This is a genomic window from Luteimonas colneyensis (assembly GCF_014836665.1).
Taxonomy (GTDB): Bacteria; Pseudomonadota; Gammaproteobacteria; order Xanthomonadales; family Xanthomonadaceae; genus Luteimonas; species Luteimonas colneyensis.
Genome location: NZ_JACSQJ010000006.1, coordinates 112,996 through 220,284 on the forward strand (window position 1 = coordinate 112,996; position 107,289 = coordinate 220,284).

The following is a 107,289-nucleotide window of genomic DNA, read 5'->3' on the forward strand; positions in this document are numbered from 1 at the left end:
CCGCGCGGCCATCGTGGCCGCGCGGCGTTTGCCAAACCCGGCGGCCGCGCCCTAGACTGGCTGCCTCGCGCGGGCGTAGTTCAATGGTAGAACTGCAGCTTCCCAAGCTGCTAGCGTGGGTTCGATTCCCATCGCCCGCTCCATCTCCCGAAGGTCTTCCATGGGATCGGCATGAGTGCGGCCTTCCATGGGCTTCCCTATCATTCCCGGCTCAACCGTCCGAGGAATGACCATGAAGCACCTGACCGTCCTGCTCGTCGCCCCCGTGCTCGCACTGGGGCTGTCCGGCGCCGCCCACGCGGATGAGCGTCCCGACCACTTCGAAGGCGAGCGGGCCGCCACGCTGGACGAGGCGCTGGCGCACCTGTCCACGTACAACGCGCAGCTGCAGGCCATCCTGGCCAAGGACGAGCTGGGTCCCGAGGACACCGCGAAGATCCACGAGCTGACCTATACGCTCGAGAACGCGCTGCAGAAGATCGACTCCGAGGTGGACGCGATGGCGGAGGCGCTGGAAGAGGTGCACGTGGCGTCCGAGCGCTTCGAGGTCGACACCGTGCGGGCGCAGGGCCGCAGGTACCTGGACGCGTCCTCGAAGCTGGCTCCGTAACCACCCGGCGAATCCCCGATGAAGTTCGCGATCCTGTCGCGCAACACCCGGCTGTACTCCACGCGACGCCTGGTCGAGGCGGCGCGCCGGCGCGGGCACAGCGTCCGCGTGCTCGATCCGCTGCGCTGCTACATGCGCATCGGCAAGGACGGCTTCGCGCTCCATTACAAGGGACAGTCGCTGGCCGGCTTCGGCGCGGTGATCCCGCGCATCGGGGCTTCGATCAACCGCTACGGCAACGCCGTGCTGCACCAGTTCGAGCTGATGGGCTGCCACACGCCCAACCCCTCGTCGGCGATCGCGGCGGCACGCGACAAGCTGCGCTGCCACCAGCTGCTGGCGGCGCAGGGCATCGACATGCCGGTCACCGTGTTCGGCGACAACCCCGACGACACCGACGACCTGCTGGCGATGCTGGGTCCGCCGCCGCACGTGATCAAGCTCACCGAGGGCAGCCAGGGGCGCGGGGTGATGCTGACCGAGAAACCGTCGGCCTCGCGCGGCGTAGTCGACGCGCTGCGCGGGCTGTACGCGACCTTCCTGCTGCAGGAGTTCATCGCGGAGGCCGGCGGCGCCGACATCCGCTGCCTGGTGGTCGGCGACCGGGTGGTGGCGGCCATGCGCAGGCAGGCGCCGGACGGGGATTTTCGCGCCAACCTGCACCGGGGCGGGGTGGCCGAGGCCTTCGACCTGGATCCGGAGGCGGCCGAGGTCGCCGTACGGGCGGCCAGGGTGCTGGGGCTGGGGGTGGCCGGGGTCGACCTGATCCTGTCCGCGCGCGGGCCGCTGGTCCTCGAGGTGAACGCCTCGCCGGGGCTGGAGGGCATCGAGCGTTCCACAGGTGTCGATGTGGCCGGCCTGATCGTCGAGTTCGTTGCAGCGGGCGCCGCAGGGGGCGGCATGAAATCCCGGACCCGCGTGAGGCGGCGTGCGCGAACGAAAGATTAACGCCTGGGTTAACGGCTGTTTAATCAAGGCGCGGTTAGCGTGGCCCGACCGAAATTCCTCGCGGACTTCCGGATCTCTCCAGTCGTCGGTCTTGGATTGCGGTCATCGGGGCAATACTCTTCGGCCCGGGCGAAGTCCTCGCCCGGGCCATTTTGTATCCGTGCGTCTCCGGCGTTTGTGCAGGGAGTCATGCGCAGGCAGAATCGGACGACATGCCCCCCACGGCATTGTTCGCCCGCATGCAACGTCCACACTGTCCTGCGAGGGTTTAAATGTACAAGCTCATGGTTCTGGCACTTTTTGCACTGCTGCTCCCGGCCACGGCGATGGCCACCATTGATTCCGGCGGCCAGGCCTTCAAGCCCGACAAGGGTCTCGACCTCACCGCCTCCTTCGGCGAACAGCGCACGGCCATCAACAAGGCCCTGTCGGACGGCGAGACCTACAGCGAGCTCCAGCCCGCCGACCTGCGCGTCGTGCAGGATTCGCTTGGCCGCATCTCGACCCTGCTCGGCGATGCTCAGACCATCGACCAGATGTCGCCGGACGCAAAGGTCGAGCTGTTCAACGAACAGGAAAAGGTCAACACGCTCCTGGTCCAGGCGCACAAGGACAGCCGCATGATCTGCAGGCGCGAGAAGCCTACGGGTTCACACCGCCCCACCACGCTGTGCCTGACCGTGGCCGAGCGCCGCCGCCAGCGCGAGGCGGCCAATGATTTCTTCCGCTACAACCCCAGGGCTGAAGGCCCGAACAATCAGTCCTTCTGACCAGGAGCCTGCATGCGCATACTCGTCATCGAAGACAACCAGGACATCGCCGCCAACCTCGGCGACTACCTGGAGGACCGTGGCCACACCGTCGACTTCGCCGCCGACGGGGTGACCGGCCTGCACCTGGCCGTGGTCCATGACTTCGACGCCGTGGTGCTGGACCTGAACCTCCCGGGCATGGACGGCATCGAGGTCTGCCGCAAGCTTCGCAACGAGGCCCGCAAGCAGACCCCGGTGCTCATGCTCACCGCCCGCGACAGCCTGGACAGCAAGCTGGCGGGCTTCGACTCGGGCGCCGACGACTACCTGATCAAGCCGTTCGCGCTGCAGGAGGTCGAAGTCCGGCTCAACGCCCTGGCGCGCCGCGGCAAGGGCGTGCAGACGCGCGTGCTCGAGGTCGCCGACCTCGAGTACAACCTCGACACCCTCGAGGTGCGGCGCGCCGGCAAGCTGGTGCAGCTCAATCCCACGGCGCTGAAGATCCTGCAGTCGCTGATGGAGGCGTCGCCGGCGGTGGTCACCCGCCAGGAGCTCGAGACCCGGGTCTGGGGCGAGGAGCTGCCCGATTCGGACAGCCTGCGCGTGCACATCCACGGACTGCGGGCGGTGATCGACAAGCCGTTCCCGACCCAGCTCGTGCAGACCCGCCATGGCATCGGATACCGCATCGCCGCGCCAGATGCCTCAAGCTGAAGCCGCGCCGTCCGCGCCCAAGGGGCTCGGGCGGCGTCGGTACCGCCGCAGGCTGCGCAGCCGCATCATCCTCTCGTTCGCCCTGCTGGGCCTCGGCCTGACGGCGATGTTCGCCATCGCCGCGGCCTACGTCGGCGCGGTGGTCGAGGACCAGGCCGTCGGCACGGTGCTGAAGGAGAACCTCGACGACTACGCCGAGCGCTTCTACCAGGACCAGACCGCGCAGCTGTCGCCGCTGGGCAGCGTGCGCGCCTATGTGTTCGGTCCCGACAAGTGGCACAACGCGCAGGCGGACTGGATCCCGCTGGAATCCGGCGTCTACAACATGAACGGCATCGAGGACGGCGAGCCCTTCGTCTACCGGCTGGTGGTCAAGAAGGACCCGGACTACTGGTTCTTCGTCGCCCAGGACATGACCAGCACCGCCGAGGTGCGCGCGCGCATCAAGCTGATCCTGATCGCCGCCGTCGTGCTGTTCACCGTGCTTGCCGGGATCATCGGCTGGTGGTCGGCCTCGCGAGTGATGCGGCCGGTCTCGGAGCTGGCCAACCTGCTGGGCGCGTCCGACGACAGCGCGCGGCCGGTGGCGCTGGCGCCGCACTTTCCCGACGACGAGGTCGGTGAGCTGGCGACCGCGCTCGACGACTACGCCGCGCGCCTGACCGAGGTCGTGCAGCGCGATCGCGAGTTCAACGCCGACGTCAGCCACGAGCTGCGCACGCCGCTGGCGGTGATCAAGGGCGCGGTCGAGCTGCTGCTGTCGCGGCCGGGGCTGGACGACAAGACGCTCGCGCGCCTGCAGCGCATCCAGCGTGCCGAGGCGCAGTGCACCGACCTGATCAGCGCCCTGCTGCTGCTGTCGCGGGCCGAGCGCGGCCACGGCAATACCGATGTCTACCGCGTCGCCGAGCAGTTGCTCGAGGCGCATCGTCCCCAGCTGGGCGCCAAGGCGCTGGAGCTGTGCCTGGAAGGCGAGCCCGGTCGCCTGGTGGTGGACGCGCCGGAGGCGGCGGTCTCGGTGGCGCTGGGCAACCTGATCGGCAACGCCGTGAAGTACACCACCGCCGGCACGGTGGTCGTCCGCCTGCACGAGCGCGCGGTCGACGTCATCGATTCGGGCCCGGGCCTCAGCGCCGAGGACGCCGCGCACCTGTTCGAGCGCGGCTATCGCGGCAGCCACGCCGAGCACACGCACGGCGGCGGCATCGGCCTGTCGATCGTGCGCCGGCTGTGCCGCCTCTACCAGTGGCGGGTGCGCGTGGTGCCGGGCGCGGAGCGCGGCGTGGTGGCCACGCTGCGCTTCGATGTCGAGGGCGACGAGGCCGGGACGGGCTGAGCGCCCCGGCCAGGGGCTCAGCCGCGCAGCGGCTCCAGCCAGCCGTGGCGGTCGGGCGTGCGGCCGTCGAACAGTCCGAAGAAGAGCTCCTGCAGGCGCAGGGTCACCGGTCCGGCGCGGCCGGCGCCGACCTGGCGACCGTCGACCGAGCGGATCGGAGTGATCTCGGCGGCGGTGCCGCACATGAACAGCTCGTCGCAGAGATACAGGTACTCGCGCGGCAGGTCGCGTTCGACCACGGCGATGCCGGCATCGCGGGCGAGGCGGATGATCGAGTCGCGGGTGATGCCGTTGAGCAGCGCCGCGCTCACCGGCGTGGTGTGCAGGGCGCCGTCGAAGACCAGGAACAGGTTTTCGCCCGCGCCCTCGCTGAGCAGGCCCGTCGACGCCAGCGCGATGCCTTCGCCGAAGCCCAGGCGGCGCGCCTCGCGCGCGACCAGCTGGCCGGACAGGTAGTTGCCGCCGGCCTTGGCGCCGGCGGGGATGGTGTTGGGCGCGAAGCGCTGCCAGCTCGAGACGCAGGCGTCGATGCCTTCGGTCAGCGCGCCCTCGCCCAGATAGGGACCCATGTGCCAGGACGCCACGGCGACGTCGATCGGCGTTTCCGCGCTCAGTCCAAAGCCGCCGAGGCCGCGCCACGCCACCGGGCGCAGGTAGGCCTGCCGCAGCTCGTTGCGGCGCACCACCTCGTGGCAGGCGGCGTCGAGCTCCTCGGGCGTGTACGGGATCGCCATGTCGTAGATGCGCGCGGAGGCGAACAGGCGGCGGGTGTGGTCCTGCAGGCGGAAGATCGCGCTGCCGCCGGGAGTGGCGTAGGCGCGGATGCCCTCGAACACCGACGAGCCGTAGTGGAGACCGTGCGACATGACATGCGTGGTGGCTTCGGCCCAGGGCTTGATGCCGCCGTTGTGCCAGATCCATTCGGGGTACTGCATGGCGCCGCTCCGTTCCGGTGGAGGGCCATTGTGCCGCACCGGCTCAGAGCGAGATCCACCAGCAGTCCATGTGCCGGCGCAGGCTGAAGGTGGTGGTGGACGGCGTGATGCCGTCGGACAGCACCTGGTCGATGCGCAGCGCGACCGGCCGCCGCGGCGCCGGCGGGGCAGGGGGCGGTGGCAGGGTGCTGCTGGTCGTACCGGTGACGAGCGCCGGCAGCGTTGCCGGCCCGGCGGGGGCGGCGGCTGCAGTGGGTGCCATGTCCGGCGAAGGGACGACGATGGTCCGCGCCGGCCGCAGCGCGGTGACGTTGAGCAGGGGACGGCGCGCGATCGCGTCCAGCCGCTCCAGTACCGCATAGCCGTTGCGATGACCCATTCCCGCCCAGTGGTAGCTGCGTGCCAGCCAGTTGGTGTCGCGGGCGTCGATCGCCGAGGTCACCTCGAAGATCAGGTCCTGCAGGCGACGCGAGCAGCCGCCGCGGTAGCGCGGCCCGATGCCCTGGGAAAGGCCGTCGCCGGCGTGGGGCCGGGTCTCGACCGCGCCCAGCGTGGCGCAGCTGCGGTCGGTGTACACGGTGCCGCCGTCGGGCGTCGTGCAGCGGCGGACCTGGGCTCCGGCGGGAGCGGGCAGCAGGAGGGCGATCGCCACCGCCGCCAGCAGCGAGGCGGCCAGGACGGGGTGGCGCGGGTACGGCATCCGCCAAGGGTACCGCGACGGCTGCCCCTGCGGCGCGCCGGGCGCGGCCTCAGCCCAGCCGTTCGAGCACGGCGGCCGTCGGCCGGGCGAGGTTGAGGGTGTAGAAATGCAGGCCCGGGGCACCGCCTTCGACCAGCCGCCGGCACAGGCCGGCGACGAAATCCGCGGCGAGTTCGCGGACGCTGTCCGCGTCGTCGCCGTAGGCCGCCATGCGCTTGCGCAGCCAGCGCGGGATTTCCGCGCCGCAGGCGTCCGAGAAGCGCTTCAGCTGGCTGAAGTTCGAGATCGGCATGATGCCGGGGACGATCGGCACCTCGACCCCGAGCGCGCGGGCCTCGTCGACGAAGCGGAAATAGGCGTCGGCGTTGTAGAAGTACTGCGTGATCGCCCCGTCCGCGCCGGCGTCGACCTTGGCCTTGAAGTGGCGCAGGTCGGCCAGCGCGTCCTCGGCCTGCGGATGTGTTTCCGGATAGCAGGCGACCTCGATGTGGAAGCAGTCGCCGTGCTCGGCGCGGATGAAGGCGACCAGGTCGGCGGCGTGGCGGAATTCGCCGGGATGGCCCATGCCGGAAGGCAGGTCGCCGCGGAGCGCGACGATGCGGCCGCAGCCCTGCGCGCGATAGCGCTGCAGCAGGGCCGCGATTTCCTCGCGCGTGCCGCCCACGCAGGACAGGTGCGGGGCCGCGGCCAGCCCGTGGTCGTCGATCAGCGCGCGCACGGTGTCGCCGGTGTAGCTGAGCGTCGAGCCGCCGGCGCCGAAGGTGCAGGACACGTACTCGGGCGACCAGGCCTTGAGCCGGGTGGCGGTGCGGCCCAGCTGCGCGCGCTGCTCATCGTTCTTCGGCGGGTAGAACTCGAAGCTGATCGGGATCATGGCGGCCGTGGTGTCGGGAACGGGGTGATGATATCTCTTTATCGCGATGGATATATACGGATTCTCCGGCGGCGACCGGACGGGGCAGCGGAGGCGTCGTCGTCGCGAGGCGGTGGCGAGTCCGCGAAACGCAGGAAGGGCGCCCCGAGGGACGCCCTTCCTGCATCGCGGCAGCCTTGGCCGCTGCCACACCGGCCGCTTCCGCGGGAGCGGCTGAACGGCTCAGTAGCGGTAGTGCTCGGGCTTGAACGGCCCGTCCACCGACACGCCGATGTAGTCGGCCTGCTCCTTCGTCAGCTTCGTCAGCCTCACGCCGATCTTCTCCAGGTGCAGGCGCGCGACTTCCTCGTCGAGCAGCTTGGGCAGGATGTAGACCTTGTTGGCGTACTCGTCCTTCTTCGCCCACAGGTCGATCTGCGCCAGCGTCTGGTTGGCGAACGAGTTCGACATCACGAAGCTCGGGTGGCCGGTAGCGCAGCCCAGGTTCACCAGGCGGCCCTCGGCGAGCAGGAACATCGCGTTGCCGTTGGGCAGGATGAACTTGTCCACCTGCGGCTTGATGTTGACGATCTCCACGCCCGCCAGCGCCTTCAGCGCATCGACCTGGATCTCGTTGTCGAAGTGGCCGATGTTGCAGACGATGGCCTGGTCCTTCATCGCGGTCATGTGCTCGACGCGGATGATGTCCTTGTTGCCGGTGGTGGTGACATAGATGTCGGCCTCGCCCAGGGTGTCCTCGACGGTGGCGACCTCGTAGCCTTCCATCGCCGCCTGCAGGGCGCAGATCGGGTCGATCTCGGTGACGATCACGCGCGCGCCGTAGGCACGCAGCGAGGCCGCGCAGCCCTTACCGACGTCGCCGTAGCCGCAGACCACGGCCACCTTGCCGGCCAGCATCACGTCCAGCGCGCGCTTCAGGCCGTCGGCCAGCGACTCGCGGCAGCCGTAGAGGTTGTCGAACTTGGACTTGGTGACCGAGTCGTTGACGTTGATCGCCGGCACCAGCAGCTTGCCGTCCTGGGCCAGCTGGTAGAGGCGGTGCACGCCGGTGGTGGTTTCTTCGGACACGCCCTTCCACTCGGCGACGACCTTCGTCCAGTAGCCCGGGCGCTCCTTCGCCACGCGCTTGAGCAGGTTCTTGATCACCTGCTCCTCGTGGCTGCCCGAGGGGCTGTTGACGAAGCTCTCGTCGCCCTGCTCGAGCTCGTAGCCCTTGTGGATCAGCAGCGTCACGTCGCCGCCGTCGTCGACCACCAGCTGCGGACCGAGGAAGCCGCCCTGGCCGTCGGGGAAGCTGAGCGCGTCGAGCGTGCAGTCCCAGTACTCCTCGAGCGTCTCGCCCTTCCAGGCGAACACCGGGGTGCCGGTGGCGGCGATGGCCGCGGCGGCGTGGTCCTGGGTGCTGAAGATGTTGCACGAGGCCCAGCGCACGTCGGCGCCGATGTCCTTGAGCGTTTCGATCAGGACCGCGGTCTGGATCGTCATGTGCAGCGAGCCGGTCACGCGCACGCCCTCGAGCGGTGCGGTGGCAGCGTGCTTGCGGCGGATGGACATCAGGCCGGGCATCTCGTGCTCGGCGATGTCGATCTCCTTGCGGCCCCAGTCGGCCAGGGAGATGTCGGCGATCTTGTAGTCGCCTTCGGTGGAAAATGCCCGTTCAGGGCTGGTCTTGGCAACGGCGTTCATCGGGAAGCTCCGGTTTCTGCGCCCGCTCCCGCTCGGGGAGGGGTCGGGGTGGGGAACCGGGCGCCGTTGGGGTGTTCGTCGCCGAGCCTGGCGGGAAGGCTTCATCGAAGCCGGCCCATCGCAGCGCCCCTCGGCGGACCGCGAATTATATAACGCGGCGGCGGGCGATCGCCGTTCATGCGCCGGGGCCCGGACGACCTAGGGTTGGACCGGGTGTAGGGCGCCGGCGACAGTGCCTAGGCTGGCGCAATCCCCGACAGCACCGGAACCCCCCATGACCGTCAATGCCATTGGATACCAGCAGCCCGTCCAGCCGCCTCCACCGCCGCCGCCACCGAAGCAGCATGAAGTCGTGCGCGGCGAGACCATCGACAGCATCGCCAGGGCCAACGGCACCACGCCGCAGGCGCTGATCGGTGCCAATCCGCAGCTGGTCAACCCGGACAACCTCTATCCCGGCGACATGCTGAACCTGCCGGCGGCCGCGACCGCCGATGGCGATGCGGGCGGCGGCTCGGCCAAGGTCACCGGCGAGGAGGAGAACAGGACCGGAACCGACGCGAACGGCACGAGCTCCAAGTCCGAGACCAGCGTCGGCGTGTCCGAAGACGGCGTCACGGTGGGCGGCAAGCAGACCGACAAGACCACCACCACCGACGCGGACGGCACCAGGACCACCAGCGGCACCACCGCGGGAGGCAGCGTCACGGTCGATCCCGACGAGGGCACGGTGTCGCTGACCGCCAACGGCGGCTTCAGCGAGAGCGTCAAGAACTCGAAGGGCGTCGGCATCAGCTTCGGCATGGATGGCAGCAGCACCGTCGTCACCGGCGAGAAGACCGAGAACGGCGTGACCACCTACAGCGTGTCCAGCGACATTTCGGTGTCGCTGAACGCGGGCGTGGACGTCAAGCAGGCCGGCCTGGAGTACGGCCACACCGAGGGCATCAAGGCGTCCTACGAGGTGTCGATGCCGGAGCAGGCGGCGAAGACCACCGACCTCGCCAGCGTCAATCCGTTCGACCCGTCGACGATGCCGACCGGCACGGTCATCAAGATCGATGGCTCGAACTACGCGAGCAACGAATTCAAGGCCACCTTCCGCAACGTCGCCGCCGAGACCAAGGTGACCACCGAGGAAGGCACCAGCCTGCTGGTCGAGAAGACCGGTGCCGACACCGTGCGCGTGACCGCCGGCCCGACCGAGGCCATCAGCGCCTACAACGGCGTGGGCCTGGATTTCGAGCAGGTCAAGGTGATGCTCGGCAACGACACCAGCCTGAGCGGCGCCACGCTCAAGACCGCCGAGTTCGACCTGTCCACGCCGGAAGGCCTGGCCGCGTACAACGACTTCGTCGCCAACGGCAACATGCCGGCCGACAACGGCCCGGGCGTGTCGGAGGTGAAGACCATCGAGAAGCTCGACTATTCGTCGCAGGCCAAGGTCGACGTGAAGCTCGGCCCGCTGGAGCTGGGCATCGACGGTGCGCAGAACACCGGCGATTCGGTGGTCACCACCTATCCCGACGGCACCGCCGAGCGCACGGTCAACCTGCAGTACAGCGGCAACGTGCCGATGACCCTCACCCAGTCGTTCGACGCCGAGGGCAACGAGATCATGGGCGATCGCGAGTACGCGTACACGATCAAGGTCGACGAGAGCAATTCGCAGCTGATCAACGCCGCCCAGACCGGCGACGTCAACCAGGCCCACAGCGGACCGGTGAAGCCCGGCGACACCATCACCATCACCTACACCGAAGCGGAGATGGCGGAACTGCAGGACCATGCCGAGAAGGCGCTGGAGGCCACGGACGGGATGGACTTCGACCTGCGCGTCCTCACCCAGGACTACGACGGCAATCCGGTGAAAACGTTCGACTTCGCGATCGCGCTCGCGCGCAACCTGGGCGGCTCCGACTATGGCAGTGCCGAGCGCCTGTTCAACATCTCGAGCTCGGCCGACGGCAACTACGCCGACGGCAACTACGTGCAGCTGCCCGGCACGGTGACCGTGCACGGCAGCTGAGCCCAAGGACGCTGCAGACCGTGGCGACCATGACCGTCGCCACGGTCCCCGCGCGGTGCGGGCGGGCTAGGCTCGGGGTTTGTCCCGAGCAGGAACCACGCCTTGTCCACGCACACTTTCCGACATCTCGCAGCGCCGCTGCTGCTGGCCTGCCTCGCGCTTCCGCCGGCCGCCTCCCAGGCCCGTGACCAGCCGCCAGCGACGGACGCTGCAGCCGCGGCCAGCGCCGGCGGCTACCGCCTGCCCGCGCCCGCGCTGCGCGCCATCGTCGATGCGCCTTCGGTGCCGAGGTTGTCGCTGTCGCCGCATCGCAACCTGCTCGCCTACATGCGGGTGCCGGCGCTGCCCGGCATCGAGGTGGTCGCCCAGCCGGAGCTCAAGCTCGCCGGCCTGCGCATCCACCCGCGCACGCATTCGGCCAGCGCCTTCAGCTTCATCGACGATCTCTGGCTGCAGGAGGTCGATGGTGGCGCCGAGCGCCGCATCCAGGGCCTGCCGCAGCCGCTGGCGCTGGCATCGCTGCAGTGGTCGCCCGACCAGCGCCACATCGCCTTCAGCCACGTCGATCCGCGCGCCGGCCGCGTGGAGCTGTGGCTGGTGGACGTGGCCGAGGGCCGGGCCCGCCGCCTGGTCGAGCGCCCGCTGGGCAGCGTGACCGGCAGCGGCTTCGACTGGCTGCCCGACAGCAGCGGCCTGATCGCGCTGGTGCGGCCGGAGGGGCATGGCGCACCGCCCGCCGACGATGGCGTGCCGACCGGGCCGAACATCCAGGAGACCCGCGGAAGCGGCCAGGTGCAGAGCCTGCGCACCTACCAGGATCTGCTGGCCAATCCGCACGACGAGGCGCTGTTCGCGTACTACATGACCAGCCAGCTGGTGCGCGTGGGCCTGGACGGCGCGGTGCGCGCCATCGGCACGCCGGAGCTGTACGTCGGCGCCTCGGTGTCGCCCGATGGCCGCCACCTGCTGCGCCAGCGCCTGGAGCGGCCGTTCTCCTATGCCGTGCCGTACTCGCGCTTCCCGCGCCGCATCGACGTCATCGACCTCGATGGCCGCCTGCTGCACACCGTGGCGACGCTGCCGCTGGTCGAAGGCCTGCCGACCGGCAACGATGCCGTCGCCACCGGCGTGCGCCGAATCGCCTGGCGTTCGGACGCGCCGGCCACCCTGGTCTGGGCGGAAGCGCAGGATGGTGGCGATCCCGCGCGTGACGTGGAGGTGCGCGACCGTGTGTTCGCGCACGCGGCGCCCTTCACCGGCGAACCGCGCGTGCTGGTGGATCTTTCCACCCGCTTCGGCAGCGTGCGCTGGGGCGATGGCGGCCTGGCCCTGCTCACCGAATCCTGGTGGAAGACGCGGCGGCTGCGCGAGTGGCGCCTGGCGCCCGACGCCGGCACCGAGCCGGTGCTGCTGCGCGAAGCGTCCTACGAGGACCGCTACGCCGATCCCGGCACGCCGGTGATGCGGCTGGACGAACGTGGCTTCGCGCGCCTGCTCACCACCGGTGATGGCGACACCATCTACCGCATCGGCGACGGCGCATCGGCCGAAGGCGACCGCCCCTTCCTCGATCGCCATGACCTGGCGACCGGGACGACCGAGCGCCTGTTCCACTCGCAGGCGCCCAGGTACGAAGCACCGTTCGCGCTGCTCGACGCCGAAGCCACGCGCATCCTCACCACCCGCGAATCGCCGACCGAGCCGGCCCAGGTGCTGCTGCGCCAGCACGGCGGCGAGGCCGCGCCGGTGGCGCTGACCGACTTCCCGCATCCGACCCCGGAGCTGCGCGGCGTCAGCAAGGAGCAGATCCGCTACGCGCGCGCCGATGGCGTCGAGCTCACCGCCGACCTCTACCTGCCGGCCGGCTACGACGCGGAGCGCGACGGCCCGCTGCCGATGCTGATGTGGGCCTACCCGCGCGAGTTCAAATCCGCCGATGCGGCAAGCCAGGTGCGCGGTTCGCCGTACCGCTTCAACCGCATCAGCTACTGGGGCCCGCTGGCCTTCCTGGCGCGCGGCTACGCGGTGCTCGATGGCCCGACCATGCCGATCGTGGGCGAGGGCGATGCCGAGCCCAACGACAGCTACGTGAAGCAGCTGGTCGCCAGCGCGCGGGCGGCGGTCGACGAGGTGGTGCGGCGTGGCGTGGCCGACCGCGACCGCATCGCCATCGGCGGCCATTCCTACGGCGCGTTCATGACCGCGAACCTGCTGGCACGTTCGGACCTGTTCCGCGCCGGCATCGCGCGCAGCGGCGCCTACAACCGCTCGCTGACGCCCTTCGGCTTCCAGGCCGAGGAGCGCAACTACTGGCAGGCCACCGACACCTACCACGCGATGTCGCCCTTCAACCACGCCGACGGCATCGACGAGCCGCTGCTGATCATCCACGGCGAGGAGGACAACAACTCCGGCACCTTCCCGATGCAGAGCGAGCGCCTGTTCGCGGCGATGAAGGGCCTGGGCGGCACCGCGCGCCTGGTGATGCTGCCGCGGGAGTCGCACGGCTACCGCGCGCGCGAGTCGATCCTGCACATGCTGGCGGAGACGGACGCGTGGCTTGAGAAGCATGTCAGGGACGCGGAACCCAGGTAGGCCCGCAACGAAAAACCCCGCGGATCCGCGGGGTTTTTTTTTCATGCCTGCAAGGCTTACAGCTTGGCGGCCTTGCGCAGCTCCTCGGCCTTGTCGGTCTTCTCCCAGGAGAAGGCGGTGGCCGTGTGGGTCTTGCCGGCGGCGTCGATGTAGCTGACTTCCTGCGGCTTGCGGCCGAAGTGGCCGTAGCTGGCGGTGCGCTGGTAGATCGGGTGCACCAGGTCGAGCATCCTGATGATGCCGTAGGGACGCAGGTCGAAGTGGCGGCGGATCAGCTTCTCGATCACCTCGTCGGACACCTTGCCGGTGCCGAAGGTGGTGACTGAGATCGAGGTCGGCTCGGCCACGCCGATGGCGTAGCTCACCTGCACTTCGCAGCGGTCGGCCAGGCCGGCGGCCACGACGTTCTTGGCGACGTAGCGCGCGGCATAGGCGGCCGAGCGGTCGACCTTCGACGGATCCTTGCCCGAGAACGCGCCGCCGCCGTGGCGGGCCCAGCCGCCGTAGGTGTCGACGATGATCTTGCGGCCGGTCAGGCCGCAGTCGCCCACCGGGCCGCCGATCTCGAACTTGCCGGTCGGGTTGATATGGAACTTGGTGCCCTTGTGCAGCCACTTGGCCGGAAGCACCGGGGCCAGGATCTCCTCGCGCACGGCTTCGATCAGGTCCTTCTGCTTCACGCCGGGCGCGTGCTGGGTGGACAGGACCACGGCGTCGATGGCGGTCGCGACGCCGTCCTCGTAGCGCAGCGTGACCTGGCTCTTGGCGTCCGGGCGCAGCCACGGCAGCGGCGACTTCTTCTTCTTGCGCACCTTGGCCTGCTGCTCGACCAGGCGATGCGACAGGTGGATCGCCGCCGGCATGTAGCTCGAGGTCTCGTTGGTGGCGTAGCCGAACATCAGGCCCTGGTCGCCGGCGCCCATTTCCTCGGGCTTCTTGCGGTCCACGCCCTGGGCGATGTGCGGGCTCTGCTTGCCGATGAGGTTCAGCACGCCGCAGGTGGCGCCGTCGAAGCCGACGTCGCTGGAGTCATAGCCGATGTCGAGGATCACCTTGCGGGTCAGCGCCTCGAGGTCGATCCACGCCGAGGTGGTGATCTCGCCGGCGACGATCGCCACGCCGGTCTTCACCATGGTCTCGCAGGCCACGCGGGCGCCCTTGTCCTGCGTGAGGATGGCGTCGAGCACGGCATCGGAAATCTGGTCGGCGATCTTGTCCGGATGGCCTTCGGAAACCGATTCGGAGGTGAACAGGGTGCTGGACATCGGCCTTATATCCCTTGATTCGGATGGAAAGATGGGCGCGCATGATACACGGGGGCGGCCACCGGCGCATTGTGCCGCGTTCGCGGGCCTTCCTGTCATTCAGGCGTCGGCGAGGGATCGCGCGCTGCCGCCGGCCGGTAGCATTGCGCGATGGATTCCCTGACCCAGATCGTCCTCGGCGGCGCCATCGCCGCCGCCATCGCACCGCCCCGGCATCGGCGCGCCGCGCTGCTCGCCGGTGCCGCGCTCGGCACGCTGCCCGACCTCGACTCGCTGCCGATCGCGCTGTTCACCGACGACCCGGTCGCGCTGATGACCCTGCACCGCGGCTTCAGCCACTCGCTGTTCGTGCTGCCGCTGCTGGGCTGGTTGCTGTGGGCCTTCTTCCGGCGTCGCGGCGGTCGCGTGTCCGAGTCGCCGACGCGCTGGTTCTGGGCGATCCAGCTGGCGCTGCTCACCCATCCGCTGCTCGATGCCTTCACCGTCTACGGCACCCAGCTGCTGTGGCCGCTGCCGTTGCCCCCGGTGATGTGGTCGAGCGTCTTCATCATCGATCCGCTGTACACGGTGTGGCTGCTCGCCGCCTGCATCGCCGCCCTGGTGCTGCACGAGCGTCCGGCCGCCGGCCGCGCGCTGGTCGCGGGGCTGGTACTGAGCACGGCCTACCTGGGCTGGTCGCTGCTGGCCAAGGGCCTGGTCGAACGCGAGGCGGGGCGCTCGCTGGCCGCGATCGGCCTGGCCGATGCGCCGCGGTTCGCGACGCCGATGCCGTTCAACACCCTGCTCTGGCGCGTGGTGGCGATGACGCCGGACGGCTACGTCGAAGGCTTCCGCTCGCTGGCGGGCGACGAGGGATTGATGCGCTTCGAGCACCATGCGTCCGACGTCGGCGCCCTGGCCGACGCCGCCGACATCCCCGCGGTCGAACGCCTGGCCTGGTTCAACCATGGCTTCATGCGCGCCGCGGAGATCGACGGTGGACTGGTGCTGACCGACCTGCGGATGGGCAGCGAGCCCGACTACAGCTTCAGCTTCGTCGTGGCCGAGCGCGACGGCGGACAGTGGCGGGGAGTCGCGCCCAGGCAGCTGGCCATGTCCTGGGACGATATCGGCCGCCGCCTGCCGCTGGTCTGGGCCCGCATCTTCGACCCCGGGGTCGAGCTGGCCGCGGACGCCTGCCATTCGATGTCCTGCTGATCACGGGCCATCGGGGGGGTGTGGGGGTCGCGGTGCGATTGTTCTTCTGTTGGAACAATCAGTGGTTTCAATCCTGCTTTTGCGCTGATTTGAATTCAATACCATGTGGCCATCCGTTCCAGACCCCTCCGGGAGAGCCCACATGAACAACCCCGTCATCCAGTCCCTGCGCAAGCGCCGCAGTCAGTACAGCCTCGGCCGGCAGGTCACGCAGTCGCACGCCGAGATCGAAGCCCTGATCAAGGAGGCGATCCGCCTCAGCCCCTCGTCCTTCAACTCGCAGTCCTCGCGCGCGGTGATCCTGTTCGGCGCCCAGAGCGAGCGCTTCTGGGAGCTGGTCGGCGACGCGCTGCGCCCGCTGGTGCCGGCCGATGCCTTCGCCGCCACCGAACAGAAGCTGGGCTCCTTCGCCGCCGGCATCGGCACCGTGCTGTTCTTCGAGGACCAGGACGTGGTGAAGGGCCTGCAGGAGAAGTTCGCGCTGTATGCCGACAACTTCCCGGTGTGGTCCGAGCAGTCCAGCGGCATCGCCCAGATGGCGACCTGGACCGCGCTGTCCGAGGCCGGCATCGGCGCCAGCCTGCAGCACTACAACCCGGTCGTGGACGAGGCCGCGCACCGCGAATGGAACCTCCCGCCGAGCTGGAAGCTGCGCGCGCAGATGCCCTTCGGCTCCAACGAGGCGCCGTTCGCCGACAAGACCTACATCGACGACGCCGAGCGCTTCAGGGTCGTCGCCTGAGTCGCCGCTGCGCCGGCCTTCGGGGCCGGCCGCTGCATGCGCACGCATGATCCGGACCCCGGGTCCTGGCCCGGGGTTCCTGTTTTCGGGGCGCGCTCAGGCCGCCGAGGACAGCGGCGGGGCGACGCCGGCGGAGAGCGCGTCGAAGTAGTCGCGGGTCAGGTCGAGCTGGGCGCGGGCGCTGTCGGCGCGGTTGACCACGGCGCGGAAGGCGGCGTTCTCGGGCCGGTCCTTCGCGTACCAGCCCAGGTGCTTGCGCGCGATGCGCACGCCCGAAGCTTCGCCGTAGAACGCGTGCAGCGCCTCGAGATGGCCGAGCAGGATGTCGCGCACCTCCTGCAGCGACGGCGGCGGCAGCTGCTCGCTGGTGGCGAGGAAATGCGCGACCTCGCGGAAGATCCACGGCCGCCCCTGCGCGGCGCGGCCGACCATCACCGCGTCGGCGCCGGTGTGGCGCAGCACCGCCGCGGCCCTGGCCGGCGAATCGATGTCGCCGTTGGCGATCACCGGGATGCGCAGCCGCGACTTCACCTCGGCGATGGTGTCGTACTCGGCGACCCCGGTGTAATGCTGGTCGCGCGTGCGCCCGTGCACGGCCAGCGCCTGGATGCCGGAGTCCTCGGCGATGCGCGCGATCGCCACCGCGTTGCGCTGGCCGGCGGCCCAGCCGGTGCGGATCTTCAGCGTGACCGGCACGTCCACCGCGGCCACCACCGCCGACAGGATGCGCGCCACCAGCGCCTCGTCGCGCATCAGCGCCGAGCCGGCCCAGGCGTTGCAGACCTTCTTCGCAGGGCAGCCCATGTTGATGTCGATGATGCGGGCGCCCTGGTCGGCGTTGTAGCGCGCGGCCTCGGCCAGCTGCGCGGGCTCGGTGCCGGCGATCTGCACGCCGACCGGGTCGGGCTCGCCGGCGTGGTCCATCCGGCGCAGCGATTTCTCCGTGCCCCAGAACCTGGGGTCGGAGATGGTCATCTCGGACATCGCCAGGCCCGCGCCCAGGCGCTTGCACAGCAGCCGGAACGGCTTGTCGGTCACGCCCGCCATGGGCGCGAGGACGACGTGCGGGGCGATGTCGTAGGGGCCGATGCGCATGACGCCATTGTCGCCCATGCGGCCGCAGAGGCGTGGCCTCGCGGCTCAGCGCCGGAGGTGGTAGAGCTCGAAGCGGTCGCCTTCCGCGTCCAGCACCATCAGCAGTTCGCGCGGGCCGATCCTGAGCAGCCGGCCGGCGCTGTCGTGTTCGCCGGGGGTGGCGGCGTCCGGCGCGGCGACGCGGCTGTAGGTGCGCGGCGGCTCCTCGTTCACCGTGCGCGCGCCCAGGAACACGAATCCGGCCCCGTCCATCGGATACAGCCGCCCGCTGCGCCGCTGCGAGCCGCTGGTCTTGGCGAACCTGTAGCTGGCGTCGCCGGTGCCGTCGGCGTCGATGGTCGCCGCGAAGTAGGGATAGACGAAGCCCTGTCCGCCGTCGACCTGGATCGAGCGCACGCGCCAGGCACCGCCGATGTCGCCGGGCTGGAGCGGCTCGCGCGCGCGCTCGAGCAGCAGGCGGGCGTGCCGCGAGCCTTCGTCGTCGCCGGTGGTCGCGGCCGTGGCCCGCGCCACGGCGTCGTCGACCATGGCGCGATGCGCGGGCAGCACGACGGCATGCCAGCCGCGGAGGGGCGGGGACTCCGCGGCGGGCGCGGGTGACGGTGCCGGTGTCGTCGTGGCGGGCGGGTCGGGAGGCACGTGTTCCCCACGGGCATCCGGGCGCGCATTGGCATCGGGTCCATGCATCCGTTCCGGCGAGCAGGCGGCGAGCAGGACCAGCGAGGTGGCGGCAATCAGGGCAGGCTTCACCATCGTCTCCGCAGTCATCGCCCGGGCACGGTGGCGCGCGGGCGATGAGTCGGCGGTGAACCCGGGCGCCGCCGGCCCCCGGGTGCGTTCAGGCCCCGGGGAAGCGCGAGGCGACTTCGTCGCCCCCGGGCATCGCGGCGGCGGCGCCTGGGCGTTCGGTCGACAGCGCGGCGTAGCGCGTCGCGAAGCGCACGTGGGTCGCGAAGGGGCGCGTGGGCCCGCCGGCCAGCGACGCCGCCAGTGCGCCGTTGAAGGCATCCCCGGCGCCGGTGGTGTCCACCACCCTGGCCGCGGCCGCCGGGCAGCGGTAGTGCGCCTGTCCGTCGCCGCGCAGGCTGTCCTCGCGGTGCGAGACGAAACACCCCATCGCGCCCAGCGTCAGCACCACGGTGCCGCGCGGGAGCAGGGTGCGGCAGAGCCGGTGCAGGTGTTCGTCGTCCAGGCCCGCCAGCGCGGCCGGATCGACGTCGGCGCCGCAGTGCCGCGCGAGCAGGCCGCTGAATTCGGTCTCGTTGGGGGTCAGTACTTCGGCGACCGCCAGCAGTTCGCGGCTGCAGCCGGCATTCGCGGGCGCGGGGTTGAGCAGGGTATGCGCGCCGCTGGCGCGGGCCAGGCGCAGGGCCTCGACGATGGCGTGGAGCGGCGATTCGAGCTGCGCCAGCACCACGTCGGCGGCGGCGATGGCCTCGCCCTGCGCGGCCACGAACTCCGGCGTCAGCGCCGCGTTCGCGCCCGGGCCGATGACAATGCTGTTGGTGCCGTCGTCGCCGACGTAGATGCCCGCGGTGCCGGTGGCGGCCTCGCTGGCCGCGGCGCGCAGGTCGATGCCGTGCGCGGCGGCCAGGCGTCGGGCCAGGCGCCCGCCATCGTCGTCACCGAGCGCGCAGACGAAGGTGGTGTCGGCGCCGGCCAGCGCCGAGGCGACGGCCTGGTTGAACCCCTTTCCGCCGGGGCCGGTGGAGTACCCGCCGGCCAGCGTCTCGCCCGGGCGCGGCAGCGTGGCGCAGTGCCAGACGTGGTCGACGTTGAACGAGCCGGCGACGACGACGCGCGACATCGTGCGTGCTCAGGCGCCGATGTGGGTCAGCACGCCGGCGATCGTGGCGGTCATCAGGGTGGCGATGGTGCCGCCGAGCACCGCGCGCAGGCCGAAGCGCGCCAGGTCCTGGCGGCGGTCGGGCGCGAGTCCGCCGATGCCGCCGATCTGGATCGCGATGGAGCTGAAGTTGGCGAAGCCGCACAGCGCGTAGGTCGCGATCAGGCGGCCCTCGTCGCTGAGGCCGACGCCTTCGACGCGGCCGTTCACGATCTCGGCTAGCTGCAGGTAGGCCACGAACTCGTTGATCACCACCTTCTGCCCGATCAGCGAGCCGATGGTGCCGGCGTCCGCCCAGGGCACGCCGATCAGCCAGGCCAGCGGCGCCAGCACGTAGCCGAAGATCGCCGCCAGGTCGGTGGGCTTGCCGATCGCCGCGGCGACGCCGGTGACGTCGCCCAGCCAGGTCAGCGGCGCGTTGATCATCGCGATCAGCGCGATGAAGGCCAGCAGCATGGCGCCGATGTTGAGCGCAAGCTTCAGGCCGTCGCCGGCACCCGCCGCGGCAGCGTCGATGACGTTGCTGGTGGTGTTCTCGACCTCCATCCTGACCGTGCCGCGGGTCAGCGGTTCACCGGTCTCGGGGATCAGGATCTTGGCGATCACCAGCGTCGCCGGCGCGGCCATGATCGAGGCGGCGAGCAGGTGCTTGGCGTAGTAGGCCTGCTGCGCCGGATCGCCGGCGCCGAGCATGCCCACGTAGGCCGCCAGCACGCCGCCGGCGATGTGCGCCATGCCGCCGATCATCATCGTGATCAGCTCGGACTCGGTCATGCGCGAGATGTAGGGGCGCACGGTCAGCGGCGCCTCGGTCTGGCCGATGAAGACGCTGGCGCAGACGCTGGTGGTCTCGGCGCCGGAGACGCGCATGACCTTGGTGATCGCCCAGGCCATGGCCCGCACCACCATCTGCATCACGCCGAAGTGGTACAGCACCGCCATCAGCGAGGCGAAGAAGATGATCGTGGGCAGCACCTGGAAGGCGAAGATGAAGCCATAGGTGTCGACGTCCATCAGGTTGCCGAAGATGAACTCGGAGCCCGCGTTGACGAAGCCGAGCACGCGCACGAACAGTTGGCCGAGCCAGTCGAACACGTCGCGCCCGCCGGGCACCAGCAGCACCAGCGCGGCGAACGCGATCTGCAGGACGATGCCGGTGCCGACCAGCTTCCAGTCGACCCGGCCCTTGTTGTTGGAGAACAGCCAGGTGATCCCGATGAGCACGGCCAGGCCGAAGAGGCCGAAGCCGATCCGTGTCAAGACTTCCATCGTGAAACCGTTCCCCGGGAACTGCCGCGGGTGCGCGGCGACGGGGCAGCGTAGTGCAGGGCGCCGGGGCGGGCAACCGCGCTCAGGCGTCGCGGGCCACGATCCGGTTGCCGCCGGCGGCCTTGGCGCACTTGAGACGGCGGTCGGCGCAGCCCAGCAGGCTCGAGGTGCTGCCGCCGTCCTGGGGCCAGGCCGCGAGACCGGCGCTGAAGGTGAAGGCGAACGCGTCCTGGCCGCGCTCGGGCAGGAACGGGCGCTCGACCAGGGTCCGGCGCAGGCGGTCCAGGCGCTCCCAGGCGCTCCCGGCCGGGCCGTGCAGCAGCATCACGAACTCCTGGCCGCCGATCCGCGCCAGGGATTCGTTTTCGGCGAGGATTTCGCCCATAGTCGAGGCGATGTGGCGCAGGGCGCGGTCGCCCGCCTGCGGCCCGGCCTCGTCGTTGACGCGCTTGAAGCGGTCGATGTCGAGCAGGACCAGGGTCAGCGACGCGCCCGAATTGCGGGCGTTGGCGAAGACGTGCGGCATGCGCTGCAGCAGCCAGGAACGGTTGGGCAGGCCGGTGAGCGCATCGTGGCCGGAGGTTTCCACCAGGGCCTGCATGTGCCGGACGGCGACCGCGGCCAACCCGGTGGCCAGGAGCAGCAGGAGCAGGTGCAGAAGGCGCACGCCGATGCCGGTCGCTTCGGACCGTGATGCGAGCGTGGCTTCCGGCAGCCCGTCACCCATGTGCACCGCCAGCGCGAACAGCCCGTACTGCAGCAGCGCGAGGCCCCCTGCATAGAGCGTGAGCCGGCCGTCGGCGCGCAGCGCGGCCGAGCAGACCACCACCAGGTAGAACGGCCATGCCGCCATGCCGTCGACCGCCAGCGCGGGGTCGCGCAGCGCGCAGGCGACGAGTGCGGTGGTCACCACGCTGATGTCCCAGCTGCAGGTGGCGTAGGGCAGCCACGGCCGCGGGTTGCGGGCGAGCACCAGCCAGGCCAGCGCCATCGCGTTGGCAAGCACCACGGCGCCGAGCAGGACGAGGATGCCGCCGATCGCGGCGCCGCCCGCGGCTGCGAGCAGGGGCAGCGGCAGCGCCAGTACCGACAGCAGCACGCGCACGCGCGCGACCAGGCGCTCGCCGCCGGCGCCCAGCCTGCGCATGACCTGGTCAGGCGGCGCCAGCAGGCGCCGCAGCGTGTCGCGGATTCCGCCGTCGCTGGCGTGCATCGTCCGTGCTCCCGTCCCTGCGGGGGAGGATAGCGCGGCCGCTTGCGTAAACTGCGGGTCCCGCAGTGCGATGGAGGCGTCGACGATGGAATACCGCAGGCTTGGCAGCTCCGGCCTCGCGCTGTCCGCGCTCTCGTTCGGCACCTGGACCACGTTCGGCGGCGCGATCCCGCGCGCCGAGGCCCGCAACCTCGTGGCGGCCGCCTGGGACCACGGCGTCAACTTCTTCGACAGCGCCGAGAACTACGCGCACGGCGAGGCCGAACGCATGCTCGGCGACGTCATCGCCGACCTGCGGCTGCCGCGCGACGGCTACGCGGTGTCGAGCAAGGCGATGTTCGGCTCGGCCGCCGAGCCCCTGCCGCTGCAGCGCGGGCTGTCGCGCAAGCACCTGCACGATGCCTGCCACGCCGCGCTGAAGCGGCTGCGCGTGGACTACCTGGACCTGTTCTTCTGCCACCGTCCGGATCCCGAGGTGCCGCTGGTGGAAACCGTCGCCGCGATGGACGCGCTGGTGCGCCAGGGCAAGGTCATGTACTGGGGCAGCTCGGAGTGGCCGGCCGCGCTGGTGCGCGAGGCGCATGCGGTGGCGCGCGCGCACCAGCTGCAGCCGCCGACCATGGAGCAGCCGCAGTACAACCTCCTCCATCGCCGGCGCGTGGAGCTCGAATACGCGCCGCTGTACGCCGAACTCGGCCTGGGCCTGACCGTGTGGTCGCCGCTGGCCTCGGGCGTGCTGTCGGGCCGCTACAGCGACGGCGTTCCCGCCGGTTCGCGGGCGGCTCGCGAGGCGTGGATGCGCGAACGCCTCGCCGGCGACGAAGGCGCCGAGCGACTGCAGCGCGCCCGACGCTTCGCCGCGCTCGCCACCGAGCTCGGCGTGGAGCCCGCCGCGCTGGCCATCGCCTGGTGCCTGCGCAATCCGCACGTATCCAGCGTGATCCTCGGCGCCAGCCGGGTGGAGCAGCTGCGCGCCAACTTCGGCGCGCTGGAACTGGCGGGGCGGCTCGACGAGGGCGCGTGGAGCCGGGCGGAGGCGATCGCGGAGGGCTGCGCACGCGACGGTTGACAGGCAAATGAGAATCATTAGCATCGACATCTCCTATCGACGAGGTGCCTGCCATGCTTGCCTCCCATGCCCATCCGTCCAGCTTCGAAACCGCCGCCGACCTGGCGTCGCCGTTGGGCCACGCCACATCCTTCGAGTCCACCGGTGAAGTGGACAGCGCCCGTCTCCTGCACGGGCAGCGCGAAGTGCTGATCCGCCATGGCAACGAGGTCTACCGCCTGCGGCACACGCGCAACGACAAGTTGATCCTCACCAAGTAGGCCGCGACGCCGCGATGCCGCGGCACCCGACCACCGGATTTCCGGCTGCAAGCACCCGGCCCCGCCGGTCGCCAGCTCGCCGCGCCACCAGCGAGTTCCCATGCGACCCACCCGGCTTTTCCTGGCCCTCGGCCTGCTGCTGCCCGCGTTCGCGCAGGCGCAATCCTCCCTCCCTGCCACCGACGCGCCCGCCGGCGCCGCCCCCCCCGCCGCCGTGTCCGCCCAGGCCGCGGTCGAGTTGACCCCGTCGTCGTGACCGCCACGCGCACCGAGCGTGTGGCCGCCGACGTGCCCAACACGGTGGACGTCATCGAGCGTGAGCGCATGGACGAGCTGCTGGTGCGCGACCTCGCCGACCTCTTCCGCTACGAACCCGGCATCACCGTCGGCATCGGCTTTGGCCGCTACGGCATCGGCGACATCCGCATCCGCGGCCTGGGCGGCAACCGCGTGCGCATCCAGACCGACGGCATCGCGGTGCCGGATGCGTTCCTGATCGGCAGCTTCTCCAACGCCAACCGCAACTTCGTCGACATGGACACGCTAAAGCGCGCCGAAGTCGTGCGCGGTCCGGGCAGTTCGCTGTACGGCTCGGACGCGCTGGGCGGCGTGGTGTCGTTCATCACCAGGGATCCGGCGGACTACCTGGGCGAGGGCAGGGACGCGTACTTCGGCGTCCGCATGGGCTACGGGAGCGACTGGAACGGCCTGTCCGGCGGCGCCACCGCGGCGTTCGGCGGCGAGCGCTGGTCGGGCCTGGTCGCGGTCGGCCATCGCCAGGGCCGGGAGCCGGAGAACATGGGCACCAACGACGACGTCGAGCCCACCTTCCTCGACGGCCGCTGGGTGCACCTGCGTACGAAGCCCAATCCGCAGCAGCGCGACGGCCGCAGCCTGCTGGCGAAGCTGCTGTTCGCGCCTGCCGCCGACCAGCGCTTCAGGCTGACCGTCGAGGGCAACGAGGACAGCGCGGACACCGACATGTACACCTCGCGCGGATTCCAGCAGCTGACCATGGCTGTCAACGACCGCGTGCTTGCGAGTGACCACCAGACCCGGGCAAGGGTGTCGCTGGGCCACGAGATGGACGCCGTGGGCGTCCACGAGATGGACGCCGTGGGCGCCGGCTTCGCCGACGCCCTCGACTGGCAGGTCTACCGCCAGGACAGCGAGACCACCCAGCACACGGTCGAGGAGCGCACGTTGCCCGCGCCGACCCTCGCCGACATCCGCCGGCGCGAGTTCAACTTCGACCAGCGTGCGGACGGGCTGCAGCTCAATCTCCGCAAGGGCATCGACGCCGGCGGCGTGCGCCATGACCTCGCCTACGGCCTGGACGTGTCGCGCACGCGCACCCGGCAGAAGCGCGACGGCCTGCGGATCTTCCCGCTGACCGGGGTCGAAACGCCGGCGATGCTGCCCGACGTCTTCCCGGTGCGCGACTTCCCCAACAGCACCACGACCACCGCGGCGCTGTACGTGCAGGACGAAATCATCTTCGGCGACGGTGGCTTCCGCCTGGTTCCCGCGGTGCGCGTGGACCATTACCGGCTGGAGCCCGAGGTCGACGCCATCTTCGCCGGCGACAACCCGGACTTCGTCGCCGTGGACCTGACGGAAACCCAGGTGTCGCCGAAGCTGGGCGCGGTCTGGCACTTCTCCGGCGACTGGTCGCTGTTCGGCGGCTACGCCCGCGGTTTCCGGGCGCCGCCCTACAGCGACGTCAACATCGGGTTCACCAACGCGATGTTCGGCTACACCGCGGTCGCCAATCCCGACCTGCGCCCCGAGACCAGCGACGGCTTCGAGGCCGGGCTGCGCTTCAATGGCGACGCGGTCCACGCCAGCCTCTCGGGCTATTCCAACCGCTACGACGACTTCATCGAGTCCATGGCCTTCGTCGGTTTCAACGAGGAGGGGCTGATGGTGTACCAGTCGCGCAACGTCGCCCAGGCGAAGATCCGCGGCGTGGAATTCAAGGCCGGGGTCGACCTGGGCGCGCTGGCCAACGGCTGGGACGGCTGGTCGCTGCGCGCGGCCGCGGCCTGGTCACGCGGCGAGGACGAGGCCAGCGGCGAACCGCTGGAAAGCGTGGATCCGCTCACCGGCAGCCTGGGCATCGCCTGGCGCGGAGAGGCCTGGGGCGTGGAGCTGGCCGGCCGCTTCGTCGGCCGCCGCGATCGCTGCCGACCCCGCCCGACGGCACGACCTACTACGAAAGCCCGGGGCACGCCGTGCTCGACCTGTACACGCACTGGGATTTCGCCCCGGGCGCGCGCCTGGACGTGGGTGTGTCCAACCTCGCCGACCGCACGTACTGGGGCGCGGGTGCGCTGCCGCTGGTGTCCGGGCAGAGCCTGACGCTCGACCGCTATACCGCCGCCGGGCGCAACGTCGCCGTCAAGCTGTCGGTGGAGTGGTAGCCAGGGCCCTCCCGCTGCCGTCCGGACTGGCGATGCCGGGCACGGTCGTGCGCCTGTACCGCCCGCAGCGGGGCGCCGATGCCGACGCCATCGCCGCGAACAACGTCATCCCACCTTTTTCCAGGTCCTTTCCCGGAGCGCACGCATGAAGTCGCACGCCACCATCCTCCTCCTCGCCGGCCTGGCGACCTCCGCCTCCGCCTCCGCCCGGGAACCGGAGCGCGCCGCCGACCCGGTCGCGGATCGCAGCGCGATCCTCGCCATGCTCGGCGAGTACGACGTCGATTTCGCCTTCGACGAGACCGTGCTGCTGGCGCCCGGCTACGAGCGCGCGCCGGCGCAGCGCAGCGGCGGCAGCGAAGTGGTGATCCTGGTCGAGGACGCGGCGCGCGCCGACGGCACGCCGCATCGAATCGTGCTGCAGCACATCCTGGTCGACCCGAAAAGCGGGCATGTCACCAAGCACTGGCGCCAGGACTGGACCTGGGAGGCCAAGCAGCGCTTCGAGTTCAGCGCCGACCAGACCTGGCGCGTGCGCCCGCTGGCGCCGGAGAAGACCCGCGGTGCCTGGACGCAGTGCGTCTACGAGGTCAGCGACGCGCCGCGCTACTGCGGCACCGGCCGCTGGAACCATCGCTACGGCGTCGCCACCTGGACCTCCGACCGCACCTGGCGCCCGCTGCCGCGCCGCGAGTACACGAAGCGCGAGGACTACAACGCCATGAACGTGGAGAACCGCCACACCATCGTCCCCGGCGGCTGGACCCACGAGCAGGACAACACCAAGGCCGTGCGCGCCGCCGATGGCTCCACCGTGCGCACCATCGCCCGCGAGTACGGCTTCAACGACTACCGCAGCGACACCGACGTCGACTTCACCCCCGCGCTCGACTACTGGAAGGCGACCGCCGGCTACTGGGAGCGCGTGCGCGCCCGCTGGGACGCCTTCCTGGAGGACGGCCGCGGCCTGCGCCTGAAGACGAAGATCGACGGCATGGCGCTGATCATCCCGCTGTTCACACAGGCGGCCGGAGTCGAAGAGGGCAGGCCCGTGCCCGACGCCGACATCGACGCCGCGTTCGCGGAGTGGGTCGAGGCGCCGCCGGCCGGGGACTGACGCCGGCAGTCGCCGGCCGGCCGCGCGCTGCGGCGGATCCCGGACACCCGCGACCGCGGTCGGCGATAATGGCCCTCCGTTCACCGCAGGAGCGCCGGCATGACCCGCAAGACCATCCTCAACGATTCCCACCGCGCCCTCGGCGCGAAGATGGTCGACTTCGGCGGCTGGGACATGCCGATCAACTACGGCTCGCAGATCGAGGAGCACCACGCGGTGCGCCGCGACGCCGGGATGTTCGACGTCTCGCACATGACCGTGGTGGACCTGCACGGCGCGCGCGTGCGCGAGTTCCTGCGCAGGCTGCTGGCCAACTCGATCGACAAGCTCAAGGTCCAGGGCAAGGCCCTGTATACCTGCATGCTGGACGGCCAGGGCGGCGTGATCGATGACCTGATCGTCTACCACCTGGGCGACGACTTCCAGCGCCTGGTGGTCAATGCCGGCACGCGCGACAAGGACCTGGCGTGGATCAACGCCCAGGCCGAGGGCTTCGACCTCGACGTCCGCGTGCGCGACGACCTGGCGATGATCGCCGTGCAGGGGCCCGAGGCGCGCGAGCGGGTGATCGGCCTGCTGCATGCGGACGACCGCGCGGCGATCGCGAAGCTGGGTCGGTTCGCCAGCCGCGACGTGCGCTCGGCCGATGGCGCGCCGCTGTTCATCGCGCGCACCGGCTACACCGGCGAGGACGGCTTCGAAGTCGCGCTGCCGGAGGAGCATGCGGTGGCGTTCTGGGATGCGCTGGTCGCGGCGGGCGTGAAGCCGGCGGGCCTGGGCGCGCGCGACACGCTGCGCCTGGAGGCGGGACTGCCGCTGTACGGCCAGGACATGGACGAGTCGGTGACGCCGTACGAGGCCGGGCTCGGCTGGACGGTCTCGCTGGACGAAGGCCGCGACTTCAACGGCCGCGCCGCGCTCGAAGCCCAGCAGGCGCGCGGCGATGCCCGCCAGGTCGTCGGCCTGGTGATGGACGAGAAGGGCGTGCTGCGCCACGGCCAGAAGGTGCTTGCCGGCAGCGGCGAGGGCGAGATCCTGTCGGGCACCTTCGCGCCGACGATCGGCAAGTCGATCGCGCTGGCCCGGATCCCGGCCGGCGAGCCCGGCGAGGTGCGCGTCGACATCCGCGGCCGCGAGGTCCCGGTGCGCGTGGTGGCCTGGCCCTTCGTCCGCGACGGCCAGCCGCGCGAGGGGATCTGATCCACCGGCACGGCGCTTGGCTACACTAGTCCCCCACCTCCCAACCACGGCGATCCCGGAGCAGCAGACATGAGTGACATCCCTGGCGACCTGAAGTTCATGAAGTCCCACGAGTGGGCCCGAGTCGAAGGCGACGGCAAGGTCACCGTCGGCATCTCCGACCATGCCCAGGGCCTGCTCGGCGACCTGGTCTACGTCGACCTGCCCGGCGTCGGCGACAGCGTGGAAGCCGGGAACGCCTGCGCGGTGGTGGAGTCGGTCAAGGCCGCCTCCGACATCTACGCGCCGATGTCGGGCACGATCGTCGCGGTCAATTCCGCGCTGGCCGACAAGCCGGAGACGATCAACGAGGACGCGTTCGGCGAAGGTTGGCTGTTCGTGATCGAGGCGAGCGAACCGGAGCAGGCGAACGACCTGCTCGATCCCGACGCCTATGCGGCGCTGGTCGAAGACGAAGGCTGATCGCACCGTTCGCCGCGCACTGCGCGGCATGGTCGAAACGGACGCCGGGCACTGCCCGGCGTTCGCGTTCCGGGAACGGGGAACGTCGAAAAGCTTCGCGCACTTTCGCGCAAATCGAGCCTGGGGCACGCATGCGATGCATCGCGTCGCGCATCCCCCGCACGTTTTTTTCCGGCACTCGGATCCTTCGTGCGCACCGGCACGGACGATGCGGGAACGATCGGGCGCATGCCGAGCTCATGCCGCGCGTTGGAGCGCAAAGTGCTTAAAACAAGACGTTTGGCGACGGCGTTCCGTTGCGCGCGAATTGCATCGGCCGTCGGTCGCGCATGCGGACGTGCGCGATCGCCGTCGTCGCGGCTGCTCGCCGCGCGACGCGGCGTGACGGTCACGCGACGATGGGTGTTGACAGCGAAAAAAACCGTGATTAGGTTTCGCCCAACAACACGCGGCCACAGAAGCGAGTGAGTGCGACCCGGACAACAACGCGCGATACAACTCAGTCCTCCGCCCGGATGGTCGACATGGTGGACTCAGGCGTTGTCTTCCCCGCGAAAACTCCAGGCCAGTGGATGCAGGCAACCCGCGGCGCCATGCGCAGCGGGTTTTTTAGTGCCGAAGGACCGGCACGCCGGGGGCGCCCGCGCTCCTGGATGACGACGGGCACGGATGGCCCGGACACAGGATCCGGTGCGACGCGCCCTGCGCGTCGTCGGTTGATCGCGGGTCCGATACCCGCGATGTGTTTCGTACTGGGCAGTAGCACCTGCAAGTCCAACTGACGAGGAGAGCCATCCCATGGCCACGAAGAAAGTCGCGAAGAAGAAGGTCGCCAAGAAGGCGGTGAAGAAGGCCGCCAAGAAGACCGCACGCAAGGCGGCACCGCGCAAGGTCGCCAAGAAGGTCGCGAAGAAGAAGGTCGCCAAGAAGGCCGTGAAGAAGACGGCGAAGAAGGCCGCCACCAGGAAGACCGCCAAGAAGGCGGCGAAGAAGGCCACCCGCAAGACCGCCAAGAAGGCCACCCGCAAGACCGCCAAGAAGGCCGTGAAGAAGACGGCGAAGAAGACGGCAAAGAAGGCGGTCAAGAAGACCGCGAAGAAGGCCGTGAAGAAGACGGCGAAGAAGGCCGCGAAGAAGGCCGTCAGGAAGAGCCCGGCCAAGAAGGCCGCCAAGAAGGCCGCCAAGAAGACCGCCAAGAAGGCGGCGAAGAAGGCGCCTGCGAAGAAGGCCGCCAAGAAGACCGCCAAGAAGGCGGCGAAGAAGCGCGCGCCCCGCAAGGCCAAGGCTCCGGTCGTCTCCATTCCGGCCGCGCCCGCGCCGCTGATGTAAGCAACCCCGATAGCCGTCGATCAGGCCCCTCTCCCGCAGCCCAGGCGGGGGAGGGGTTTTTCATTGGAGGCGGGGAAGCGGTGATCCGGGCGAGCGCCCGGTGCGGAGCTACTCCGGCCTGGCGTTGGACGCTGCGCTGCCGCCGCTGCCGCTGCCGGCCGGGGCCGCTGCAGCCGCCCCGGCGGCATGCCCCGGACGACCGTCTCCGGCCGCGTTCGCGAGCATCAGGTCCTCGACGTCATCGAAGTCGACGTCGAGCCAGGGCTGCGGGGCCAGTCCGATGGCGCTGTCGAGGATGGTCGGCAGCAGGCCGGTGGGCAGGCTGCTCTCGCCGTTCCACAGCACCACGACGCCGAGGTCGCGTTCCGGCATCATCGCCATCAGGCCGCGGTAGCCCTGGACGGCGCCGGCGTGGAACACCACGCGATGCCCGGAATAGTCATAGACGCGCCAGCCGAGCGCGTAGCCGGCATCGCCCAGCCGCTGGCGGCGCCAGCCGGAGCTGCGCATCTCGCCGGGCGTGGACACCAGCGGTTGCTGCAGCGTCGCCAGCAGCGGCGCCGGCAGTACGTCCGGGCGGCGCCCCGACTGCGCGATCAGCCACTGCGCCATGTCGCTGATGCTGGCGTTGACGCCGGCGGCCGGCGCCACGCGGTAATAGGTCGGCTTGGGCATCAGCGAACGCCAGCCGCCGCCGGCACGCACATGCGGCTTCGCCCAGCGCGGGCTCGCCTGGATGCCTTCAAGACCGTAGCTCGCGTCGTCCATGCCCAGCGGCTTGAAGATGCGCCCCGTCACCGCCTCGCTGAAGAACTGTCCCGATGCCGCCGACACCACGTCGCCGACGAGGCTGAAGGCCACGTTCTGGTAGCTGTAGCAGTCGCCGACATCGCAGGTCATGGGAGCGTTCGCCAGCCGCTGCACCAGACTGCGGTAGTCGGCGTTGCGCTCGATGTCGCGGTCGTAGGTGTTGCGGCCCAGGCCCACGCGGTGGCTGAGTACGTCGGCGACGGTCAGCCTGGCGGCGGCGTCCGGGCGGGACAGCCGCAGCGCCGGCATGAAGTCGGCCACGTGGCTGTCCCAGCGCAGCGAACCCTCGGCCACCAGCAGCCCGGTGACGGTGCCGGCGAAGGGCTTGGACAGCGAGGCCAGGCGGAAGACGGTATGCGCGTCGACAGGCTCAGCGTTGCTGACGTCGGTGATGCCGTAGCCGCGCGCGCTCAGCACCTCGCCCTTGTGCACGATGGCCATCGCCAGTCCCGGCACGCGCTGGTTGGCGACCACCGCCTGCGCCATTGCTTCGAAGCGCGCCACGTCGAAGCCGTCGGCCAGCGGCATCGGCTTCGTGCCGGGCGCCAGGAGCGGCGAGGCGCCGGTTGTCGCGGCGGAGGCGGTTGCCGGCGGTGCCTGCACGTCGGTGGACGGTTGCCAGCGAAGTTCCGACTGGGCCGCGGTGCCCACCGCCATCGGCGTCAGGCATGCGAACAGGCCGGCACCCAGGAGGAGGCGGCGAGGCGTGCGCGCTGCGTCTTTCATCGGGCGTATCCCCTGCGTATGCTGCGACTGCGGGGTGATCATATGCCTCTGCCTCCGCAATTGCATGAACAAGGGGAGCTTTGATGTCCAGCTTGCTGATCCTGCTCGTGTTTGTGGGTGTGATCGTCGTCGCGATCGGATGGGGCGTCGGCATCTACAACGGCCTCGTCACCGCCCGCAACGCCTTCAGGAACGCCTTCGCCCAGATCGACGTGCAGCTGCAGCGCCGCTTCGACCTGATCCCGAACCTGGTGGAAACCGCCAAGGGCTACCTCAAGCACGAGCGCGAGACGCTGGAGGCGGTGATCGCCGCCCGCGGCGCCGCCGTGTCCGGCCTGGCCGCGGCCAAGGCCAGCCCCGGCGATCCGGCGGCGATGGCCGAGCTGGCGCAGTCGCAGGGCATGCTCAACGGCGCGCTCGGCCGGCTGCTGGCGGTGGCCGAGGCCTATCCGGACCTCAAGGCCAACCAGAACATGATGCAGCTCACCGAGGAACTGACCTCGACCGAGAACCGCGTCGCCTTCGCCCGCCAGGCCTTCAACGATTCGGTGATGGCCTACAACAACAAGCGCGAAGTGTTCCCGTCCAGCATCGTGGCCGGCATGTTCAACTTCGACGCCGCGGCGCTGCTGGAGATCCCGGCCGACCGTGCCGAGGTCCGCGAGGCGCCCAAGGTCCAGTTCTGACGCTCGATGAACTTCTTCGAGCAGCAGGCCAGGGCGCGCCGCAGCAGCACCCGCCTCGTGGTGCTGTTCGCGCTGGCGGTGGCCGGCATGGTGCTGGCGATCGACCTCGCGGTGCTGCTGGTGGCGGGCACGAACTGGCCATTGCTGGCCTTCACCACGCTGGCCACGCTGGCGGTGATCGGACTCGGCTCGCTGTACCGGCTGGCGTCGCTGCGCGGGGGCGGTGACGCCGTCGCCCTGCAGTTCGGCGGCACGCCGGTGCCGCACGACACCACCGACGCCTCGCTGCGCCGCCTGCGCAACGTGGTCGAGGAGATCTCGATCGCGTCGGGCGTTCCGGTGCCCGGGCTCTACGTGATGGAGAACGAGGCGGCGATCAACGCCTTCGCCGCCGGCTACTCGTCCAGCGACGCCGCGATCGCGGTGACCCGCGGCGCGCTCGACCGCCTCAACCGCGACGAGCTGCAGGGCGTCATCGCCCACGAGTTCAGCCACGTCGCCAACGGCGACATGCGCCTCAACATCCGGCTGATGGGCGTGCTGTTCGGCATCCTCATGATCAGCCTGATCGGGCGCAAGGTGCTGTATCTCGGCGGCAGCCGCGACCGCAACGCCGCCGCGGTGATGATGGCCGCGCTGGTCGCGCTGGTGGTCGGCAGCATCGGCATGTTCTTCGGCCGCATGATCAAGGCCAGCGTCAGCCGCTCGCGCGAGCGCCTGGCCGACGCCTCGGCCGTGCAGTTCACGCGCCAGACCTCGGGCCTGGCCGGGGCGCTGAAGAAGATCGCAGGGCTTCCGGACGGCGCCCGCCTGAGCGACCGGGCCGACGCCGAGGAGGCCAGCCACATGCTGTTCGGCGATGGCGTCGGCTTCAGCGGGCTGTTCGCCACCCATCCGCCGATCCTGGAGCGCATCCAGGCGCTGGAGCCCGGCTTCCGCGGCGAGCAGCTCGAGGGCCTGCGCCGGCAGTGGACGCTGTCGCCGCCGTCGGGGCTGCAGGAGGACCGGATGATGGGCCTGGACGGGCACGCGGCGCCGCTGCCTTCCCGCGACGCACGGCTCGACGTCACCCCGCCGATGGTCGCCGCCCAGGTCGGCAGTCCCGAGGCCGACGACTACCGGCGGGCCGATGCGATCGTGCACGCGATGCCGCCCCCGCTGCGCGCGCTGGCGCAGTCGCGCGGGGCGGTGGTCCAGGTCGTGCTCGGGCTGCTGCTCGACGACGATGCGGCCCTGCGCGCGCGCCAGCTGCCGGAGATCACCGCGCGCATGGGCGACGAGGTCGCCCGCGAGGCGCTGGCGCTGCACGGCGGCGACCTGCAGCTGCTGCACCCGATGCAGCGCCTGCCGCTGGCCGCGCTCGCCTTCCCCGTGCTGCGCCGCCGCCCGCGCCCCGAGCTGGAGACGCTGCTCGACACCGTGCACGCGATCGTCCACTGCGACGGACGGGTCTCGCTGTTCGAGTACTGCCTGGGGCGCCTGCTCGAGGTGCAGCTGCGCGAATCGCTCGACCCGGCACGCCACGCGCGCTTCGGCCGGCGCAAGCCCGGCAACGTGCGCGGGGAGTTCGCGACCCTGCTCGCGGTCGTCGCCCACGCCGGCAACCCGGGCGACCCCGCGGCCGCGCAGCGCGCCTACCTCGCCGGCCTGCAGCGCGTGCTGCCGCGCGACCACCTGCCCTACGCGCCGCCGGCCAATGGCGTACTCGCGCTCGACGCGGTCTGGCCGGCGCTCGATGCGCTCGAGCCGCTGGCCAAGCAGCTGATGGTGGAGGCGGTTACCGCCGCCGCCAGCCACGACGGCCGCATCTCGGTGGCGGAATCCGAGCTGCTGCGCACCATCTGCGGCGTGCTGCACTGCCCGCTGCCGCCGGGGCTGGAAGCCGCCTGAGCGCCCGGGCCACGCTGTGTTCCCGACGGCGAGGTGGCGGCGGCGGCCTTCGATCGGATAACGTGCCGCCAGCGATGGGCGGCAACCGGAAGGCATCGGTTTGATGATCAGCGAGCAGGCGGGCGCCGACCGGCGCCTGGGGCGCTTCCGGGCCGCGTTGTCCGCGTCGCCGCCGCTGTGGTGGGCGATGCTGTATTTCTTCAGCCTGCTCTGCGGCTACTACGTGCTGCGCCCCGTGCGCGACGCCATGGGCGCGTCGTCGGATGCCGCCGCGGTGTTCCCGCGCGGCCTGATCGCGCTGGGCGAGCGCTTCGGCGTCGAGCTCGGCGAGTTCACCCTGCAGCTGCTGTTCACCGCCACCTTCATCGCCATGGTCGTGCTGCAGCCGCTGTACGGCGCGCTGGTGTCGCGCTTCCCGCGGCGGGTGTTCCTGCCGGCGGTGTACCTGGCCTTCATCGCCTGCCTGTTCGGCTTCTGGTGGGCCTTCGACAGCGCGATCCCCGGCCGCGGCGCGGCGTTCTTCGTCTGGGTGGCGGTGTTCAACCTGTTCGCGGTGACCGTGTTCTGGAGCTTCATGGCCGACGTGTTCGACAACGCGAACGCTAAGCAGCTCTATGGCTACATCGGCGCCGCCGGCACGGTCGGCGCCCTGGTCGGCCCGGCGATCACCCGCTTCCTGGTCGAGCCGGTGGGCGTGGCCAACCTGCTGCTGGTGTCGGCCGGCTTCCTCGGCATCTGCCTGCTCTGCATCATGAAGCTGCGGCCCTGGGCGCTGTCGCGCGAGCGCAGCCAGGGCGGTGGCGCCGACGGCCGGGCCATGGGCGGCTCGATGCTGGCCGGCCTGCGCCTGGTGTGGCAGCGGCCGCTGCTGCGCGCGCTGGCGCTGCTGATGTTCTTCGGCGTCGGCGTGGGCACCCTGCTGTACAACGAGCAGGCGCGGATCGTACGCGCCGCCTTCGCCACCGCCGAGGAGCGGGCCGCCTTCTATTCCATGCTCGACTGGGCGATCAATGGCCTCACCATCGCCATCCAGCTGCTGCTCACGCGTTTCCTGCTGCAGCGCTACGGCATCGCGCCGCTGCTGCTGCTGCCGGCGTTCGCGATCATGCTGGGTTTCGCGGCCCTGTCGGCCTCGCCGCTGCCGATGCTGGTGGCGATCGTGCAGATCGTGACCCGCGCCAGCGAGTTCTCCCTGGCCAAGCCCGCGCGCGAGACGCTGTACACGCGCGTCGACCGCGAGGAGCGCTACAAGGCCAAGGCGGTGATTGACACCGCCGTGTACCGCGGCGGCGACCTCACCTTCGTCTGGGTGCACAAGGCGCTGGCCACGCTGGGGTCGAGCATGGTGTTCCTGGCCGGCTTGGGCATCGCCCTGGGCATGGCGTTCGGCGCATGGCGCGTGGTGCGCGCCGAGCGCACGCTCCCGCACGACCCGCGTGCGGAGCCTGCGCATGCGCCCCCCAGGCCGACGTGAGTCGCTGAAAGCCGGCTTCGGCGCCGCGCCACAGTGGTTCCGTCCGCGTCGCGCCGCGCGGGCGGCCCTATCCGGCAGATGCCGCGAGCGCGAACACGATCGCACCGAGCGCGAAGGCGAGGCTGAGCGCATGCACCAGCGGATGGTGGACGCGCAGCCACACGAATTGGGTGGCCAGGCGCAATGCCCAGAACCCCGACATGCCGAGCAGGAAGGCGCGGCCCAGCGGCGTGCCGGCCAGTTCGCGTGGATACAGCAGGCAGAGCACGGCGACCAGGAGGAACACCCAGACCAGCTGCACGTTCGCGATCTGCACGATCGCGCGGTTGGGCAACGTGGTGGTGGCCAGCGTCCGCGGCCATTTGAACAGGGTCCAGAACGCCAGGTGGAACAGGGAGAAGCCGAGGCTGTGGATGGCGCACAGGAGGAGCAGCGCCTGTGCGGTCATGGCCTTGAGCGCTTCGGCGAGACCCACATGGAGATGCGCGCGCGGAACACGGCCTCACCCGCCGGGTCGGTGATGGTGACCGCCACCGGCAGCGCATAGCCCTCGGTCGACTCGACCACCGGCGCGGCCGGCATCGCGACCGCGCGCATCGTGCCCATGGCCTTCTTCAGGTACTCGACCTCCATGCCCTTCGGGATCCAGCGCATGGATGGCGGGAGGCTGGCGTCGGTTGCGAGCCCTCCGGCAAGCTCGGCGAGGTTGCACAGCGCGATCGCGTGCACACTGCCGATGTGGTTGGTGACGCGGCGGCGGTGGCGCAGGCTCGCCTCGCAGCGCCGGGGTTCCAGGCGCTCGATCCGCGGCGAGATGCTGGCGAAGTAGGGCGCCTTCAGACAGACCAGCTTCGAGAACAGCCAGCCGCCGCAGGGCCAGCGGGTGACGCGGCGGTGGATGTCGAGGATGGATGCGGCCATGGCGTTCTCCTGACATGACGAGGGCGCCGGTCGGGCGCCCTCGGGGTGTGTTCCGGATCAGGCCGCCTCGCGGGTTCCGTCGGAGCGGTAGCGCTCGTAGTATGTCGCCGCGCGCAGCTCGTGGGCGTCGAAGTCGTCGACGGAGATGGTGTCGAGCGTCATCGCGCGCAGCTCCTCCAGCTGGGTCCGCTCCTCGGCGGTGATCCAGCCCTCGCGCACGCCCTCGTCGAGCTGGCTGGCGAAATCGAGCGCCTCGATGCCCTTGTTCTTCAGCGCCTTGAGGAACTTGCGCTCCACCGGCTCTGCGGCCACCGCCGCGGCGAGATAGCTGTTGATGCGGCCGGCGGGGTTGTTCGCGCCGGGCGTGGTGAACACGCCGCGCGCCAGGCGGTCGCGCGCCTCGTTGGGCGACATCAGCAGCGCGGCGACGCGGTGGCCCAGGCGGTCGCCCGGGGCCACCGCACGGCGGCCCAGCGGGAAGATCAGCGCCCACATCAGCCAGCCCACCGGACGGATCGGGAAGTTGCGCAGCGCCGCGGAGAGCGCGGTTTCGATCCTGTGGATGCTGTCGTGGTAGGCCCAGGCCAGCAGCGGCTGGTCGGCGGCCGGGGCGCCTTCGTCGTGATAGCGCTTGAGCATCGCGCTGGCCATGTACAGGTGGCTGAGCACGTCGCCCAGGCGGCCCGACAGCGACTCCTTGAACTTCAGCTTGCCGCCGAGCATCAGCATCGACACGTCGGCCATCAGCGCCAGGTTGGCGGAGTGGCGGTTGAGGCGGCGGAAGTAGCGCTTCGTGTAGTCGTCGCCGGGGGCGACACCGAAGCGCGAACCGGTGATCGCGAACCATACCGAACGCACGGCGTTGGAGATCGCGTAGCCGATGTGGCCGAACAGCGCGCGGTCGAACGCGTCCACGCCGGCGCGCTCGTCCGGGTCCTGCGCGGCCTTCATTTCCTTCATCACCCAGGGATGGCAGAGGATCGCGCCCTGGCCGAAGATCAGCAGGCTGCGGGTCATGATGTTGGCGCCCTCGACCGTGATCGCGATCGGCGAGGCCTGCCAGGCGCGCCCGGCGAAGTTGCGCGGCCCGAGGATGATGCCCTTGCCGCCGATCACGTCCATGACGTCCTTGGCAACCTCGCGGCCCATCTCGGTGCAGTGGTACTTGGCGATCGCCGACGGCACCGCCGGCACGTCGCCGCGGTCAACCGCCGCGGCGGTGGCCTGCGACAGCGCGCTGATCGCATAGGCCTTGCCGCCGATGCGCGCCAGCGCCTCCTCCACGCCTTCGAAGCGGCCGACCGACAGGCCGAACTGCTTGCGGATGCGCGCGTAGGCGCCGGTGGTGACCGCGCCGGACTTGGCGCCGCCGCTGGCGGTGGAGGGCAGGGTGATCGAGCGGCCGATCGACAGGCACTCGCTGAGCATGCGCCAGCCCTCGCCGAAGCCGTTCTCCTCGCCGATGATCTGGCTCAGCGGCACGAACACCTCATGCCCGCGCACCGGGCCGTTCTGGAACGGCGAGTTGAGCGGGAAGTGGCGGCGGCCGACGTCCATGCCCTCCACACCGCGCGGCACCAGCGCCAGCGTGATGCCGATGTCGCGCACATCGCCCAGCAGGCCGTCGGGGTCGTACATGCGGAAGGCCAGGCCGATCAGCGAGGCCACCGGGGCGAGGGTGATGTAGCGCTTGTCGAAGGTGAGCTTCACGCCCAGCACCTGGGCGCCGTCCCATTCGCCCTTGCAGACGATGCCGAAGTCCGGGATGGAGGTCGCGTCGGAGCCGGCGAAGGGGCCGGTGAGCGCGAAGCAGGGCACGTCGGTGCCGTTGGCGAGGCGCGGCAGGTAATGGTCCTTCTGCGCCTTGGTGCCGTAGTGCATCAGCAGTTCGCCGGGACCCAGCGAGTTCGGCACGCCGACCGTCGAGCTGACCACGCTCGAGATCGAGGCCAGCTTCTGGATCACCTTGTGGTGCGCCAGCGCGCTGAAGCCGAGCCCGCCGTACTCCTTCGGGATGATCATCCCGAAGAAGCGATTGTCCTTCATGAACTGCCACAGCTCCGGCGGCAGGTCGGCGCGGACGTGGGTGATGTCCCAGTCGTCGGTCATGCGGCAGAGCTCTTCCACCGGGCCGTCGAGGAAGGCCTGTTCCTCGGCGGTCAGCTCCGGCTTCGGCTGCGACATCAGCACGTTCCAGTCCGGCGCGCCCGAGAACAGCTCGCCCTCGAAGCCGACCGAGCCGGCTTCCAGTGCGATGCGTTCGGTCTGCGACAGCGGCGGCAGGATCTTCCGGTAGAAGGTCAGCAGCGGCGCGGTGACGAGCGGCTTGCGGATGAAGGGCAGCAGCAGCGGCACGGCGACCAGCGCCGCGAGCACGATTGCGGTGATGGTCGCCGCGCGGCTCGCGCCCAGCAGCCAGCAGGCGGCCAGCGCCGCGGCGGTGATCGCGGCCCACGTGGCGAGGCGCATCCGGTGGTAGGCGGCGAAGGCGCCGACCAGCAGCAGGACGAGGAAGGGGACGACGATACTCATGGCATGTCTCCGCGGGCATTGCGCCCGCTTGGCTGGTGGAGGCCAGTGTGTACCCGCCTTGCGGCACGGGTCCCCTCGACTGGCCCATACGGAGCAGTATGGACACGCGGGCCGCGGCCTGTCAACGCGGGCGCCGAGGCTGTCCCGCACCCATGCGTATGGATACACTCGCCTGCATGAAGACCACCGCCGCCAAGGGCGAACGCAGCCGGCTCAGCGCCGGGGACTGGGCCGAGGCCGCGCTCGACCTCATCGCCGAACAGGGCGTCGCCGCGCTCGCGGTGGAACCGCTGGCACGGCGGCTCGGGGTGACCAAGGGCAGCTTCTACTGGCACTTTCCCTCGCGCGACGCGCTGCTGCAGGCGGCGCTGGAGCGCTGGGAGGCGTTCGAGGAGCAGGAGCTGTTCGGCAAGCTGGAGACGGTGGCCGATCCCGCCGAGCGCCTGCGCTCGCTGTTCCAGATGGTCGCGCGCGAGTTCAAGTCGCACGTGGTCTACAGCGCGTTGCTGAAGGCGCCCGACCACCCGGCGGTCCTGCCCGTGATCGGCCGCGTCTCGCAGCGCCGGCTCGACTACCTCACGGCCTCGTTCCGCCAGGCCGGGCTGGGGCGCACCGACGCCCGACACCGCGCCCGCCTGACCTATGCGGCCTACGTCGGCTTCCTGCAGCTCAACCTGCAGCTGCACCAGGCGCGCATGCCGCAGGAGGAGTTCGACGAGTATGTCGAGCACCTGATGGACACCCTGGTTCCTCGCTGACGGCATTCCCGGGCCGCTGGATGACGCGGTGCAGCACGGCGGCAGGGGGCCCGCTGGCTAGAATTGCCGATCCAGCCTGAAAACAGCGCACTCCGGAGGCGCGAGACATGAATGCAGTTCCCCAGCGGGGCGCAAATGCGACGCCCGGCACCCGGCTTGCGTCCCTGCAGCAGTGGGTGGACGAGGTCGCCGCGCTGACCCGTCCCGACCGCGTGGTCTGGTGCGACGGCAGCGACGCCGAGGCGGACACCCTGCAGGAGGCCATGATGGCCGACGGCACCCTGCTGCCGCTCAACCAGGACACCCATCCCGGCTGCGTGCTGCATCGCTCGCACCCAGACGACGTGGCCCGCGTCGAGCACCTGACCTTCGTCTGCCACGAGCGACGGGAGGACTCCGGCCCGAACAACCACTGGATGGCCCCGGCCGAGGCGCATGCGAAGATCGACGCCCTGTTCGAGGGCTGCATGGAAGGGCGCACCCTGTACGTCGTGCCCTATTGCATGGGCCCGATCGACTCGCCGCTGGCGCGCTGCGGCGTCGAGATCACCGACTCGCCCTACGTCGTCGCCAACATGCGCCTGATGACCCGCATGGGCGCGGCGGCGCTGGCGCGGATCGAGCGCGAAGGCGACGAGGGCAAGCCGCTGGTGCGCGGCCTGCACTCCACCGGCGAGCTCGACCCCGATCGCCGCTTCATCATGCATTTCCCCGAAGAGCTGGTGATCAAGTCCTACGGCTCCGGCTACGGCGGCAACGCGCTGCTGGGCAAGAAGTGCCACGCCCTGCGCATCGCCTCGCACCAGGCGCGCCAGGAGGGCTGGCTGGCCGAGCACATGCTGATCGTCGGCATCGAGAACCCGCAGGGCGAGGTGCACTACGTCGCCGCGGCCTTCCCGAGCGCCTGCGGCAAGACCAACCTGGCCATGCTGATCCCGCCGGAGTCCTACCGCGAGCAGGGCTGGAAGGTGTGGACGGTCGGCGACGACATCTGCTGGATGCACCCCGGCGAGGACGGCCGGCTGTGGGCGATCAACCCGGAGGCCGGATTCTTCGGCGTCGCTCCGGGCACCTCCGAAAAGTCCAACCCCAACGCGCTGCACACCATCGGGCGCGACACCATCTTCACCAACGTCGCCACCACCGACGACGGCCAGCCCTGGTGGGAAGGCCTGGACAAGCGCGTGCCGGCGAAGGACTGGCAGGGGCGCGACTTCGATCCCGCCCGCGGCCCCGCCGCCCACCCGAACTCGCGCTTCACCGTGAGCGCGAAGCAGTGCCCGACCTTCTCGGCGCATGCCGAGGATCCGCAGGGCGTGCCGATCAGCGCGATCGTGTTCGGAGGCCGCCGCTCGAACCTGGTGCCGCTGGTGTTCGAGGCGCGCGACTGGGCGCACGGCGTGCTCGTCGGCGCGGCGATGGGGTCGGAAACCACCGCGGCCGCCACCGGCGCCGTGGGCGTGATGCGCCGCGATCCGATGGCGATGAAGCCCTTCTGCGGCTACGGCTTCGCCGACTATTTCGCGCACTGGCTGTCCTTCGACCGTCCCGGGGCGAAGCTGCCGAAGGTCTTCCACGTCAACTGGTTCCGCAAGGATGCCGATGGCCGCTTCATGTGGCCCGGCTTCGGCGACAACCTGCGCGTGCTGGAGTGGATCATCGGGCGCGTCAGCGGGGAAGCCGCGGCAACGGAGTCGCGCATCGGCCACCTGCCGACGTTCGAGGCGATCCGCCGCGATGGCCTCGACATCGAGGACGGCACCATGCGCGAACTGCTGCGCGTGGACGAGCCTGGCTGGCAGGCGGAGGCCGTCGAAGTGGCCGCCTACCTCGACGAGCTCGGCGTTCCCGCGGAGTCGCCGCTGCGCGCCAGCCTCGGCGCCATGGCCTGAGGCACCGGCTCCCGGCGACCGCGAGGGCCGCCGGGAGCCTCCATCAGTCGCAGTCGATGCCGGCCTCTTCGAGCATCGACCTGAGCGGGGCGAGCTGCGCCTCGTAGCGCTTCCAGCGCGCCAGTGCGCTGGTGTACATGCCGGACCTGACCTGCACCGCGCTGGCCGTGGTGACCGGTGCGGCATTCTTCTCGAATGCCAGGCAGGCGTCGTCCCAGTCCAGCCCGCAGTGCGCGATCAGCGCCCGGCTGCTGGCCTCCTGCGAGGTCACCAGGGTCTCGTAGCGGACTTCGTGGATGCGGCCGGGGAACGCGGCCTTCCAGTGCGCCATCAGCCGGTCGAAGAGGATGTAATAGTGGCCGATGTCGAGCAGGTCGTAGGAATAGTCGAAGTAGGGCGACTCCGGCGCGAACAGCTGGCGGAAGTTGCTCAGGCAGGTGTCGAGCGGATGCCTGCGCACGCACACCAGCGGCGCGTGGGGCAGGGCGCAGGCGATGTAGCCGAGGTAGAGGAAGTTGTGCGGCAGCTTGTCGGTGAAGAAGGGCCGTGAGCCGGTGAACGCGCGGGTGCTCGCCACGTAATCGTCACCCAGCGAACGCCAGTCGATCCCCGTTTCGAGGGCCCGGGTGACGTGCGCAGGGTTGAACATCTCGAACGACGGACCGCCCATTGCGCGCTTCCACACCGACGCGAAGTTGTGCAGTTCCCCGGCGGACTGCACTCCCGGGTGACTGGATACGATGCGATCCACCAGGGTCGTGCCTGTGCGGGGCAGGCCCACGATGAAGATGGGCGCGCGCGCATCGCTGCCCGTGGTCGTGGCTTCCGACCACGGCTGGGGGAAGCCCGCCGCGAGGGCGTCGAAGAGTTCCTGCTGCCGGGCCCTGGAATAGCCCAGCAGCTCCCTGGGTGCGCCCTTGCCCGCCACCATGCGATCGAACGCGGCGTCGTGCTCGCCGATGTCCTCCAGTTCCTTGGCCAGCGCCATGTTGAGGAAGGTGGTGGCGGTCACCTTGCCGGCGGCCTGCTCCGCCAGCGCGGCGAGGCGTTCGATGTGGTTCGACTCCCTGGTCTGCCGGCGCAGCTGGGACAGCGAATGGTGCGCGCGCCAGTGATGGGGATCGAGGCTGATACAGGCTTCAAGTTCGCGTTCGGCGGCGTCGATGTCGCCGAAGAAGGTCAGCGCGGTGCCCAGGTTGAAGCGCACCCCCGGATTCGAGGGTGCCAGCCCGGCCGCATGGCGGAAGGCGGCCGTGGCGCGCTCATAGGCGCGGCACTGCACCAGCACCACGCCAAGGGTGTCGAAGCCGACGGCGCTGTCCCGCGCCAGCAGTCGCTCGGCGGCGGCGGCGGCGGCGAGCGCCCCGTCGTAGTCCTGGGAGAACGCGCAGGCACGCGCGAGGCTGAGCTGGAAGTCGGCGCGCCCGGGCGCCAGGTCGATGGCGCGCCTGATCGCCCGCTGCGCTTCGATGGCACGGCCCTGTTCGAGCATGGCCATGCCGGCGATGAAGTGTACTTCAGGGTCGTTCGATCCCGACTCGATCAGGCGGGAGGCAAGTGTGTGTGCCTGGTCCCACTGTTGACGCTGCAGGGCGGCGATCGCCCCCTGCTTGAGGACGTCTGTGTCCATGGATGGAGTGATCCTGTACTGGCTCGGAGCGCGCGCGCCCGATGTCGAGCGATGGCGGCTTTCCTGCGGTCGGCCATTATGCGGCATGCGTCCGGCCGACCCGCGTCGTGTTCCGCGGTCCGCAAAAAACTACAGCCCCTTTCGGGGCTGTAGCGTCAAGCGATCGAAGTCCGGTGGATCAGAACTTCTGGGTGTAGCGGGCGTACACGAAGCGACCGATGTCGTGGCCGCCGTAGAACGCGAAGCCCGAGTTCGGCTGGGTGTAGTAGATCGGCGGATCGCGGTCGAACACGTTGTTCGCACCAACCGCGATGCGCGCGTTCCACGGCGCGTTCCAGCTGAACTGCAGGTCGCTGAACGTGACCGAGCCGACCTCGTTCTGCGGCACCACCTTGCCCAGCGTATCCGGGGCCTGGTAGTTCGGCAGCGAGCAGTGGGCGCCGTCGCCGAAGCCCATGCACTCTTCCTTGGTGCCGGAGTTGTAGCGCATGCCGTAGGTGATGCCGAAGTCGTTGTAGTTCCAGCTCAGGTTCAGGTTGGAGCGGACGCGGAAGTTGCTGCCGAATCCGTTCGCCTGGCCCGGGATGGTCTCCGGATCGTTCGTGGACTTGATCTCGTACAGGCTGACGTACGTGGTGGCCCAGCGGACGCCGAAGCGGCCGTAGTCCGTGTCCAGCTTGTAGTTCACGTCGAGGTCGAAGCCTTCGGTCTCGGCGTAACCGGCGTTGCGGCTGCCGTACTGCAGCTGGGACACGATGTAGCCCTGGCTCGGGTCACGCGAGAACATGTCGCAGCGGGACTCGATCAGCGAGATGTAGCAGTCGCTCAGGATGTCGTTCGGGCTGTCGGACACCACGGTGTTTTCGATCCGGATGTTCCACCAGTCCAGCGCCACGCTCAGGCCCTCGACGTAGCTCGGGCTGTACACGAAGCCGATGGTCTTGGACTCGGAGGTCTCCGGCTCCAGGAACGGGTTGGAACCCGACACGAACGGAACCGGGGTCTGCGAGGCCGCGGTGCGGGTCGGGATGAAGCCCTGCTCCAGCTGGCGGTAGCCCACCGGCACGTCCTGCAGGCAGCGCGCCGAGCCGGCGGCCGGGCCGAAGACCGTGTCGCAGGGATCGCTGAAGCCGCGGAAGAACGTCTGCGAGGTGCCGCCGTACAGGTCGCCGATGGTCGGGGCGCGGAAGCCCTCGGCCCAGGTCGCGCGGACCAGCAGGTCGTCGATCGGACGCCACTTCAGGCCGAACTTGTTGTTGGTGGTGTCACCGAAGGTGTCGAAGTCCGAGTAGCGGCTCGCGATGCTGAGCGAGAGCTCCTTGGCGCCGGCGATGTCGGCCAGGATCGGCACGTTGAGCTCGGCGTAGACCTCGTCCAGCGAGTACGAACCATAGGTCGGACCCGAGGCCAGGTTGGTGGAGTCACCCGACTGCGCGATGGCGTCCGGAGTGAAGCCGCCCTCTTCCTTGCGGTGCTCGTAGCCCACCGCGAAGCCGAGGTCGCCGGCCGGCAGCGTGGCGATCGAACCCGCCAGGTTGGCGAAGTAGTTGTTGGTCTCGGTGCGGCCCAGGGCGTGTTCCTGCTTGAACAGGTACGCCTGCACCGCCGGGTCGGCGAGCGAGTTCTCGACCGCGCCGGTACCGAAGCCCGCGAAGGGGTTCCACGGCACGCAGCCCGCGATGACTTCGTCGGCGCCGTTCGGGCCGGTGCCCTGGGTGCCGCAGACCAGCTGGCCCTGGCCGTTGACGAACGACGGACCCACCGCGCGGCGCACGTTCGGGATGAAGAAGTTGCCGTTGTTGACGATCTGCAGGTCGTTCTCGTTGAACATGTACCCGACATCCCAGTCGAAGTACCGCTCGCCGATGTCGAAGGAGCCCTGCAGCGCGGCGGTGAAGCGCCACGTGGTCTGGGTGGTATCGGTGGTGCGCGGCACTTCCCAGCCGCGGCGGCGCCAGTCAACCGCCGACGTGCCGCCGGTGGGGTTGAAGTAGCTGTCCGCGGACATCGGCGCGCCGATCGCGCCCGACTGGGTCGGGTAGCCGGCGATCTGGCGGCTCGATTCGCGCTTGGTGTAGCTGAGGTCGCTGACGAAGCGGATGCTGTCGGTCAGGTCATAGTTGACGTTGGCGAACAGCGAGCGACGCTCAAGCGGCGTCAGCGCGTGCATCTGGTCTGAGGGGATGCTGCGGTCCTCGGGGTTCATCTGCTCGTGCCAGCCATCGGTGCCCAGGGCATCGCTGCCACGGTCGGCGACGAACCACGGGTCGGACGGAGCCGAGCCGGGCAGACGCCAGTTGCCCCACTGGCCGACCGGCGTGGTGCTGTACTCCGGATAGCCCGGGTACGAGTCCCTGGAGAACCAGCGGTTGCGGGCCCAGACGCCGTCTTCGTTGTGGTATTCGGCGCCGATGGTGACCGAGCCGCGGTCGCCGGTCATGCCGACCACGAAGTCGTAGCTCTGCTTCTGGCCGTCGCCCTGGCCGAACTGGCCGAGGTAGGCGTTGACTTCGGCACCTTCGAAGTTCGAGCGGGTGATGATGTTGATCACGCCGGCCATGGCGTCGGAACCGTAGATGGACGAGGCGCCGTCCTTCAGGACGTCGATGCGCTCGACCATGGAAGCCGGGATCGTCGAGACGTCCTGGAAGCCGTCGGGGCTGATGCCCAGGCGCTTGCCGTTGACCAGCACCAGGGTGCGCTGCGCGCCGAGGTTGCGCAGGTCGATGTACTGGCCGCCAGCTTCCGCGTTGGCGGTCAGCGGCGAGGTGCGGCTGAACGTCGGCGAACCGGCCGACGGGATGTTCTGCAGGATGTCGGCAACGGTGTTGAAGCCGCCGGCCTGGATGTCTTCGCGGCTGATCATCACGACCGGCTGCGCGGTCTCCACGTCAACCTGGCGAATGCGCGAGCCGGTCACCTCGATGCGGTCGAGGGTGGTGGCCTGCTGTTCCGAGCTGTCCTGCGCGAACGCGACGCCGGTACCGGCAATCACGGTCGCACCGGACACGAGCGCGAAGGAAATCGCGTCGCGGAGCTTGGTGGTCTTAAGGGTCATCTCTTCTCTCTCCAAGTGAGTCTTGGGTAATTCCCATGGGAGCCCACCGGTGGAGTCAAGATCGACACCAAGCCCGGCAGGGCCGTTGCCGATAGTAGCCCTGCCGGAGCAAAAATTAAAGTGTTGTTAATAATCAGGGATTCCCGAGTGGAACCCCACGAAAAACAAGGACTTAGAGGTCCTGTTCGTACCGGATGTAGGGCACGGTGCCTTCGTCGTCGCGGCCGCTGGTGGCCGGGGCGAAGGGGTTGCGGCCCTTGGTGACGAGGTTGTCGGCGCCCACGGTGAGCTGTCCGCTCCAGGGCGTGCGCCAGGTCAGGCCGAGCCCCAGGCCTTCCCAGTTGGGCTGCCCGGGGGTCTCGACGACGTGGCCGACGATGTTGGCGCTGAAGCGGCCGTAGCCGCCGCCGATGCTCAGGCTGCGCGAGGTCCAGGCGTCACCGATGCCCAGGTGGGTGGCCTCGGCGGGCGTGACCAGGGTGGCCTTGGCCATGGTGCCGGCGATCGACACCATGCCCTCGCGCCCGATGTTGTGCCGGGCGAACACGGTCAGGTCGTTGACGTCGACCGTGGCGGCGGCGCCTCCGCGCTGGCCCGGCGCGAGCCAGGCCGGAAGGGTGCTGCTGCCGCTGCCGGCATTGACGCCGACGCGGGTGTTGTGGCCGGCCCTGAACGCCGCGGTCCCGCCAGTACGCTTTCCGGCGCCGTCCTGGAAGCTGGCGAGCATGCAGTTGTTGGCCAGGTTGCCCAGCGCGCTTGCCAGTCCGGTCTTGCGGTCGCAGAAGACGCCCAAGGAGTTGCCGGCATCGATGCCGAAGGCGGCGTCGAGGGCATTGCCGTCGAACCCGGTCGTCGAGCCAGGGCCCGTCGGTTCCAGCAGCAGCAGGGCCTCGACCTTGCCGCTGGACTGGTTCCACACCGGCAGCACGGCCTGGTCGCGCTTGCCCGCCGGTGTCTGCGCATGCGCACCCGCGACCACGCCGAAGGCGAGGAGCAGGGACAGCGAGAGCTTGGCGAGACGCGGCTTCATGGCCTGCTGGTAGACCCCTTGGACAGGCGGAAGTTCCGCCCGATCGTAGGCGTGACTCTAGTGCGTTTATGTTTCTTTAACAATCCCCGGCCGCCGTCACTGCAGGCCCGGCGGGGCAGCCATTGGACGCCTGGCGTCGGTGAAGAGCGCGTCGAGGTCGGCGCCGTCGAATCGGTAGGCCTGTCCGCAGAACTCGCAGCGGACGGTGGCCGTCCCTTCCACCAACGCTGCTTCCGCCTCGGCGCGGCCGAGTGATTCCAGCATCGCCTCGACGCGCTGGCGCGAACAGGAGCAGCCGAAGGCCAGGGAGCGTCCGCCCATCTCCTCCGGCGATTCCTCGTGGAACAGGCGGTGCAGGAGCTCGGCGGCGGGCGTTTCCGCCAGTTCCCGGGTCCCCAGGGTGGAGAACAGCGCTCCGGCGCGTTCCCAGCCATCGTCGTCGCCGTGGTCGGCGGGCAGCTTCTGCAGCATCAGGCCGACCGCGGCGTCGTTGCCGGCCGCGAGCAGGATCCGCGTCGGAAGCTGTTCGGAGCGGGTGAAGTAGTCCTCGAACGCGCCCGCGAGATCGGGCGCGTCCAGCGGCACCAGGCCCTGGTAGCGCGTGGCCTCGCGGTTGCCGATGCCGGCGCCCTCGATGGTGATCGCGAGCACCGCGTCGTCGCCGAGCGACGCGAGGCCGTCGACGTCGTCGCCGTCCCCGGCCATCCGAGCGATGCCGCGCAGCGTGCCTTCGGACGTGCATTCGGCGAACAGCGTGCGCAGCGCGTGTTCACCGCGCAGCTGCACCGACAGGCGTCCGTCGACCTTGACGTGGCCGGTGAACAGCGCCGACGCCGCGGCCGCCTGGCCGAGCAGCGCACGGACGCCGGGCGGATAGTCGTTGCTGGCGGCGATCGCCTGCCAGGTCTCGCCCAGGTGCACGTGCACCCCGCGCACGCCGGCGCGCGGCAGCAGGAAGCGGGTGAGGTGGTCGCGGGCGTCGGCGTCGTGGCTCATTCGGGATCCGTGTGCGTTGTGATGGTGCGCCGGGGCTGGATAATCGCGCTTCGGCCGGTCGGCGAATGCTGGAGATGGGGATGGCGGGCGCCGTGGACAAGCATGCAGGGGCACCGGTGGCTGCCGCGTCTAAGCGTGGGCGCCGCCGCTGGCACTGGCTGTGGAAGCTGCCGCTGCTGCTGGCGCTGCTGAGCGTCGTGCAGGTGCTGGCGCTGCGCTTCGTCGATCCACCCTTCAGCGCGTTCATGGCGATCCGCCAGTTCGAGGCGCTGCGGGCCGGCGACACCGGCTTCCGCGTCGCCTACGACTGGCGCGACCTCGAGGACATCGCGCCGTCGCTGCCGCTGGCGGCGGTGGCGGCCGAGGACCAGAACTTCGCCCGCCACCGCGGCTTCGACCTGGAGGCCATCGAGCGCGCGCTGGAGCACAACGCCCGCGGCGGCCGCGTCCGCGGCGGCAGCACGATCAGCCAGCAACTGGCGAAGAACCTGTTCCTGTGGAGCGGGCGCAGCTGGGTGCGCAAGGGCCTCGAAGCCTGGTACACGCTGCTGCTCGAGGCCCTGTGGCCGAAGCAGCGCATCCTCGAGGTCTACGTCAACGTGGCCGAGTTCGGCGACGGGATCTACGGCGCCCAGGCCGCCGCGCGCAGCTACTGGGGCAAGGACGCCGCGGCGCTGACGGCCGGCGAAAGCGCGCGCCTGGCCGCGGTGCTGCCCAGTCCGCGCCGCTACAGCGCCCACCAGCCCGGCCCCTGGGTGCAGCGCCGCGCGCAGTGGATCCAGCGCAACATGCGCAACCTCGGCGGGGAGGCCTGGCTGCGGCAGCTGGAGTGACCCCGGCCACGATAGGATTGCAGGATGACCCGCGATCGTCTCACCGTGGTGGTGGCCGCCTTCAACGAGGCGCAGTCGCTGCCTGAACTGCATCGTCGCCTAGCGACCGTCCTCGATGCGATGGCCGCGGGCGATCGCGTCGATGGCGGCGTGCTCTACGTCGATGACGGCAGCACGGACGACACCTGGGCCGTGCTGCGGTCGCTCGCCGCGGCCGACCGGCGCGTTTCGCTGCTGCGGCTGTCGCGCAACTTCGGCAAGGAGGCGGCGCTGACCGCCGGCCTCGACCGCGTCGTCGATGGCGCGGCCCTGATCCTCGACGCGGACGGCCAGGATCCCCCCGAGCTGATCCCGCGGTTCGTGGCGCGCTGGCGCGAGGGTTACGACGACGTCCACGGCACGCGCCTGGCGCGCGAGGGTGAAGGCTGGTTCAAGCGCGCCTCCGCGCATGGCTTCTACCGCGTGATGCACCGGCTGTCGAAGACGCCCGTGCCCACCGACACCGGCGATTTCCGGCTGCTGTCGCCGCGCGCGCTGGCGGCGCTGCGCGAGCTGCGCGAGCGCCATCGCTTCATGAAGGGCCTGTTCGGCTGGATCGGCTTCAACCGCATCGCCGTTCCCTACCGCCGCGAGCCGCGACTGGCCGGCCGCAGCAAGTTCAACGCCTGGCGGCTGTGGAACTTCGCCCTGGAAGGCATCACCAGCTTCTCGACCGCGCCCCTGCGGATGGCCACCTACGCCGGCGTGGCGACCGCGCTGGTGGCCTTCGGCTACGGCCTGTGGATCATCGTCAAGGCGCTGTTCTGGGGAGACCCGGTGGCGGGCTGGCCGACGATGATGGCGGTGATCCTGTTCCTGGGCGGCGTGCAGCTGGTGGGGCTGGGGATGATCGGCGAGTACCTGGGGCGCCTGTACGAGGAGTCGAAGCAGCGTCCGCTCTATCTCGTCGACAGCTGGCGCCCGGCCGAAGGGGTATGCTCGGGCACGCCACCCACGAGCGAGCGAGGCTGCGATGCGTACGGTGAGGCAACTGCTGGAGTCCAAGGGCCCTGAGGTCTTCGCGATCGGGCCGGATGCGGCGGTGATCGACGCGATCCGGTTGATGGCGGAGAAGGGGGTCGGTGCGCTGGTGGTGCTGGAGCCCGGCGGGCGGCTGGCCGGGATGGTGTCCGAGCGCGACTACGCCAGGAAGATCGTCCTCGAAGGGCGTTCCTCGAAGGACACGCCGGTGCGCGACATCATGACCGCCGAGGTCGCCACGGTGCGCATGGACGACGTGGCCGAGGCCTGCATGCAGCTGGTCACCGAGCGCCGCGTGCGGCACCTGCCGGTGGTCGCCGGCGACGAGGTCGTCGGGCTGGTCTCGATCGGCGACCTGGTCAAGGCGGTGATCGAGGAGCAGCAGCGCGAACTCGAGCACCTGCAGCGCTACATCACCTCCTGACCGCGCCGCGGCGCTACTGCGCGTATTCGCCGCCGCAGTTGCTGTCCTCGCCCGGGCCCAGCTCCAGCGTCGCCAGCAGGGCCGCCGGCGGGGTGATGCTGGCCAGCGTCAGCGCGATCGCGCCGCGCAGGCCGAGCCGCCCCATGTCGGGACGGAAGCCCGGATCGCGGAAGCTGCCGTCGATCACCAGGGGCGAGCGCAGCGCCAGGATGCTGCGGTCCTTGGGCCGGGGCTTCAGCACCAGGTCCAGCTGCTCCTCGCCCAAATCCACCGTGCCCTCGCCGACGATGATGGTGTCCTCGGTGTCGAAGGCCAGGGCGCGGGTGGTCATGACCCCGTCCTGCACCGAGAAATCGCCGAAGGCGCAGCGGATCGCCACCTTGCGGTCCTTGCCGAGCAGGAACTTGATCGCCTCGAAGATGTCCAGGCCCGCCAGCTCCAGCAGCAGGTTGCTGACCTCGCCGCGGCCCATGCCGAGGCTGGCGTCGCCGTCGGCGGTGGCGAGCATGCGCGCCACGGAATTTCCGGTGCCGCCCAGGTCGATGTCGCCGCTGATGCGGCCGATGGCGTCCTGCGCCAGTTCGGCGTCGGGGAACAGGCGGCCAAGCTCCAGGCCGCGCGCTCGGATCGCGGCATTGGTCCGGATCGTGTCCTGCCTGGCGTCCATGCGTACGGTCGAACGGATGCGGCCGCCCGACACGCCGAAGTCCAGCGGATCGAGCCTGAGCAGGCCGGCTTCGAGCACGATGTGGACGTCCATGTCGTCCAGCGGCCACCCCGGCGCCTCGATGCGCCCGGCCTTCCAACGGACGTCGGCGTCCATGGTGCGGAGCTTGGCCAGGTCGTAGGGCGTGTCCGGAATCAGCTTGCCCTCGGCCGCGCGTTCGACCGCGTCGGCCTCGAGTTCGGCGTTGCCGGTTTCGTCGCCGCCGCTGTCCGGGGCGCCGCCGACGAAGCCGGCGAGGTCGTCGAGGTCGAGCAGCTTCGAACGCAGGTCGCCCTCGAACAGCAGGCGCTCGCGCCCGGTGGTGATCTTCGCGGTGCCGGCGAGGTCGCTGTCGCCGACCTTGCCGTTGAAGCCCTCGTAGCGCCAGACCGCGTCGTCGCGGACCAGGCGGCCGTCGAGCTCGTAGGCCGGCGTGTGCGGCAGCGCGATGCCGAGCAGCGGGTAGAGGTCTTCCAGGTCCTTGCCCGACAGCGCCATCTGGACGTCGAAGGCGGACAGGCCGAGGAGGCGCGTGATCGCGCCGCGCGCGTGGGCGCGGGTGGCGCCGGCGGAGGCGCGCAGGTCGATGGCGTAGGGCGTCTCCGTCTCGCGCAGCGCAAGCGGAGACGCGACCGCGCCCGTGAGTTCGAACGGCTCGCCCTTCCAGTGGCCGTCGCCGTGCAGCGACAGCGGACGCAACGACGGGTCCTCGCTGTCCTCGCTGGCGACCGCGAGATCCACGTCGGTCTGCTGGCCGGCGTCGATGAAGCGCAGCCTGCCGGCGTCGATCTGCAGGTGGTCGATGCGCGGCCCTTCGCCGTCGCCGGACATGCCTTCGAAGGTCCAGTTGCCGCCCTCGTCGCCGGTTTCCAGCAGCAGGTCGGGCCTGGCCAGGCGCAGTTCCGGAATGTGCACGCGGCCGGCCAGGAGCGGGAATACGCGGACGTGCAACTCCAGACGGTCGGTGGTCGCCATCTCCGGGCTGTCGGACCAGTCCGCGTTGCCGAGCGCGAGGCGGTCGGCGCGGACGATGGTGGTGCGGCCCAGGTCGACGTCGAGGTCGCCGCCGATGTCGAAGCTGCGGCCGGTGCGCGCCGAGACGATGCGTTCGATCGGGCCCTTGAACCAGTTCCAGTCCCACAGCAGCACCAGCACCAGCAGCGCGACCGCCGCAACGGCCGCGGCCGTCCGCCATGGATGGATCTGCATGGCCCGCAGCGCCTTGCCGCGCGGGCCGGCTGGGGACGTGGGCTCCGTCGGCATGCGCCGGCTCCGGTGGAATGCGGAGGCCAGCCTCCCGCGAACGCGGTAAAACAGCAGTGAACGTGATGGCCGCCGTTCAGGCCGGCAGCGTGACCTGCGCCATCACCGCGACGTAGTGGCAGACGCTTCCGGCGATGCAGAACAGGTGCCAGATCGCATGCGAGTAGGGGATCGACTCGCGGTGGTAGAAGACCGTGCCCAGCGTGTAGAACACGCCGCCGGCGATCAGCCAGCCGAAGGTCCAGGCATCGAGCGCGGCCAGCACCGGCTTGATCGCCACCAGCACCAGCCAGCCCATCGCCACGTAGACCAGGGTCGACAGGCGCTTGAACCGCCCGGTGTAGAACAGCTTGAACACCACGCCGGCCAGCGCCAGCGTCCAGATGGCGGCGAACAGTCCCCAGCCCCAGGGGCCACGCAGTCCGATCAGGGTGAACGGCGTGTAGGTGCCCGCGATCAGCAGGTAGATCGCGCAGTGGTCGAAGACCTTCAGCCGGCCCTTGAGCACCGGATGCTGGAAGGCGTGGTACAGCGTCGATGCGAGGTAGAGCATGAGCAGGGTGATGCCGAACACGATCGCCGCGCCCAGCTGCCAGCCATTGCCGAAGATCGCCGCCAGCGTCACCAGCACCGCCCCGCCGGCCAGTGCGGCCGTCGCGCCCAGCCCGTGCGTCAAGGCACTGGCCAGCTCCTCACGCTTCTCGCGCAGGCTCATCGCGGTCACGGTGGAATCCCGGGGGGAGGACGCCCCGATCATGCCATACGCGGGCGTTCCCGCGGCCGAAGCGTCATCATCCCGCCGGGCGGGTGTGCGCGGCCTCGCGGGTGGCGTCGAAGCGGACGTCGGGCCAGCGCTCCTGCGCGAGCTGCAGGTTGACGCGGCTCGGCGCGAGGTAGACGAGTTCGCCGGCGGCGTCGAGGCCGAGGTTCATCGCGTTCTTCTCGCGGAACTCCTCGAGCTTCTTCTCGCTGTCGCAGCGGATCCAGCGCGTGGTGGAGACGCCGACCGGTTCGAAGATCGCGTCCACGCCGTACTCGGCCTTGAGGCGGTAGGCGGCGACGTCGAACTGCAGCACGCCGACCGCGCCCAGGATCAGGTCGTTGGACATCAGCGGGCGGAAGAACTGGGTGGCGCCTTCCTCGCTCAGCTGTTCCAGGCCCTTCTGCAGCTGCTTGAGCTTCAGCGGGTCGCGCAGGCGCGCGCGGCGGAACAGTTCGGGCGCGAAGTTCGGGATGCCGGTGAAGGTGAACTGCTCGCCCTCGGTGAAGGTGTCGCCGATCGAGATCGTGCCGTGGTTGTGGATGCCGATCACGTCGCCCGGATACGCCTCGGCGGCGATCTCGCGGTCGCTGGCCATGAAGGTCAGCGCGTTGGCGAGCTTCATCTCCTTGCCCGTGCGCACGTGGAAGGCCTTCATGCCGGCCTCGAAGCGACCCGAGCACACGCGCATGAAGGCGACGCGGTCGCGGTGCTGCGGGTCCATGTTGGCCTGGATCTTGAACACGAAGCCGCTGAGCCTGGGTTCGTCGGCGGCGACCACGCGCCCGGTGGTCTCGCGCGACTGCGGCGAGGGCGCGTGCCTGACGAAGAAGTCGAGCAGCGGCTGCACGCCGAAGTTGTTCACCGCCGAGCCGAAGAACACCGGCGTCTGCCGCCCCGCGCGGTACTCGTCGAGGTCGAAGGAATGGCTCGCGCCCTGCACCAGCTCCAGCTCGTCGCGCAGCTCGGACAGCATCTGCGCGCCGATGCGGGCCTCGAGCTGCGGATCGTCGATCGAGGCGAAGATCGTCGAATCCTGGCGGGTGAAGTTGCGGCCTTGCTCGTACAGGTGCACTTCGCCGCTGACCAGGTGCACCACGCCCTTCAGGCGCTTGCCCATGCCGATCGGCCAGGTGACCGGCGCGCACTGGATGCCGAGCACCGTCTCGACTTCGTCCAGCAGCTCGATCGGGTCCTTGCCCTCGCGATCGAGCTTGTTGATGAAGGTCATGATCGGCGTGTCGCGCATGCGGCACACCTCCATGAGCTTGATCGTGCGTTCCTCGACGCCCTTGGCCACGTCGATCACCATCAGCGCGCTGTCCACCGCGGTCAGCACGCGGTAGGTGTCCTCGCCGAAGTCGGCGTGGCCGGGGGTGTCGAGCAGGTTGACGATGTGGTCGCCGTAGGGGAACTGCATCACCGAGCTGGTGACCGAGATGCCGCGCTCCTGCTCGAGCTTCATCCAGTCGGACGTGGCATGGCGTGCGGCCTTGCGGCCCTTGACCGAGCCGGCCATCTGGATCGCGCCGCCGAACAGCAGCAGCTTCTCGGTGAGCGTGGTCTTGCCGGCGTCGGGGTGCGAAATGATCGCGAAGGTACGGCGGCGGCGGGCTTCGGCGGCAACGTCGGGCATGGGGGTACCCGCCGCTTCTGGCGCCGGGACTGTACGGGGAAGCCTGGGATTATACGGGGGGCTGTGGGGCTGCGCTGGGCGTGGGGGCGGGCGTTTTACCACGGATGACGCGGATCACGCGGATTTGCGCGGATCAAGCCAAGGCGAAGGTTGCCTCACGCTACGTCCCCCTCCAGTCCCGCGACCCTGCGGCAAAGAGACCTCGTCCGGATCCGCGCAGATCCGCGTCGATCCGCGGCCAGGAAAGCTTTTCCTCTCTTCTGCTTTATCCGTGTAAATCCGCGTCATCCGCGTAAATCCGTGGCAAAGCGCCTGCTCTTACTCCACGCCCGCCCCAGCCTCGCTGAAACGCAGGATCCCGCCGGGGCCGAACATGCGGAAGGGGATCGAGGCCAGGCGCAGGCCGCGGTTGGCCTGGATGGCGAAGTGCAGGTGCGGGCCGCCGCTGTAGCCGGTGTTGCCCGAGGTGCCGATGCGCTGGCCGCGGCGCACGCGCTCGCCCGCGGCGACGCCGGTGCCGCCCGGGGCGAGGTGGGCGTAGAGGGCCATGGTGCCGTCGTCGTGGAGGATGCGGATGAAGTTGGCGCGGGCGGTGTCGTCGGTGGAGTGCAGTCCGCCGCCGGCGAAGCGGGCCTCGGCCTGCATCACCACGCCGTCGCGCGCCGCCAGCACGGGCGTGCCCTCTGGCACGGCGAAGTCGACGGCATGGCGGTTCTCGTCGTCGCGGTGGCTGAAGGCGCCGCCCCAGCCCTGGCCGATGCGCAGCACGTGCGTTCCCAGCGGCCAGGCGTACTCCACGTCGAGCGGACGCGCGCCGGGATGTCCCGGGACGACCTCGAGCACGAGTTGCGCATCGGCGCGCTGGATGCGGCTGACCAGCACCCGCCCGCGGGCCGACACGGTGGCGCGCGCGGGCAGCGCCGGCTGCGCCGGGGGCGCGGAGCCGATGGAACGCAGCACCACTTCGATCGGACCCGACAGCAGGTTTTCCGCCCAGGCTTCAGGGCCCTGCCCGCGGTCGATGATGTCCAGCCGCGCCAGCGGTGCCGGGCCGTCGTCCGCTGCGAGGGCGGGCGACGCGACCGCCAGCGCCGCGACGGTGATCGCCACCGCCAGGGCGAAACCGGCTGACCGCACCCTGAGGAGAGGACGGGCACGCATGGATCAGTCCGCGCAGGCGGGATCCAGGTCCAACTGCCTGGCGATGTCGCGCAGATCGAAGGCGGACACCGCGCGGTCGTCGTGCACTGCGTACAGCACGCCGCCGGGGAAGCGCGGCGTGGCCGCGGCATGCAGGGCGATGCCGTCGGTGTTCGCGGTCACCGCGCCATGGAAGCTGCCGGCGGGGGCGAGCGTTTCACGGTCGAAGAGGTGGAACCAGGTCAGCGGCGCCTGCTGGTCCACCGCCAGCCAGTAGCCGCTGCGCGCGCCGCAGGCCCAGAGCACCACGCCCTCGGCCTCGCCGGCGAAGGTGCCCTCGGGCAGGCTGCGGCCGCTCCAGCCGCCGTCGAAGCCGTAGACATGCAGGTTGGAGGGGCTGGTACGGTCCTCCTCGGCCACGAGCAGGCGGTCGTGGACCGGGTCGCCGGCGATCGATTCGACCATGTTCAGCCGCGCCGGGCCGTCGGTCTCGCCGAAGGAGCCGGCGTAGGCGGCGTCGAGATGGCCCTGGTCGTCGAAGCGCAGGCGGTAGCGGCGAACGCGCTGGGCGAGCTCCTCCGCCGGCGGGACCACGTCATGGCGTTCGCCGTACATGAAGCTGTCGGTGACGAAGGCCTCGAGTTCGCGCGGCGCGGATTCGCGCAGCCAGATGCCGTAGGGCGCGCGCAGCTCGTCGCCGCCGAAGGACGCCTGGGGCCTGAGGTCGGGCAGCGACAGCAGCTGCACGCGCGGCGTGTCGCGCTCGACCACGAACAGCACGTCGCCGGACACGGCCAGGCCGTTGGGCCGGGTGAACTCGCCCGGCGCCTTGCCGCGCGCGCCGACCGTGCGCAGCGGCGCGCCGCTGTCGCCATCGAACAGCGCCAGGCGGTGGGTCGACTTGCCCGTGGCCAGCAGGAGGGTGCCGCCGTCGCCGTCTGCCCAGGTGGCGATCGAATCGAGTTCTTCGTCCGGAAGCTCGGGGGAGACCCAGGCCTCGGCCACCAGGTTCGAAGCCGGGACGGTGGTGGAAGGAGGGGAGGACGCGGGCAGGAAGGTGCTGGCGCAGCCGGCGACGGCCAGGGCGAGCGCCGCTGCAAGGATGGATTTCGACATGCGCCGATTATGCGGCCGCGGGCGCGTCCGCGGGAGGTCGGCGGGCGCCCGTGGCGCCGGGAACTGATCAATCGCTTCATCCGGATAAAGCGATTGACAATTGCTGCGGGCGCTGCCAACCTGCACGCCATCCATCGAGACCGGCCGAGGGACAGGCCCGACGACGCCGGGGCAACTGGATGGGGCGCAAGCCCCGTTCGCTGTGCCAAGTCCTGCGGGGACCTGTGTGTCCACCGGAAGATGGCCGAGGACCGCCACGTGGCGGTTCCCGTCGCGTCGCCGCCGTCGGGCGACGCCCATCGCACCGGCATGCCCCGCGGCATCGATGGCCTTGTCCTCCTCCGGATATCGCCATGAGCCTCGAAGACCGCGCCCTCTCCGCCACCGTGTTCCCGTCCGCATGCGACCCGCAGGCCGGCGCCGCGGTGCCGCCTTCCATCGCCGTGCCCGCCAGCGGCGGCCATCCCGCCGTGCGCGGTCACGTCGACGTGGTGCTGCCCATGCACCATGCCGGCCGCCGCCCGCTGCGCCTGGCCTACGAGCTCGCAGGCCCCGAAGGCGCACCGGTCGTGCTGGTGTCCGGCGGCATCTCCGCCAGTCGCCACCTGGCAGCCAGCGCGACGTTCCCGGAGCGTGGCTGGGCCGGGGCCGTGGTCGGGAAAGGCCGCGCGCTGGACCCGGCACGCCTGCGCCTGCTGGCCTTCGACCACGTCGGCGCCGACGGCGGTCTCGACGCGGTGATCGACACCACCGACCAGGCTGATGCCGCGGCGGTGCTGCTCGATGCCCTGGGCATCGCGCGGCTGCGCGCGTTCGTCGGCTATTCCTACGGCGCCGCGGTCGCGCTGCAGTTCGCGGCGCGGCACGGCACGCGGCTGGAGCGGCTGGTGGCGGTGAGCGGCGCGCATCGTGCCCATCCCTGGGCGGCGGCGTGGCGTGCCCTGCAGCGCCGCGCGGTGGCGCTGGGCGAACTGCAGTGCGCGGACGGCCAGGGCCTGGCGTTGGCGCGGCAGTTCGCGATGCTCGGTTACCGCAGCGGCGATGGCTTCGCCGAGCGCTTCGACGCGCCGCCCGAGGTGGTGAACGGCCGCGTCCGCGTGGCCGCCGAGGACTATCTCGACGCCGCCGGCGCGCGCTTCGTGGCGAAGACGCCGGTGGTGGCATGGCAGCGGCTGTCGGAGTCGCTGGACGTCCACCGCGTCGATCCGGCCGCCATCGACGTGCCGGCCACCGTGGTCGCGGTGGAAGGCGATCCGCTGGTGCCGCTGTCCGAGGCGGTGGCCCTGGTCGAAGGCCTGGCCGGACCCGCCAGGCTGCGCGTCCTGCGCTCGCCGCACGGCCACGATGCCTTCCTCAAGGACGACGGCCGCTTCGACACAATCCTGCGCGATGCCCTGGCGACGGAGGTGTCGGCATGAGCGCCGTCGATCGCGGGCCCGCGCCCGCCACCCGCGCCGTGCGCGCCGGCATCGACCGCGACGCGGCCTTCGGCGCCGTGGTCCCGCCGCTGGTGCTGTCGTCGAACTTCAGCTTCGACGGCATCGGCGGCAAGCGCGAGTACGACTACACGCGCAGCGGCAACCCGACCCGCGACCTGCTGGGCGAGGCGCTGGCCGAACTCGAGGGCGGTGCCGGCGGCGTGGTGACCTCCAGCGGCATGGCCGCGATCACCCTGTTGCTGCACGCGCTGCTCGAGCCGGGCGACCGCGTGCTGGTGCCGCACGACGCCTACGGCGGCAGCTGGCGCCTGTTCGACGCGCTGGCGCGCAAGGGCCACTTCGAACTGGCCACCGTCGACCTCACCGATCCGCGCGCGCTGGCCGCGGCGCTGGCGCAGCCGCCGAAGCTGGTGCTGGTGGAGACGCCCTCCAACCCGCTGCTGCGGATCACCGACCTGCGCTTCGTGGTCGAGGCCGCGCATCGCGCCGGTGCCCTGGTCGCGGTCGACAACACCTTCCTGTCGCCGGCGCTGCAGACCCCGATCGCGTTCGGCGCCGACGCGGTGCTGCATTCGACCACCAAGTACATCAATGGCCACAGCGACGTGGTCGGCGGCGCGCTGGTCGCGGCCACGCCGGAGCTGCACCAGCGCTTCACCTGGTGGGCGAACGCCCTCGGCATCACCGGCGCGCCCTTCGACAGCTTCATGACGCTGCGCGGCCTGCGCACCCTCGATGCGCGGATGCGCGTGCACCAGGAGAACGCGGAGGCGATCGCGCGCGAGCTCGACGCGCACCCGGCGGTCGCGCGGGTCTGCTGGCCGGGCCTGGAATCGCATCCGGGCCACGCGGTGGCGGCGCGCCAGCAGCGGGGCTTCGGCGCGATGCTGGGCCTGGAGCTGCGCGGTGGCACCGAGGCTGTGCGCGCCTTCGTCGACGGGCTGCGCTTCTTCACCCTGGCCGAGTCGCTGGGCGGCGTCGAAAGCCTGGTCGCGCATCCGGCGAGCATGACCCATGCCGCCATGACCCCGGAGGCCCGCGTGCGCGCCGGCATCTCCGATGGCCTGCTGCGGCTGTCGGTGGGCATCGAGTCCTGCGACGACCTGCGGGCCGATCTCGCCGCCGCGCTGGAGCGTGCGGCGGCGGTGACCGGCGAGGTCCCGCTCGCGGCCGCGGGCGGGTCCACCGGAGGCGAGGCATGAGCGCCGTGGTGCAGCTGCCGCGCGGACGGCGCGCTGCGTTCGTCCAGGCGGAGCGGCGCATCGCCCTGCTCGGGACCGGCGTGGTCGGCAGCGCCTTCGTCGCGCGCTGCGAACGGCTGCGCCTGGCCGGCGTGCCGGTGCCCGGCTTCGCGTGGCTGGCCAATTCGCGCGCGGTGGTGGAGGGCGGTGCCGATCCGTTGCGCGCGCTGGCCGGGCTGGGCGACGCGCCGCGGCGCGGCGGCGCCTGGGCCGCATGGGTCGAGGCCACCGGCCTGCGCCGCGGGGACGTCCTCGTCGACGCCACCGCCAGCGACGTCGTCGCCGGCTGGCACTCCGAATGGCTGGCGCGCGGCGTGCACGTGGTGACCGCGAACAAGCTCGGCGCCGGCGCTGCGCTCGCGCGGGCGCAGGCCATCCGTGAGGCCGCGGAGGCGTCCGGCGCGCGCTATGGCGATGCCGCCACCGTGGGGGCGGGGCTGCCGCTGCTGCGGTCGATCCGGGCGCTGGTGGCCGGCGGCGACCGGGTGCTTGCGATCGAGGGCCTGCTGTCGGGTTCGCTGGCCTGGCTATTCGATGGTGATCCCGGTAACCGGCCGTTCTCGGCCCGGGTGCGCGAGGCGCGCGCGCTCGGCTACACCGAGCCCGACCCGCGCATCGACCTGTCCGGCGAGGACGTGCGCCGCAAGCTGCTGATCCTGGCGCGCGCCGCGGGCATCGCGCTCGAAGAGGAGGCGGTCCAGGTCGAGTCGCTGGTGCCGGCCGCACTGGCCGGCGCCGCCGCGGATGCGGTGGAACCGCTGCTCGGCACGCTCGATGCGCCGATGGCGGCGCGGTTCGCCGCAGCGCGGAGCGCCGGCACGCGCCTGCGCTTCGTCGGGCGGCTGGAGGGTGGGCGCGCGACGGTCGGCCTGCGCGCGCTGTCTGCGGCGCACCCGCTGTGCGCCGGCGGCGGCACCGACAACATCGTCGCGATCACCAGCTGCCGCTACGACCGCCAGCCGCTGCTGATCCGCGGGCCGGGCGCCGGCGCCGGCGTGACCGCCGCGGCGCTGCTGGACGATGTCCTGTCGATCCCGCGGGGCCCGCTCAGCACTCGATGACGTTGACCGCCAGGCCTCCGCGCGAGGTTTCCTTGTACTTGTCCTGCATGTCGCGGCCGGTGTCGCGCATGGTCTTGATGACCTCGTCGAGCGTCACCTTGTGCTTGCCGTCGCCGCGCAGCGCCATGCGCGAGGCGTTGATCGCCTTCACCGCGCCCATCGCGTTGCGCTCGATGCAGGGGATCTGCACCAGGCCGCCGATCGGGTCGCAGGTCAGGCCGAGGTTGTGCTCCATGCCGATCTCGGCGGCGTTCTCGATCTGGCTCGGCGTGCCGCCCAGCGCCGCGGTCAAACCGGCGGCGGCCATCGAGCAGGCCACGCCCACTTCGCCCTGGCAGCCGACCTCGGCGCCGGAGATCGAGGCGTTCTCCTTGTAGAGGATGCCGACGGCGGCGGCGGTGAGCAGGTAGTCGAACACGCCTTGCTCGTTCGCGCCGGGGCAGAAGCGTTCGTAGTAGCGCATCACCGCGGGCAGGATGCCGGCGGCGCCGTTGGTGGGCGCGGTGACCACGCGGCCGCCGGCCGCGTTCTCCTCGTTCACGGCGAGTGCGTAAAGATTGACCCAGTCGAGCGTGGTCAGCGGGTCGCGCATGCCGGCTTCGGGGCGCTCGGAGAGTTCGGCATACAGCGCCGGCGCGCGGCGCGAGACGCGCAGGCCGCCGGGCAGGGTGCCGCCGTTGGCGATGCCGCGCTGGATGCAGCCCTGCATGGCGTCGTGGATCTCGCGCAGGCCGGCGCGGACCTCCTCCTCGCTGCGCCAGGAGCGCTCGTTGGCCATCATCAGCTGCGCGATCGAAAGCCCGTGCTCGGCGCACTGCGCCAGCAGCTCGCGGCCGCTGTTGAACGGATACGGCACCGGCGTGGTGTCGGCGACGATGCGGTCCTCCGCGGCTTCGTCCTGGTTGACCACGAAGCCGCCGCCGACCGAGTAGTAGTCGCGCGTGGCGATGACCTCGTCGTTGGCGTCGTAGGCGGTGAAGCGCATGCCGTTGGTGTGGTGCGGCAGCTTCTGGCGCTTGTTCATCACCAGGTCGCGCTTCTCGTCGAAGGCCACCGGGTGGCGGCCGAGCAGCTGGAGGCGCTTTTCCCCGCGGATGCGCTCGAGCGCGGCGGGGATGATGTCGGGGTCGATGCTGTTGGGATGTTGCCCTTCCAGGCCCATCAGCAACGCCTTGTCGGTGCCGTGGCCGCGGCCGGTCAGCGCGAGCGAACCGAAGACCTCGGCGCGGATGCGGACCACGTCGCCCAGCCGGCCGGACTCGTCGAGCCAGTGTTCGGCGAAGCGCGCCGCGGCCCGCATCGGTCCCACCGTGTGCGAGGAACTCGGCCCGATGCCGATCTTGTAGAGGTCGAACGTGCTGACGGCCATGGCGTTCCAGGGGGAGGCTGGTGGATGTGCCTATGATAGCCGCCGCCCCACGCGCGCCCGCGCCGAGCGCCGCCCACGGAGAGTTCCACCCGCATGCCCCTGGTCCTGTTCCAGCGCGACGACTGCCACCTCTGCGACCTGGCGCTGGAGGTGCTGGCCGCGGCGCGCGCGCCCGAGTTCGAGAGCGTGTTCATCGACGGCGACGCGGTGCTCGAGGCGCGCTACGGCGAGCGGGTGCCAGTGCTGCGCGACAGCGCCGGGCGCGAGCTGGGCTGGCCCTTCGACGTCGCGGCCCTGGCACGCTTCCTCGGCTGATCCCTCAGCGGCTGGCTTCCAGTTCGATCCGCACCTCCACCGCATCCCCGATCACCGATCCCCAGGCGGTGCTGCCGAAATCCGCGCGGCTGAGCGTGGCCGTGGCCGAGAAGCCAGCGGTCTGGCGGAACGGCGGCAGCGGATGCCGACGCTGGCCGTTGCGCACGGCCTCGAGCACGACCTCGCGGGTGGTGCCACGCAGGGTCAGCTCGCCGTGGATGCGCGCGCGCGTGGCATCGAGCGGTTCCACGCGGACCGAGCGGAAGCGGGCGGTCGGGTGGCGATCGCTGTCGAGCAGGCCGGTCGCCGCCACCGCGCGGTTCCAGTCGTCGTCCCCGAAGTCGAGGCGCGACAGCGGGACGTCCGCCACCACCTGCGCGCCCTCCCACGAGCCGGGCACCAGGTGCAGGGTGCCGGTGGTCCCGGACACGGTGCCGATGGCGCTGGAGAATCCGGCGTGGTCGATGGCGATGGCGATGCGCGTGTGCACCGGGTCCAGCGTGTAGACCCCGACTCCTGGAGCAGGCGCGGGCAGGACCGGCGCAGGCGCGTCGGCCGCGGGCGGGGAGCGCGGCGGCGCACTGCCGCAGGCGGCGAGGGCCGCGCACAGCACGCTGATGGGGAGCACGCCGATGGGGAGCAGGCCGATGGAGGGAAGGCCGAGGCGGGGTCCGTGGGCTCGCATGGTGTTGCCCTGCAGCGCCCGGCAGGGCGTCCGGCCGATTCTAGTCCCGCGGCTCCGGTGGCGCAGCTTGCGCCGGCCCGGCGGCGTTGCGACGATGCCGGCGGGGCGCGGGATGCCATCGGCAACGCGGGCGAGAGGGGAGTTCGATGCGGGGCTGGTGGACCTGTTTGCTGCTGTGCCTGCTGTGGCTGCCGGCGGGCGTGGCCGCTGCCTCCATGCCGCAGCTGCCGCAGCCGCGGCAGATCAGCGTCTTCGACGGCCTGCCTTCCAACCGCGTCAACGCGCTGGCGGAGGACCGCCGCGGCTACCTGTGGATCGCCACCCGCGACGGCCTCGCCCGCTACGACGGCGTCGGCTTCCGCATCTGGCGGGTAGGGGAGGGGCTGCGCGACAACTTCGTCTGGTCGGTGCACGTCGACGCCGCAGACCGCGTCTGGATCGGCACCTCCACCTCCGGCCTGGCCATGCTCGACGTCGACCGCGAGCACTTCACCTGGTACGACCGTGCGACGCGGCCGGAGATGGCGAGCAACGACATCTGGTCGGTCAACGGCACGCCCGACGGCGATATCTGGTTCGGGAGTTCCGACGGGGGCCTGCACCGGCTGTCGCCCGACGGCCGCATCCGGCGCTACGGGTACGATCCCGACGACCCCGGCAGCCTGCCGTCAGACGGCGTCTCGCACCTGGTCGTGGACCGCCGCGACGGCAGCCTCTGGGTGGGAACGAAGGGCGGTGTCGCGCGCTGGACCGGGGACGGCTTCGCGCGGCTGCCGGCGGAGCTGCTCGGCACGCTGATGGTCGACGGCCTGGCCATGGACGACGCCGGCAGCCTGTGGATGGGCATCCACGGCGAGGGCCGGGTGCGCCATGCCGATGGCCGCATCGAATCCCTGCCGTGGAACGATCCGGTGCTGGGCGGGCCGGCGCTCAATATGCTGCTGCAGGATGCGCAGGGCGCGCGCTGGCTGGACACGCGCAGCGGCCTGGCCTGGGTGCACGGCGAGCGCGTCGCGAATGTCCCCCTGTACAGCACCACCAGCCGAGGGCTGGTGCGTCCGGCCTGGTCGAGCGCCTACGAGGACCGTGAGGGAGGGCTCTGGTTCGCGAGCACGGACGCGGGCCTGTGGCACCTGCCCGCGAACTGGCGGGATTTCACCGTGTTGCAGCGGCGCCTGGGGGATTCGGCGTCGCTGGCCAACGCGTTCGTGTACAGCGCCGCGCCCTCGACCGCCGGGCAGGGGCGCGGCCTCTGGCTGGTCGGCAGCGGCGGCGTGCTCGATCACCTGGATCCCGAGACCGGGCAGGTCGAACACCGGCTGGCCTCGGCCTGCGGCACGCTCTTCATCACCGGCGTGATCGAGACCCGCGATGGCAGGGTCTGGCTGGGCTGCCAGGACCAGCTGGTGCGTTTCGATCCGCGGACCGGCGGACTGCAGCGCTGGCTCGCCGACGGCAGCGGCGACGCCGCACCCGCTGGACGCATTGCCCAGTTCGTGGAACAGCGCGACGGCACGCTGTGGTTGGCAAGCCACCAGAGCATCCAGCTGCGGTCCGCCGACGGGCGCGTGCTCGACACCATCGACCGCGGGACCGGGCGGGGCATGGACGGCACGACAGGCATCGAACAGCTGCTGCTGGCGCCCGATGGCGGGATCTGGGCGGCGACGTCCGCCGGACTGCTGGCCTGGGACGACGGTGCGCGCACCTTCGCGCCGGTGCCCGGCGCGCCCGGCGACGCTGCGTACAGCGTGGCGATTGCCGGCGACGGGACGGTCTGGCTGGCGGGCCATGGCGAGCTCACGTCCTGGCATTGGGACGGCGCCTCGCTGCAGGCGCGGCGCAGGATCGGCCCGTCGGAGGGCCTGCCGATGGTCGCGCCGGGAGGCGTGGTCGTCGACACCGCCGGCATCGTCTGGCTGACCACCGTTCGCGGGCTGGTGCGATTCGATCCCGAGGCGGGGCGGCTGCGTGTCTACGGCGTGCGCGACGGACTGCCGAGCCACGAATTCAGCGAATTCCCGGTGGCGGTGTCCGTGCAGGGCTACATCGCCGCGGGCACCGCTGACGGCCTGCTGCTGTTCCATCCGCGGCAGGTGGAGTGGAGCCAGCGCATGCCGACGCTGGCGATCGAATCGATCGACCTGCGCCGCGGCGACGAGCGCGTCGCGCTGTCGCCCCAGTCCAGCCTGCTGCTGCGCCATGACGATCGCGACCTGCGCGTGGTGGCGCGCCTGCTCTCGTTCACCGACGCGCACGCGCACCGCTATCGCTTCCGGCTGGAAGGTTACGACCCCGGCTGGGTGGACACAGGCGCCGCCGGCGAGCGCGTGTTCGCGCGCCTGGAGCCGGGACCGTACCGGCTGCACGTGCAGGCGCGAACCGCCGACGACGAGTGGACCCCGGTGCAGGTCCTGCAGCTCCACGTGCAGTCGCCCTGGTGGACCTCGCCGCTGGCGATGGTGGTGTACGCGGTGTCCGGCGCGCTGCTGTTGCTGTGGGGCGCCTACGCCTACCGCCTGCGGCTCAAGCGCCGCCATGCCTGGCAGCTCAACGAGGAGAAGCGCGAGCTCGCCGAGCAGGCCTCGCTGGCGAAGACGCGCTTCCTCGCCACCCTGGGGCACGAGGTGCGCACGCCGATGACCGGCGTGCTCGGCATGAGCGAACTGCTGCTGGCCACGAAGCTGGATCCGCGCCAGCGCGGCTATGCCGACGCCATCCGCCACGCCGGCGAGCACCTGATGCGGCTGGTCAACGATGCGCTCGACCTCGCGCGCATCGAGGCCGGCAAGCTGGAGCTGGTCGCGCAGCCGTTCGACCTGGTCGAGCTGCTGGACGAAGTCGCCGGCCTGGTCGAACCGCTGGCGCGCCGGCGCGGCCTGACGTTCCGCCGCCATGTCGACGCGCATACGCCGCGCTGGCTGCTCGGCGATCCGGGCCGCGTGCGCCAGGTGCTGCTGAACCTGCTCGGCAACGCCGTGAAGTTCACCGAATCGGGAAGCGTGTCGCTGCAGGCCGCGCCGATCGCCAGCGGCGGCGTGCGCCTGGTGGTCTCGGACACCGGGCCGGGCCTCAACGCGGAGCAGCAGGCGCACCTGTTCCGGCGCTTCGAACAGGCCGACGGCGCGCGCACCGCGGCGCGCTACGGCGGCAGCGGGCTGGGGCTGGCGATCTGCCAGGAGCTCGCGCTGGCCATGGGGGGACGCATCGAACTCGACAGCACGCCCGGGCAGGGCACCGACTTCACCCTCGACCTGCCGCTGCCGGAGTCGACTCCGCCGGCTGCCCCGAAGGAACCTGCCGGCGCCGTGGCGCGGGCCGCCGAGGGCGGGCTGTCACTGCTGCTGGTCGAGGACGACCCCACCGTCGCCGACGTCGTCGCCGGCCTGCTGCGCGCGCTCGGCCACGACGTGGCCCACGTGCCCCATGGGCTGGCGGCGCTCTCCGAAGTGGCGAACACGCGCTTCGACATGGCGCTGCTCGACCTCGACCTGCCCGGGATCACCGGGATGGCGCTGGCCAGCCAGCTGCGCGCGGGCGGCTTTTCGGCGCCGCTGGTCGCGGTCACCGCGCGCGCCGATGCCGAAGCCGAGCCGCTGGCCCGCGAGGCCGGCTTCGACGCCTTCCTGCGCAAGCCGGTGACCGCGGCGATGCTGGGCGCGGCGATCGATGCCCTGCGCACGCAGGTGGATGACGGCCGATAGGCGCGGCGTGCGCGGGCCTGCGCCGTCGCGGTCCGGCCTGGTCCGGGCGTCGGTCCCGGCTGTGCCGGGGGCCGGTCAGCGCCGGCTGTACGCGTGCACCTCGTCCACCAGCACGCGCACGTGCTCCGGATCCATGCCCGGCGACATGCCGTGGCCGAGGTTGAAGACGTGGCCTTCGCGCGAGCCGCCGTTGCCGTCGCGGTAGCTGTCGAGCGCGCGGCGCACTTCGCGGCGGATGGCGTCGGGCGAGCCGTAGAGCGTGGTCGGGTCGAGGTTGCCCTGCAGCGCGACCTTGCCGCCGGTGACGCGGGCGGCGTCGCCCAGGTCGATCAGCCAGTCCACGCCCACGCCCTCGGCGCCGATGCCGGCCAGCTCGCCGAGGTAGGCGGCGTTGCCCTTGCCGAACACGATCAGCGGCGTGCGCTCAGTGCCTTCGCCGCGTTCGAGCTCGTGCGCGATGCGCTCGAGGTAGGGCAGCGAGAACTCGCGGTACATCGCCGGCGACAGCACGCCGCCCCAGGTGTCGAACACCTGCAGCGCCTGGGCGCCGGCCGCGCGCTGCGCGGCGAGGTAGGCGATGACGGACCTGGTGTTGACCTCGAGCAGCGCGTGCAGCGCCTCCGGGTCGTTGTGCGCCATCGCCTTGATGCGCGCGAAGTCCTTGCTGCCGCCGCCCTCGACCATGTAGCAGGCCAGCGTCCAGGGGCTGCCGGAGAAGCCGATCAGCGGCACGCGGCCGTCGAGCTCGCGGCGGATCACGCGCACCGCGTCCATCACGTAGCGCAGCTCCGTTTCCATGTCGGGCACGCCGAGCTTCGCGATCGCCGCCGCGTCGCGCACCGGGCGCTCGAACTTCGGGCCCTCGCCGTCGACGAAGTGCAGGCCCAGGCCCATGGCGTCGGGGATGGTGAGGATGTCGGAGAACAGGATCGCGGCGTCGAGCTCGAAGCGCTCCAGCGGCTGCAGGGTGACCTCGCAGGCCAGCTCCGGGTTCGTCGCCATCGCCATGAAGCTGCCGGCCTTCGCGCGGGTGGCGCGGTACTCCGGCAGGTAGCGCCCGGCCTGGCGCATCAGCCACACCGGCGTGCAGTCAACGGGTTCGCGGCGGAGGGCGCGGAGGAAGCGGTCGTTGCGGAGGGTCTGCGACAAGTCTCTGGTCCTGTATCGAAGTGTGTGGCGCCGCGCGCTCAGCGGCGCGTGGCGTCGGCGCCCTGCGCGAACATCAGCTGGAAGCCGCGCTTGAGCTGCTGGTCGCGCGCCTGTTCCAGCGCGGCGATGGCCGAAGCCTGATCGAGGTACTGCTCGCGGCGCACGCTGCTGCGGCCGCCGATCTGCCCGGTCTCGCGCAGCAGGGTCCAGCCCCCGAGCAGGTCGGGCTGCAGCATCAGCTGCACGAAGCGCGGGGCTTCGTGGCCATCGGGGCGTTGTTGCAGGAGCAGGCGCATGGACCGCTGATTCTACGCCACCGGCCCGTCCGGAGCCTCAGGCGCCGCGCAGGACCGCCAGCACCGCGTCCGCGGGCACGCCGGCGACCACGCGCGCGCGGCCGATGCCGTCCCACAGCACGAAGCGCAGGCCGCTGGCCTGGGCCTTCTTGTCCAGGCGCATGTGCGCGAGCAGGGCGTCCGGGTCGAGGCCCCCGGGCAGGGCCACCGGCAGGCCGAAGCGTTCCAGGACCGCCTGCAGGCGGTCCGCATCGGCTTCGCTGGCATGGCCGAGGCGCGCCGACAGCCGCGCGGCCAGCACCATGCCCACCGCCACGGCCTCGCCGTGGTTGAGGCCGTCGTAGGCCTGTGCGGTTTCGATGGCGTGGCCGAAGGTGTGGCCGAAGTTGAGCAGGGCGCGCTCGCCGTGTTCGAAGGGGTCGCGCTCGACGATCGCGGCCTTGTGCGCGCAGCTGCGCGCGATGGCCCCGGCCAGCGCCGCGTCCTCGCGCTCCAGCAGGGCGCCGGCGCGTCCGGACAGCCAGTCCAGGAAGCCGGCGTCGGCGATGGCGCCGTACTTCAGCACCTCGGCCAGCCCGGCCCGCAGCTCGCGGTCGGGCAGGCTGTGCAGCACCGCGGTGTCGGCGAACACCGCGCGTGGCGGGTGGAAGGCGCCGACCAGGTTCTTCCCCTGCGGCAGGTCGACCGCGGTCTTGCCGCCGACCGAGGAATCCACCATCGCCAGCAGGCTGGTCGGCAGCTGCACGCAGTCGATGCCGCGCATCCAGCAGGCCGCGGCGAAGCCGGCCAGGTCGCCGACCACGCCGCCGCCGAGCGCGTAGACGCAGGCGTCGCGGGTGGCGCCGAGCGCGGCCAGGGCGGCGATGGCGTCGCCGAACCCGGCCAGGGTCTTGGCGGCCTCCCCGGCCGGCAGCACGAAGGTGTCGATGCGCGCGTCCGGACGCGCGGCGAGGAGTGCGCCGCGCACGGCGTCGGCATGGAGCGGCGCGACGTGGCTGTCGCTGACCAGCAGCGCCTGGCGGCCGCGGAGCGGTGCGGCGAGCGCTTCGCCGTCGGCCAGCAGGCCCGGGCCGATGTGGATGGCGTAGGGCGCGGCGCCGCCGACGTCGATGCGCTGGTGTGCGCTCATGCCGCGGGCTCCGTCGCCACCGGGCGGCCGTGCGCGGGCTGCCAGCATCGGTCCAGCTCGCTCGCGAGCTGGCGTGCCGCCTCGGCCGGAGCGAGATGGGCGGTGTCGAAGACCAGGTCGGCGACCTCGGCGTACAGCGGGTCGCGTTCGGACGCCAGGCGGCGCAGCGTCGCCTCGCGGTCGCCGTCGGCGAGCAGCGGACGGCCGCGGTCGCGGGCGAGGCGCTCGAGCCGGGTCGGCACGTCCGCGTGCAGGTGCACCACGAAGCCCTCCGTACCCAGCAGCCGGCGGGTACCGGCATCGAGCACGGCGCCGCCGCCGGTGGCCAGCACGGACGCCGGGCCGGCGACCAGCGCCGCCAGCGTCTCGCGCTCGCGCAGGCGGAAGCCGGCCTCGCCCTCGCATTCGAAGATCGTCGGGATCGTGGCCCCCGTGCGCTGTTCGACCTCGTGGTCGCTGTCGACGAAGGGCAGCCCGAAGTGCTTCGCCAGGCAGCGTCCGATCGAGGTCTTGCCGGCGCCCATGGGGCCGACGAGCACGAGGTGGCGGGCTGGAGTCATGGCGCGGAGGTTTCGATCGGGGGAGCGCGACGATGCTAGCAGCCCGGCGCGGCGGTGATGCGCCACCTTCACGGCGCGTCGCCCAGCATGCGCGTTCCTGCCGCCCGGGCGGGCGGCGCCAGCAAACAAGGAGCACGTCATGTCGGTTGCCAAGGTCATCGAAATCAACGCCTCCTCGCCCACCAGCGTCGAGGACGCGGTGCGCAAGGGACTCGCGAAGTGCGCCGAGAGCGTGAAGAACATCAAGGGCGCGTGGATCAACGAAACCAAGGTCGTCACTGACGGCGGCGGCAACATCACCGAGTGGCGGGTGAACCTGCGGATCAGCTTCGTGGTCGACTGAGGCCGCCGGGCGGGACCGGCCGCCGCCGCGCATCCAGCGCGACGACGCGGTCGGCGATGCCCGGCAGGGTGCGCAGCGCCTGGCGGCTGGTGCGCTCATAGTGCTGGACGAAGCGCTCGAGCGCGGCATCGTCCATTGCCGGCATGCCCGGACGCCCGGCCGCCAGCGTGCGCTCCGCCTCGCGGCGCCAGCCCGGCACCACCTCGAACGACGGCGCCTGCAGCAGGAGCAGGCGGTCGATGCGGCGCCACAGCGGCGGATACGCGTCGGCCAGCGCGCGGTTGCACCAGCGCCGCCAGCGGCCGTCGCCGTCCTCGTTGCGCTCCAGCGCGTTGACCGGAGCCTCCAGCGCCGCGGCCTCCTCGGCGGGCGTGCCCAGGAACCAGCCTTCGAACAGCACCAGGTCGGCGCCGTCCACGCGCGGCCAGCCCGCGCGCGGCAGGCGCTCGTCGGCCAGCTTGTCGAAGCGCGGCAGCGCGGCGCCATCGCCGGTGCGCAGGGCGTCCAGCACTTCGATCGCCAGCGCCACCTCGTGCGTGCCCGGCGGGCCGCGCGTGGCCAGCAGCGGGTGCACTTCGCGCGCCAGGCGCATGCGCCCGGCACGCGGCAGGTAGACGTCGTCGATCGAGAGCACCGGGCAGCGCAGTCCGCGGCGGCTTGCCTCGGCCGCCACCTGCGCGGCCAGGGTGGATTTCCCGCTGCCCTGCAGGCCGCTGATGCCGTAGACGCGGGCGCCGGCCGCGAGCGCGTCGTCCAGCACCGACGAGACCAGTCGCGCGTCGAAGCCCGATGTGTGCAAGCGCGTCGCCATCCGGGCACGATAGCCCAGGCGCGGCCCCGGCCTGCGCACCGGAACCCAGCGGAGCACCCCTGCCGATGCACGACCTGTACGCCGAAGCCCTGCAGACCTTCGACACCCTGTTCGACGAGGCCCTCGCCGCGGGCGAACCCGACCGCACGGCGATGCAGCTCGCCACCGCCACGCCGGATGGCCGGCCCTCGCTGCGCACGGTGCTGCTGAAGGCGTGCGACGCGCGCGGCTTCGTCTTCTATACCCACCTCGACGGCCGCAAGGGCCGCGAGCTCAAGGCCAATCCGCGCGCGGCGCTGCTGTTCCACTGGCCGCGCGTGCGCCTGGGCGTGCAGGTGCGCGTCGAGGGTGGCGTCGCGATCGTCGACGAGGCCGAGGCCGACGCCTATTTCGCCAGCCGCCCGCGCGGCAGCCAGCTCGGCGCCTGGGCTTCGCTGCAGTCGGAGGTGCTGGAGTCGCGCGACGAGTTCGACCGGCGCCTGGCCGATGCCGAGCGCCAATTCGAGGGTCGCGAGGTGCCGCGTCCACCGCGCTGGACCGGCCTGCGCGTGGACCCCGAGCGCATCGAGTTCTGGTACGCCGCCGAGTTCCGCTGGCACGAGCGCTGGCTGTACGAGCGCGACCTCGCCGGCGACTGCAGCAAGCGGATGCTGTATCCGTGAGCGCGGCGGCGCTCACGCCCCTGCGCGGCCCGCGCCGCATCGTCTGCCTGACCGAGGAACCCACCGAGACGCTGTACGCGCTCGGCGAGGACCACCGCATCGTCGGCATCAGCGGCTTCACCGTGCGCCCGCCGCGGGCGCGGAAGGAGAAGCCCAAGGTCAGCGCCTTCACCAGCGCGAAGATCGACGAGATCATGAAGCTCGCGCCGGACCTCGCGATCGGCTTCTCCGACATCCAGGCCGACATCGCCGCCGAGCTGGTGCGCCGCGGCGTCGAGGTGTGGATCAGCAACCACCGCAGCGTCGAGGGCATCCTCGACTACGTGCGCCGGCTGGGCGCCTTGGTCGGTGCCGCGGCGCGCGCGGAGGCGTACGCGGACGAACTGCAGCGCGGGCTCGACGCGGTCGCGGCACGGGCTGCCACGCTGTCGCGTCGCCCGCGCGTCTACTTCGAGGAGTGGGACGAGCCGCCGATCACCGGCATCCGCTGGGTGTCGGAGCTGGTCGGCATCGCCGGCGGCGACGATGTCTTCCCCGAGCGTGCCGCCGAGCCGTTGGCGAAGCAGCGCATCCTGGCCGACGCCGGCGAGGTCGTGCGGCGCGCGCCCGACATCATCATCGGCTCCTGGTGCGGCAAGAAGTTCCGCCCCGACCGGGTCGCGGCGCGGCCGGGCTGGGACGCGATCCCCGCGGTGCGCGACGGCGAGCTGCACGAAGTGAAGTCTCCGCTGATCCTGCAGCCGGGGCCCGCGGCGCTGGGCGATGGCGTGCGCGCGCTCGCGGAGATCGTGCATGGCTGGGCGGCGCGGCGGGACGGGGGCGCAGCGGAGCCGGGGCGGCTGCTTCCGTAGGAGCCGCTACGGCTGCGAGCGCCTCCTCTGTCATCATCTCCGCCTCGACCACGGGCGCGGGAGCGCGAGATGAACCAGGCTGCGATGCACGACCTCGGCAAGCTGCTGCTGCGCCTCACGCTCGGCGTGCTGGTCCTGCTCCACGGCGTCGCCAAGCTGCGCGGCGGCATGTCGGGCATCGAGGGCATGGTCGAGGACGCGGGCCTGCCCGGCGTGCTGGCCTATGGCGTGCTGGTCGGCGAGGTACTGGCGCCGCTGATGCTGGTGTTCGGCTTCCATGCGCGCATCGGCGCGGTGCTGGTGGCCATCAACATGGTCGTCGCCATCGTGCTGGCGCACATGGGCCAGCTCGACCAGCTCAACGGCCAGGGCGGCTGGGCGCTGGAGCTGCAGGGCATGTTCCTCGGCACCGCGGTGGCGATCGCCCTGCTCGGCCCGGGGCGCTACGGCATCAACCAGAGCTGAGGCGCGGCCTCAGTCGTTGGCGGCGGACAGTTCGCGGCCGCGCAGCGTCGCGGCCGCGATCGCGTCGGCGACCAGTGCGCGCAGGCCGCCGGCCTCGAAGGCCTCGATCGCGGCCTGGGTGGTGCCACCCGGGGATGTCACGCGCCGGCGCAGACCGGCCGGCGGCTCGCCGGCCTCGGTGAGCATGCGCGCGGCGCCCAGCAGCGTCTGAGTCACGAGCGTGCGCGCGGCGTCGGCGGGCAGGCCCTGGGCGCGGGCCGCGTCCTCCATGGCCTCGGCGAGCAGGAACACGTAGGCCGGCCCGCTGCCGGAGACGGCGGTGACCGCGTCCATCAGCGCCTCGTCGGCGATCCAGACGGTCTCGCCGGTCGCCGACAGCAGCGACGCGGCGCGTTCGCGCCCGGCCGCGTCGACGGCGGCGTTGGCGTAGAGGCCGGTGACGCCGGCGCCGAGCAGGGCCGGGGTGTTGGGCATCGCCCGGACCACCGCTGCGTCGCCGCCCAGCCACGCCGACAGCTGCGCGGTGGTGATGCCGGCGGCGATCGACAGCGCCAGCGGACGGGCGTCGCCCGCGCGCGTGGCCAGGTCTTCGCAGACCGCGCGCATCACCTGCGGCTTGACCGCGAACACCCAGGTGCCCGCGCCCGCCACCGCCGCGGCAGCGTCGGCATGCACCCGGACGCCGAAGTCGCGCGCCAGCGCCTCGCGCAGCGCATCCACGGGTTCGGCCACGTGGATGGCGGCGGGATCGGTGCCGCGCGCGACCATGCCGCCGACGAGGCTGCGCGCCATGTTGCCGCCGCCGATGAAGGCGGTGGTGTCTTCCAACGTGGATGCGGGACGTGGCATGGCGCGGCCTCTCTGGATGGACAGGGCGGCATTGTCGCCCGGGTGGGCCGAGCCCGCGAACGCCTGCCGCCCTTGCGTCGCCGCCGGCGACGTCCCGGCTGGCTCAGGCCTTCGGGCGTGGCCCGAACAGCGCGGTGCCGATGCGCACCATGGTCGCGCCCTCGGCGATCGCTTCCGCGTAGTCGCCGCTCATGCCCATCGACAGCGTGTCGGCGCCGGGATGGTCGGCGCGGAGCGCCTCGTGCAGCGCGCGCATGGCGGCAAAGGCCTCGCGGCGTCGCGAGAGGTCCGGATGCGGTTCGGGGATCGCCATCAGCCCGCGCAGCGCCAGCCGCGGCTGCGCCGCGATCGCCGCCGCCAGCGCGGGGACGTCGCCGGGCGCGCAGCCATGCTTGCCGGCCTCGCCGTCGACGTTGACCTGGACCAGCACGTTCAGCGGCGGCCGCGACTCCGGGCGCGCCGCGGCCAGGGCGGTGACCAGCTTCGGCCGGTCGACCGACTGCACCCAGTCGAACAGCGCCGCGGCCTGCGCCGCCTTGTTCGACTGCAGGTGTCCGATCAGGTGCCATTCGATGCCGCTGCCGTCCAGCGCGGCGACCTTGGCCGCCGCCTCCTGCACGTAGTTCTCGCCGAAGGCGAGGGTGGCGCCCGGGCGCAGCCGCGCCCAGTCCGCGGCCAGCGCGGCGATCTCGTCGACCCCGCGGGTCTTGCCCACGGCGACCAGGCGCGGCGCTGGCCGCGCTGCGTCGGCGGCCGCGTTTTCCATCGAGTCGAGGATGCGCGCGAGGGGTCCTGTCGGCATCTGCCAGCTCCTCCTGCCGCGCTGGTTCTGTGACGCGGATACGGGGCTATACTGCCCCCGGGGAGTACTCTGGCGCCAGCCGCGACGAGGCCGGGCGCTTCGCCATCAACTTGTGCACTGCCGCTGGGGAGCATGCATGGATATCGCCGAACTTCTGGCGTTTTCAGTCAAGAACAAGGCGTCGGACCTGCATCTGTCCGCAGGCCTGCCGCCGATGATCCGCGTCGACGGCGACGTCCGCCGGATCAACATCCCGGCGCTCGACCACAAGCAGGTGCACGCGCTGGTCTACGACATCATGTCGGACAAGCAGCGCCGCGACTACGAGGAGTTCCTCGAGGTCGACTTCTCGTTCGAGATCGCCGGCCTGGCGCGCTTCCGCGTCAACGCCTTCAACCAGAACCGCGGCGCGGGCGCGGTGTTCCGCACCATTCCGTCCGAGGTGCTGACGCTCGAGGACCTCGGCACGCCGCGGATCTTCAAGGAGCTGATCGACCAGCCGCAGGGCCTGATCCTGGTCACCGGCCCCACGGGCTCGGGCAAGTCGACCACGCTCGCGGCGATGGTCGACCACATCAACAAGAACGAGTACGGGCACATCCTCACCATCGAGGACCCGATCGAGTTCGTGCACACCGCGCAGAAGTGCCTGATCAACCAGCGCGAGGTGCACCGCGACACCCACGGCTTCAACGAGGCCCTGCGAAGCGCGCTGCGCGAGGACCCGGACTACATCCTGGTCGGCGAGCTGCGCGACCTCGAGACCATCCGCCTGGCGCTGACCGCCGCGGAAACCGGCCACCTGGTGTTCGGCACCCTGCACACCTCGTCGGCGGCCAAGACCATCGACCGCATCATCGACGTGTTCCCCGCCGGCGAGAAGCCGATGGTGCGCTCAATGCTGTCGGAGTCGCTGCGCGCGGTGATCTCGCAGGCGCTGCTGAAGAAGGTCGGCGGCGGCCGCACCGCGGCCTGGGAAATCATGGTCGGCGTGCCCGCCATCCGCAACCTGATCCGCGAGGACAAGGTCGCGCAGATGTACTCGGCGATCCAGACCGGCCAGCAGCACGGCATGATGACGCTCGACCAGCACCTCCAGGACCTGGTGAAGCGCGCCATGATCACGCGCGCCCAGGCGAAGGACTATGCCAAGGACAAGCGGCTGTTCGAGTAACCGGAGCATTCCATGAGCGCCATCGATTTCACCTCCTACCTCAAGCTGATGGCGCACCAGAAGGCGTCGGACCTGTTCATCACCGCCGGCATGCCGCCGTCGATGAAGGTCCACGGCAAGATCTCGCCGATCACCCAGAACCCGCTGACGCCGCAGCAGGCGCGCGACCTGGTGCTGAACGTGATGACGCCGCCGCAGCGCGAGGAGTTCGAGCGCACCCACGAGTGCAACTTCGCCATCGGCGTGTCCGGCGTCGGCCGCTTCCGCGTGTCGTGCTTCTACCAGCGCAACCAGGTCGGCATGGTGCTGCGCCGGATCGAGACCCGGATCCCGTCGATCGAAGAGCTCAACCTGCCGCCGATCATCAAGACGCTGGCGATGACCAAGCGCGGCATCATCATCTTCGTCGGTGCCACCGGTACCGGCAAGTCGACGTCGCTGGCGTCGATGATTGGCTACCGCAACCAGAACTCCACCGGGCACATCATCACCATCGAGGACCCGATCGAGTTCGTGCACAAGCACGACGGCTGCATCATCACCCAGCGCGAGGTCGGCATCGACACCGACAGCTGGGAGAATGCGCTGAAGAACACGCTGCGCCAGGCGCCGGACGTGATCATGATCGGCGAGGTGCGCACCCGCGAGGGCATGGACCACGCCATCGCCTTCGCCGAAACCGGCCACCTGGTGCTGTGCACGCTGCACGCCAACAACGCCAACCAGGCGATGGACCGCATCATCAACTTCTTCCCCGAGGACCGCCGCGGCCAGCTGCTGATGGACCTCTCGCTCAACCTCAAGGGCGTGGTCGCGCAGCAGCTGATCCCGACGCCGGACGGCAAGGGCCGCCGGGTGGCGATGGAGATCATGCTCGGCACGCCGCTGGTGCAGGACTACATCCGCGACGGCGAGATCCACAAGCTGAAGGAGGTCATGAAGGAGTCGACCAACCTCGGCATGAAGACCTTCGACCAGAGCCTGTTCGAGCTGTACCAGGCCGGCGAGATCTCCTACGAGGACGCGCTGCGCTACGCCGACTCCGCCAACGAGGTGCGCCTGCGCATCAAGCTGGCGCAGGGCGGCGACGCCCGCACGCTGTCGCAGGGCCTGGATGGCGTCGAGGTGGCCGAGGTCACCTGAGACGCAGCGTTTCGCGTGTCCAGCACAGGGCGCCCGCGTGGCGCCCTGTGCTTTTGCGCACTTTTTACCTGCCGCGGGAGACAATGGCGGGCCGACACATCCACCACCGGAGACCCGCCATGGCGTTCACCCTGCCCAAGCTGCCCTACGCGTACGACGCGCTCGAGCCGCACATCGACGCGCAGACGATGGAAATCCACCACACGAAGCACCACCAGACCTACATCAACAATGCCAACGCCGCGCTGGAAGGCACGGAGTGGGCCGACAAGTCCGCCGAGGAGATCATCGCCAACCTCGACGCGCTGCCGGAAGACAAGCGCGGTCCGCTGCGCAACAACGCCGGTGGCCATGCCAACCATTCGCTGTTCTGGACGGTGATGTCGCCCCAGGGCGGCGGCCAGCCGGTGGGCAAGGTGGCCGAGCGCATCGAGAGCGACCTGGGTGGCTTCGAGGCCTTCAAGGAAGCCTTCACCAAGGCCGCGCTGACCCGCTTCGGCAGCGGCTGGGCCTGGCTGTCGGTCGACAGGGCCGGCAAGCTGGCCGTGGAGTCGAGCGCCAACCAGGACAACCCGCTCATGAAGGGCATCGGTTCTGGCAACACCCCGATCCTCGGCCTGGACGTGTGGGAGCACGCCTACTACCTGAAGTACCAGAACCGCCGCCCGGACTACATCGGCGCGTTCTACAACGTCATCGACTGGAACGAGGTCGAGCGCCGCTACCAGGCCGCCGTCGCCGGCTGATCGCGCCCGCACGTCCGGTCCACGCACGAAGCCCCGCGCACGCGGGGCTTCTTGTTTCCGGCGGGCAGGCCGTCTGCCGCGACGGGGCCGGGCCAGCGCCGCGGCTGCGAATCCGGTCACGCCGCCGCGTCCCCGGGCTTGCACCGGCGTCCCGCGCTGGCGAGGATGCGGCGATACTTCCGAGGATCCCGCCGACGATGGACATCGCAGACCGCCGCATCGCCACCGTGCACTTCACGCTGACCGACGCCGACAGCGGCGCGCCCATCACCAGCACCCGCGGCCACGAGCCGCTGACCTACATGCACGGCACCGGTGGCATCGCGCGCGGCCTGGAGCAGGCGCTGGAGGGGCGCAGCGCCGGCGAGCGTTTCGAAGTGGTGGTGCAGCCGGAGGACGGCTTCGGCCCGCGGCACGACGCGCTGGTGCAGGTCCTGCCGCGCAGCATGTGGCGCGCGCCCACGGAGCCGAAGGTGGGTGACCGCCTCGAGACCACGACCGCGAAGGGGCCGCTCGACGTGGTGGTGACGGCGGTCGCGGCCCACACGATCACCGTCGATGGCAACCATCCCCTGGCCGGACGTCGCGTGCGTGCCGACCTCGAGGTGCTGGCGGTGCGGGTGCCGACGGCGGACGAGGTCCAGTTCGGCCTGGGCTGAGCCGGGCGCCGCCGGAGCGGCGGCACGCGAGCGGTCCGCAGGGGCACGGACGGCTATCTGGTCCCGGGCGCGTCCGCGTCGTCTTCGATGATCTCCAGCCGGCGCCGGCTGCCGTCGCCGATCCGCAGGTCGGGCCAGCTGCGTGGCATGGGCTCGACGCGTCCGGCCAGCAGGTCCCGGCGCAGCGCGCGGCGCCAGGCCTGTTCCGACCTGCCTTCGGGCCAGAGTTCGAACCATGCGGCGGGCGCCCAGGTGCCGTCCTTGCCACGCGCATGGATCACGCAGTAGGCGCCGGGCCCGTTGCCGAGCGTGCACAGCATCGGATCGGGCGCGCCGTCGCCGTCGAGCTCGGGCATCAGCAGGATGCAGTCGTCGGAGGCCGCGGCGCAGTTGCGTTCGCCCATGCCAGCGGCCAGCGCGTTCCACCAGTCATCCCCGGGTGCGACGGCGCCCTCGGCCAGGCGCACCTGTGCGCGCAGCGAGGCCGCGTCGCGCGCTGGCGCGTCCGCGGGCGCGTCGGCTCGCCAGTCGCCCCAGCGGTTCTGGCGGGCGAGCAGGCGCTCGAGTTCCGCCAGCCGTTCCGGATCCGTCGCCCAGGCCGGATGCGTGCGCAGCGCCAGCGTCGCCTCCCAGCCGCGCCGGCCGCTGTCGTAGCGCAGCCACTCGAGGTCGAAGTCGTCGGGTGCGGTGCGCCCGTCGGCCAGGCGCTGCAGCTGGCTCGACACGCCGATCCGGTGCGGATCCAGCAGCGGCGTATTGGCCAGCACCGCCAGCGCCACGACCACCAGCGACATCACCCGGTTCACCGGACGGATCGCCGCCAGCCAGCCATCGCGGTTGCGCAGCACCGCCCAGGCATAGCCGAAGGCGTAGCCGGCGACGACCAGCGCCAGCAGCACCGCCCACACCCGGTCGGCGGTCCAGCCGTGCTGGGCGATCCGCAGCCACAGCGCGTACAGCGCCAGCAGCGCATACACCGGCAGCAGCGCCAGGCCGGCGTCGACCAAACGGCGCAGCCAGGCGGGATAGGGGCGCGGGCCTTCGCCGTCCTGGAGCACCGAGTTGGTGAAGGCCACCAGCAGCGCGACCACGGTCACCAGGGTCGCGGCCGCCGAGCGCATCTCCCACAGCGGCTCCAGGCCGGTGAACGGCAGGCTGGCCACGAACAGCACGGCGATGAAGGCCAGCAGCGGCAGCAGGCCGGTGAAGACCGCGAACAGCACCTGGCGCGCGACCATCACGGCGCGGTGCTGGGTGCGGCCGATCAGCACGCCCAGACCCGCCATCGCGCCCGTGGCGAGGTGGACGAAGGCATCCTCGCGGAACAGCTCGCGGAAGAACTCGACCTTCACCAGCGCGAACAGCGCACCCCACAGGTAGAGCACCAGCCAGCAGATGCCGGTGAACAGCGCGGCCAGCGCCAGGGTCAGCGTGTTCTGCCAGGCGTGCTCGAACAGGCAGGCATAGGGCGCGCGCCAGTGGCCGTGCGCGAGGCGGCACTGCAGCCAGGGCAGGGAGACGAACAGGCCGATCGCGATCGAGGCGCCGAAGGGTCCGAGCACGCTGCCGGCCTGCACGCCCGGCCCGCCGGTGGCGTTCCACGCGGCCCAGGCCGCCAGGCCACCGACCACCAGGGTCGTGCCCGCCGCGTGCTGCCAGAAGCGCGCATCGCGCAGGCGCACGACGCCCAGCGCCATCATCGTCGGCACCGCCAGCACCAGGGTGTACCAGCAGACCCGCCCGCCGAGCGCCGCGAACGGCCACCAGCCCGCCGCCTGCCCCTTCTGCGCCAGGTACATCAGCCCGCCCTGGAGCACGGCGAGAAGCACGATGAAGGCACGTTCGTTACGCGGGAGCCCGGCGGCTGTCGACATGGCGGATTCGCGGTTGTGGCGTTGCGGCCATGGTAGCCGCGGCCGGGCGCGATGCCGCGGCACTGGCTAGAATGGCGCCATGTCCGCCCAGCCCACCCCGCTCGCCAACCAGCTGCTGGTCGCGCTGCCGTCGCTGGCCGACCCGAACTTCGAGCGCACCGTGTCGCTGCTTTGCCAACACGACGCCGGCGGCGCCATGGGCGTGGTCGTGAACCGCCGCTCCGACTACACCTTGGGCGAGATCTTTTCCCAGATGGGCATCGCCTGCGACGACGCGGCGCTATGCGCCACCCCGGTGCTCGCGGGCGGCCCGGTGCATCCCGAGCGCGGCTTCGTGATCCACGATGGCGCGCGCGGCTGGGAGTCGAGTCTCAGCGTCGCCGAGGACCTGCGCGTGACCACCTCGCGCGACGTGCTCGAAGCGATGGCGCGCGGCGAAGGCCCGGCCCGGGTCGTGGTGGCCCTGGGCTGCGCCGGATGGAGCGCCGGGCAGCTCGAGGCCGAGCTGGGCGAGAACAGCTGGCTGACGGTGCCGTCCGACGGCGAGATCCTGTTCGCGCTGCCGCTGGAATCGCGCTGGCAGGCTGCCGCCGGCCGCATCGGCGTCGACATGGCGCACATGCCGGGCTACGCCGGGCACGCCTGATGGCCACGATCCGCGCCGACGGCACCGTGCTCGGCTTCGACGTCGGCGCGCGCCGCATCGGCGTGGCCGTGGGCAGCGCCTTCGGCCACGGCGCGCGCGCGCTGGCCGTGGTCGACGTGCATGCCGACCACGTCGACTGGGCGGCGGTGGAGCGCCTGCTGAAGGAGTGGCGCCCGGACGGCTGCGTGGTCGGCGACCCGATGACGCTCGACGGCGGCGACCAGCCGATCCGCGAGCGTGCCCGCGCCTTCGCGCGCGAACTCGGGCGCCGCTTCCGGCTGCCGGTGGTGATGGTCGACGAGCGCTCCAGTTCCATCGAGGCGGCGCAGCGCTTCGCCGTCGACCGCGCCGAAGGCCGCAAGCGCCGCCGCGACGCCGCCGTGCTGGACGCGGTGGCCGCGGCGATCATCGTCGAACGCTGGCTGGCGTCCCCCGCCGACGCCGTCGCCATCGACCCCGACTCCGACTCCCCTTCGCCCGACGCTTCCGCATGAGCCTGCAGATCACCGAAGACGGCCGCCTGCGCCACCTGCTCACCCTCGAGGGCCTGCCGCGCGCGACGCTGGTGGCGCTGCTCGACCGCGCCCAGGCCTTCATCGACGGGGAGGGCGCCGCCGATCCGCGCACGGCGCTGGCCGGCGTCGCCGCCTGCACCCTGTTCTTCGAGCCGTCGACGCGCACGCGGCTGTCGTTCCAGCGCGCCGCCCAGCGGCTGGGCGCGGACGTGCTGGCCTTCGACGCCTCGACCTCGTCGACCAGCAAGGGGGAGACCGCGCTCGACACCCTGCGCAATATCGAGGCCATGGGCGTGCGCGGCTTCATCGTGCGCCACCGCGAGGACGGCGCCGCGGCGATGCTGGCCGCCTCCGCGCAGCCGGGCACCGCGGTGGTCAACGCCGGCGACGGCCGCAGCGCGCATCCGACCCAGGGCCTGCTCGACGTGCTGAGCCTGCGCCAGGCCAAGGGCGCGGACTTCGGCGCGCTGAAGGTCGCGGTGGTCGGTGACATCCGCCATTCGCGCGTGGCGCGCTCGGAGCTGCACGCGCTGCGCGCGCTGGGCATCGGCGGGATCCGCGCCTGCGGACCGGCCAGCCTGCTGCCCGACGACGCCACCCTGGCCGGCTGCAGCGTCAGCGACGACCTGGATGCCGCGCTCGATGGCGTCGATGCGGTGTTCATGCTGCGCCTGCAGCGCGAGCGCATGGAGGAGGGCCTGGTGCCTTCGCTCGAGGCCTACCATCGCGATTACGGCCTCACCGCCGCGCGCCTGCGCCGCGCCGCGCCGGACGCGGTGGTGCTGCACCCGGGGCCGATGAACCGCGGCGTGGAGATCAGCGACGAGGTCGCCGACGGCCCGCAGTCGCTGGTGCTGAGGCAGGTGGCCAACGGCGTGGCCGTGCGCATGGCGGTGCTCGAAGCCCTGCTGGCGTGATCCGCGATCCCGCGCCCCTCCCCGTTTCCCGCGTCCTGATTTTCTGTAGGAGCAGCTACAGCTGCGACCCCGGCATGCGGCGGCCCGTGATCGCAGCCGGGGTCCGTGGCCGGTCGCAGCTGTAGCTGCTCCTACAGAAGCACGGGGAACGCAGGAGGCGCAGGAACCAGGAACGAGGCGTGGCCCCGCGCTCAGCGCAGCAGGATGACGGTCGCCAGGCCGAGGAAGCTGAAGAAGCCGACCACGTCGGTCACTGCGGTCACCACCACGCCACCGGCCACCGCCGGGTCGACGTCGGCGCGCTTCATCGCCAGCGGCACCAGCACGCCGGCAAGCGCCGCGCAGGAGAAGTTGATCACCAGCGCCGCGGTGATGACCACGCCGAGCAGCCAGTCCTGGAACCACGCGAACGCCACCAGGCCGACGAAGCCACCGATCAGCAGCCCGTTGATCAGCGCCACCCGCACTTCCTTCCACAGCAGCACGCCGGAGTTGCTCGCGCCCACCTGGCCCAGCGCCAGGCCGCGCACCATCAGGGTCAGCACCTGCATGCCGGCGTTGCCGCCGATGCCGGCGACGATCGGCATCAGCACCGCGAGCGCCACGATCTTCTCGATCGTGGCCTCGAAGCGCCCGATCACCGCCGCCGCCAGGAACGCGGTGGCCAGGTTCACGCCCAGCCACACGATGCGGCCGCGCACCGCGCGCTTCACCGGCGAGAACAGGTCCTCGTCCTCGTCCAGGCCGGCGGCGCCCAGCGCCTGGTGCTCGGCCTGCTCGCGGATGATGTCGACGACGTCGTCGATGGTGATGCGGCCCAGCAGCACGTTGCCCTCGTCGACCACGGGCGCGGACACCCAGTCATGGTCGGAGAACTGCCGGGCCACGGATTCGGCCGACTCGGCGGCGTGGATCGCGGTCAGCTCGTCGTCGATCAGCTTGTTGATCGGCACCCCGGGCTCGCTGGTCACCAGCTTCTGCAGCGCCACCCAGCCCAGCAGCTGGTGGCGGCGGTTGACCACGTACAGGTGGTCGGTGTTCTCGGGCAGCTCGCCCCTCAGGCGCAGGAAGCGCAGCACCACGTCGACCGTGGTGTCAGCGCGCACCGTCACCACGTCGGGGTTCATCAGGCGGCCGGCGGTGTCCTCCTCGTAGGACAGCGCCTGCTCCAGGCGCTCGCGGTTCTCGCGGTCCATCGACTGCAGGATCTGCCCGGTGACGGCCTCGGGCAGGTCCTCGACCAGGTCGGCGAGGTCGTCGATGTCGAGGTCCTCGACCGCCGCGACCAGCTCGTCGGGATCCATGTCCGCGATCAGGCTTTCGCGCACCTCGTCGCCGACGTGGACCAGCACCTCGCCGTCGTCCTCGGCATCGACCAGGCCCCAGACCACCATGCGGCGGTCGGGCGGCAGCGATTCCAGCAGGTTGCCGATCTCGGCCGGCGCGAGCGTGTTGATCAGCCGGCGGACGGGCCCGAGGCGGCCGCTGTCGAGCGCATCGGAGAGCAGGCGCAGCTGGCGCGCGGTCTTGTCGTGGCGGACGGCTTCGGCCATGGAATGCTTCCGAGGAGCGCGTCGCGCGACATCAGCGCGACAGGGTCAGGCGTTCATGCGCGGATTATCGCCCGCGCCGACGCTGCTGCACACCCCGCGCACGACGATCAGGCCGCCGCCACCGCCGCGAGCCAGCGTTCGATGCCGGCCTGGTCGCGCGCGCGCAGCAGCGCCGGTGCGGCCGTGCGCAACGCAGCAAGCTCCTGCGCGCGGATCGCACGGCGCACTTCGAGCAGGTTGCCGGGATGCAGGCTGAACTCCTCCAGCCCCAGCGCCAGCAGCAGCGGCGTGAACAGCGCATCGCCGGCCATTTCGCCGCAGACCGCGGCGGGCCGGCCGTGCGTGCGTGCCGTCGTGATCACCTGGTGCAGCAGCTGCAGCACGGCCGGGTGCAGCGGGCTGTGCAGATCGGCCAGGGCGTCGTTGCCGCGGTCGGCGGCGAGCAGGTACTGCACCAGGTCGTTGGTGCCGATGGAGACGAAGTCGACCAGGTCGATGATCGCAGGCAATGCGATCGCCGCGGCCGGGACCTCGATCATCGCGCCCAGCGGGATGCCGTCGGCGACCGCGTGGCCTTCGCGGCGCAGGCGGGTGGCGACGGTGCGCACCAGGCGCCGCGCCGCCAGCAGCTCCTCGCGGCGCGCCACCATCGGCAGCAGGATGCGGATCGGCCCGTAGCCCGAGGCCCGCAGGATCGCGCGCAGCTGGGTGGTGAACACCTCGCGCCGGCGCAGCGCCAGGCGCACGCCGCGCACGCCGAGCGCCGGATTGGGCTCGAAGGGCAGGGCCAGGCCGCTGCCGTCGGCCTTGTCGGCGCCGATGTCCAGGGTGCGGATGGTCGCGATGCGGCCGGTCATGCCGAGCACGAGGTCGCGGTAGGCGACGAACTGTTCCTCCTCCGATGGCAGCGCGTCGCGCTGCAGGAACAGGAACTCGGTGCGGTACAGGCCCACGCCGGCGGCACCCAGCGCGTGCGCCTCGGCGACGTCCTCGCGGGTCTCGGCGTTGGCGTAGAGCCGGATGTCGACGCCGTCGACGGTGCGCGACGGTTCGCGGCGCAGCCGGTGCAGCTGGCGGCGCTCGCGCTTGCCCTCGCGCACGCGCTCGCGGTGGGCGCGCAGGTCGTCGGCGTCCGGGTCGACGATCACCAGCCCGGTGGCGCCGTCGATCATCAGCACGTCGCCGTCGTTGACCTGCGTCAGCGCCTGCGGCGAACCCACCACCAGCGGCAGGTGCAGGCTGCGCGCCAGGATCGCGGTGTGCGAGAGCATGCTGCCGCCCGCGGTGACGATGCCGAGCACGCCGCGGGCATGCAGGCGCGCGACCTCGGACGGCGCAAGGCTGTCGGAAACGAGGATCTCGCCGGCCACGCCGGTGACCTGGGCGTCGTGGCGGTGCAGCGCGGCGTGGATGCGGCCGATGACGTGGTCGATGTCCTCGACGCGGCTGCGGAAATAGGCGTCGTCCATGCTCTCGAACACCGCCGCCAGGCGGTTGCGCTGCACGCGCAGGGCGAAGTCGGCGCCGTGCAGTTCGTCCGCGATCAGGGCGTCCAGGCCCTGCAGCAGCTCCGGGTCGTCGAGCAGCAGCGCGTGCAGGTCGAGGAACTCGCCAACCTCGTGCGCCAGCGCGCCGTGCAGGCGCGAACGCAGGTCGCGCAGCTCGGCCCGCACCGTGTCGATGGCCTCGTGCAGGCGCGCGACCTCGGCCGCGGCCTGGTGCGGCGCGATGCGCTCCTCGGCGACTTCCAGCGCATGCGGCTGGCGCACGCGCGCCCGGCCCAGGGCGTTGCCCCGCGATGCGCCGTGGCCGGGGAACAGCCGGCGCATCAGCTGTCCTCGTCGAATCGCCGCTCGAACAGGGCGCAGACGGCGTCGGCGGCAGCGGCCTCGTCGCCGCCTTCGACCCGTAGGGTCACCGCGGTGCCGTGCCCGGCCGCGAGCAGCATCACCCCCATGATGCTCTTGGCGTTGATCTCGCGGCCCTTGGCGGTCAGGGTCGCGTTGACGTCATAGCCCGACAGCAGCTGCACCAGCTTCGCGGTGGCGCGCGCGTGCAGGCCGAGCCGGTTGGACACGAGCAGTTCGCGTTCGATCATGGCCGGCCCACCTCATGCGTCATCGTGCAGCACTCCGTTCCGCGCGCCGGCCGCCGCCACCGCGGGCAGCGCGTCGAGCGGAAGCTCGGGATAGTTCAGGACCCGCAGCAGCATCGGCAGGCTGAGCGCGGACACGCGCCGGACCGGCGTGCCCAGCTGCGCCAGTCGCGCGGCGAGGTTGGCCGGCGTGGCCCCGTAGAGGTCGGTCAGCACCAGCACGCCGTCGCCGCCATCGGCACGGCGCAGCGCGGCGCTGGCGGCGGGCAGGGCCGCGCCGGGGTCGGCGTCGTAGGACATCTCGAACACTTCCACCTTCAACGGCAGCGTGCCCAGCAGCCGGCCGGCCACCGCGGCGAGCGCGGTGCCGATTCCGAGATGCGTGACGAGCAGGATTCCGACGGCCATCGGCACAAATTAGCAGAGCGGCATGACGGTCCGGAAGCGCCGCGCGTGCGCGGCGACGGATGCGGCCGGATTCAGTCGAGTTCGCGGTGGTGCGTGGCGACTTCGCTCCAGCCGCGGCTGCGGGCGTGTTCCGCGGCGGCCTCGGCCAGGTAGACCGAGCGGTGACGGCCACCGGTGCAGCCGAAGGCGACGGTGACGTAGCTGCGCGTGGACGAGTCCATGCGCGGCAGCCAGGCGTCGAGGAAGGCGTTGACCTGGCCCAGGAACGCGGCGACGTCGGCCTGTTCCGGCGCCTCGAAGTACTCGCGCACCGGCCCGTCGCGGCCCGAGAGCGGGCGCAGGCGCGGATCCCAGTGCGGATTGGGCAGGGCGCGGGCATCGAACACGAAGTCGGCGTCCGGGGGCAGCCCGCGGCGGTAGGCGAAGGACTCGAACAGCAGCGACAGCGACGAGTCCATCGCCAGCCCCAGCTCGGTCAGCACGCGGTGGCGCAGCTGGTGGACGTTGAGGTCGCTGGTGTCGATGGTGACGTCGGCCAGCTGGCGCAGCGGGCGCAGCACCTGCCGTTCCAGCGCGATGGCGTCCGAGAGCGCCAGGCCCAGCCGCGTCAGCGGGTGCCGGCGCCGGGTGTCGGCATAGCGCTTGAGCAGGACGTTGTCGGCGGTGTCGAAGAACACCAGCTTCGGGTCGAAGCCCAGCGCACCCACAGCGGACAGCCATTCCGGCAGGTTCGCGAGGTCGCCGCGGCTGCGCACGTCGATCCCGACGGCGAGCTTCTGCGAGGCGCGTTCGGGATGGGTGGCGCTGCGCACGAATTCGGGCAGCAGCTCCGCCGGCAGGTTGTCGACGCAGTAGAAGTCGAGGTCTTCGAAGGTGTTGAGCGCGACGGTCTTGCCGCTGCCCGACATGCCGCTGACGATGACCAGCGCGTTGCCGCTGCCGCCGTTGCCGGTCGTGTTCATGGCGTGCCCCGTTCGAGGAAGTGCGAGTGGCGGGCGAGGAAGGCCGCGGCCGGGTCGACGCCCTTGGCGCGCAGCATGTGCACGCGGGTCGCGGCTTCGGTCAGCACCGCGAGGTTGCGGCCGGGCATCACCGGCAGGGTGATCATCGGCACGTCCAGATCGAGCACGCGGCGCGAGCCGAGGTCGCCGGTGAGCCGCACCATGCCGCTGGCGTCGCGCGACTCGCGGCTGTCCTCGGGGCGCGCCAGGTGCACGATCAGGCGCAGGTACTTGTTCCGTTTCACCGCGGTGTCGCCGAACATCTCGCGGATGTTGAGCACGCCCAGCCCGCGCAGCTCGAGCAGGTCCTGCAGCAGCTCCGGGCAGGTGCCGTCGAGCACGTCGGGTGCGATCTGCGCGAACTCGGGCGCGTCGTCGGCGACCAGGCGGTGGCCGCGGGTGACCAGCTCCAGCGCGAGCTCGCTCTTGCCGGTGCCGGATTCGCCGGTGATCAGCACGCCGATCGAGTAGATCTCCATGAACACGCCGTGCAGCGTGGTCCGCCGCGCCAGCGCGCCGGCGAGGTGGTACTGCAGCACGTTGTAGAGCTCGTGGCCGCGTCTTGGCGACGACCACAGCGCGATGCCGGATTCCTCCGCCATCTCGATCAGGTCCTCGGGACAGGGCTGGCCCTTGCTGACCACCAGCGCCAGCGGCCCGAACTGCAGGATCTTCTCCAGTGTCTCCCAGCGCTGCCGCGGCTCCAGGCCGTCGAGCCAGGCCAGTTCCTCGGTGCCGAGGATCTGCACCTTGTTGGGATAGATGATGTTGAGGTAGCCGGCCAGCGAGGGGCGGCGGGCGACGGTGTCGACGGCTTCGAGCTGGCGCGACGCGCCCGCCTGCCCGGCGATCCAGCGCAGCCCGAGGCGTTCGCGCAGCTGCTCGAAGAGCTCCCGGGCGGTGATCGCCGCGTTCATGCGCTGCGCGCCTGGGCCGGCCCGAGGCGCAGCAGGAGCGTGCGCAGCGCGGTGATGTCGCCCGCGGCGCGGACGGCGTCGCGGAACCCGGCGTCGGCGAACTGGCCGGCGAGCTCGGAAAGGGTGTCGAGGTGCTGCTGTGCCTGCCCCTGCGGCACCACCATCGCGAACACCAGGTCGACGGGGCAGCCGTCATGGGCGCGGAAGTCGACCGGCGTGGCCAGCCTCAGGAAGGCCGCCACCGGCGCGCTGCAGGCAGCGCTGTGGCAGTGCGGGATGGCGACGCCGCGGCCGATGGCGGTGCTGCCGATCGCCTCGCGAGCGCGCAGGCCGTCGCCGATGGCCTGGGTCCAGTCCGGGGAGCCGCCGCCGAGCAGGCGGGCGGCCGCGTCCAGCACCTGGTCACGACCGCCCGGCTCCACGACCTGCACGATGCGACCGGCCGTGAGCAGGTCGGTGTACGGCATGTTGCTCCCCCCTGCGGTGCGTCAGCCGAACTCGCCGTCGCGCACGGGGTTCCCGCCGCGGCGATGCTGGTCGATCATCTTCTTCTTCTCCTTCACCAGCATGCGGTCGAGCTTGTCGGCGAGGAGATCGATGGCCGCGTACATGTCGACCGCGCGGGCATCGGCGTGCAGGGTCTTGCCGCCGACGCTGACCGTCGCCTCGGCGACGTGGTCGGGCTTGTCGAGGCTGAGCTGGGTGCGCAGCTGCAGCGGCGGATCGTAGAGGCGTGACAGCCGGCCCAGCTTGGTTTCGACGTAGTCGCGCAGCGCGGGCGTGACGTCCATCTGCTGGCCGTGGGTCTCGATGAGCATCGCAACCTCCTTTCTCCGTGGGGTCCACAGCATCGCGCATGGCGCTGCGATGGATGTCAGGAACAGGTTAACCCAGCCCCCGGAAGGCGGGAAGCGGCCAGCCGACAGTCAGGCGATGCGCACGCGCTCGTGCGAGGAAGGGATGTTCAGGGCCTCGCGATACTTGGCCACGGTGCGCCGGGCCACCGGCACGCCGCCCTCCTTGAGGCGCTCGGCCAGGCGCGCGTCGGACAGCGGCTTGCGCGGATCCTCGGCCTCGACCAGCCGCCGGATCATGTCCTGGATGGCGGTGCTCGAAGCTTCGCCGCCGCCACCGGTATCGATGCCCGAGGCGAAGAACGCGCGCAGCGGCATGGTGCCGCGCGGGGTGTGCACGTACTTGCGCGCCACCGCCCGCGACACGGTGGATTCGTGCATGCCGATCTGCGCGGCGACTTCGCGCAGCGTGAGCGGGCGCAGCGCCTTGGCGCCGAACTCGAGGAAGCCGGACTGCTCGCGCACCAGGCAGTGCACCACCTTGAGCAGGGTCTCGCCGCGGGCCTCGATGTTCTTCAGCAGCCAGCGCGCTTCCTGCAGGCGGCCGCGCAGGTAGCCGGCGTCGGCGCCGGCGGCGTGCTGCAGCATCTGTTCGTAGCCGCGGTGGATGGTGAGGCTGGAATGGCGGCCGCCGGCCAGCGACACCTTCCAGATGCCGCCCTGGCGGGTGATGACGCAGTCGGGCACCACGTAGGTGTCCTGGGGCATGCCGCCGATGCGCGCGCCCGGCCGCGGATCCAGCCCGCGGATCAGCTGCAGCGCGGCGGCGGCCTCTTCGTGGCTGCAGCCCAGGGCGTCGGCCACGCCCGCCTCGCCCAGCCGCGCCAGACGTTCGATCAGGGTCGAGACCGCGCGCCGCGCGATGTCGCGGGCCGGTGTTTCCGGCGGCAGCGCGTCGAGCTGCAGCAGCAGGCATTCGCCGAGGTCGCGCGCGCCGACGCCGGTCGGGTCCAGGCCCTGCACGTGGCGCAGCACCAGGCTGATCTCGGTCTCGCTGCATTCCAGCTCGGGCGCCAGCGCCTCGGCGATGGCCGACGGCGGCTCGCGCAGGTAGCCGTCGTCGTCGATGGCATCGACCAGCGCTTCGCCGATGGCCAGCTCGCGCGGCGAGAGGTGGCTGAGGTTGAGCTGCCAGGACAAATGGTCGCGCAGCGTCTCGGACTGGGCGATGCGTTCGGATGCGTCGCCGTCGGGATCCTCGCCGCTGCCGCGCCCGCCTTCGGTCCAGGCCGCGTCGCGGTGGTCGTCCCAGTGGTCGTCGTGCGCTTCGGCGCGCTCGTCGCGGTGCGCCTCGGCGGCGTCGCCGTCCGCGTCCCGGGTTTCGCCGGGCGTCGACAGCGTCGGCGAATCCTCCCACTCCAGCAGCGGGTTGCTCTCGACCGCGTCGTTGATCTCGGCTTCGAGCTCGGGCATCGACAGCTGCAGCATGTGCAGGGCCTGGCGCAGCTGCGGCGTCAGTACCAGTTGCTGTCCCAGCGATGTCTGAAGGCGAGGCTTCACGACGTTCCCCTGTCGGCGGGGACGCGCCCCCGGCTTACAGTCGGAAGGAGTCCCCGAGGTACACCCGGCGCACGTCCGGGTCGGCCAGCAGCGCGTCCGGAGCCCCCTGCGCGAGCACGCCGCCGTCGTTGAGGATATACGCGCGGTCGCAAATGCCCAAGGTCTCGCGCACGTTGTGGTCGGTGATCAGCACGCCGATGCCCCGGTTCTTCAGGTGGCGGACGATGCGCTGGATCTCGCCGACCGAGATCGGGTCGACGCCGGCGAAGGGCTCGTCGAGCAGGATCAGGCGCGGGCGCGCGGCCAGCGCGCGGGCGATCTCGACGCGGCGGCGCTCGCCGCCCGACAGGCTGGCGCCGGCCTGGCCGGCGACGTGCGTGACCTGCAGTTCGTCCATCAGCGAGGCCAGCTCCGCCTCGCGGCCCTTGCGGTCGAGGTCCTCACGCAGCTCCAGCACCAGCATGATGTTGTCGGCGACGCTGAGCTTGCGGAACACCGAGGGCTCCTGGGGCAGGTAACCCACGCCCAGGCGCGCGCGCCGGTACATCGGCTCGCCGGTGATGTCGCGGCCGTCGAGCACGATGCGCCCGGCGTCCGCCGGCACCAGGCCGACGATCATGTAGAAGCAGGTGGTCTTGCCGGCGCCGTTGGGGCCGAGCAGGCCCACGACCTCGCCGGCGTCGAGCGTGAGCCCGAACTCGCGCACCACCTCGCGCTGGCGGTAGCTCTTGCGGAGTCCTTCGGCGACCAGCATCAGTTGCCGCCCTGGTCGGCCTTCGCGCCCTTGGGAAGGATGCGGGTGCGGATCTGGCCGCCGTCCTGGCCGCCGCCCTGCACGCGGCCGGTGGCCATGTTGTAGACGATGCGGCCGCCGGACATGGTGCCGCGGCCGGGCTGGTTGATCTCCGCGTTGCCGGTGAAGACCACGGTCTCGGTCTGCAGGTCGTAGTCGACGTTGGCGGCGCTGGCGTCGATCGTGCCGCCGTCGTCGAGCTGCTGCTTCAGGCGCACCGGCGAGCCGGTGAGGATCACGCGCTGGATGTCGCCGCCGCCGCGGCGGACGTCCGCCTTGGCCGCGCGCACGTCGAGCGTGCCCTGGACGATGCGGACGTTGCCGGCGAACACGCAGGGACCGCCGTCGTCGGCGAGCATGCAGTCCTGGCTGTTGGACGTGAGGTCCATGGGCTGGTTGCGGTCGCTCGACTTCGCCCATGCGGGCGCGGCGGCCAGGGCCGCGGCCAAGGCAAGGAGCGTGGTGAGGCTAGCGGCGCGTGGGGACATAGCGGGTCTGGACCTTGGAGGTGAGCTGGAAGCGCTTGCCGGCCAGGTCGGCTTCCATGCCCGTGCCCCGCATTGTAGTGCCGGGCTGGGTGATGGTCACGGCGGCGTCGGTGCGTGCCCGGCGCTGCTCCGGAAACACCTGGAGGGCGTCGGTCTCCATGCGCATCGCACGGTCGCCGGCGGGGTCGGACACCGCCACCACGTCGCCGTCCAGCCGCATCTCGCTGCTGTCGGCGCTGATCCAGCCGGTGGCGGCGCGGAGGTCCCAGTAGTACCCGCCGTCCTCTTCCGGCAGCAGGAAGACCGGCTCGCGCAGCGCGAGGGTCTCGTCGGCGGGGTTGCGCTGCAGCCAGGGCGCGCGCAGCGTGAAGGCCTCGCGGCCGTCGTCGTCCAGCGACACCAGCTCGAAATCCTCGAGCACGTAGTCGGAGCGGTCGCTGGTGACCGTCGTCTCCTCCAGCTCGGCCCCCTGCCGCCAGGCCGACCAGCCGCTGGCGATCGCGGCCGCGAGCAGCACGAGGATCAGCACGCCGCGCCAGCTCACTGTCGGGTTCCCGCGGCGTCGACGTCGGTGCCGCCGCGTGCGGCCAGCAGCATCTCGCAGAATTCACGCGCCGCGCCCTCGCCGCCACGATGGGCGGACTGCCAGTGGACATGCGCGAGAACCGCGGGTTGCGCGTCGGCGGGCGCCGCGGCGAGTCCCGCGGCGGCCAGCACGGCGAGATCGGTGAGGTCGTCGCCCATGAACGACACCTCGTCCGCGGCCAGACCGAGGCGCGTGCGCATGGCCTCGACGCAGGCAAGCTTGTCGCGGATGCCGGTGTGCGCCTCGACCCCGAGGTCGCGCGCCCGGATCTCGGCCGCGGGGCTGGTGCGCGCGGTGACGAAGGCCACGGTGATGCCCGCGCGGCGCAGCAGCGACAGGCCGAGGCCGTCGTGGACGTGGAAGGCCTTGGTCTCGGTGCCGTCGGCGGCGATGTACAGGCGGCCGTCGGTCAGGGTGCCGTCGACGTCGAAGCAGGCCAGGCGGATGCGCGCGGCGCGCGCGAGCACTTCGGGGGACGGGGCGGGGCGGTCGGTGGGGCGCATGGACGCGGGATCACACCACGCGTGCGCGCAACAGGTCGTGAATGTTGAGGGCGCCGACCACGCGGCCCGCCTCGTCCACGACCACGAGGCCGCCGATCTTGTGCGCCTCCATCAGCTGGGCCGCTTCCGCCGCCAGCGCGTCCGCGCCGATGGTGCGCGGGCTGCGCGTCATCACCCGGGCGATGGGCGTCGCGCGCACGTCGATGCCGGCGTCGAGGCTGCGGCGCAGGTCGCCGTCGGTGTACAGGCCGAGCAGGCGGCCGTCGCCGTCGACCACCGCGGTCATGCCCAGCATCTTGCGGCTGATCTCGGCCAGCGCCTCGCTGACGGTCGCGTCCGCGGACACGCGGGGCACGGCGTCGCCGGTGTGCATGACGTCGGCGATGTGCAGCAGCAGGCGGCGGCCGAGCGCGCCCGCAGGGTGCGAGCGGGCGAAGTCGTCGGCGGTGAAGCCGCGGGCTTCCAGCAGGGCCACGGCCAGGGCATCGCCCATGGCCAGCGAGGCGGTGGTGCTCGAGGTCGGCGCCAGGTGCAGCGGGCAGGCTTCCGCGGGCACGCTGACGTCGAGGTGCACGGCGGCGGCGGTGGCCAGGGTCGAGCCGGCTCGCCCGGTCATCGAGACCAGGGCGTTGCCCTGGCGCTTGAGCACCGGGAGCAGCTGCAGCACTTCGTCGGATTCGCCGGAATACGAGAGCGCCAGCACCACGTCGGCGTCGGTCACCATGCCGAGGTCGCCGTGGCCGGCCTCGCCGGGGTGGACGTAGAAGGCCGGCGTGCCGGTGGAGGCGAGGGTGGCCGCGATCTTGCGCGCCACGTGGCCGGACTTGCCCATGCCGGTGCAGACCACGCGGCCGCGGCAGGCCAGCAGCAGGGCGCAGGCGCGGGAGAAGTCGCCATCGATGCGGGCTTCGACGGCGGCGAGGCCCTGGCGTTCGATCTCGAAGACCCGCCGGCCGCTGGCCGCGAAGTCGTGCGCGCCGGGGGCGCTGCTGGGGTGCTCGTTGCTTCCGGGCATTTCCGGGCCGGACCCTTTTCCGTTAGGCTAACCGGTTCATCTTACGCGGAATCGCTCCCGTTCCCGCGCCTTCGCGCGACGGCGGGGCCGCCGCCTCATGTCCCCTTCATCAGCTGGAAGACCGCCCTTGGACGCAGACACCATCCGCAAACTCATCGAACAGGGCCTGCCCGGCGCCGCGGTGGAGGTGCAGGGCGACGACGGCGTGCACTTCGAGGCCGTGGTGGTGCACCCGGACTTCGCCGGCAAGCTTCCGCTGGCCCGCCACCGCATGGTGTACGCCACCCTGGGCACGTTGATGGGCAACGAGATCCACGCCCTCGCGCTGCGCACCCTGACCCCCGACGAGCACCGGCCCGGCTGATGCAGAAGATCGCGGTGACTGGTGGCGTCGCCCTCGAGGGCGACGTCCGCGTGTCCGGCGCCAAGAACGCCGTGCTTCCCATCCTGTGCGCGACCCTGCTGGCCGACGAGCCCGTCGAGATCGGCAACGTGCCGCACCTGCACGACGTGGTGACCACGGCGAAGGTGCTCGGCGGCCTCGGCGCGGGCGTCACCCACGATGCCGACGGCAGCCACGTCGTGGTCGACCCCCGCGGCGTCGACAGCCACGTCGCGCCCTACGAGCTGGTGCGCACGATGCGCGCCTCGGTGCTGGTGCTGGGGCCGCTGGTGGCCCGCCACGGCGCCGCCGAGGTCGCGCTGCCGGGGGGCTGCGCGATCGGCTCGCGGCCGGTCGACCTGCACATCCGCGCGCTGGAGGCGCTGGGCGCGCGCATCACCGTCGAGCACGGCTTCATCAACGCCCGCGCCGGCCGCCTGCGCGGCGGCGAGGTCGCCTTCGACATGGTGAGCGTGGGCGCGACCGAGAACGTGCTGATGGCGGCCACCCTGGCCCAGGGCACCACGGTGATCGACAACGCGGCGCGCGAGCCGGAAATCGTCGACCTCGCGGACTGCCTGCTGGCGATGGGCGCCGACATCGAGGGCGCCGGCAGCTCGCGAATCGTGGTGCGCGGCGTCGACCGCCTGCACGGCGCGCGCCATGAGGTGGTCGCCGACCGCATCGAGGCCGGCACCTTCCTGGTCGCCGGCGCGATCACCGGCGGCCGCGTGACCATCACCCACGCGCGCCCGGACACCATGGACGCGGTGCTCGAGCGCCTGTCCGCCGCCGGCGCCGACATCGGCATCGATGGCGACCGCATCACCGTCGACATGCGCGGCCGCCGCCCGCGCGCGGTGGATATCACCACGGCGCCGCACCCGGCGTTCCCCACCGACATGCAGGCGCAGTTCATGGCCCTGGACTGCATCGCCGAGGGCGTGGCGACGATCGACGAGACGATCTTCGAGAACCGCTTCATGCACGTGAACGAGCTGATGCGGCTGGGCGCAGACATCCACATCGAAGGCCATCGCGCGACCGTGACCGGCGTCGAGCGCCTGAGCGGCGCGCCGGTCATGGCCACCGACCTGCGCGCCTCGGCGTCGCTGGTGCTGGCCGGCCTGGTGGCCGAGGGCGAAACGGTCATCGACCGCATCTACCACCTCGACCGCGGCTACGAGCACATCGAGCGCAAGCTGTCCGGGCTGGGCGCCCGGATCACGCGGATCGACTGACCGTGGTCAGTCGACCGCCTTCAGGGTCAGGTCGATGTGGTCCTTGCCATCCCGGCGCTGCAGCACGCGCGCCGGCACCGGCAGCCCGTCCACCACCCAGGCGATGATCTCGCGCTTGCCGTCGCGGCGCACCACGCGGGTGGCCTCGTGCGACTTGCCGCCGACCCGGACCTGTTCGGTGCCCTCGACCTGGAAACGCTGGCGCTTGACGCGACCGTCCTCCACCAGACGGTAGTCCAGCGGCTTGCCGGCGGCGACGTCGCGCACCAGCACCAGGTTCATCAGCATGCCGTCGAGGTCGCCTGCCTGCAGCTTCACCGGGCCGGCCCGGTCTTCCTTCACGTCGCCGGACCAGCGCGCCTCGCCGCGCTCCCAGTCGTAGTCGGCCTTCACGGTCTTGCGCTTGACCAGCATCGCCGCCAGGCCGCTGGTGCCGCGCTGGCTGTCGGTGCTCTCCAGCGGTCGCCACTGGTCGCCGTCGACCTCGAACACCGTGCTTTGCACGAGCTCCGCGCCCATGCCGCCGATGTCGATGCGGTATTCCCAGCGGTCCGGCCCGGTGCTGGCCAGGCTCATCTTCGCCGTTGCCTCCATGCCCATGTAGTTGGCCTGGTAGTCGGCGCTGAAGGGCTCGACCGCGAACGCGGGCGCCGGGCCGAGCGCCATGGCGGCGACGGCGATGGTGGCCGCGGCGCGGCGGCGGAACGACTTCATGTTCGACATCTAGCGAGCTCCTTCATATGCGACCAGGCGCAGGTCGATGGCGTCTTCGCCATTCTCGCGCTGCAGGATCCGGACGGGCGTGGGCACGCCGCGCGCCACCCAGAAGATGGTTTCATCATTGCCGCCGTTGGTGCGTGAAACACGCATGGCGTCGTACGAGAGGCCGTCGACCTCGACGTACTCGGTGGTTTCGGCCACCGCGTACTGGTGGTCGCGCACTCGGCCGCCATCGACGAAACGGTAGCGCAGGCGGCGACCCGGCGCGGCGTCGCGCACGATGGCCAGGTTGATCAGCAGGCCGCTCTTGTCGCCCTCGAGCAGGGGCACGGGTTGCCTGCGCGCCTCCTTGATGTCGCCGCTCCAGCGCGCGACGCCGGCGTTCCAGTCGTATACGCCCTCGACGTGGCGGCCCATGAACAGCGCCTTGCGGCGCGTGTCCTGCCGCAGCGGGCGGTAGTCGCCGCCGGCCTCGTCGAACAAGGTGCCCTGGTCGATGTCCAGTCGCACCCAGCGGGCGAGCCCGCGGGTGCCGGTGATGTCGAGGTCGATGCGCCAGAGCCCGCTTTCGCGCGCCAGGCGCATGCTGGCGGTGCCCGCGGGCTTGCCGCCGTTCCAGGCGTCGTAGGTGGCGAGGAAGGGTTCGAGCGCGACGGCTGGGGCGGCATCTTCGCCGGCCTGCGCGGGCGCAGGATCCGGCGCTGCCGTGGACGGCAGCGGGGCGTCCGCGGCCAGCGCCGGCAGGATGGCCAGTGCGGCGGCGAGCATCGTCGACAGGAGGCGGGGGGCGGTCTTCATGCCGCCGGGATCATGCCGGCAGGCGGTTGGATGCCAGCTGAAGCGGCGCCGCGAGTAGCTTGCCGTCGAGCTCCACCACCTCGTCGCGGAGGACGATGCGGCCCGCGCAGAGCAGCTGCAGGCTCGCGACCAGCAGCGGATGCTCGGTGTCGAGCACGCGCGCGGCCAGCGCGTCGGCATCGTCGCCGTCGAGGACCGGCACGCGCGCCTGGGCGATGACCGGGCCGCCATCGAGGTCGGCGGTCACGAAGTGCACGCTGGCGCCGTGCTCGGGTACACCCGCGGCGAGGGCGCGCGCGTGCGTGTCCAGGCCCTTGAAGTCCGGCAGCAGCGACGGGTGGATGTTGATGATGCGCCCGGCCCAGGGCGCCAGCGCCGCGGCGCCCAGCAGGCGCATGTAGCCGGCGCAGACGACGACGTCGGGCCGCACCGACGCGACCTCCGCGAACAGCGCGGCGTCGAATTCGTCGCGGCCGGCGAAGTCGCGCGGACGCAGGGCGCGGGCGGGGATGCCCGCCGCGCGCGCGCGCGCGAGTGCGAACGCCGCGGGCTTGTCGCCGAAGACGCCGGCCACCTGCGCGTGCAGCCGCCCGTCATCGATGGCATCCAGGATCGCCTGGAGGTTGCTGCCGCGGCCCGAGGCCAGCACGGCCAGGCGCGGCGTCGCGTCGGCCACGGCGTTCAGCCGATGCGCACGCGCGCGGCGTCGCCGCTGGCGGGCACCACCGAGCCGATGGTCCAGTGCGCCAGCGACAGCGCGTCCAGCGCCGCGCCCACGGCACCCACGCGCGACGGGTCGACTGCCAGCACGAAGCCGATGCCGCAGTTGAAGGTGCGCCACATTTCCTCGCGCGCCACCGCGCCCTCGCGCTGCAGCCAGTCGAAGACCGGCGGCATCACCCAGGCAGACGCGTCGATGTCCAGGCCCAGGCCTTCGGGCACCACGCGGATGATGTTTTCGGTCAGGCCGCCGCCGGTGATGTGGGCCATGGCGTGGATCGACGCGCCCTCGGCGCCGCGCAGCAGCTCCAGCACCGGCTTCACGTACAGCGCGGTGGGCGCCATCAGCGCGTCTTCCAGGCGCACGCCGCCGAGGTCGGTGTCGCCGGGGCGGCCGGCGCGGTCGTAGATGCGGCGGACCAGCGAATAGCCGTTGGAATGTGGGCCGCTGGAGGCGATGCCGATGAGCACGTCGCCGGCGGCGACGCGGCCGCCGTCGCGCAGCTCGGACTTCTCCACCGCGCCGACGGTGAAGCCGGCCAGGTCGTATTCGCCCGGGCCGTACATGTCCGGCATTTCGGCGGTCTCGCCGCCGATCAGCGCGCAGCCGGCCAGCTCGCAGCCCTTCGCGATGCCGCCGACCACGGCCACGGTGGTGTCGATGTCGAGCCTGCCGGTGGCGAAGTAGTCGAGGAAGAACAGCGGCTCGGCGCCCTGCACCAGCACGTCGTTCACGCACATGCCGACCAGATCGATGCCGATCGTGTCGTGGCGGCCGAGCTGCTGCGCCAGCTTCAGCTTGGTGCCGACGCCGTCGGTGCCCGAGACCAGCACCGGCTCGCGGTACTTGCCCGACAGGTCGAACAGGGCGCCGAAGCCGCCCAGTCCGCCCATCACCTCGGGCCGGAAGGTGCGCTTCACCAGCGGCTTGATGCGCTCGACGACTTCATTGCCCGCGTCGATGTCGACGCCGGCGTCCCGGTAGGTCAGGGGAGTGGGGCTGGTCACGGTGGCTCGCAGGCGCGGGGAAGCCGCCATTTTAGCAGTCCCGGGGGCGCCTTCATGGACGCGGCGCGGCCCGTGCGGCACCATTCCCCGCTGATACGGTCCCGGGAACGATGATGCCCAAGGCGTTGCTGCTCACGCTGCTCCTCGCACTCCTGCCCGCCGGCTGGGCCCAGGCCCAGCGGGTCGAGGGTGATCGCGCGGGCGCCAGCGGCCTGTACGAGGCCGAGGTGGCGGTCGGGAGCCAGGCCGAATCCGCGCGCCAGTCCGGCTTCCAGCGCGCGCTGGCCCAGGTGCTGGGCAAGCTCTCCGGCGATGCCGGGGTCGCCCGGCGCCCGGGCGTGGCCCGCGAGCTCCGCCGCGCCGGCGATTTCGTCGAGCACTACGACTACCGCCAGGACGAGGGACGCTCGGCCGCCGGCTCGCCGACCTACACCACGACGCTGGTGGTGCGCTTCCGCAGGGACGACGTGGATGCCATCGCCGGTGCGCTGGGCCTGCCGGTCTGGCCCGAGCCGCGCCCGAAGCCGGTGCTGTGGCTGGCGATCGATGACGATACCGGGCCGCGGCTGGTGGCCGTGGGCCAGAACAACGTCGCCCGGCCGGTGCTGGACCGGGCGCAGGAGCGCGGCTTCCGCCTTGGCCTGCCGGGCGGCAGTGCCGCCGAGCGCGCGGCGGTGGGCGCGATCTGGCGCGGCGACTCCGCCGCGGTGGCGCGCCTGTCGGCCCGCTACAGCCCGCCGATGCAGCTGATCGGCAAGCTCTACCGGTCTGGCGGTGGCTGGAAGGCCGACTGGACCTTCGTCGACAACGGCCGCGTGCTCAAGACCTGGTCGGAAGAGGGTGCGCAGGCGCGCCGGGTCATCGCCTCGGGCGCCGACGGCGCCGCCGACGCCCTGGTGCGCCGCTACGCGAAGGCGAGCAGCGTCGGCGAACCAGCGATCGAGCGCGTGGTGGTCACCGGCATCCACAGTGCGAACGACTACGTGCGCCTGGCGTCGTGGCTGCAGTCGACCTCGGTGGTGCGCGGGCTGCGTCCGCTGCGGGCCACGCCCGACAGCCTCGAGCTCGAGCTCGACCTGCTGACCGGCCTGGCGGGGTTCCGCCGGGTCCTCGACGACTCCGTGCTGGTCGAATCCGGCGCCAACATCGAGGGCCTGCCGCCCGAGTTCCAGCTGCGCTGAGGCCCGGGATGGAGTGTCCACCGGGGGCGGCGTACCGCCGCGGCGGCGCATGAGCCGGCAGCTGCCGCTGGCGCTGCGCTACCCGCCCGACCAGCGCTTCGACACCTTCGTCGGCGCCCCGCCTGGCGCCCTGGCGCAGCTGCGGGCGCTGGCCGCGGGCGATGGCGACTGGCTCTACCTCGACGGCGCCGCGGGCACCGGCAAGACCCATCTCGCGCTGGCGGCCTGTGCCGAGGCCGAGGCGCAGGGGCGCAGCGCCGCCTACCTGCCGATGGCCGCCGCCGCCGGGCGCATGGGCCAGGCCCTGGAATCACTGGACGGCATGGGGCTGGTGGCGCTGGATGGCCTCGAGGCGATCGCCGGCGATCGCGGGGACGAAGTGGCCCTGTTTGACTTCCACAACCGCGCGCGCGCGGCCGGCATCGGCGTGCTCTATGCCGCGGTCGCCGCGCCGGCCTTGCTGGCCCTCGGACTGCCGGACCTGCGCTCGCGCCTGGCGCAGTGCGCCCGGGTGGCGCTGCTGCCGCTGGACGACGATGGACGGGCGGACGTGCTGCGGCTGCGCGCGCGCCGGCGCGGCCTGCAGTTCGACGAGGCCGCGATCGCGTGGCTGCTGAAGCGGGCCGGGCGCGACCTGGCCGGGCTCACCGCCCAGCTCGACGCCCTGGACCGGGCCTCGCTGGCGGCCCAGCGCCGGGTGACGGTGCCGTTCCTGCGCGAGGTCCTGCGACACGCGGGCGGCTGACGCGGCCCGCGCGGATGCCGCGGTGGCTCAGCGGTGGAGTTCGCCGGCGCGTTCGGGCTGGTAGGTGACTTCCTCGATCAGCACCTTGACGGCGCCGCCGCCCGGCTTCGGCCATTCCATCTCGTCGCCCTGCGACAGGCCCAGCAGCGCGCTGCCCACCGGCGCGAGCACGGAGATGCGGTCGGGGCTGCCGTCGGCGTCGCGCGGATAGACCAGGGTGAGCTTGAAGGTCTCGTCCGGACCGACGCGGAAGCGCACGGTCGAATTCATGGTCACCGTGGTCGGCGGGATGTCCTTGGGCGCGACCACGTCGGCCCGCAGCAGCTCGGCCTCGAGCGCCTCGCGGCCGGGGAAGGTGCCGTCGGGGAGGGACTCGAGCAGGCTCTCCAGCCGCTCGGCATCCAGCGTCGAGATGGTGATCTTGGGTCGGGTGTTCACGCGTGCGTCTCCTGCAATGCGCTTGCCGCCAGCAACGCGCCCCGGCGACGTTTCGCGGCGGCCGGGGCGCGGGTGGGCTGGCGGCGATGGTGTTCGTTGCCGTCAATGTAGCGGCAGCGGGCCGCGATCTCAATCGGTTCGCGCGCTCCCGTCGTGGCGCCAGTGCCAGGGCTCGTGGACGATGCCGTGCGGATTGCCGCGCGGGTAGCTCATGGTGAAGCCGAGGCCGCCCGCGTTGGCCTGGAGCCAGGCGAAGGCGGCCGTGTCCTCGAAGGATTCCTCGGCGGCCGGCTCGCCCGGAGCGCTGATGTCGATGGCGCGGCCGGAATGGTGTTCCGACCAGCCCGGGGCGGCGTTGACCGCCAGGATCTCGTCGATGGACTGGCCGCGGGCCAGCTTCCGCTGGACGATCCCGGCCTGGTGGTCATGGCTGCGATAGCCGGAGACCGCTTCCAGCACGACGCCGTCGCGGGCCGCCGACTCGACCAGGTGGCGCCAGCCGCGCGCGGCGTCGGCGCGCAGCCACAGCGCGCGCCCGTAGCGGTCGCGCCCGGCCCAGGCCAGCCAGGCCGGTTCCGCCTCCAGGGCCAGTCCCGTGCGCCCGGCGTAGGCGTCGCCGTCGATGCCGAGCACCTCCAGCCATCCGGCCAGCCGGGTGGTGGGCAGGGTGGGTACGGCGTCGATGCCGGCGCGCAGGGCCGGATGCCGCGGGCGGGCGAGGACGCGCAGGGCCGCGTCCAGGCCGGGTTCGCGCGCCAGCCGCGGCACCAGCGGCCGCAGTCCCTCGGGCAGGTCGGCGGCGAGCAGGACGCCGTCGCGCTTGCGCCTCAGCACGGCGCGCGCGCGCGCCAGCATGCGGGCGTCGCGGTTGCCGCGCGCGCGCAGCACGCCGCCCGGCCACAGCTCGATGTCCGGGGTGTTGGCGAGGATGGGGTCGCGGCCGCGCATGGCGACAGGCTAGCCGCTGATGGTGCGACGCGCCATCGCGCGGAGGCGCGCGGCTGTTGCGACCGGTCGGCTCATTCCCCGCCCTGCGCCCGGCCGCCGCCGCGTCCGGGCAGGCGGCCGGCCTTGCGCAGGGCCTCGCGCAGGACGTACTCGATCTGCGCGTTGGCGCTGCGCAGCTCGTCCTCCGCCCAGGCCTGCACCGCGGCCAGGATCTCGGCGTTGATGCGCAGGGGATAGGCCTTCTTTTCAGGCATGGCGGCTACCACGGCGGCGTCCGGGCGTGGCCGCCATCAGTACAGCGAGCCGGAATTGACCACCGGCTGCGCGCCGCGGTCGCTGCACAGCACCACCAGCAGGTTGCTGACCATCGCCGCCTTGCGCTCCTCGTCGAGCTGGACCACGCCACTCTTCTCGAGTTCGGCCAGCGCCATCTCGACCATGCCGCAGGCGCCGGCGACGATCCGCGCGCGCGCCGCCACCACCGCATTGGCCTGCTGCCGCTGCAGCATCGCGTGGGCGATCTCGGGTGCGTAGGCGAGGTGGCTGATGCGCGCTTCCAGCACGTCAACGCCGGCCGAGGCCAGGCGCTCGTCGAGGTGTCGCTTCAGCTCGCCGGAGATCTCGACCGGATGGCTGCGCAGCGACATCTGGCCCTCCTCGTGCTGGTCATAGGGATAGCTGGTGGCCATGCCGCGCAGCGCCGCTTCCGACTGGATGTGCACGAAGCTCTCGTAGTCATCGACGTTGAACACCGCCTCGGCCGAGTCGACCACCTTCCAGACGATCACCGCGGCGATCTCGATCGGGCTGCCGTCGAGTTCGTTGACCTTGAGTTTGCCGCTTTCGAAGTTGCGGATGCGCAGCGACACCTTTCGCTTCGCATAGAACGGGTTGCTCCAGCGCAGGCCGTTGTCGCGCACGGTGCCGACGTACTTGCCGAACAGGCTCAGCACCGCCGACTGGTTGGGCTCGACCATGTACAGGCCGAGCAGGCAGAAGAGCGCGATGGCGCCTACGACGATCGGGGCGGCCAGCGGGACGCCGGCGCCGTCGCCCGCGATGGACCGGAAGAGCGCCCAGCCGCTGGCCAGCACGACGGCGAACAGGACCAGCAGCACCGGGATGCCGGGCAGGGAACGGACGGGGTTTTCCTTCATCGGTCTCTCCGTTAGCAGGAAGGGTGCACGGATAAAGTGATATCTGAATGATATCAATCAGTCAAGTGCGGGACGCTCGCCCGCGCGTCTCTGCCAAGATGTGCGCCCGCCCCTCTGGAGCCGCCCACCGATGACAGGCCGCGACGGCTATGCCGTGTTCCTCTTCCCGCAGGCGCTGGAAGCGCTGGGCGATGCCATCAAGCCGTACATCCAGGACAACCCGGCGGTCGGGCCGCACGTCGCCTGCGACGAGATCGATACCGCCGGGGCGCTGATCGAGATGACCCTGAAGGGGCGGATGCCCACGGGCGAATACGTGGACCTCGAGCTGATGGTGCCGTCATCGATGGTGCGCATGATCGTGTCGCGGCAGAGCGGCGGCGTGTTCGGCTTCGGTCCGCGCAGCTACGAGGCCTCCGCGCCGCCGCCGGTGCTGCCCACCGTCGGAGCGTCGGCGCGGCCCGCCGAGGCCCCCGCAGAGGCCGTGCCCGACAGCGCCGCCGCGGGATCGCCGGCGGTGGAGGACGAGCCCCCCGGGGACGCCGCCGGCAAACCGGCGCCCTGACGCCGCGCCATGGAGGTCGCGCCCGTCGCCGGATGCCCTCCGGTGCGTCTGGACGGCGCCCTCAGTCGGCCAGGTCCACCCAGACCAGGCGATGGTCGGTGCCGTCGACGATGTCGGCACCGTCCGCGCCGGGCGCCGGCCAGTACACGCCGGCATCGAGCAGCCGGAACCCGGTCGACGGCAGCGCGTAGTCCAGTCGCAGCGGCCCCACGCGCGGCCCGAAGTCGCCGGTGGCGTGCGCCACGTCGCCGCGACGGCCGGGCCTGTGCGCGCCTTCCGCGTGCGCCGCGCCTTCGCTGCGCGGCGTGGCCGAGCGCAGCACGCGCGGGTGCTCGAGCAGGTCGACGATGGCCTGGTGGCGGCCGTCGCCGTCGGCGGGATCGTTGTTGAGGTCGCCGAGGACGACGAAGCGCGCGTCGGCGCCGAGTCCACCGCAGCGGCCGGCGTCATCGCAGAGCCAGGAGAGGTCGCCGGCGCCCACGTACTCGGTCCACAGCCGGATCTCGTCGTGGTTGCGCGCGCCGTTGCGGTCCTCGGGGCCGTCGAACACCGGCGGCGTCGGGTGCGAGGCCAGCACGTGCACCGTGCCCAGCGGCGTGCGCACCGGCACGTCCCAGTGCGACTTCGACGACAGCCGCAGCTTCGACCAGGTCGCGTCGTCGTGCCAGGGCGCACCGGTGGCCGGATCGACCGGGCGCGCGGCGCCCGGCATCGCAGCCCACGGCAGCCGCTGGAAGGTGCGCGCCGCCGCGGCATCGATCGGGTGCATCGACAGCAGCAGCATGCCGTACTGGCCGGGATGCAGCCCGTAGCCCCAGGCGTCGTTGCCGCGCGCGCGCGCGCCGGCGGCGTCTTCGCCTTCGACCGGTCCCGATGCGGCGACATGGCCGCTGCGGTCGAGGTCCAGGCCGCTGGGGACGCCGGTGTTGACCGGCGCGAAGTAGCGGTACGGATAGCGCAGCGCGGCGCCGCCGCCGGCCTGCGGCACTTCCAGGTAGTCGCGCTGGAAGGCGTCCGCGGCGCGGCCGGTGGGGTCGTGGTCGAACTCGTTGACCAGCACCACGTCGGGGCGGACGCGCTGCAGCACCGCGGCCACCTTGCGCGCGTTGGTGTCGCCGGATTCCAGGCGTCGCAGCAGGCCGCCGGCTTCGTCGGAGTAGAGCGAGGCGTTGTAGGTGGCGACGCGGAGGGTGTGGTCTGGGGTCATGGCCTGGCCGGGATCGCCGTGGACGTTGACGCGCACGCAGCCGGCGAGCAGCGCGCAGCAGAGCAGCGCGAGGAGGCGGCGGCTCATGCGCTGGCGTCCGGGGGCAGCGGCCGCCACGTGCGGCCGTCGAACTGTTCGAGGGGCTGGTATCTGCGCTTGTAGTCCATCTTCCGGTGTCCAGGGATCCAGTAGCCGAGGTAGAGGTGGCGGCGGCCGTCGCGGCGCGCCCAGTCGATCTGGTGGAGGATCGCGAGCGTGCCCAGCCCGCGTGCGGACTGCTCGGGGTCGTAGAAGGTGTAGACCGCCGACAGCGCATCGTCCACCAGGTCCGTGACCGCCACCGCCAGCAGCTGTCCGCCGGCGCGCAGTTCGAGGAAGCGCCCCTGCGACCAGCTGCCGACCAGGAACTGGGCGAACTCGGCCTTGCCGTGGTCGTCCATGCCGCCGCCGGGATGCCGGCCGGTGAGATAGCGGCGGTAGAGTTCGAAGCGCTCGCTGCTCTCGCCGGCGGGCAGGATCCGCGCCTGCACGTCCGCGTTGCGGGCCAGGCAGCGGCGCTGGCTGCGGTCGGGCACGAAGGCCTGCACCGGGATCCGCACCGGGACGCAGGCGCGGCAACCGTGGCAATGCGGGCGGTAGACGAGGTCGCCGGAGCGGCGGAAGCCCCAGGACAGCGCGCGGGCGTAGGCCTCGGCCAGGCGCGGATCGCCGGGGTCGAGCACGAGGTCGCGCGCGGCACGTTCGGGCCAGTAGCCACACGGGTGTTCCGCGGTGTGGAACAGGCGCAGCGGCGCCGGCTCAGCCATGGCCCTGTCCGTGCGCGGGTGCGGAAGCGACGCGATGCATGCCGTCAGGATACTGCGACCGGTCGCAGCCGCTGCGAACCGGCTGGCGGCTGAACGCCGCCGCCGCCGGGTCAACCGCGCCGCGGTGCCGTGCGTTGACCGGGGCACTGCAGCAATGCCGCTGCCGCCAAAGGAGTCACGCATGAAGCGTCATGCCCTGTTCTTCGCCACCGCACTGGCCGTGGCGTCCGTCGGTACCGCCGGCCTTGCGGTCGCACAGTCGACCTCCGTCGTGCCGGCCAAGGCCGCCACCGACGCCACCGGCGTGGACGCACAGCGCCCGATGCGCGATCGCAGCCACCGCTCCGGCCACCATGGCGGCCGCGGGCACGCCATGCGCGGCGGCATCGAAAGCATGGATGCCGACGGCGACGGTCGCGTCAGCCGCGCTGAGTTCGACGCCGCGCAGGTCGCGCGCCAGGAAGCCCGCGAGGCCCGTGCCACCCGCATGGCCGAGCGGCGTGCGGCGCGCGGCGAAGCCGCGGGTGAAGGTCCGCGCCGCGTCCGTGAAGGCCGTGCGGACGGTCCGCGCGCGGGCCGGCACGCCGCGTTCGACTTCGATGCGATCGACGCCAACCGCGACGGCTACGTCGTCCGGACCGAGGTGGCCGCGCACCGCGAGCGCATGCGCGAGCAGATGCGAGTCGAAGGCGCGAAGCGCTTCGACGAGGCCTTCGTCGCCGCCGACCTCAACCGCGACGGCAAGCTGAGCCGCGTCGAGGTCGACGAGAAGATGCCGCGCCTGTCGAAGCGCTTCGCGTGGATGGACGACAACCGCGACGGCTTCCTGGGCCGCGCCGAACTGGACGCCGGCAAGCGCCGCTGACCGCGGCGGGCACGTCGATGGGGTGGCGCCGGGATGACCGGTGCCGGGCCCGCGCCGCACGTCGGCGCGGGCTTTTTTTCGATTCTTCTCGGCCATCCATGGCCGGCTGTCCGCACACCCCCCGTGCGCGCGACGGGCTGTGGCGAGGTCCGGCCTCGGAAAGATCGAGGGCAACAGCAACAGCAACGCACCAGCACCAGCACCAGCACCAGCAAACCGCACCCGCAGCGCCAGGGCGACAGCGATCACGGCGGCAGCCGCGACAGGGAGTGGCGAGACCGAGTCGGGAAGGAATCGCGCAGTCAGGGTTCAATGTCTTTCCAGACCGCGGGAAAGGTGGTGCCCGGCGCGGGCGCAGGGGGGATGCCCAGAGCCGGCCATGGATGGCCGGCGGCCGGAAGTGGGAGCAGGACAGCGCAGATT

The 107,289-nt window shown here is 71.4% G+C and carries 103 protein-coding genes, 1 tRNA gene and 2 riboswitches; of the genes, 47 read left to right on the forward strand and 57 right to left on the reverse strand.

Annotation, left to right across the window (positions count from 1 at the left end; all coding sequences use genetic code 11):
• The first annotated feature begins 69 nt into the window (after nucleotides 1-69).
• From H9645_RS11050 to H9645_RS11075, 6 genes are all read left to right on the forward strand, one after another.
• Nucleotides 70-143, forward strand: a tRNA-Gly gene (locus tag H9645_RS11050).
• An 89-nt stretch (nucleotides 144-232) separates the two neighbouring features.
• The gene (locus H9645_RS11055; RefSeq protein ID WP_191729755.1) at nucleotides 233-610 is read left to right on the forward strand and encodes a DUF6746 family protein; all 378 of its coding nucleotides are present in this window, start codon (nucleotides 233-235) and stop codon (nucleotides 608-610) included.
• 18 nt (nucleotides 611-628) lie between these two features.
• Entirely contained in the window at nucleotides 629-1,558 is a 930-nt protein-coding gene (rimK, locus tag H9645_RS11060) for a 30S ribosomal protein S6--L-glutamate ligase (protein ID WP_191729756.1), read from the forward strand.
• 272 nt (nucleotides 1,559-1,830) lie between these two features.
• Nucleotides 1,831-2,328, forward strand: a complete 498-nt coding sequence (locus tag H9645_RS11065) for a hypothetical protein (protein ID WP_191729757.1) — start codon at nucleotides 1,831-1,833, stop codon at nucleotides 2,326-2,328.
• A 12-nt stretch (nucleotides 2,329-2,340) separates the two neighbouring features.
• Nucleotides 2,341-3,024: a response regulator transcription factor gene (locus tag H9645_RS11070; protein WP_191729758.1), complete on the forward strand. Its 684-nt coding sequence runs from the start codon at nucleotides 2,341-2,343 to the stop codon at nucleotides 3,022-3,024.
• Entirely contained in the window at nucleotides 3,011-4,360 is a 1,350-nt protein-coding gene (locus H9645_RS11075; protein WP_225218198.1) for a sensor histidine kinase, read from the forward strand. Before H9645_RS11070 ends, H9645_RS11075 begins: the two co-directional genes overlap by 14 nt.
• A 17-nt stretch (nucleotides 4,361-4,377) precedes the next feature.
• Here H9645_RS11075 and H9645_RS11080 read toward each other — a convergent pair whose 3' ends face one another.
• From H9645_RS11080 to ahcY, 4 genes are all read right to left on the reverse strand, one after another.
• Entirely contained in the window at nucleotides 4,378-5,295 is a 918-nt protein-coding gene (locus H9645_RS11080) for a branched-chain amino acid transaminase (RefSeq protein ID WP_191729760.1), read from the reverse strand.
• 43 nt (nucleotides 5,296-5,338) lie between these two features.
• Nucleotides 5,339-5,995: a DUF4124 domain-containing protein gene (locus H9645_RS11085; RefSeq protein ID WP_191729761.1), complete on the reverse strand. Its 657-nt coding sequence runs from the start codon at nucleotides 5,993-5,995 to the stop codon at nucleotides 5,339-5,341.
• Nucleotides 5,996-6,044: 49 nt separating this feature from the next.
• On the reverse strand, nucleotides 6,045-6,869 hold the full coding sequence (gene metF, locus H9645_RS11090; protein ID WP_191729762.1) for a methylenetetrahydrofolate reductase [NAD(P)H]: 825 nt from the start codon (nucleotides 6,867-6,869) through the stop codon (nucleotides 6,045-6,047).
• 222 nt (nucleotides 6,870-7,091) lie between these two features.
• A complete protein-coding gene (ahcY, locus tag H9645_RS11095; protein WP_191729763.1) occupies nucleotides 7,092-8,555 on the reverse strand; it encodes an adenosylhomocysteinase in 1,464 nt (487 codons plus the stop codon).
• Nucleotides 8,556-8,606: 51 nt separating this feature from the next.
• A riboswitch (S-adenosyl-L-homocysteine riboswitch) is annotated at nucleotides 8,607-8,693 on the reverse strand.
• A gap of 136 nt (nucleotides 8,694-8,829) precedes the next feature.
• On the opposite strand from ahcY, the gene H9645_RS11100 reads away from it, so the two are divergent.
• Complete coding sequence (locus H9645_RS11100; RefSeq protein ID WP_191729764.1) at nucleotides 8,830-10,584, forward strand: LysM peptidoglycan-binding domain-containing protein; 1,755 nt, start codon at nucleotides 8,830-8,832, stop codon at nucleotides 10,582-10,584.
• Nucleotides 10,585-10,686: 102 nt separating this feature from the next.
• A complete protein-coding gene (locus H9645_RS11105) occupies nucleotides 10,687-13,179 on the forward strand; it encodes a S9 family peptidase (protein WP_191729765.1) in 2,493 nt (830 codons plus the stop codon).
• Between the two features lie 56 nt (nucleotides 13,180-13,235).
• On the opposite strand, the gene metK is transcribed toward H9645_RS11105, so the two are convergent.
• Nucleotides 13,236-14,444: a methionine adenosyltransferase gene (gene metK / locus H9645_RS11110; protein WP_191729766.1), complete on the reverse strand. Its 1,209-nt coding sequence runs from the start codon at nucleotides 14,442-14,444 to the stop codon at nucleotides 13,236-13,238.
• A gap of 150 nt (nucleotides 14,445-14,594) precedes the next feature.
• Between metK and H9645_RS11115 the strand changes: the two genes are divergently transcribed.
• Both H9645_RS11115 and H9645_RS11120 read left to right on the forward strand, forming a co-directional pair.
• Nucleotides 14,595-15,641, forward strand: coding sequence for a metal-dependent hydrolase (locus H9645_RS11115; protein WP_191729767.1), 1,047 nt, complete (start codon nucleotides 14,595-14,597; stop codon nucleotides 15,639-15,641).
• A gap of 142 nt (nucleotides 15,642-15,783) precedes the next feature.
• Complete coding sequence (locus tag H9645_RS11120) at nucleotides 15,784-16,383, forward strand: nitroreductase family protein (RefSeq protein WP_191729768.1); 600 nt, start codon at nucleotides 15,784-15,786, stop codon at nucleotides 16,381-16,383.
• Between the two features lie 96 nt (nucleotides 16,384-16,479).
• Here H9645_RS11120 and dusB read toward each other — a convergent pair whose 3' ends face one another.
• From dusB to H9645_RS11145, 5 genes are all read right to left on the reverse strand, one after another.
• A complete protein-coding gene (gene dusB / locus H9645_RS11125; protein ID WP_191729769.1) occupies nucleotides 16,480-17,478 on the reverse strand; it encodes a tRNA dihydrouridine synthase DusB in 999 nt (332 codons plus the stop codon).
• Nucleotides 17,479-17,523: 45 nt separating this feature from the next.
• Complete coding sequence (locus H9645_RS11130; protein WP_191729770.1) at nucleotides 17,524-18,228, reverse strand: DUF4893 domain-containing protein; 705 nt, start codon at nucleotides 18,226-18,228, stop codon at nucleotides 17,524-17,526.
• A gap of 88 nt (nucleotides 18,229-18,316) precedes the next feature.
• On the reverse strand, nucleotides 18,317-19,285 hold the full coding sequence (locus H9645_RS11135; RefSeq protein WP_191729771.1) for a ribokinase: 969 nt from the start codon (nucleotides 19,283-19,285) through the stop codon (nucleotides 18,317-18,319).
• 9 nt (nucleotides 19,286-19,294) lie between these two features.
• On the reverse strand, nucleotides 19,295-20,593 hold the full coding sequence (locus tag H9645_RS11140; protein ID WP_191729772.1) for a NupC/NupG family nucleoside CNT transporter: 1,299 nt from the start codon (nucleotides 20,591-20,593) through the stop codon (nucleotides 19,295-19,297).
• 82 nt (nucleotides 20,594-20,675) lie between these two features.
• Entirely contained in the window at nucleotides 20,676-21,806 is a 1,131-nt protein-coding gene (locus H9645_RS11145; RefSeq protein WP_191729773.1) for a GGDEF domain-containing protein, read from the reverse strand.
• An 85-nt stretch (nucleotides 21,807-21,891) separates the two neighbouring features.
• Here H9645_RS11145 and H9645_RS11150 point away from each other — a divergent pair, with 85 nt between their 5' ends.
• The 7 genes from H9645_RS11150 to H9645_RS11180 all read left to right on the forward strand — a co-directional run bounded on the left by H9645_RS11150 (nucleotide 21,892) and on the right by H9645_RS11180 (nucleotide 29,666).
• Nucleotides 21,892-22,875 carry an aldo/keto reductase gene (locus H9645_RS11150; protein ID WP_191729774.1) on the forward strand — a complete coding sequence of 328 codons (984 nt, stop codon included), beginning with the start codon at nucleotides 21,892-21,894 and terminating at the stop codon, nucleotides 22,873-22,875.
• 53 nt (nucleotides 22,876-22,928) lie between these two features.
• Nucleotides 22,929-23,135, forward strand: coding sequence for a hemin uptake protein HemP (locus H9645_RS11155; RefSeq protein ID WP_191729775.1), 207 nt, complete (start codon nucleotides 22,929-22,931; stop codon nucleotides 23,133-23,135).
• Nucleotides 23,136-23,387: 252 nt separating this feature from the next.
• Complete coding sequence (locus tag H9645_RS11160; protein ID WP_343218349.1) at nucleotides 23,388-25,496, forward strand: TonB-dependent hemoglobin/transferrin/lactoferrin family receptor; 2,109 nt, start codon at nucleotides 23,388-23,390, stop codon at nucleotides 25,494-25,496.
• Between the two features lie 207 nt (nucleotides 25,497-25,703).
• Nucleotides 25,704-26,675, forward strand: coding sequence for a DUF6607 family protein (locus H9645_RS11165; protein WP_191729776.1), 972 nt, complete (start codon nucleotides 25,704-25,706; stop codon nucleotides 26,673-26,675).
• Nucleotides 26,676-26,774: 99 nt separating this feature from the next.
• Nucleotides 26,775-27,875, forward strand: coding sequence for a glycine cleavage system aminomethyltransferase GcvT (gene gcvT / locus H9645_RS11170; RefSeq protein WP_191729777.1), 1,101 nt, complete (start codon nucleotides 26,775-26,777; stop codon nucleotides 27,873-27,875).
• Between the two features lie 69 nt (nucleotides 27,876-27,944).
• Nucleotides 27,945-28,337: a glycine cleavage system protein GcvH gene (gene gcvH / locus H9645_RS11175; RefSeq protein WP_189497197.1), complete on the forward strand. Its 393-nt coding sequence runs from the start codon at nucleotides 27,945-27,947 to the stop codon at nucleotides 28,335-28,337.
• A gap of 798 nt (nucleotides 28,338-29,135) precedes the next feature.
• Nucleotides 29,136-29,666 carry a hypothetical protein gene (locus tag H9645_RS11180; RefSeq protein ID WP_191729778.1) on the forward strand — a complete coding sequence of 177 codons (531 nt, stop codon included), beginning with the start codon at nucleotides 29,136-29,138 and terminating at the stop codon, nucleotides 29,664-29,666.
• Nucleotides 29,667-29,774: 108 nt separating this feature from the next.
• On the opposite strand, the gene H9645_RS11185 is transcribed toward H9645_RS11180, so the two are convergent.
• Complete coding sequence (locus H9645_RS11185) at nucleotides 29,775-31,202, reverse strand: serine hydrolase domain-containing protein (protein WP_191729779.1); 1,428 nt, start codon at nucleotides 31,200-31,202, stop codon at nucleotides 29,775-29,777.
• Between the two features lie 83 nt (nucleotides 31,203-31,285).
• Here H9645_RS11185 and H9645_RS11190 point away from each other — a divergent pair, with 83 nt between their 5' ends.
• The 3 genes from H9645_RS11190 to H9645_RS11200 all read left to right on the forward strand — a co-directional run bounded on the left by H9645_RS11190 (nucleotide 31,286) and on the right by H9645_RS11200 (nucleotide 35,252).
• Nucleotides 31,286-31,888, forward strand: coding sequence for a LemA family protein (locus tag H9645_RS11190; RefSeq protein WP_191729780.1), 603 nt, complete (start codon nucleotides 31,286-31,288; stop codon nucleotides 31,886-31,888).
• Nucleotides 31,889-31,894: 6 nt separating this feature from the next.
• Nucleotides 31,895-33,778: a M48 family metallopeptidase gene (locus H9645_RS11195; RefSeq protein WP_191729781.1), complete on the forward strand. Its 1,884-nt coding sequence runs from the start codon at nucleotides 31,895-31,897 to the stop codon at nucleotides 33,776-33,778.
• Nucleotides 33,779-33,881: 103 nt separating this feature from the next.
• Nucleotides 33,882-35,252 carry an NTP/NDP exchange transporter gene (locus tag H9645_RS11200; protein ID WP_191729782.1) on the forward strand — a complete coding sequence of 457 codons (1,371 nt, stop codon included), beginning with the start codon at nucleotides 33,882-33,884 and terminating at the stop codon, nucleotides 35,250-35,252.
• A gap of 67 nt (nucleotides 35,253-35,319) precedes the next feature.
• On the opposite strand, the gene H9645_RS11205 is transcribed toward H9645_RS11200, so the two are convergent.
• The 3 genes from H9645_RS11205 to H9645_RS11215 are packed head-to-tail and all read right to left on the reverse strand — an operon-like array spanning nucleotide 35,320 to nucleotide 38,705.
• Entirely contained in the window at nucleotides 35,320-35,700 is a 381-nt protein-coding gene (locus H9645_RS11205; RefSeq protein ID WP_191729783.1) for a hypothetical protein, read from the reverse strand.
• Nucleotides 35,697-36,173, reverse strand: a complete 477-nt coding sequence (locus H9645_RS11210) for a hotdog fold domain-containing protein (protein ID WP_191729784.1) — start codon at nucleotides 36,171-36,173, stop codon at nucleotides 35,697-35,699. The genes H9645_RS11205 and H9645_RS11210 overlap by 4 nt, the downstream gene beginning before the upstream one ends.
• Nucleotides 36,174-36,230: 57 nt before the next feature.
• The gene (locus H9645_RS11215) at nucleotides 36,231-38,705 is read right to left on the reverse strand and encodes an acyl-CoA dehydrogenase (protein WP_191729785.1); all 2,475 of its coding nucleotides are present in this window, start codon (nucleotides 38,703-38,705) and stop codon (nucleotides 36,231-36,233) included.
• A gap of 152 nt (nucleotides 38,706-38,857) precedes the next feature.
• Between H9645_RS11215 and H9645_RS11220 the strand changes: the two genes are divergently transcribed.
• Both H9645_RS11220 and H9645_RS11225 read left to right on the forward strand, forming a co-directional pair.
• Nucleotides 38,858-39,463: a TetR/AcrR family transcriptional regulator gene (locus tag H9645_RS11220; RefSeq protein ID WP_386659749.1), complete on the forward strand. Its 606-nt coding sequence runs from the start codon at nucleotides 38,858-38,860 to the stop codon at nucleotides 39,461-39,463.
• Between the two features lie 107 nt (nucleotides 39,464-39,570).
• Nucleotides 39,571-41,355 (forward strand): phosphoenolpyruvate carboxykinase (GTP), encoded by a 1,785-nt coding sequence (locus H9645_RS11225; RefSeq protein WP_191729786.1) that lies wholly within the window; start codon nucleotides 39,571-39,573, stop codon nucleotides 41,353-41,355.
• A gap of 43 nt (nucleotides 41,356-41,398) precedes the next feature.
• Here the strand turns inward: H9645_RS11225 and H9645_RS11230 are convergent, their stop codons facing one another.
• From H9645_RS11230 to hslO, 4 genes are all read right to left on the reverse strand, one after another.
• Nucleotides 41,399-42,985 carry a tetratricopeptide repeat-containing sulfotransferase family protein gene (locus H9645_RS11230; protein WP_191729787.1) on the reverse strand — a complete coding sequence of 529 codons (1,587 nt, stop codon included), beginning with the start codon at nucleotides 42,983-42,985 and terminating at the stop codon, nucleotides 41,399-41,401.
• 178 nt (nucleotides 42,986-43,163) lie between these two features.
• Complete coding sequence (locus H9645_RS11235; protein WP_191729788.1) at nucleotides 43,164-46,043, reverse strand: TonB-dependent receptor plug domain-containing protein; 2,880 nt, start codon at nucleotides 46,041-46,043, stop codon at nucleotides 43,164-43,166.
• A 172-nt stretch (nucleotides 46,044-46,215) separates the two neighbouring features.
• Nucleotides 46,216-47,073, reverse strand: coding sequence for an XOO1806 family protein (locus tag H9645_RS11240; RefSeq protein ID WP_191729789.1), 858 nt, complete (start codon nucleotides 47,071-47,073; stop codon nucleotides 46,216-46,218).
• Nucleotides 47,074-47,169: 96 nt separating this feature from the next.
• Nucleotides 47,170-48,069: an Hsp33 family molecular chaperone HslO gene (hslO, locus tag H9645_RS11245; protein ID WP_191729790.1), complete on the reverse strand. Its 900-nt coding sequence runs from the start codon at nucleotides 48,067-48,069 to the stop codon at nucleotides 47,170-47,172.
• Between the two features lie 74 nt (nucleotides 48,070-48,143).
• On the opposite strand from hslO, the gene mtgA reads away from it, so the two are divergent.
• From mtgA to H9645_RS11260, 3 genes are read left to right on the forward strand one after another with little or no spacing between them, the layout of a single operon-like run.
• On the forward strand, nucleotides 48,144-48,902 hold the full coding sequence (gene mtgA / locus H9645_RS11250) for a monofunctional biosynthetic peptidoglycan transglycosylase (protein WP_191729849.1): 759 nt from the start codon (nucleotides 48,144-48,146) through the stop codon (nucleotides 48,900-48,902).
• A 24-nt stretch (nucleotides 48,903-48,926) separates the two neighbouring features.
• Nucleotides 48,927-49,955, forward strand: coding sequence for a glycosyltransferase family 2 protein (locus H9645_RS11255; RefSeq protein ID WP_191729791.1), 1,029 nt, complete (start codon nucleotides 48,927-48,929; stop codon nucleotides 49,953-49,955).
• Complete coding sequence (locus tag H9645_RS11260; RefSeq protein ID WP_191729792.1) at nucleotides 49,915-50,346, forward strand: CBS domain-containing protein; 432 nt, start codon at nucleotides 49,915-49,917, stop codon at nucleotides 50,344-50,346. The genes H9645_RS11255 and H9645_RS11260 overlap by 41 nt, the downstream gene beginning before the upstream one ends.
• A gap of 13 nt (nucleotides 50,347-50,359) precedes the next feature.
• Here the strand turns inward: H9645_RS11260 and H9645_RS11265 are convergent, their stop codons facing one another.
• The 5 genes from H9645_RS11265 to H9645_RS11285 all read right to left on the reverse strand — a co-directional run bounded on the left by H9645_RS11265 (nucleotide 50,360) and on the right by H9645_RS11285 (nucleotide 56,967).
• Nucleotides 50,360-52,315 carry an AsmA family protein gene (locus tag H9645_RS11265; protein ID WP_191729793.1) on the reverse strand — a complete coding sequence of 652 codons (1,956 nt, stop codon included), beginning with the start codon at nucleotides 52,313-52,315 and terminating at the stop codon, nucleotides 50,360-50,362.
• A 76-nt stretch (nucleotides 52,316-52,391) separates the two neighbouring features.
• A complete protein-coding gene (trhA, locus tag H9645_RS11270) occupies nucleotides 52,392-53,030 on the reverse strand; it encodes a PAQR family membrane homeostasis protein TrhA (protein ID WP_191729850.1) in 639 nt (212 codons plus the stop codon).
• A 76-nt stretch (nucleotides 53,031-53,106) separates the two neighbouring features.
• Nucleotides 53,107-54,711: a peptide chain release factor 3 gene (locus H9645_RS11275; protein ID WP_191729794.1), complete on the reverse strand. Its 1,605-nt coding sequence runs from the start codon at nucleotides 54,709-54,711 to the stop codon at nucleotides 53,107-53,109.
• A gap of 318 nt (nucleotides 54,712-55,029) precedes the next feature.
• Nucleotides 55,030-55,872 (reverse strand): M23 family metallopeptidase, encoded by an 843-nt coding sequence (locus H9645_RS11280; RefSeq protein ID WP_225218201.1) that lies wholly within the window; start codon nucleotides 55,870-55,872, stop codon nucleotides 55,030-55,032.
• 3 nt (nucleotides 55,873-55,875) lie between these two features.
• Nucleotides 55,876-56,967 (reverse strand): NHL repeat-containing protein, encoded by a 1,092-nt coding sequence (locus tag H9645_RS11285; RefSeq protein WP_191729795.1) that lies wholly within the window; start codon nucleotides 56,965-56,967, stop codon nucleotides 55,876-55,878.
• Between the two features lie 128 nt (nucleotides 56,968-57,095).
• A riboswitch (SAM riboswitch) is annotated at nucleotides 57,096-57,214 on the forward strand.
• A 106-nt stretch (nucleotides 57,215-57,320) separates the two neighbouring features.
• On the opposite strand from H9645_RS11285, the gene metX reads away from it, so the two are divergent.
• The 3 genes from metX to H9645_RS11300 are packed head-to-tail and all read left to right on the forward strand — an operon-like array spanning nucleotide 57,321 to nucleotide 60,708.
• Nucleotides 57,321-58,385: a homoserine O-succinyltransferase MetX gene (metX, locus tag H9645_RS11290; RefSeq protein WP_191729796.1), complete on the forward strand. Its 1,065-nt coding sequence runs from the start codon at nucleotides 57,321-57,323 to the stop codon at nucleotides 58,383-58,385.
• Entirely contained in the window at nucleotides 58,382-59,608 is a 1,227-nt protein-coding gene (metB, locus tag H9645_RS11295) for a cystathionine gamma-synthase (RefSeq protein ID WP_191729797.1), read from the forward strand. Before metX ends, metB begins: the two co-directional genes overlap by 4 nt.
• Nucleotides 59,605-60,708: a homoserine dehydrogenase family protein gene (locus tag H9645_RS11300; RefSeq protein WP_191729798.1), complete on the forward strand. Its 1,104-nt coding sequence runs from the start codon at nucleotides 59,605-59,607 to the stop codon at nucleotides 60,706-60,708. Before metB ends, H9645_RS11300 begins: the two co-directional genes overlap by 4 nt.
• Here the strand turns inward: H9645_RS11300 and H9645_RS11305 are convergent.
• Nucleotides 60,695-62,077, reverse strand: a complete 1,383-nt coding sequence (locus H9645_RS11305) for an L-serine ammonia-lyase (RefSeq protein ID WP_191729799.1) — start codon at nucleotides 62,075-62,077, stop codon at nucleotides 60,695-60,697. The genes H9645_RS11300 and H9645_RS11305 overlap by 14 nt on opposite strands.
• 93 nt (nucleotides 62,078-62,170) lie before the next feature.
• Between H9645_RS11305 and H9645_RS11310 the strand changes: the two genes are divergently transcribed.
• A complete protein-coding gene (locus tag H9645_RS11310; protein WP_191729800.1) occupies nucleotides 62,171-62,392 on the forward strand; it encodes a glutaredoxin family protein in 222 nt (73 codons plus the stop codon).
• A 4-nt stretch (nucleotides 62,393-62,396) separates the two neighbouring features.
• On the opposite strand, the gene H9645_RS11315 is transcribed toward H9645_RS11310, so the two are convergent.
• Nucleotides 62,397-63,077 (reverse strand): YceI family protein, encoded by a 681-nt coding sequence (locus H9645_RS11315; RefSeq protein WP_191729801.1) that lies wholly within the window; start codon nucleotides 63,075-63,077, stop codon nucleotides 62,397-62,399.
• Between the two features lie 146 nt (nucleotides 63,078-63,223).
• On the opposite strand from H9645_RS11315, the gene H9645_RS11320 reads away from it, so the two are divergent.
• Nucleotides 63,224-66,781, forward strand: coding sequence for a hybrid sensor histidine kinase/response regulator (locus tag H9645_RS11320; RefSeq protein ID WP_191729802.1), 3,558 nt, complete (start codon nucleotides 63,224-63,226; stop codon nucleotides 66,779-66,781).
• Nucleotides 66,782-66,856: 75 nt separating this feature from the next.
• On the opposite strand, the gene hemE is transcribed toward H9645_RS11320, so the two are convergent.
• The 4 genes from hemE to H9645_RS11340 are packed head-to-tail and all read right to left on the reverse strand — an operon-like array spanning nucleotide 66,857 to nucleotide 69,915.
• On the reverse strand, nucleotides 66,857-67,930 hold the full coding sequence (hemE, locus tag H9645_RS11325; RefSeq protein ID WP_191729803.1) for a uroporphyrinogen decarboxylase: 1,074 nt from the start codon (nucleotides 67,928-67,930) through the stop codon (nucleotides 66,857-66,859).
• Nucleotides 67,931-67,968: 38 nt separating this feature from the next.
• Complete coding sequence (locus H9645_RS11330; protein WP_191729804.1) at nucleotides 67,969-68,226, reverse strand: WGR domain-containing protein; 258 nt, start codon at nucleotides 68,224-68,226, stop codon at nucleotides 67,969-67,971.
• Between the two features lie 37 nt (nucleotides 68,227-68,263).
• Nucleotides 68,264-69,355 (reverse strand): 3-dehydroquinate synthase, encoded by a 1,092-nt coding sequence (gene aroB, locus H9645_RS11335; protein ID WP_191729805.1) that lies wholly within the window; start codon nucleotides 69,353-69,355, stop codon nucleotides 68,264-68,266.
• Nucleotides 69,352-69,915: a shikimate kinase gene (locus H9645_RS11340; protein WP_191729806.1), complete on the reverse strand. Its 564-nt coding sequence runs from the start codon at nucleotides 69,913-69,915 to the stop codon at nucleotides 69,352-69,354. Before H9645_RS11340 ends, aroB begins: the two co-directional genes overlap by 4 nt.
• Nucleotides 69,916-70,054: 139 nt before the next feature.
• On the opposite strand from H9645_RS11340, the gene H9645_RS11345 reads away from it, so the two are divergent.
• Nucleotides 70,055-70,258: a dodecin family protein gene (locus H9645_RS11345; RefSeq protein WP_189497126.1), complete on the forward strand. Its 204-nt coding sequence runs from the start codon at nucleotides 70,055-70,057 to the stop codon at nucleotides 70,256-70,258.
• Here the strand turns inward: H9645_RS11345 and H9645_RS11350 are convergent.
• Entirely contained in the window at nucleotides 70,239-71,069 is an 831-nt protein-coding gene (locus H9645_RS11350) for a kinase (RefSeq protein ID WP_191729807.1), read from the reverse strand. The genes H9645_RS11345 and H9645_RS11350 overlap by 20 nt on opposite strands.
• Before the next feature lie 65 nt (nucleotides 71,070-71,134).
• Between H9645_RS11350 and pdxH the strand changes: the two genes are divergently transcribed.
• From pdxH to H9645_RS11365, 3 genes are all read left to right on the forward strand, one after another.
• Nucleotides 71,135-71,731, forward strand: coding sequence for a pyridoxamine 5'-phosphate oxidase (gene pdxH, locus H9645_RS11355; RefSeq protein ID WP_191729808.1), 597 nt, complete (start codon nucleotides 71,135-71,137; stop codon nucleotides 71,729-71,731).
• On the forward strand, nucleotides 71,728-72,582 hold the full coding sequence (locus H9645_RS11360; RefSeq protein WP_318240539.1) for an ABC transporter substrate-binding protein: 855 nt from the start codon (nucleotides 71,728-71,730) through the stop codon (nucleotides 72,580-72,582). The genes pdxH and H9645_RS11360 overlap by 4 nt, the downstream gene beginning before the upstream one ends.
• A gap of 69 nt (nucleotides 72,583-72,651) precedes the next feature.
• Nucleotides 72,652-73,047 (forward strand): DoxX family protein, encoded by a 396-nt coding sequence (locus H9645_RS11365; RefSeq protein ID WP_191729809.1) that lies wholly within the window; start codon nucleotides 72,652-72,654, stop codon nucleotides 73,045-73,047.
• A gap of 9 nt (nucleotides 73,048-73,056) precedes the next feature.
• On the opposite strand, the gene proC is transcribed toward H9645_RS11365, so the two are convergent.
• Together proC and H9645_RS11375 are read right to left on the reverse strand one after the other, a co-directional pair.
• Nucleotides 73,057-73,896 (reverse strand): pyrroline-5-carboxylate reductase, encoded by an 840-nt coding sequence (gene proC, locus H9645_RS11370; RefSeq protein ID WP_191729810.1) that lies wholly within the window; start codon nucleotides 73,894-73,896, stop codon nucleotides 73,057-73,059.
• Between the two features lie 103 nt (nucleotides 73,897-73,999).
• Complete coding sequence (locus tag H9645_RS11375) at nucleotides 74,000-74,698, reverse strand: YggS family pyridoxal phosphate-dependent enzyme (RefSeq protein WP_191729811.1); 699 nt, start codon at nucleotides 74,696-74,698, stop codon at nucleotides 74,000-74,002.
• Between the two features lie 136 nt (nucleotides 74,699-74,834).
• Between H9645_RS11375 and H9645_RS11380 the strand changes: the two genes are divergently transcribed.
• The 4 genes from H9645_RS11380 (at nucleotide 74,835) to H9645_RS11395 (ending at nucleotide 78,420) form a co-directional block, all read left to right on the forward strand.
• The gene (locus H9645_RS11380; RefSeq protein ID WP_189497116.1) at nucleotides 74,835-75,872 is read left to right on the forward strand and encodes a type IV pilus twitching motility protein PilT; all 1,038 of its coding nucleotides are present in this window, start codon (nucleotides 74,835-74,837) and stop codon (nucleotides 75,870-75,872) included.
• Between the two features lie 12 nt (nucleotides 75,873-75,884).
• A complete protein-coding gene (locus tag H9645_RS11385; protein WP_189497114.1) occupies nucleotides 75,885-77,015 on the forward strand; it encodes a PilT/PilU family type 4a pilus ATPase in 1,131 nt (376 codons plus the stop codon).
• Nucleotides 77,016-77,134: 119 nt separating this feature from the next.
• The gene (locus tag H9645_RS11390) at nucleotides 77,135-77,761 is read left to right on the forward strand and encodes a superoxide dismutase (protein ID WP_191729812.1); all 627 of its coding nucleotides are present in this window, start codon (nucleotides 77,135-77,137) and stop codon (nucleotides 77,759-77,761) included.
• 197 nt (nucleotides 77,762-77,958) lie between these two features.
• Nucleotides 77,959-78,420: an FKBP-type peptidyl-prolyl cis-trans isomerase gene (locus H9645_RS11395; RefSeq protein ID WP_191729813.1), complete on the forward strand. Its 462-nt coding sequence runs from the start codon at nucleotides 77,959-77,961 to the stop codon at nucleotides 78,418-78,420.
• Nucleotides 78,421-78,473: 53 nt separating this feature from the next.
• On the opposite strand, the gene H9645_RS11400 is transcribed toward H9645_RS11395, so the two are convergent.
• Nucleotides 78,474-80,294, reverse strand: a complete 1,821-nt coding sequence (locus H9645_RS11400) for a DUF4153 domain-containing protein (RefSeq protein WP_191729814.1) — start codon at nucleotides 80,292-80,294, stop codon at nucleotides 78,474-78,476.
• Between the two features lie 79 nt (nucleotides 80,295-80,373).
• Here H9645_RS11400 and H9645_RS11405 point away from each other — a divergent pair, with 79 nt between their 5' ends.
• The 3 genes from H9645_RS11405 to H9645_RS11415 are packed head-to-tail and all read left to right on the forward strand — an operon-like array spanning nucleotide 80,374 to nucleotide 82,372.
• A complete protein-coding gene (locus tag H9645_RS11405) occupies nucleotides 80,374-80,940 on the forward strand; it encodes a YqgE/AlgH family protein (RefSeq protein ID WP_191729815.1) in 567 nt (188 codons plus the stop codon).
• Nucleotides 80,940-81,434 carry a Holliday junction resolvase RuvX gene (ruvX, locus tag H9645_RS11410; protein WP_191729816.1) on the forward strand — a complete coding sequence of 165 codons (495 nt, stop codon included), beginning with the start codon at nucleotides 80,940-80,942 and terminating at the stop codon, nucleotides 81,432-81,434. Before H9645_RS11405 ends, ruvX begins: the two co-directional genes overlap by 1 nt.
• Nucleotides 81,431-82,372 (forward strand): aspartate carbamoyltransferase catalytic subunit, encoded by a 942-nt coding sequence (locus tag H9645_RS11415; protein ID WP_191729817.1) that lies wholly within the window; start codon nucleotides 81,431-81,433, stop codon nucleotides 82,370-82,372. The genes ruvX and H9645_RS11415 overlap by 4 nt, the downstream gene beginning before the upstream one ends.
• A 191-nt stretch (nucleotides 82,373-82,563) precedes the next feature.
• On the opposite strand, the gene mgtE is transcribed toward H9645_RS11415, so the two are convergent.
• The 14 genes from mgtE to H9645_RS11485 all read right to left on the reverse strand — a co-directional run bounded on the left by mgtE (nucleotide 82,564) and on the right by H9645_RS11485 (nucleotide 94,085).
• Nucleotides 82,564-83,925, reverse strand: coding sequence for a magnesium transporter (gene mgtE / locus H9645_RS11420; RefSeq protein WP_191729818.1), 1,362 nt, complete (start codon nucleotides 83,923-83,925; stop codon nucleotides 82,564-82,566).
• 107 nt (nucleotides 83,926-84,032) lie between these two features.
• A complete protein-coding gene (ptsP, locus tag H9645_RS11425) occupies nucleotides 84,033-85,754 on the reverse strand; it encodes a phosphoenolpyruvate--protein phosphotransferase (protein WP_191729819.1) in 1,722 nt (573 codons plus the stop codon).
• Nucleotides 85,754-86,023 carry an HPr family phosphocarrier protein gene (locus tag H9645_RS11430; RefSeq protein WP_189497078.1) on the reverse strand — a complete coding sequence of 90 codons (270 nt, stop codon included), beginning with the start codon at nucleotides 86,021-86,023 and terminating at the stop codon, nucleotides 85,754-85,756. The genes ptsP and H9645_RS11430 overlap by 1 nt, the downstream gene beginning before the upstream one ends.
• Before the next feature lie 12 nt (nucleotides 86,024-86,035).
• Nucleotides 86,036-86,428 (reverse strand): PTS sugar transporter subunit IIA, encoded by a 393-nt coding sequence (locus tag H9645_RS11435; RefSeq protein ID WP_189497076.1) that lies wholly within the window; start codon nucleotides 86,426-86,428, stop codon nucleotides 86,036-86,038.
• A gap of 71 nt (nucleotides 86,429-86,499) precedes the next feature.
• Nucleotides 86,500-87,390 (reverse strand): RNase adapter RapZ, encoded by an 891-nt coding sequence (rapZ, locus tag H9645_RS11440; RefSeq protein WP_191729820.1) that lies wholly within the window; start codon nucleotides 87,388-87,390, stop codon nucleotides 86,500-86,502.
• Nucleotides 87,387-88,346: an HPr(Ser) kinase/phosphatase gene (gene hprK, locus H9645_RS11445; protein WP_191729821.1), complete on the reverse strand. Its 960-nt coding sequence runs from the start codon at nucleotides 88,344-88,346 to the stop codon at nucleotides 87,387-87,389. The genes rapZ and hprK overlap by 4 nt, the downstream gene beginning before the upstream one ends.
• Nucleotides 88,343-88,813 (reverse strand): PTS sugar transporter subunit IIA, encoded by a 471-nt coding sequence (locus tag H9645_RS11450; protein WP_191729822.1) that lies wholly within the window; start codon nucleotides 88,811-88,813, stop codon nucleotides 88,343-88,345. The genes hprK and H9645_RS11450 overlap by 4 nt, the downstream gene beginning before the upstream one ends.
• A gap of 21 nt (nucleotides 88,814-88,834) precedes the next feature.
• Entirely contained in the window at nucleotides 88,835-89,164 is a 330-nt protein-coding gene (gene hpf / locus H9645_RS11455) for a ribosome hibernation-promoting factor, HPF/YfiA family (RefSeq protein WP_191729823.1), read from the reverse strand.
• A 108-nt stretch (nucleotides 89,165-89,272) separates the two neighbouring features.
• Nucleotides 89,273-90,700, reverse strand: a complete 1,428-nt coding sequence (locus H9645_RS11460; RefSeq protein ID WP_191729824.1) for an RNA polymerase factor sigma-54 — start codon at nucleotides 90,698-90,700, stop codon at nucleotides 89,273-89,275.
• A gap of 34 nt (nucleotides 90,701-90,734) precedes the next feature.
• Nucleotides 90,735-91,454: an LPS export ABC transporter ATP-binding protein gene (gene lptB / locus H9645_RS11465; protein WP_191729825.1), complete on the reverse strand. Its 720-nt coding sequence runs from the start codon at nucleotides 91,452-91,454 to the stop codon at nucleotides 90,735-90,737.
• On the reverse strand, nucleotides 91,454-91,942 hold the full coding sequence (gene lptA / locus H9645_RS11470; RefSeq protein ID WP_225218202.1) for a lipopolysaccharide transport periplasmic protein LptA: 489 nt from the start codon (nucleotides 91,940-91,942) through the stop codon (nucleotides 91,454-91,456). The genes lptB and lptA overlap by 1 nt, the downstream gene beginning before the upstream one ends.
• A 19-nt stretch (nucleotides 91,943-91,961) precedes the next feature.
• Nucleotides 91,962-92,525 carry an LPS export ABC transporter periplasmic protein LptC gene (lptC, locus tag H9645_RS11475; protein ID WP_191729827.1) on the reverse strand — a complete coding sequence of 188 codons (564 nt, stop codon included), beginning with the start codon at nucleotides 92,523-92,525 and terminating at the stop codon, nucleotides 91,962-91,964.
• Nucleotides 92,522-93,070, reverse strand: a complete 549-nt coding sequence (locus tag H9645_RS11480; RefSeq protein ID WP_191729828.1) for a KdsC family phosphatase — start codon at nucleotides 93,068-93,070, stop codon at nucleotides 92,522-92,524. The genes lptC and H9645_RS11480 overlap by 4 nt, the downstream gene beginning before the upstream one ends.
• A 10-nt stretch (nucleotides 93,071-93,080) precedes the next feature.
• Entirely contained in the window at nucleotides 93,081-94,085 is a 1,005-nt protein-coding gene (locus tag H9645_RS11485) for a KpsF/GutQ family sugar-phosphate isomerase (protein ID WP_191729829.1), read from the reverse strand.
• Between the two features lie 127 nt (nucleotides 94,086-94,212).
• Between H9645_RS11485 and H9645_RS11490 the strand changes: the two genes are divergently transcribed.
• Nucleotides 94,213-94,449 (forward strand): BolA family protein, encoded by a 237-nt coding sequence (locus H9645_RS11490; RefSeq protein WP_191729830.1) that lies wholly within the window; start codon nucleotides 94,213-94,215, stop codon nucleotides 94,447-94,449.
• Nucleotides 94,449-95,708, forward strand: a complete 1,260-nt coding sequence (murA, locus tag H9645_RS11495; RefSeq protein ID WP_191729831.1) for a UDP-N-acetylglucosamine 1-carboxyvinyltransferase — start codon at nucleotides 94,449-94,451, stop codon at nucleotides 95,706-95,708. The genes H9645_RS11490 and murA overlap by 1 nt, the downstream gene beginning before the upstream one ends.
• Before the next feature lie 6 nt (nucleotides 95,709-95,714).
• Here the strand turns inward: murA and H9645_RS11500 are convergent, their stop codons facing one another.
• The 4 genes from H9645_RS11500 to purM are packed head-to-tail and all read right to left on the reverse strand — an operon-like array spanning nucleotide 95,715 to nucleotide 98,984.
• Nucleotides 95,715-96,422 (reverse strand): DUF3108 domain-containing protein, encoded by a 708-nt coding sequence (locus H9645_RS11500; protein ID WP_191729853.1) that lies wholly within the window; start codon nucleotides 96,420-96,422, stop codon nucleotides 95,715-95,717.
• 9 nt (nucleotides 96,423-96,431) lie between these two features.
• The gene (locus H9645_RS11505) at nucleotides 96,432-97,226 is read right to left on the reverse strand and encodes a DUF3108 domain-containing protein (protein WP_191729832.1); all 795 of its coding nucleotides are present in this window, start codon (nucleotides 97,224-97,226) and stop codon (nucleotides 96,432-96,434) included.
• A 10-nt stretch (nucleotides 97,227-97,236) separates the two neighbouring features.
• A complete protein-coding gene (purN, locus tag H9645_RS11510) occupies nucleotides 97,237-97,902 on the reverse strand; it encodes a phosphoribosylglycinamide formyltransferase (protein ID WP_191729833.1) in 666 nt (221 codons plus the stop codon).
• Between the two features lie 5 nt (nucleotides 97,903-97,907).
• Complete coding sequence (purM, locus tag H9645_RS11515; protein ID WP_225218203.1) at nucleotides 97,908-98,984, reverse strand: phosphoribosylformylglycinamidine cyclo-ligase; 1,077 nt, start codon at nucleotides 98,982-98,984, stop codon at nucleotides 97,908-97,910.
• 83 nt (nucleotides 98,985-99,067) lie between these two features.
• On the opposite strand from purM, the gene H9645_RS11520 reads away from it, so the two are divergent.
• Complete coding sequence (locus tag H9645_RS11520; RefSeq protein ID WP_189497043.1) at nucleotides 99,068-100,135, forward strand: DUF2066 domain-containing protein; 1,068 nt, start codon at nucleotides 99,068-99,070, stop codon at nucleotides 100,133-100,135.
• A gap of 49 nt (nucleotides 100,136-100,184) precedes the next feature.
• Nucleotides 100,185-100,880: a DnaA regulatory inactivator Hda gene (gene hda / locus H9645_RS11525; protein ID WP_191729835.1), complete on the forward strand. Its 696-nt coding sequence runs from the start codon at nucleotides 100,185-100,187 to the stop codon at nucleotides 100,878-100,880.
• Between the two features lie 27 nt (nucleotides 100,881-100,907).
• Here the strand turns inward: hda and rnk are convergent, their stop codons facing one another.
• From rnk to H9645_RS11545, 4 genes are all read right to left on the reverse strand, one after another.
• Nucleotides 100,908-101,318, reverse strand: a complete 411-nt coding sequence (gene rnk, locus H9645_RS11530) for a nucleoside diphosphate kinase regulator (protein WP_191729836.1) — start codon at nucleotides 101,316-101,318, stop codon at nucleotides 100,908-100,910.
• A gap of 129 nt (nucleotides 101,319-101,447) precedes the next feature.
• Nucleotides 101,448-102,266: a M15 family metallopeptidase gene (locus H9645_RS11535; protein WP_191729837.1), complete on the reverse strand. Its 819-nt coding sequence runs from the start codon at nucleotides 102,264-102,266 to the stop codon at nucleotides 101,448-101,450.
• A 71-nt stretch (nucleotides 102,267-102,337) separates the two neighbouring features.
• The gene (locus H9645_RS11540) at nucleotides 102,338-102,520 is read right to left on the reverse strand and encodes a type II toxin-antitoxin system antitoxin (protein WP_191729838.1); all 183 of its coding nucleotides are present in this window, start codon (nucleotides 102,518-102,520) and stop codon (nucleotides 102,338-102,340) included.
• A gap of 36 nt (nucleotides 102,521-102,556) precedes the next feature.
• The gene (locus H9645_RS11545) at nucleotides 102,557-103,423 is read right to left on the reverse strand and encodes an SPFH domain-containing protein (protein WP_191729839.1); all 867 of its coding nucleotides are present in this window, start codon (nucleotides 103,421-103,423) and stop codon (nucleotides 102,557-102,559) included.
• Nucleotides 103,424-103,553: 130 nt separating this feature from the next.
• Between H9645_RS11545 and H9645_RS11550 the strand changes: the two genes are divergently transcribed.
• Nucleotides 103,554-103,988 (forward strand): hypothetical protein, encoded by a 435-nt coding sequence (locus H9645_RS11550; RefSeq protein WP_191729840.1) that lies wholly within the window; start codon nucleotides 103,554-103,556, stop codon nucleotides 103,986-103,988.
• A 61-nt stretch (nucleotides 103,989-104,049) separates the two neighbouring features.
• On the opposite strand, the gene H9645_RS11555 is transcribed toward H9645_RS11550, so the two are convergent.
• Nucleotides 104,050-105,282 (reverse strand): endonuclease/exonuclease/phosphatase family protein, encoded by a 1,233-nt coding sequence (locus H9645_RS11555; protein ID WP_191729841.1) that lies wholly within the window; start codon nucleotides 105,280-105,282, stop codon nucleotides 104,050-104,052.
• Nucleotides 105,279-106,001 carry an arginyltransferase gene (locus H9645_RS11560; RefSeq protein ID WP_191729842.1) on the reverse strand — a complete coding sequence of 241 codons (723 nt, stop codon included), beginning with the start codon at nucleotides 105,999-106,001 and terminating at the stop codon, nucleotides 105,279-105,281. Before H9645_RS11560 ends, H9645_RS11555 begins: the two co-directional genes overlap by 4 nt.
• 181 nt (nucleotides 106,002-106,182) lie before the next feature.
• Between H9645_RS11560 and H9645_RS11565 the strand changes: the two genes are divergently transcribed.
• Complete coding sequence (locus tag H9645_RS11565) at nucleotides 106,183-106,866, forward strand: EF-hand domain-containing protein (RefSeq protein WP_191729843.1); 684 nt, start codon at nucleotides 106,183-106,185, stop codon at nucleotides 106,864-106,866.
• The last annotated feature ends 423 nt before the right edge of the window (nucleotides 106,867-107,289 follow it).

What these genes read in the sequence shown, in the direction of transcription:
- proC (WP_191729810.1), bottom strand. Translation starts at nt 73,896, where the DNA reads ATGCCACGTCCCGCATCCACGTTGGAAGACACCACCGCCTTCATCGGC.
- H9645_RS11415 (WP_191729817.1), top strand. Translation starts at nt 81,431, where the DNA reads ATGAGCCTGCAGATCACCGAAGACGGCCGCCTGCGCCACCTGCTCACC.
- pdxH (WP_191729808.1), top strand. Translation starts at nt 71,135, where the DNA reads ATGCACGACCTGTACGCCGAAGCCCTGCAGACCTTCGACACCCTGTTC.
- purM (WP_225218203.1), bottom strand. Translation starts at nt 98,984, where the DNA reads ATGGCGGCTTCCCCGCGCCTGCGAGCCACCGTGACCAGCCCCACTCCC.
- rapZ (WP_191729820.1), bottom strand. Translation starts at nt 87,390, where the DNA reads ATGAACACGACCGGCAACGGCGGCAGCGGCAACGCGCTGGTCATCGTC.
- hda (WP_191729835.1), top strand. Translation starts at nt 100,185, where the DNA reads ATGAGCCGGCAGCTGCCGCTGGCGCTGCGCTACCCGCCCGACCAGCGC.
- H9645_RS11505 (WP_191729832.1), bottom strand. Translation starts at nt 97,226, where the DNA reads ATGAAGACCGCCCCCCGCCTCCTGTCGACGATGCTCGCCGCCGCACTG.
- H9645_RS11560 (WP_191729842.1), bottom strand. Translation starts at nt 106,001, where the DNA reads ATGGCTGAGCCGGCGCCGCTGCGCCTGTTCCACACCGCGGAACACCCG.
- H9645_RS11340 (WP_191729806.1), bottom strand. Translation starts at nt 69,915, where the DNA reads ATGACTCCAGCCCGCCACCTCGTGCTCGTCGGCCCCATGGGCGCCGGC.
- H9645_RS11150 (WP_191729774.1), top strand. Translation starts at nt 21,892, where the DNA reads ATGGAATACCGCAGGCTTGGCAGCTCCGGCCTCGCGCTGTCCGCGCTC.
- H9645_RS11405 (WP_191729815.1), top strand. Translation starts at nt 80,374, where the DNA reads ATGTCCGCCCAGCCCACCCCGCTCGCCAACCAGCTGCTGGTCGCGCTG.
- H9645_RS11285 (WP_191729795.1), bottom strand. Translation starts at nt 56,967, where the DNA reads ATGTCGAAATCCATCCTTGCAGCGGCGCTCGCCCTGGCCGTCGCCGGC.
- H9645_RS11395 (WP_191729813.1), top strand. Translation starts at nt 77,959, where the DNA reads ATGGACATCGCAGACCGCCGCATCGCCACCGTGCACTTCACGCTGACC.
- H9645_RS11085 (WP_191729761.1), bottom strand. Translation starts at nt 5,995, where the DNA reads ATGCCGTACCCGCGCCACCCCGTCCTGGCCGCCTCGCTGCTGGCGGCG.
- trhA (WP_191729850.1), bottom strand. Translation starts at nt 53,030, where the DNA reads ATGAGCCTGCGCGAGAAGCGTGAGGAGCTGGCCAGTGCCTTGACGCAC.
- lptB (WP_191729825.1), bottom strand. Translation starts at nt 91,454, where the DNA reads ATGCTGGTCGCCGAAGGACTCCGCAAGAGCTACCGCCAGCGCGAGGTG.
- H9645_RS11555 (WP_191729841.1), bottom strand. Translation starts at nt 105,282, where the DNA reads ATGAGCCGCCGCCTCCTCGCGCTGCTCTGCTGCGCGCTGCTCGCCGGC.
- H9645_RS11480 (WP_191729828.1), bottom strand. Translation starts at nt 93,070, where the DNA reads ATGCGCCCCACCGACCGCCCCGCCCCGTCCCCCGAAGTGCTCGCGCGC.
- H9645_RS11400 (WP_191729814.1), bottom strand. Translation starts at nt 80,294, where the DNA reads ATGTCGACAGCCGCCGGGCTCCCGCGTAACGAACGTGCCTTCATCGTG.
- H9645_RS11195 (WP_191729781.1), top strand. Translation starts at nt 31,895, where the DNA reads ATGAACTTCTTCGAGCAGCAGGCCAGGGCGCGCCGCAGCAGCACCCGC.
- H9645_RS11500 (WP_191729853.1), bottom strand. Translation starts at nt 96,422, where the DNA reads ATGAAGTCGTTCCGCCGCCGCGCCGCGGCCACCATCGCCGTCGCCGCC.
- H9645_RS11240 (WP_191729789.1), bottom strand. Translation starts at nt 47,073, where the DNA reads ATGAAGCCGCGTCTCGCCAAGCTCTCGCTGTCCCTGCTCCTCGCCTTC.
- H9645_RS11265 (WP_191729793.1), bottom strand. Translation starts at nt 52,315, where the DNA reads ATGCCGACGGAGCCCACGTCCCCAGCCGGCCCGCGCGGCAAGGCGCTG.
- H9645_RS11120 (WP_191729768.1), top strand. Translation starts at nt 15,784, where the DNA reads ATGAACAACCCCGTCATCCAGTCCCTGCGCAAGCGCCGCAGTCAGTAC.
- mtgA (WP_191729849.1), top strand. Translation starts at nt 48,144, where the DNA reads ATGGGGATGGCGGGCGCCGTGGACAAGCATGCAGGGGCACCGGTGGCT.
- H9645_RS11305 (WP_191729799.1), bottom strand. Translation starts at nt 62,077, where the DNA reads ATGGCCGTCAGCACGTTCGACCTCTACAAGATCGGCATCGGGCCGAGT.
- H9645_RS11185 (WP_191729779.1), bottom strand. Translation starts at nt 31,202, where the DNA reads ATGAAAGACGCAGCGCGCACGCCTCGCCGCCTCCTCCTGGGTGCCGGC.
- hpf (WP_191729823.1), bottom strand. Translation starts at nt 89,164, where the DNA reads ATGCTCATCGAGACCCACGGCCAGCAGATGGACGTCACGCCCGCGCTG.
- gcvT (WP_191729777.1), top strand. Translation starts at nt 26,775, where the DNA reads ATGACCCGCAAGACCATCCTCAACGATTCCCACCGCGCCCTCGGCGCG.
- H9645_RS11255 (WP_191729791.1), top strand. Translation starts at nt 48,927, where the DNA reads ATGACCCGCGATCGTCTCACCGTGGTGGTGGCCGCCTTCAACGAGGCG.
- hprK (WP_191729821.1), bottom strand. Translation starts at nt 88,346, where the DNA reads ATGAACGCGGCGATCACCGCCCGGGAGCTCTTCGAGCAGCTGCGCGAA.
- murA (WP_191729831.1), top strand. Translation starts at nt 94,449, where the DNA reads ATGCAGAAGATCGCGGTGACTGGTGGCGTCGCCCTCGAGGGCGACGTC.
- H9645_RS11260 (WP_191729792.1), top strand. Translation starts at nt 49,915, where the DNA reads ATGCGTACGGTGAGGCAACTGCTGGAGTCCAAGGGCCCTGAGGTCTTC.
- H9645_RS11565 (WP_191729843.1), top strand. Translation starts at nt 106,183, where the DNA reads ATGAAGCGTCATGCCCTGTTCTTCGCCACCGCACTGGCCGTGGCGTCC.
- H9645_RS11280 (WP_225218201.1), bottom strand. Translation starts at nt 55,872, where the DNA reads ATGCGTGCCCGTCCTCTCCTCAGGGTGCGGTCAGCCGGTTTCGCCCTG.
- H9645_RS11135 (WP_191729771.1), bottom strand. Translation starts at nt 19,285, where the DNA reads ATGTCGCGCGTCGTCGTCGCCGGCTCGTTCAACGTCGACCACGTCTGG.
- H9645_RS11075 (WP_225218198.1), top strand. Translation starts at nt 3,011, where the DNA reads ATGCCTCAAGCTGAAGCCGCGCCGTCCGCGCCCAAGGGGCTCGGGCGG.
- H9645_RS11320 (WP_191729802.1), top strand. Translation starts at nt 63,224, where the DNA reads ATGCGGGGCTGGTGGACCTGTTTGCTGCTGTGCCTGCTGTGGCTGCCG.
- H9645_RS11190 (WP_191729780.1), top strand. Translation starts at nt 31,286, where the DNA reads ATGTCCAGCTTGCTGATCCTGCTCGTGTTTGTGGGTGTGATCGTCGTC.
- ruvX (WP_191729816.1), top strand. Translation starts at nt 80,940, where the DNA reads ATGGCCACGATCCGCGCCGACGGCACCGTGCTCGGCTTCGACGTCGGC.
- metF (WP_191729762.1), bottom strand. Translation starts at nt 6,869, where the DNA reads ATGATCCCGATCAGCTTCGAGTTCTACCCGCCGAAGAACGATGAGCAG.
- H9645_RS11070 (WP_191729758.1), top strand. Translation starts at nt 2,341, where the DNA reads ATGCGCATACTCGTCATCGAAGACAACCAGGACATCGCCGCCAACCTC.
- H9645_RS11080 (WP_191729760.1), bottom strand. Translation starts at nt 5,295, where the DNA reads ATGCAGTACCCCGAATGGATCTGGCACAACGGCGGCATCAAGCCCTGG.
- rimK (WP_191729756.1), top strand. Translation starts at nt 629, where the DNA reads ATGAAGTTCGCGATCCTGTCGCGCAACACCCGGCTGTACTCCACGCGA.
- H9645_RS11375 (WP_191729811.1), bottom strand. Translation starts at nt 74,698, where the DNA reads ATGCCGACAGGACCCCTCGCGCGCATCCTCGACTCGATGGAAAACGCG.
- H9645_RS11540 (WP_191729838.1), bottom strand. Translation starts at nt 102,520, where the DNA reads ATGCCTGAAAAGAAGGCCTATCCCCTGCGCATCAACGCCGAGATCCTG.
- H9645_RS11330 (WP_191729804.1), bottom strand. Translation starts at nt 68,226, where the DNA reads ATGCGCCTGCTCCTGCAACAACGCCCCGATGGCCACGAAGCCCCGCGC.
- metB (WP_191729797.1), top strand. Translation starts at nt 58,382, where the DNA reads ATGAGCGCCGTCGATCGCGGGCCCGCGCCCGCCACCCGCGCCGTGCGC.
- ptsP (WP_191729819.1), bottom strand. Translation starts at nt 85,754, where the DNA reads ATGCGCCGGCTGTTCCCCGGCCACGGCGCATCGCGGGGCAACGCCCTG.
- H9645_RS11520 (WP_189497043.1), top strand. Translation starts at nt 99,068, where the DNA reads ATGCCCAAGGCGTTGCTGCTCACGCTGCTCCTCGCACTCCTGCCCGCC.
- H9645_RS11065 (WP_191729757.1), top strand. Translation starts at nt 1,831, where the DNA reads ATGTACAAGCTCATGGTTCTGGCACTTTTTGCACTGCTGCTCCCGGCC.
- H9645_RS11115 (WP_191729767.1), top strand. Translation starts at nt 14,595, where the DNA reads ATGGATTCCCTGACCCAGATCGTCCTCGGCGGCGCCATCGCCGCCGCC.
- H9645_RS11230 (WP_191729787.1), bottom strand. Translation starts at nt 42,985, where the DNA reads ATGGACACAGACGTCCTCAAGCAGGGGGCGATCGCCGCCCTGCAGCGT.
- H9645_RS11275 (WP_191729794.1), bottom strand. Translation starts at nt 54,711, where the DNA reads ATGCCCGACGTTGCCGCCGAAGCCCGCCGCCGCCGTACCTTCGCGATC.
- ahcY (WP_191729763.1), bottom strand. Translation starts at nt 8,555, where the DNA reads ATGAACGCCGTTGCCAAGACCAGCCCTGAACGGGCATTTTCCACCGAA.
- H9645_RS11535 (WP_191729837.1), bottom strand. Translation starts at nt 102,266, where the DNA reads ATGCGCGGCCGCGACCCCATCCTCGCCAACACCCCGGACATCGAGCTG.
- mgtE (WP_191729818.1), bottom strand. Translation starts at nt 83,925, where the DNA reads ATGGCCGAAGCCGTCCGCCACGACAAGACCGCGCGCCAGCTGCGCCTG.
- H9645_RS11430 (WP_189497078.1), bottom strand. Translation starts at nt 86,023, where the DNA reads ATGATCGAACGCGAACTGCTCGTGTCCAACCGGCTCGGCCTGCACGCG.
- H9645_RS11235 (WP_191729788.1), bottom strand. Translation starts at nt 46,043, where the DNA reads ATGACCCTTAAGACCACCAAGCTCCGCGACGCGATTTCCTTCGCGCTC.
- H9645_RS11165 (WP_191729776.1), top strand. Translation starts at nt 25,704, where the DNA reads ATGAAGTCGCACGCCACCATCCTCCTCCTCGCCGGCCTGGCGACCTCC.
- H9645_RS11550 (WP_191729840.1), top strand. Translation starts at nt 103,554, where the DNA reads ATGACAGGCCGCGACGGCTATGCCGTGTTCCTCTTCCCGCAGGCGCTG.
- H9645_RS11210 (WP_191729784.1), bottom strand. Translation starts at nt 36,173, where the DNA reads ATGGCCGCATCCATCCTCGACATCCACCGCCGCGTCACCCGCTGGCCC.
- H9645_RS11205 (WP_191729783.1), bottom strand. Translation starts at nt 35,700, where the DNA reads ATGACCGCACAGGCGCTGCTCCTCCTGTGCGCCATCCACAGCCTCGGC.
- H9645_RS11365 (WP_191729809.1), top strand. Translation starts at nt 72,652, where the DNA reads ATGAACCAGGCTGCGATGCACGACCTCGGCAAGCTGCTGCTGCGCCTC.
- H9645_RS11350 (WP_191729807.1), bottom strand. Translation starts at nt 71,069, where the DNA reads ATGGCGACGCGCTTGCACACATCGGGCTTCGACGCGCGACTGGTCTCG.
- hslO (WP_191729790.1), bottom strand. Translation starts at nt 48,069, where the DNA reads ATGAGCCACGACGCCGACGCCCGCGACCACCTCACCCGCTTCCTGCTG.
- gcvH (WP_189497197.1), top strand. Translation starts at nt 27,945, where the DNA reads ATGAGTGACATCCCTGGCGACCTGAAGTTCATGAAGTCCCACGAGTGG.
- H9645_RS11140 (WP_191729772.1), bottom strand. Translation starts at nt 20,593, where the DNA reads ATGGAAGTCTTGACACGGATCGGCTTCGGCCTCTTCGGCCTGGCCGTG.
- H9645_RS11180 (WP_191729778.1), top strand. Translation starts at nt 29,136, where the DNA reads ATGGCCACGAAGAAAGTCGCGAAGAAGAAGGTCGCCAAGAAGGCGGTG.
- H9645_RS11385 (WP_189497114.1), top strand. Translation starts at nt 75,885, where the DNA reads ATGAGCGCCATCGATTTCACCTCCTACCTCAAGCTGATGGCGCACCAG.
- metX (WP_191729796.1), top strand. Translation starts at nt 57,321, where the DNA reads ATGAGCCTCGAAGACCGCGCCCTCTCCGCCACCGTGTTCCCGTCCGCA.
- H9645_RS11380 (WP_189497116.1), top strand. Translation starts at nt 74,835, where the DNA reads ATGGATATCGCCGAACTTCTGGCGTTTTCAGTCAAGAACAAGGCGTCG.
- H9645_RS11145 (WP_191729773.1), bottom strand. Translation starts at nt 21,806, where the DNA reads ATGCACGCCAGCGACGGCGGAATCCGCGACACGCTGCGGCGCCTGCTG.
- H9645_RS11220 (WP_386659749.1), top strand. Translation starts at nt 38,858, where the DNA reads ATGCGTATGGATACACTCGCCTGCATGAAGACCACCGCCGCCAAGGGC.
- H9645_RS11315 (WP_191729801.1), bottom strand. Translation starts at nt 63,077, where the DNA reads ATGCGAGCCCACGGACCCCGCCTCGGCCTTCCCTCCATCGGCCTGCTC.
- H9645_RS11200 (WP_191729782.1), top strand. Translation starts at nt 33,882, where the DNA reads ATGATCAGCGAGCAGGCGGGCGCCGACCGGCGCCTGGGGCGCTTCCGG.
- H9645_RS11310 (WP_191729800.1), top strand. Translation starts at nt 62,171, where the DNA reads ATGCCCCTGGTCCTGTTCCAGCGCGACGACTGCCACCTCTGCGACCTG.
- H9645_RS11215 (WP_191729785.1), bottom strand. Translation starts at nt 38,705, where the DNA reads ATGAGTATCGTCGTCCCCTTCCTCGTCCTGCTGCTGGTCGGCGCCTTC.
- H9645_RS11450 (WP_191729822.1), bottom strand. Translation starts at nt 88,813, where the DNA reads ATGCCGTACACCGACCTGCTCACGGCCGGTCGCATCGTGCAGGTCGTG.
- H9645_RS11435 (WP_189497076.1), bottom strand. Translation starts at nt 86,428, where the DNA reads ATGGCCGTCGGAATCCTGCTCGTCACGCATCTCGGAATCGGCACCGCG.
- aroB (WP_191729805.1), bottom strand. Translation starts at nt 69,355, where the DNA reads ATGAGCGCACACCAGCGCATCGACGTCGGCGGCGCCGCGCCCTACGCC.
- H9645_RS11100 (WP_191729764.1), top strand. Translation starts at nt 8,830, where the DNA reads ATGACCGTCAATGCCATTGGATACCAGCAGCCCGTCCAGCCGCCTCCA.
- dusB (WP_191729769.1), bottom strand. Translation starts at nt 17,478, where the DNA reads ATGCGCATCGGCCCCTACGACATCGCCCCGCACGTCGTCCTCGCGCCC.
- H9645_RS11300 (WP_191729798.1), top strand. Translation starts at nt 59,605, where the DNA reads ATGAGCGCCGTGGTGCAGCTGCCGCGCGGACGGCGCGCTGCGTTCGTC.
- H9645_RS11055 (WP_191729755.1), top strand. Translation starts at nt 233, where the DNA reads ATGAAGCACCTGACCGTCCTGCTCGTCGCCCCCGTGCTCGCACTGGGG.
- H9645_RS11155 (WP_191729775.1), top strand. Translation starts at nt 22,929, where the DNA reads ATGCTTGCCTCCCATGCCCATCCGTCCAGCTTCGAAACCGCCGCCGAC.
- H9645_RS11390 (WP_191729812.1), top strand. Translation starts at nt 77,135, where the DNA reads ATGGCGTTCACCCTGCCCAAGCTGCCCTACGCGTACGACGCGCTCGAG.
- H9645_RS11485 (WP_191729829.1), bottom strand. Translation starts at nt 94,085, where the DNA reads ATGCCCGGAAGCAACGAGCACCCCAGCAGCGCCCCCGGCGCGCACGAC.
- H9645_RS11345 (WP_189497126.1), top strand. Translation starts at nt 70,055, where the DNA reads ATGTCGGTTGCCAAGGTCATCGAAATCAACGCCTCCTCGCCCACCAGC.
- metK (WP_191729766.1), bottom strand. Translation starts at nt 14,444, where the DNA reads ATGTCCAGCACCCTGTTCACCTCCGAATCGGTTTCCGAAGGCCATCCG.
- H9645_RS11545 (WP_191729839.1), bottom strand. Translation starts at nt 103,423, where the DNA reads ATGAAGGAAAACCCCGTCCGTTCCCTGCCCGGCATCCCGGTGCTGCTG.
- H9645_RS11225 (WP_191729786.1), top strand. Translation starts at nt 39,571, where the DNA reads ATGAATGCAGTTCCCCAGCGGGGCGCAAATGCGACGCCCGGCACCCGG.